Genomic DNA, 101236 nt, shown 5'->3' with positions numbered 1-101236 from the left:
ATGGAGTGGTGCTGTAAGAAGGGGTTTATCGTGCGCTTACGAGATGCTGGACTCTAGCAGGTTGAACACGAGATGGGTAGAGCTTTTTGGGAAGAGATGACGCAGGGACCATTATTCAGACCGGAGTAACTTCTTACTTCACAGGACAAGGCCCTGACTTTACTTTGGTTGGGCCTTGTCCATCCTTCTTCTTATTTGGTTTGCCACAAAATCCAATACCTTTCGGACATGCTTTTCGCCATGGATTCGAATATCTTCTCGAAAGTTTGAGATCAACCGCGCGTCCTCGGGCGACAGCTGCACGACCCCCTCGATCCAGATTGTCGCTGCGTGCGTAACGCTTTCAGACGTTTTGACAGCAACATCCAGCGGCCAAACCCGGACTGCCCCACATCCGTCGTCAGCAAGATCCGGCTCTGGTTCCGGAACAATTCCGACAGCTGCCGTGACCGTTCTGAACCCGTTTCGAAACACGATAGAGATCCCCGCTTGAACGATCGTTCCAGGCGCAAGGCGCAAGGTTTGCGCCCCGGTCGCAAGATCCCCTTTTAAGCACGTGTCGTTGACAAGCGGCCTGGATCGACCGGACAGGACGACGTTGTTGTGCTTGCTGACATAGCACTGTCCGTGAACGACGCACGCCCATGTTTTGACCTCCTCCACGTCCGGCAACCAGTCCTTCTCTTGGCCGCGGCCGTCCACGAACAGGACATCCGGCTTGATCGTGACGTTCACCAAGCGCTCGTCGGTGGTGGAGGCATTCGGCGCCGCAAAAATGTTTCTGATCGTTTCCCTATTCAGTTCCATCTTTTTTCTCCGTTTTTTTGTGGCCCCCGCCTCCGAAGGGACCGTTGAACAATCCACGGTTCTAACTTTCGACGAGGCATTCCCTGATTATCCTTGCCACCTTGTCCATGTCCCGTATCGGGAACAGGCTCATGATAGCGGGGCGGTATTCGGACCGCTTTATCTTCTTCTTTTCGGGCACCAACTCATCTATTTCTTCATTCTTGGTTTTTGTTGGGTCCAGCTTCGCCCTATGTCTAAGTTGTTTCATAGTTGAAGTTGTTATTTCAATTGGTTGTTGTGGTTGTTGTTGCGCGATGTCCCAAACGTAAAAATCCCTGGCGCTGACCGGATTTTGCTGATTAAAATACGACTAAAAGCGGTAATACGAAAAAAAAGATTTTATACGTCGAGAAGAGTGCTGGGAAAAAGGGGAAGAAGAGGGAAAAAGAAAAGCCCCCGAAGTGGGGGCCAAGGAGGGCTGACGAAGGACGGGGATCAGTCGTCGGCCTGTTGAGATTTAGCTGGAACGTCGTGGACTGCGGCGTATGCACAGTTGTCTGAGAATGTGAGGGTGAAAATGGGCTGATCGTCGTGCATTGTGACTGTCTCCGTCGCGTGTCCGCACAGCCCCTCGCCGACAACGGCAACCTGGTTGTCGGAGGTCATAGAGACCAGGATCTTCGTTGACCAGTGACAGTGTGGGCAGTCGATGTCGATTGAGATGATCCCGTTAGGCAAAACCGGGAGCGAGAGGGTATGTTTCTCGGTCAGCTTGTGAGAGGGGTGGCTCATTCTGCGGTCCCTCGAACGTGTCGGACGATCAGGAAATCGTGGAATTTGCTTCCGTGCCCGTCGAGGCGGAATTGGCCGACGAGGAGACGAAGGTGAGGACAGCGGGTTGACGTGTCGACCTCGTATTGTGGCTCCATGTCTCGCAGGTATCCACGGACTTTGACCTGCGTTCCACAGTAAATACAACGGTTTTTGATTGTTGCAGGGCCGTCTTCGGGGATCCGTCTTCGGACCTCGGTCAGGTCAGGGATGGAGTCTCGGCCAGTCATCTCGAACCCGGCTTTGTAGACGGTCGCCGGCGTTACGATCGGCGACCTGAGGCATTTTTTTGCGAGTGCCTCGTAGTGTTCGATGCTATCGATCGAAGCGACTCGGCCTGTGTATTTTGCGATATGGCGGCCGTGGACCGTATCGTCGAGGAGGCACGTAGCAGACGCGTCGGTTGTCAGGACGGCCGGGTGGCCGATGTCATAGCCGGGGAGGTCGTGAAAATGGACGGTGCCAAATGACTGCAAAACGCGGAGGCTGCGCATCAAGTCGAGGATATCTTGGCCGTCCCAGATGAGATTTGTGGGGCGGATTCCGCCAGGGATTAGGCCACGGCTCTTGAGGTCGTTGACGGCGTTTCCAAACTCGTTGACCGTCATTCCAGGGGTTGAGATATGTAGGAATCCTGCCCGGAGATTGATCTCTGATGCAAGGGCATCGGGGACCGAGAACAGTTCAGGCCACGAGCAAAGAATTTCCTGCTGGAACGCGTCGTTTTTGTCGATTTCACCGTTCTCCAGAGACCCTGGGCGGCGTGATTTCCTAATCATTTTGTTGTCCATTTTTCCCTCCTTACATTTCATCGACTGCTGCCCGGAGCATATCGCCAAGTCTCTTTTCTCGTTGCCGTCCAACAATCATGTCACCGGTGAATATATCGAAAACCAGTGCCATTTTTTCTGATTTTCGCATTGCGTTGTTGTGCGCTTTAATAACATGTGCCGGAGCATCGTCGGTCGGCTCCCATTGTCCGACATGGAACGTGACGTAATGAAGTGAGCCACCGTCGGGCAGGAATTCGGCGACAATATCTCCGTTATCTTCGAGGTAAAGATGGATCCCCGAAAACAGCTCGAACAGAGAATACCTGGCGGTGACACCGGCCCTTATCAGCTCGGCGAAGGTTGTCTCGTCGAGAACGACGTGTTTCCGGCTTATTCCGCACATAGTTAGCACTCCCTGTTGACGATGAATTCGAGGAGAATCTCTTGGCTCTCGAACAGTTCGTCACGAGACAGCGCGATCTCCGTCGGCACCTGCGGATCAGTCGTCATCAGCGACTCGCGTGTGTCGAATCCGGCGAACACACGCCCGACATGCCTCCCACTCATAGGATCAAGCGAAATCTGGAGATGGTATAAGATCGCACCAGGAACAGCCACAAGGACCTCACTAATAACAAGGCCGTCAACTTGCGGAAGCGCATCGATCAGCGCCTGACGATCTTCGGCAGCCGCAATCCGTTCAACTTCCGCTTCTAAAAAATCTGATATCCGCACATAACCCCCGTCGTTGCGGTTTCCGGCCAGAACTGGCCGACGAATCGAAATCATAGCTCGATTCGCCGTGGCGTCAACGAGAAAAAAGAAATGAAAAGAGGAGTTTAGACTCTTATTTGTGGTTGCGGGTGGTTGCGGACTTTGGCGGTGGCCAGGGGGCGGATGGGGGTGGTGGAGGACTATGGCTGCGGTTGATTGAAGATGGGTGAAATGAATGCTGGAAAAATGTGTGAACAAAGTGTGGAACGGGGCCATGCGGCAGGGTGCAGTTTTGCGCAGTTGTTCACACTTTGTACCACACTATTTCAATAACTTACTGAAATCATAGGGCTATGATNACGGGGCCATGCGGCAGGGTGCAGTTTTGCGCAGTTGTTCACACTTTGTACCACACTATTTCAATAACTTACTGAAATCATAGGGCTATGATCACGCCTGCTAAGCGTGTTATGGGTGTAAAGCTCATACGAGGGTTCAAATCCCTCCTTCTCCGCCAGATATCAAGGGGTTACGCCAATCGGCGTAACCCCATGTTTTTTGCCCTGCGTATTCCTTTCGGCCCCTGCGCGGGCGATCCCATTCGGACCGGGGAAAATGGGATGCCGATTCCCCTTCATCACGTTTTGCGATAATTTCGCTTTGAGAGGTTGCGGATATGAATCACGACGTACTTTTTCATTTCGATCACGACCGTCAGGCCCTGGACATCACTTTCAGCAATATCAGGAACTACCTGGCCGCCTTTCCCGGGGACAAACCTGCCGTAGCCCTGGTCGTCAACGGCCCGGGCGTGCGCCTTCTGGACCGTGAGGGCGAGTACGCAACCCGATTGCGCGAGATTCTCGACCAGGGCGTCGCGGTCAAGGTCTGCAACAACGCTTTGCGCAATTTCGAGATCGACCCCGAGCGGCTGTGCCCCGGATGCGTCGTGGTTCCCGCCGGAGTGGTGGAAATCGTGGAGTTGCAGGAACGGGGCTTTGCCTACGTGAAGCCTTAGCCGACCGCCTTGCGCGGCCCGGTCGCACATCGTCCGCCCCTTGCAGATGCGGATCAACGATAGTAATTGGTCGCTTGAGTAATGTCTCATGCCCTTTCCGTCTGCCGGGAGAGGGGCGGAGGGATGTGCTTTCGGCCGCCCCGGATTATTCGGCGGATTTCCGGTCGGCGTCCGAGGTGTCGTACAACATGCGGGGGGCCAGAACGATGCAATATACCGATTCTCTTCCCGCATATAATGCGGAAAGCCTGCTGGTCCATTCCCGTCGGGCGGAGCTTCTCAAGGAATGGGCTGCGGGGTTCAAGTCCATCAATCTGAATCCTCGTCAGCTCTGCGATCTGGAAATGCTCCTCAACCGGGCCTTTTATCCTTTGGACGGATACCTCGGCCGCATGGACTACGAGTCCGTGCTTGAGTATATGCGCCTGAGCGACGGGACCTTGTGGCCCCTGCCGTTGTGCCTGGGCGTGAGCGCCGAATTCGCCGCAGGCCTTGAAGAGGGCGAGTGCGTGGCCGTGCGCGACGCCGAGGGCTTCATGCTCGCCGTGCTGACCGTGTCCGACGTCTGGAAACCGGACCTTGCGGCCGAGGCGAGGGCCATACGCGGCGAGGGGGCGTGCCCGGGACAGGCGGAAGGTTGCGGTTGCGGCCTTGCCGAGCCGTGGTACGTCGGCGGCCGGGTGGAGGGCGTGGCTCTTCCCCAGCGGTACGATTTCACCGAGCTTCGCATGTCCCCGGCCGAGGTTCAGCGTTTTTTCGCCCAGAAAGGCTGGCGAAAGGTCGTGGCCGTACAGGCCGGGCGCCCGCTGCATAAGGCGGACCGGGCCATGCTCGAGGAGGTCGCCCGGGATGAAGGGGCCAGCCTGCTTCTGTCGCCGCTGCTTCGGCCGTCCCTGTATTTTTGCGTGGACCATTTCAGCTTGGTGCGTAGTTTTCGGCAGTTCGCCGAGACCTTTCCCCGAGGTGTGACCAAGTTGAACCTGACCCCGTGGTTCGAGCGCCACATGGGGCCCAGGGGCGCATTGCTCAGGGCTGTGGTCAACAAGAACTACGGCTGCACCCATATGCTTGTCTGGGATACCGCCAAGGCCGACCCGAAGCGGAATGCCCTGTCCAACGAGTACGAGGCGCACATTCGTTGGCTGGCGGACCATCGCGCGGATACCGGCATTATCCCGGTGGCCGAGCATTGCATGGCTCTGGACCAGTCCACGGGACGATACGCGCGTTCGGACTCAGGTGGGCGATGCGTCAACGACCACGACGCCGTGGTGGACCTGCTTACGCGCGGCGAGCCCGTACCGGAGTGGATGTCCTTCCCCGGTGTGCTCAAGGAATTGTCGCACCTATACAAGCCGCGCTGGAAACAGGGGTTCACCCTGTTCTTCACCGGATTGTCCGGGGCGGGCAAATCCACCCTGGCCAAGATCCTGTTCGTCAAGCTTCTGGAGCTGGACAGCCGCCCGGTGACTTTGCTCGATGGCGACATCGTGCGCACCAACCTGTCCAGCGAATTGTCCTTCAGCAAGGAGCATCGCAACCTGAACGTGACCCGTATCGGGTTCGTGGCCAGCGAGATCGTCAAGAACGGCGGGGTGGCCATCTGCGCGCCCATCGCGCCTTACGCCGAGTCCCGGCGTCATGCCCGGGCGGCCGTGGAGGAGTATGGTGGGTTCGTCGAGATCCATGTTAATACGCCGCTCGCCGTCTGCGAACGGCGCGACCGCAAGGGCATCTATGCCAAGGCCCGGGCGGGCCTTCTCAGCGGGCTGACCGGGGTGGACGACCCGTATATCACGCCGGAGAATCCGGAATTGCGCATCGACACCTCGGAATTGACACCCAATGAAGCGGCTCACGAGGTCCTGCTCTATCTGGGCGAGCGCAAGTATCTCTGATTCCGGGACAGTTGGCGGGACGTTCGGTCCGGGTGTGGCAGGAAAGTGCTGGCATCCAGGCGTGTTGCGGACATTGTTCGGCGCCGGGCGGCAGGAGGGGCGTCGGGTGGTGGTCCGGCCAGATTTCGTGGGGATGTCGGAAGGTCTTGAAATTGCATCAGGTCCGACATAGAAGTAACAAGCGTCAATCTCTTTAATTTTGAGCGGTGGGGAAATGGTCCAATTCTTGGCCCAGTCCAATTATTTGCGCGAAGTGCAGCGCACCTTCGGCGGCGGCCATCTCGATGTTTCGGAACTGCTGTTTCGGACATTGTGCGTGGCGGTGCCCATGGCCGTGGTCTATGTCCTGTGGCGCTATCGGCTGCTCATCTTCCACATCGTCGGGCGCTGGGTTGCCCGTCTGTTCCGTCGGCGCAAGCGCCGCGCCGTGGAGAACTACCTGGTCTCCCGGTGCGTGGTCCTTGAAGTCTGCCTGTACGTCGGGGGCGGGGTGGGGCGGAAGCTCTGCAACGCGCGCGTGTCCAGCGTGGCCGGAGGCAGGATGCAGCTTGAGTTGCTCGACGCGAATCCCACCGTCACCGGGCTCGAATCCCAGCCGGTTATCTGCTTCACCCGGCCCTTTTCCTATTCCGGCAAGCGCATCAATGCGTTCACCACCCTGGTGGCTGGCATGCGCAGACGCGGCGTGGTCCTCAAGGAGCTGAGCCTGCTCACGCCGGTGCGTTACCGATTCATTCTGCGTCGTCGGCATATCCGCCAGCGGATAGCCCGTGAAGGGGCGGTCCGGGTTAAGGCCTGGAGCGGCAAAAAGACGCGTACCTTCTGGATGTCCCGGCCGGAGTTGCAGACCGTGAACAACCCGGCCCGTTATGACGATCGCACCCGGCTGTCCGTGGAAAATATTTCGGCGGGCGGCATGCGCATGTACGTCATCAATCCGAAAAGTGGGATGCCTGCGTTGGAACGGGGCAGCCAACTGATTTTGCGGGTCAGCATCTGGAGCCCGAAGACGCGCAAGTACTCGTTCTTCACGGCCCTGGGCGTCGTTCGCAGCCGCTTCTCGGGACGCGGCGGGGCCATAGGAATGGGCATCCAATTCCTGGCTGAAGGCGAAATGGTAAACGGCCGCTACACGTGGCGCACCGTGCATGGTGAGATTCCGGCTCTGGCGCAGTTCCTGGCCAGCATTGAGGAATAGACTATTTTTTGCGGCACTCCGGGCACAAGCCGTAGAGGTACATCTTGTGCCGAATGAGGGTGAAGCCGTGCTCCTTGGCCAACTGTTCCTGGCGGCGCTCGATGACTTCGTCCACGATCTCGATGTTCTTTCCGCAATTTTCGCAGATGAGATGGTCGTGGTGATCCTTGCCGTAGCTCGGCTCGTAGCGGGTTACCCCGTCGGCGAAATCCAGGGGTTCGATCAGGCCGGAGTCGCTGAGGAGTTTGAGGGTCCGGTAGACCGTGGCCTGGCCGATGGAAGCGTCGCGTTTTTTGACCAGCGCGTAGAGTTCCTCGGAGGAGAGGTGGTCATTTTTCCTGAGCAGAGTGTCGAGGATGACCCTCCGTTGGGGGGTCATCTTCAGGTTCTCGTTAGCCAAATATTCAGCAAAGACTTCTTGCGGGGTTTTCATGGGATATCCCGTCGTTTTGTTTGAATTTCAGTCAATTCTTCCCATACGTGAAGCGGTGGATCGTGTCAAATGGGAATCGCCCTGGCGGGAATTAGTCCCGCCGATTTTCCGATTCCCTTTTGCTTCTTGACATTCCGGGATACGGTTTCTACAAACAATTTCCCGCAAATCGGCGTCCGACCTCACGCCGATCCCCACAGGAGAGGTGGCAGAGCTCGGTTTAATGCGCTGGTCTTGAAAACCAGAGACGGGGCAACTCGTCCGGGGGTTCGAATCCCTCCCTCTCCGCCAAAATACAAAATCACTTTGCCTCATAAAGTGTCATAAGCCCTCAAAATGAGGGCTTTTTTGTTGGCTTTGTCGTCTCGCTAGGTGTCCTGACGTAGCGGGTAAAGGTGGTAGAACTGATGGTAGAAATCAAATTTGTTCCGTTGAAGTTATACCACTCGGAGTTTTTCTATGCCGTTAACCGATGCGAAGATCAAGGCAGCCAAGGCAAAGGACAAGCAGTACACACTCAATGGTGGGGAAGGGCTTTCGCTTATAGTCTCTCCCAAAGCGCAAATGCTGGAAGCTGCGCTATCAACGGGGATGCGTGCGGAGCTATTCCTTGGCTCCTACCCTTATGTATCCTTGCAAGACGCCCGGACAAAACGGGGTGAACTCAAATCCCTTATAGCTAGAGGGATCGATCCATTGAGAAAGCGAAAAGAGGATAAGCGCAGAGCTAGTGGGAGTGAGGAGTTTGAAGCAGTTGGCCGAGAATGGTTTGATAAGCAAGTCTGGGTGGAGCGATAGCCATGCCAAAACGACCTTGGAGCGGATGGAGAAGATTATATTCCCTTTCATCGGGAAACGTCCTGTGTGGAACTTGGCGTTGAGGATATGTTGGAGTTGTTCAGCGTTGCGAAAGGCGCGGTGCCGTGGAGACAGCCAGGAGAGTGCGGCATATTATGAGCCAGGTATTCCGCTACGCCGTGGCCGCTGGTCGAGCTGAGCGCGATCCTGCAGTCGATATTAAGGTGCAATCTCACCAGTGAGGAAGGTCAAGCATCACGTCCCTATCACTGCCCCCAAGAAGATAGGGCCACTCTTGCGGGCAATCGATGCTTTTCCCGGCACTCTAGTTATTCATTGTGCCCTTCGTCTGTCCCCAATGTTTTTTTGTACGGCCTGGGGAACTTGGGCAGGCTAGCCTGCCCAGAGCTTGAAAAGCCCAATTTTTCTCACTGCCTGTGGTCCAGAGAAGGGGACAAGTTCATGGCTCATACTACTAACATTCGATGTGGGCCAGTTTCCGGGGGCAGCTCGGGGATGTCCTTCAGCCGGACCATGTGACCGCGCCGGAAACCGGGCCCCTTGCTTTGGCCGGGCACGATGCGAGTGATGTCGTGGCACGGCACCGTGCCCACGGCGTCTTTAACGTCAATGACTCTTATGATTGATCTCCTTTTCGTTCGTCGTCCACGGGACGCAGGCGGCGTCGGCCGGACCGGGGGCCCAACCCGTGCGGCGGTATTCGTTAAAAAAGGCGGCCACGCCGAGCCAGAGCACGATGAGCACGGGTAGGCCGACCACGATGGACGCGGTCTGGAGCACTGAAAGCGGGCCATCGATGAGCAGGATACCCATGGGCACCAGGGCCAGGCAGATGGCCCAGAACAGCCGGTTCCAACGGGCGGGCTCGTCTTCGGGCGTGAGCGTGGCGGTAGTCGTGGCGGCCAGGGCGAAGGAGACCGCGTCGAAGGTGGTGGCCATGGAGATGGCCGTGACCAGGGCGAACATCAGCTTGAATACGGCGGCCAGCGGGATGAAGTCGGCCACGGCCATGATGGCGGTGGCTCCCTTGACGGTCTTGACGAGGGTCGCCACATCGAGTTGGCCGGTGGCCTGCAGGTGGAGCCCGAAATTGCCGAACACCATGTAGAACAGACCGCATCCCAGGGAGGCCAGGATCACCGGCCCGAGCACGACTTGGCGCACAGTGCGCCCCCTGGATATCTTGGCGATGAACAAGCTCATGAACGGGGCATAGGCCACGAACCAAGCGTAATAGAAAACGGTCCAGTCCTGGGTGAAGCTCGATCCGCCCAGGGGATCGGTGGCCGTGGCCATACGCACGAAATGGGCGACCAGCAATCCCACGGCGTTGAGCGAAGTCTTGGTCAGGAACAGGGTGGGGCCGACGAGAAACACATAAAGCAGCAATCCCAGCGCGACATAGACGTTGAAATCCGAGAGCCGGTGCATGCCTTTCTTCAGCCCCAGGGAAGAGGTGACGGAAAACAGCAGCGTCACCAGCGCCAGGATGATCAGCTCCAGGGTGAAGCTGTGCTCCAGGCCGAAGCAGGAAGCCACCCCGGCAGCCACTATGGGGATGCCCAGCCCCAGCGCCGTGGCCGATCCGGCCACCAGCCCGACCATGAAGAGGATGTCGATGACTTTGCCGGGCCAGCCGTGGACCCGGTCGCCCAGCAAGCCGTGGCACGTCTGCGAAATATTCAGGATGGGCACCTTCTTGACGTAGAAGCTGTAGCCGATGGGCACGGCCAGGGTGGCGTAGATGGCCCAGCATATCGGGCCCCAGTGGAACATGCCGTAGGCGCAGGTCAGCTCCATGGCCCGGGGCGAGCCTGCGGGCTCACCGCCGAGGGGATAGGCCAGATAGTAGGCCCAGTCGATGGCCCCGCCGAACATGATGCCCGCGCCTACGCCCGCGCAGATGAGCATGCCGATCCAGGAGAAGGTGGAATATTCCACGGTGTCGCCCAGACGCTTCCCGCTCAGCGGGCCGAAGGCGAACCACAGAATGAGGGCCAGGGAACAGAGCCCCGCCAGCAGGTAGAGCCAGTCCATGTCCCGGGTGATGAGCGTGAAGAGTTGGTTGATGACCTGTTCGCCTTCCGCCGGATACACGATGAGCGGAACGCAGATAGCGAGCACGATGGCGAGCGTGCCGACGAAGCATACGGTGCGGATGCCCCCAGTGGCACAGGCGGGTGTCTGTTCGGCTTCAGTGTGACGAGACATTGTTCGATCCTCTTTTTCCGCCTTTGCGGCGGGGGTTGTTGTCTCGGGCCCCTGGGACCCGTCCCGGCGGATGCCGGGACGGGAACACGAGGTGGTGCCTGACCTGTTTTGGTGGTCCAGGTCCGGTCAGCCTGGGTGGAACGCGCGGCCTTCGTCGTTGATGGGGTGGGCGTCAAGGAGGTGTTTCTGCCCGGTCAGGCCGTGTGGCGCGTTCCGCCCGTGAAAGGGAATCAGGGCCTTCCCTTCCTCCCGGTCATGCCGCGTGCCTGGCTTTCGCCCCCTCATGGCGGCTGAGGAGCAGGCGGTACTGGGTTTCTGTGTCGATATCTATGAACGGCCCCGGATGATTTACCTTCACCAGCCGCAGGGACAGCCCGCGCGAGGCGATGAGCGTGCGCGCGGCTGCGTCGCCCTCCAGCTCCCGCAGCCTGGGGAACCACGCTGCCGGAACGGTGATGGGGGTGCCCTGCATGTCCTCGATAACGGGCACGATCCAGAAGTCCGGGTGCTGGGAAAACGCCCAGACCAGGTGGTCGATGGTCTCCCGGGCCAGCAGCGGCTGGTCCGCCATGAGCACCATGCAGCCGTCCACCGCGTCCGTTGCCCGCAGCCCGGCCTTGAGCGCTTCGGCCTGGCCCCGGGCGGCGGACGGGTCCACCACCACGCGGCAGCCGGAGAGGTCCAGTCCCGGGTGGGCGGACAGGTCGGTGTCGGTCACCAACACCACCTCGGCCAGGAGCGAGCTCCGCGCCGCATTGATCGCGTGCTGAAGCAGGGGGATGCCCCGGAAGGGCAGGAACCGTTTGTCCCTGCCCATCCGGGTTGCCTTCCCTGCGGCGAGCAGCACGCCGGGAACCTTGGCTATTTCCTGTTTCATGACGTCTGCCCTCCTGTTTTACGCCTGTCCGGCGCAGTCCATGAGCGTGTCGGCCACGGTGGTGCCCGCCATGGGCACCTTGTAGGCGTTGAGCAACAGCGGCTTGGCTTCGGCCACGGCCAGCCTGCCCGCCTCGGCAGCGGATTCCGAGGTAAGCTCCCGGCCCACCAGGTACTCCTCGGAGGCGGTGCAGCGGTATGGGTTGTTGTGCACGCCGTTGAGGCAGATGCGGGCGGCATTGACCACGCCGCCCTGCATGGTCACGGCGGCGGCGCAGTTGACCAGGGCGAAGTCTATGGATTTGCGCAGGGCGATCTTGCGGAACGCGCCGCGTGTGCCTTCCGCCTGGTTCGGAACGAAGATCGAGGTGACGATTTCGTCGTGCTCCAGGATGGTGGAGACCGCACCCCTCTCGGCGGAAAAGAATTCGTCGATGGGGATGGACCGTCGATCGGTCTCCACGCGGGCGTCGAGGGCGACCAGGGCGGGGGCCGTGTCGCCGGGGTTGACCGCGATGCACTTCTTCACCGCGCCGAAGATGGAGTGGTAGCGGTGGTCGCCGGGCACGGCCAGGCAGCGCTTTCCGCCCTTGCGCACGCAGTCGATGCGCCCGCCGAGCTTGTCGGGATAGCGGAAGTACCAGCAGCGGTTCTGCTGGCAGATGTTGCCCGCGATGGTGCCCATGTTGCGCAGCAGGGGCGAGCCGGTCTTGCGGGCGGCTTCGGCCAGACACGGCCAGCCTTCGCGCACGACTTCGGATTCCGCGATCCGGGTCAGGGTGGCCAGCGCGCCCAGGCGCAGGCCGTCGTCCTCCCGCCGGATCTCGTCCAGGTCGGGAATGGTCTTCAGGTTAACGATCGCCTCGGGGCTCTCCATCCACAGGTTGTCCTTGAGGCAACCCATGAGGTCGCTGCCTCCCGCGATGACGTGTGCGGAGCCGTGCTCTTTCAGGGCCGCGACGGCCTCTTCGACGCTTGCGGCTTCCAGGTGTTTGAACCGTTTCATTTATTTGCCCCCTTTTCTGGATTTGATCTTGCCGAGCCCGGAGAGGATTCTGGCCGGGGTGAAGGGCGTCTCGGTGAGCCGGACGCCGATGGCGTTGTAGATGGCGTTGGAGAACGCGGCCAGGGACGGGCAGGCGGCGCCTTCACCGCAGGCCGTTGCTCCGAAGGGATGGGTCGGATCGCCCGGAATCTCCAGGACGAACGGCTCCACGGAGCAGTCCATGGTCGTGCACGGCTTGTAGTCCACGAAGTTGGGCACCAGCAGCCAGCCGTTGCGCTTGTCCGATACGCACTCGCAGCCAAGAACCGCGTGTTCCACGCCGTGGCGGGCGGTGAGCAACTGGCCCTCGACGATCTTGGGGTGCAGGGCCCGGCCCACGTTCTGAACCATGGTCACGCGGACGTTTTCGACCATGCCGGTCTCGGTGTCCACGTCCAGGGAGATGAACTGCGCACCCTTTTCCTTGGGGATGTACAGCTCGTCCTTGTTGCCGTTGCGGAGGCAGTTGGGATGCGGCGAGTCATTGACGTAGGAGCCGATGATCTCGTGGCGTCCGCCATAATGCCCGATGGGGCCGAAGGCTTCCTTGACGGTCACGCCCTTGTCCGGCTCGGCGGTAACATAAACGCCTTTCTCCCCCACGCTCAGTGCCTGGGGAGCCACGCCCAGCTTTTCCGAAGCCAATCGGAGGAGCTGGTTCTTGGCGTCCAGGGCGGCCTCGTATGTGGCCCATCCCTGGAGCCAGGTGCCGCAGCTGTTGGAGACCAGGGTGGCGAAGGGGGTGGAGTCGGTGTCGGCGCAGACCAGGCCGACCCGGTCGTAGGGGATGCCCAGCACTTCGGCCACGATCTGGCACTGCACGGTGTGCTGGCCCTGGCCGATGTCCGCCACGGCGCAGACCAGGGCGGCCGAGCCGTCCGGGAATATCTTGACCATGGCTTCGCTGGAGTTGCCGGGGCCGGGACGGCCCGCTCCCATGGCGAAGATGGCCACGCCGATGCCGTGACGGATACGCCCGGTCTTTTCGCTCGGATGTTGCCAAGTGTTCTTCCAGTCCAGATGCTCGGCGCCCACGTCCAGGCATTCGTGAATGCCCGACGAGGAGATGATGGCCGAACCGTACGACAGCGGGTCCCACCCGGCGTCGATGTCGCCCGCCCGCATGCAATTCATCTTGCGCAGCTCGATGGGGTCCATGCCCAGTTTCTCGGCGGCCATGTCCATGGTGATCTCCACCGGGAAGATGCCTTCGGGCGCGCCGTACCCCTGCCAGCCCACTGCGGTGTAGCGGTTGGTGTAGACGTACCGGATCTGGCCGCGGAGGTGCTTGCAGTTGCGCGAGTAGAGCACCGCTCCGGTGGCCAGCATGGCGTTCTTGGCCGGGTACTTGTCGCCGCTGGCGCCCACTTCCTGCCAGTGCTGGAAGTCCATGGAGGTCATGGTGCCGTCCTTCTTGAACCCGATCTTGACGTCGTTCAGGCTGCCCCTGGACCAGCCGCAGAGCATCTCTTCCTCGCGGGAGTAGGCGCAGTGCACGGGCCGCTTGAGGTGCAGGCAGGCCAAGCTGGCGATGAGCAGGTAGTGGGAGGGCAGGTTGGGGTCGAGCACCGTGGCGTTCTTGCCGCCGAAGCTGGAGCCGGTGAACGGCGAGACCAAGTTGACTTTGTCCGAACCGATGCCCAGGGCCTCGGCTAGGCAGTATTTCTCGTCATGCAGCCCCTGGGAGTGGGTGTGGACGTGCAGCTTGACGCCGTCGTACCGGGCCGTGCAGCCGCGCGGCTCCATGGCGGGCGACTTGCAAAGCGCGTAGCGGAACCCCTTCTGCTCAACGATGACGTCCGCTTCGGCGAATCCCTTCTCGATGTCGCCGAAGCCGTTGTACTCGGCCGGGGTCTTGGTCTTGTATAGGCCGGTTTCCGGATCGCGGTCGCTCAGGAAAGCGTGGTGCTCCCAGTCGTGGCAGTTGGCCTCGCCCTCGAACACCTGGGGCGAATCGGGCTTGATGGCCTCCTCCAGGTCCATGACAAAGGGTTTGGTCTTGTATTCGACCTTGATGGCGGCCATGGCCTCCTCGGCCACGGTATCGTCCACGGCGATGACGGCGGCCACCAGGTCGCCCACGTAGTAGACCGTCTTGCGGAACGCCTTGGGGAAATTCTCGTGGGTCATGACCAAGTGCACGCCTTCCATGGCCTCGGCCGCGCTGACGTCGATGTCCACGATGTCCGCAGCCGGGTGCGGGCTGCGCAGGATGCGGGCCTCAAGCATGCCCCGGAACTGGAAGTCGCCGTAGTATTTAGCCTCTCCCGTGACGCGGGGATTGCCATCCTTCTGACGGACGTCAGCGCCTATCACTTTGGTGTCAGCCATTGCTCTGCTCCTTCATCTTTCTGGCGGCGCTCTTCACCGCGTTGATGATGTGCTCATAGTTGCTGCAGATACAGATATTGCCGCCCAAGGCCTCTTTGATCTCCTCCTCGGACGGGTCCGGGGTCTTGAGCAGCAGCCCCTTGGTGGACATGATCATGCCCGGGGAGCAGAACCCGCACTGGGCACCGTATTCCTCCAGCCAAGCCTCCTGGATGGGATGCAGCTCTCCGTTCTTGGACAGCCCTTCGATGGTTTCGATCTCCTTGCCTTCCTGTTCCACGGCCAGCACCATGCACGACGGCTTGGCGACGCCGTCGATGAGCACGGTGCAGGCTCCGCACGCGCCTTCGCCGCAGGCCTCCTTGGCTCCGGTCAGGCCCAGCCGGTTGCGCAGGACGCTGGAGAGCACCAAGTGGGACTCCACCGTCAGCTCATGGGTTTCCCCGTTCACGTTCAGGCGTATGCGTTTGATGTCTTTCTCTTGCATTGTCGATTTCCTCGGTCTCTGTTTGCCGCCATTGCGGGCGGGTTTTTGCGCCGGAATTCGGACGCACTTCTCCTGTCCGGCGCTTTCGCGACGGAATAAATTTAATCGGGTGAGTTGGTTGGCGCTGCGCGCCGTGCTACTGCGCCGCTTCCGCCGGGGCGGCTGCGGCCTTGGGTGCCCGGCTGCTCCAGATGATGCCGCCCACGATCAGGATGCCGCTGACCAGATGGACCATGCCCATGGTCTCGCCGATGAACAGGTAGCCGAAGAGGCCACTGAGCAGGGGCAGGCCGTAGTAGATCATGCCCGCGCGGGCCGCGCCCGCGTTCTCCAGGGCGAGATTCCACAGCCACCAGGCGATCAGGGAATTGCCGATACCGGTGTAAAGGATGCTGAAAATGACGGTGCCGCTGAATTCGAAGGTGGCCGTCGGCTGGGACCATTCCCAGATGAGGAAGGGAATGAGCATGATGAGGCCGAAGAAGACCATCAGCGTCAGGATGGTGCTCTGGGAGAGACCCTCGGGAATCTTGCGCAGGACGATACTGTAGACCGCGAATCCGACGGCCGCACCGAGCATGAGGATGTCGCCGAAAGCGAACTGGAGTCCCATCAGACGGTCCAACTGTCCATTGGCCACCAGGTAGATGGACCCGGCCAGGGCTATGGTACAGCCGATCCAGGTGTTCACCGGCTGCTTTTCACCGAGCATGGAACAGATGATGACGATGAAGATGGGGGTGGTGACGGAGATCAGCGCCAGGTTGATGGCCGAAGTGGTCGCCGCACCGAGATAGCAGAGCGGATTGTACAGGGTGACCGCCGTCAGCCCGGCCACCAGAATCTGGGGCATGAATTTCTTCGCCACCGGCCATTCGCGCTTCAGCTTGGGAAGGGCGAAGCAACACAAGACCACCAGGGCCACCAGCCAGCGGGCGGCCCCGAGGCTCATAGGGGAAATCTTGCCAACGGCCATCCTGGCTACCACGAAATTGCCGGACCAGATGACGGTCGTCAGCAAAGCATACACGGAACCACGAACGACAGGATTCTTGAACATACAGCCTCCACGATACGCACCGGTCCTTGTCGAGCCGTTTCCGTCGCAGACCAATTGGTCTTGACCGGGGGCGGACCGCAATCCGCCGATGCGTTTGATGTTACGTTTCCCATTGCCTCTTTCAGTTTCAAACCCTCGTGTCCGGTGGTACCAATGCGGACGTCACGCTTTTGGCAAAAGTCGTGCCAATACGGGGGGCGGTATGTTTTCCAAAAAACATCAATGAAAACAACTGACTGATTGGTCAATTCGGAAACGAGTTTCTTTTTTGAAGCTGGCTGCGAGTCGGCTCTGACTCACCAAAAGGGAAATGTGTTGACAGGCGGGAGGGCAGGGGCCGAGTCACTGTTGACTCGCGAGTCGATTACGACTCATGTGGAGGGCAATGTTTGCGGATAAGCCGGCTGGCGCGCGATTGGCTGATTCCCAAGGCCTTGGCGACGCTTCGCGTACTGCCGTATACCTTTTGCGCCTTTCTGATCATTTCGCGTTCCATGCCTCCCAGGGCATCGTCCAGGGAGTAGCCATGGCCGGGCAGTGGCTGGAGCGACGTCTGATAAACCGAGGTGGGCAGGTGGTCTATGGTGAGGACCTCGCTTTCGGTCGTCGCCACCATGCGTTCCACCAGATGGGCCAGTTCCCGGACGTTGCCCGGCCAGGGGTACTGGCGCAGAAAGGACTGGGCTTCCGGGGTAAGGGTTTTCGTCCGGCGGTATTTGATCCCGAAGTAGTGTAGAAAGTGGTAGAGGAGCGGCAGGATGTCCTTGTCCCGATCACGAAGCGGGGGAATGGTGATGTCGAAAACATTGAGCCGGAAGTAAAGGTCCTGGCGAAAGGCGCGGCTTTGCACCATGCGCTCCAGGTTCTTGTTGGATGCTGCGAGGATGCGCACATTGGCGCTGACCGTCTGGGAGCTGCCAACGGGCCGATACTCCATCTCCTGGACCACATGCAGCAGTTTGGCTTGCATGGCAGGCGGCAGTTCGGAAATTTCGTCCAGGAACAGGGTGCCGCCCTCGGCCTTGGCCAGCAGACCGCCCCGGGCGTGCGTGGCCCCGGAGAACGCGCCCTTCACGTGTCCGAAAAGCTCTGATTCAAACAACTCATGGGGAATGGCCGCACAATTGACCACCACAAGGGGTTTGTCGGCGCGGTTCCCCTTGGTGTGGATGAATTTGGCCAACAGGCTCTTGCCGCATCCGGACTCCCCCAGCAGAAGGCAGGGCGCGTTGATGGTCGCCACCTTGCGAGCCGCCTCCACAACCCGGGCCATGGCGGAACTATGATAGATGAGGTTGTCGGGCCGTTCGTCGAGCGTGTCTTCCTGCTCGGCCACCAGTCCGTCCCGCCAGCAGACCTCGTTCTCGTTGCAGTCGTCGCGGATATTGAGCAGCGCGTATTCCACCTCGCCCTGTTCATCCAGGATGGGTACCCCGATAGTCAGAACGTCGTAACCGAGATAGGTTTTCTGCTTCTGCTTGACGGGGCGCTTGTGCTCGTAGATCACCGGAAGCACGGAATTGTCCCAGCCCCGGTATTTCTTGACCATGTCCCAGAACGACAGACCAAGCATTTCGTCCTGCGTGAATCCGTAATGGCGTTCGCACGCCTTGTTGACGTACAAGAGACGGAAATTGTTGTCGTAGATCAGTATTTCATCGTGCAGATTGTCGATGAGATTGACGAATTCTCTATACTCCAGGCCCATCCTATCAAGGGAAACCATGCTTCCTCCACAGTGCCGCATCGCGGCCGACGATGCGTCGGCTGCGGTGTACCGCAATAAGTCCATTTGATGCCGCCGATTCCCGGGAGCGGCGTTGCGGGCCGTAGATGCCGCCACATGGCCCGGGGCGCGGCTATCGAGGCTATAGCCGGTATCCGTATTTTTGAAAAGGTACTCTCGGCGTATCCCGGCCATGACAAAGCAGGGTCCTGTTCCCAGGTGGCTCGGAATTGGTTGAAAATGTCGAATTCACAACTATTGCAGCGTTTGATTGCTGGTCGGTATTTTGTGAGAAATGTTGATTATTACAACCTGTTATCCCGTAGATCTTTAATGGTATAAAAAGAAACTATGTTTAAACATCTTACTGTTTTTTGTTAAATATAGTTGATAAACATTGATCCCTCACTCTCCGCCAGTAATATCAAGGGCTTGCCTTTTAAATGGCAAGCCCTTTTCTGCTTCCAAAGCGAGACCAGTCCCCACACAGTTTTCGAACTTGTTGTGACGGCTGTTGAATATGTTTTATAGAAGAATAAGTCGGATTTTCTGGCCCCACTTCCCCGCTGCGACCCGCTACCGAGTCTCGACCTCGCCCCTTTCTTTCCGCGCTTGTTTCATTACGTTCTCCAGCACGGCTTTCAAATCATCCATGTTGATCGGCTTGGAGACATAGTCGTCAACGCCGGCTGCAAGGATTCTTTTTCGGTCTTCGGTCAAGGCGTAGGAAGTCATGGCGACTATGGGGATGTCCGTATCAAGCACGCCATGGTTGCCGCTCCGTATTCTTTGGGTGGCCTCCACTCCGTCCATTACATCCATCTGGATATCCATCAGGACGCAGTCGTAGGTATCGCTGCGCAACGCTTCCAGAGCCTCGCCGCCATGGTTGGCGGTGGCGACCTGATAGCCCATTTTCTCCAGGTTGAGGCGCGCGCTCAATCGGTTGATCTCGTCGTCCTCGACCACCAAAAGACGCTTCGAGGTTGAGGGCGCGGCATCCCGGCCGATCCGGGATTCCTGCTGCTCCTCGAATCCCGGGGCAAGGCTGAACGGGAGCATCAGATACACCCGGGTGCCTTGGTCCTCAGTGGTGTCGAAGGTCAATGTCCCGCCCATGGCGCGGGTGAGTTCGTGGGTGATGGACAGGCCCAGGCCAGCGCCCTGGTGCGATCGGGTGAAATCCTCCTCGACCTGTGTGAAGGGGTGGCATATTTGATCGACCTTGTCTTCCGGGATGCCTTTGCCTGTATCGCTGATAATGAACAGCAGCCGCGCCATGCCCCTCCGATCAGGCGGCAGCGGGGATATCTCCAGGCGCACCTCCCCTTGCTCGGTAAACTTCATGCTATTGCCGATCAGATTGAAAAGAATCTGCCTGAGGCGGATTTCATCCCCAAGGAAAAGGGTGGGGACGCCCGGGAAGACCTCGATGTCGAAAGACAGCCGGTCGCTGTAATGGAGGGGGCAAAACGTTTCGGCAATGGGGGTGATGATATCCGCCAAGGCAAAGGGCTTCCTGACAATGGGCATGCGCCCCGCCTCAATGCGCGACAGGTCGAGAATGTCGCCGAGCAGGTTGGTCAGCCTGCCCCCGGATCGGATCGCCATGTCGGCGTACATTTCCAACTCGCCGGAAACGTCCTCCTTGATGAGTTGCAGCATGCCGAGCACTCCGTTGAGCGGCGTGCGGATTTCGTGGCTCATGTTGGCCAGAAATTGGGATTTGACGGCGTTGGCCATTTCAGCTTTTTTCTTGCTCTCTTCAAGCTGTTTAACCAACTCGTTTTTTTCGGCCATCGCCCGCGCGAGATTTATATTCCCGTAACTGAGCTTGGCGATCATGTCCGCCAGTTGCGAATAGAAATGCATGACCGTCCCAAGGGTGTCGTGACTCCAGCGCGGCACACGGTCCAAGGCGGCGAGGTATTCCTCCTCGTCAAAATCGTAGCACTTGGCCTGCTCCCTAAAGAATGCTCTGTCGGGTTCCTCCTCGATGAACAGGAACTGCCCCATGAACAGGTTTCCCATGTGCTTCCCGCCGATAAAGAGAGGGGTCGACACATCCCACATCCCGTTCTTGCAGCGATACAGCTTGAACTGGCCCGGTTCCACGCCTTTGGTGAGTTCGGTATCGCTCTCACGACACCGCATCCGGGTTTCGGGATGCACCCGGTGAAATCTGGTGCAGATATCTTGCCATCCCGCGCTGATGAGTACCGTTCCTTTGAGGTCCAGGATCGCGAAGACCATACCTGTCAGCTTTTGGAAACTCTTCATCAGCAACTGAAGGGCATCGAGATCGATGACGTCCGGCAGTTCGAGGTTGTCTAGCCATTCGTCGGTGTCGTGCGGGGTATCGAAGCCCGAATGAGGGTGCAATCCGTCCTCTTTCGGAGTTCGTCCTGCTCTCGGTTCATCAAACGTATGTATTTCCAGTTTCGATCTCATGTCGTCCACCGCAATGGGGTATATTGGCTCGGCAAAACTTCAACCATACATTATCATGAACTTTTGGCAATAGTATCTGTTATTAGCGCAATGTCCAGCACGAACGGCAGGGGGACGCTGTCGTGCTGGACCTCTAGGCCGGGGTCAGCGGGGGGATTCCGACCAGACCGGTTCACCGTTCCGGTCCTCCGGGGCGCACCAGAATATCAGCCTGCGCGGGAAGAGGATGCCCGCCAGGGCAGCCAGCAGTGCGAACAGAGCCAGGTAGACGAGCAGAATCTCCAAATCGGCCTCCTTTCCGGTCGTATTCCTCCGCCAGATAGCAGCATCCGGCGAACAAAGACAATTCCCTTCAGGATTTTTCCCCGGAGGAGTAGGCTTTCGGCATCCTTTCCCGGCCCTTTCCGTGCCATGTCGTCCATTTTTCTGGCAATCAGGCGCATCCCTTACACCCGATGACCTTGAGTGGCATTCAAGAGGTTGTCGGTTCAATTAACTTCAGTTAAACAAATGATTATAAAATGTTAGAAGGTCATCGTTCTAACATTTTTCGTGGGATATACAAAAGCTATACAAACCCAAAAAGAGGGGTAATTACCTCAGCCGATGATAAAATGCGTCTGAATATTCTATGCAAAATGGCCTTGTCATGCAGAAACTATCAACAAGACCTTATGGTTTAAGACCTGACTCCATCCTCCTCTTTTCTGGCATCGGATGAATGAAAACTGGATTTGAGGACGGGTGAATCAGGTGTGGTGTTTTCAAGATTCCCAGAAATTGTGTGTCAGACCGATTCGTTAGCCTCTGACCTGTTTGTCGTTTCAGTTTTAAGCAGGCAATTGGTGCAGTGTCTGCGGGAGGGGAGCGGTCCCGTGCATGGTGGTCATTCCGAGGGAGCGCCGTGTCGCTCCAGTATTGCATCCAATGTTCCGTCTTCCTGGATCATGCGCAATCCTCTGTTGAAATCGTATATGATCTGATAGCTGCTCTCATGCTTTTTGGAGATGCAGTTGCAAAAAAAATTCTTCTGGAGAGGAGGGGTGATGAATTCAAAGCGGTCGGCATAATCGCGGAAAGCGGTTTTCAATAGCTGTTCTATGCGTTCTTTTTTCTCGACAGCGAGATCTATTCTACCTGCGAGAAGTTTTTTTATATTATATTGTGCGTCTTTTACATAATCTATCTTAAGATACTTTTTTTCAGCCTCATCGAATTCCTTGTTGACCTTTGATCCTTTTATGTGTCCTATTCGATATGGTCTCAAGTCTTCTATTCTACTGAAATGTATATCTCTTGTTTTGAGTTTCAGTAAAATGACGTCGGTTGTCCCAATCGGATTAGAGTATAATAATACTTTTCCTCGTTCCTCTGTCTGATATGCCGCAAGCAGAACGTCGTATTCAGTTGCAATTGTTCCAGAAAGAGCCCTGGCCCAAGGCACGAAGATGAATTTAGGATCGTAACCGACCCTCCTGAAAGCCGCATCTGTTATTTCGGCAAGATACCCGCCTTCCTTTTCCATGTCCCCTGCAATGACGATCGGATTGTCCTGAGCGCATACATCCGAAACATAATGAACGAAATTAAGAGGGAGGAGCATCAGAATGACCATAGTCAAGCACTTAATACTCATAGATTGCTCCTTCTTATCGTGACGAATCGCAAATGTCGTTGGACAAGTACTGTTATCACCCGTTTTCGCTAACAATTCAATATTGTCGACTGTTCAAAAAATGCGAGAATCACTAATAAAAGCATAATAAATCAAAAAAGTCGATGATGTCTATGTTGCGAGCTATACTATGGACCCAAATATTAATCATCCATAAAACTAGATGTTGCAACCTTCCAATATCGTCAGGAAATATGTTTCGTGCTAGAGACGATAAATGTTCTAAATAAATACAAGGATCTTGAATGGCATTTACGAGGTGAGTTCCGTTTTCTTTTAAGAAACGGGTAAGACTTGATGGTAGAATAAATGGTATAAGAGTACATGTTTTTTTTAGTATATATAAAATAATTATATAAAGTATATTTGTTATGACCATCTCCTTCTTCGCCATATTTCAATCCCGTAAGAATCGTGGACGCTCGGAAGGCCCTTGTTCTGCAAGGGCTTTTCTTTTGGGCGTCTGTCCATACCCCCGGGCCCCCGTGTAGGGGGCCTGGTTCGGGGGCGGGGATGCGGCCGAGGCTACTCCTCCTGAACGGGTTTGAAGATGGCTCCCACCCACGAGGCCAGGACTACCAGGCCCGTGGAGATGAAGATCATGATGATACCCAGGGCCGACAGCCGTCCCCAAAGTCCGTCTTCCGAGAAGCGCAGGATCTGGACGGCCAAGACTTCCGTTCCCGGCCGCGAGAGTACGACCGACAGGGTCAGTTCGCGCACGAACATGGTAGCCATGAGTATCCATCCGGACACGATGCCCGGAACGAGGAGCGGGATGACGATGCGCCGCATGGTCTGGGCGCGGCTCGCCCCGCAGACCAGCGACGACTCCTCCAGATGGCTGTGAACCTGCACAAAGGCGCTGGCCAGGGGACGCACCCCGTAGGGTAGGTATGTGGCGATGTAGCCGATGAGCAGGGCCCAGATGGTGGCGTAAAGCGGGGTTTGCACAAAGAACCACATGAAGCCCACACCGATGACGATGCCGGGGAAGGAGAAGGACAGGAACGACAGGCTTTCCAGCAGGCCCGAGGCATGCGTGCGCACCTTGACGATGACGTAAGCCACGAAGATCGACAGGAAGATGCCCAGGGAGGCGCCGCCCACGCCCAGGATCACGCTGTTCTTGAGCGAGAGCAGGGAGATGGGATCGTTGATCACGGCGATCCAGTGCCGCCAGCTCATCATCGAAAAGGCCTTGGCGCTGGGGACCATGGAGTACGGCACCATGGACGTGTAGAACAAGACCAGCACGGGCAGCACGATGAGCACGAAGGAGAGCGCGCCCACCACGGCGAACAGCGGGTAGCGTGCGCGCTTGAGCCGAATCACCGTGGGCCGGTAGCCCCGGCTGGAGATGGTCACGTACTTCTCGCTCTCGCTGGTCATGAAGCGGTAGAGATAGATCAGGGTGATGGAAGAGGCCAGCACGACCATGCCCAGGGCGGCGGCCTTGCCGTAGTCGGCGGAAAAGCCCGTGGACACGGCCCGGTAGATGTGCGTGGACAGCACGTAGATTCTGCCCGGCATGCCGATGACCGAGGGCACGGCGAAGGAGGCCAGGCTGCGCACCAGGGACAGGATGAAGGCGGCCATGATCGCGGGACGGAGAACCGGCAGGGTGATCCGGAACAGGGTGCGCAGGGTGGAGCCGCCGCAGACCCGCGAAGATTCCTCCAGGGCCACGTCGAACGAGGCCATGGCCGGGGCGATGATCAGGTAGGCTATGGGCAGGTCGAGCAACCCTTCCACCAGGATCATGCCGTGCAGGCTGTAGATGTTGAGATCTCCCTCCATGCCCAGGACTTGCCGCAGGAACAGGTTGATGATGCCGTTGGAGGGGTTGAGCAACAGGACCCAGCTCACGGAAAAGAGAATGTGCGGGATCATCATCGGGATGATGGAAATGACCCGGAAGATGAATTTGCAGGGGATGTCCGTGCGGTTGTTCAGGTAGGATAGGAACAGGGCCAGCACGGTGGCCAGAAAGGATGAGCCGATCACGAAGATCAGCGTGTTGACGATGATGCCGAGCAGTTCGGGATCGGTGTAGGCCTCGATGTACTTGTCCAGGGTGAAGCCGCCCATGGTGCCCAGGTCGGTGCTGAAGCTGCCGATCACGAGCATGGCCACGGGGCAGACGGTCAGAAAGCCGACGATGACGATGAGGGTCGGGGTGAGTACCGAGCGTTTTGCGTACATGCCCCCTCCCTATTTGGTGAGTACCTGGCAATGGGCCGGGGACACTGTCATGGTGATGGAGTCCCCCACCTTGAAGTCCGAATCCGGCGGAACCTTGACGAATAGACGGGTATCTCCCGCCAGGACTTCGCCTTCAAGGGCCTCGCCCACGAACACCAGGGAATCGATCTGTCCTGTGAAGCCGTTGACCGGGCCGTCTTCCGGCGTTTTGCCGTCATTCATGAAATGCAGGAATTCGGGGCGCAGGGAGAGCACGACCTTGTCCCCGGGATTAAGCCCGGCAAAGGGCGCGCACTGCAACGTGCCGAGGGCGCAGTCCACAATGGTCGCGTCGGCCTCCTGGGCTTTGACCGTGCCGTCGATCCGGTTGGTGCGGCCAATGAAATCGGCTACGAAGTTGTGCTCCGAATGGAAGTAGATGTCCCGGGGCGTGCCCATTTCGATGATGCGTCCCTTGTCCATGATCGCGATGAGATCGGACAGGGCCAGGGCCTCGATGCGGTCGTGGGTGACGTAGACGGCGGTGATCCCGAGTTCGCTGAGGAAAACCCGCAAGTCCTTGCGCGTCTCTTCACGCAGCTTGGCGTCCAGGTTGCTGAGGGGTTCGTCGAACAGGATGACCTTGGGTTCGGCGACCAGGGCCCGGGCCAGGGCCACGCGCTGTTGCTGGCCGCCGGAGAGCTTGGTGGCCGGACGATCCTCGAATCCGTCGAGCTGGACAAAGGCCAGGGTCTTGGCGACCTTGCGCCGGATTTCGCTGCGTTCGGTCTTCCGGGTCTGGAGCGGGTAGGCCACGTTGTCGAACACAGTCATGTGGGGCCAGATGGCGTAACTTTGGAAGACCATGCCCAGGCCGCGTTTTTCGGGGGGGACGTAGATGTTGTCCTTGGCCGACCAGACCGTTTCCCCACCGATGCGGATTATGCCTGAATCCGGGGATTCGAGGCCCACGATACAGCGCAGAAGCGTGGTTTTGCCGCAACCGCTCGGACCGAGCAGGGTGAATATCCGGTTGGCCGGAATGGTCAGGTCCACGTTGTCAAGGGCGTTGATGGTCTTGTTGCCGGACGTGTAACGCTTGCAGAGGTTCTCAATGTGAATTTCCATGTGTGGCGACCCCTTGGATTCATCTGAGGAAATGCGGTCGGAATTGGCTGCCCGGCCGCGGGAAAAGGACGGCCCGCCCGAATGATGCAAGCTCCGGACGGGCCTGTGGCTGATGCGGCGACGGGCCTAGGGCGCGTCGAAGATACGCTTGAATTCCGCGCCCCACTTGGCGAGCTCCTCGTCGGAGAGTTCGCGGAGGGGGATGACCTTGGCCTTGTCCATGCCGTCAATGGGCGGGTACACGCCGGGATACAGCACGTATTCGCCGACCTTGGAGGCCAGCATGCTCATGGCCTTTTTGGACAGGAAGTAGTCCATGAACAGCCTGCCCGCATTGGGATGCTTGGCGTTCGCCACGATGGCGATGCCGCGCGGGGTTCCCAGGAGCGGCTGTTCAAGGCGCGCCCAGTCCAGCGGGGCCGGGGCCTTGGTGATGATGTATTTGGGCATGGAGATGCCGATGGCCTTCTCGCCGCTTTCGATGGGCGCGGGGGTCGGGCCGAAGGAGGTCACGAACATGGGGCGGTTGGCCGCCAGTCCCTTGACGAAGTCCATCCACTCGGCCTCGCTCTTGAACACGTTCTCCTTGAGCCCGACGAGCCAGGAGATGGTGGTCGCATGGGTGGTCGGGTTGGCCATGACGATGCGGTCCTTCCACTTGGGGTCGGCGAGGTCCTGGTAGCGCTTGGGTGCGTCCTCGGGCTTGACCAGTTCCTTGTTGTATATCAGGCCCACGTACTCGATGCCGAATTGCTGGATAACGCCGTCCGCCGAGGCCCAGCCGGGGTATTTGTCCGCCTCGCCGGGGCGGTAGGGCGCCAAGACGCCTTGCTGCTTGAGCAGCTCCATGACGGGCAGGGGTGCCTGGAGCACGTCGGCCATGAGCTTGCCTGCCTTGAACTCGGTGAGTACGGTTGCCAGGAATTTGGATGTGGAAATACGGGTGTATTCGCCCTTGACGCCGGTGTCTTCTGTGAACCCTTCGACGATGGGTTCGATAGCCGTGATGTTCGCGTAGAAACGTGCTTTGCCTTCGGCTTTGGCCTTGTCGGCCAAAGAGCTTCCGGCCCATGCCGTAGAGCCCATGGCCATAATCAGCAGGAACAAGAACACTCTCTTCATCGGGCAACTCCTTGTGATTGACGCGGGCGCGCCAACGGGTTTGCATGTCGGGGGGGCCAGAATCAAGCCGACGTCAATGGATGGCATGCTCCCGGTCGCTCCCCCTGCCGAGTCCTTCGGCCGGGAATTGAGACAATCCACCATAGTCCTTTTATTCCGGCCAATAAATATTGTCAAAGAAGTTAAGAAATTCTTGCAGTCGTCCGCTCTGAAAAAGGGGCGTGCCGTTCGGGCGGATCACGGGGCGGGAACGGTTTGGTCGTTTTACACTTTTTTACAATTTATGCGCATAGTTTAACCCCTGTCCGCCCGAGAATGGCCTAAGATGCGCGCATCGAAACGGAAATTCCATCAGGATGAACGATTGAAATGCATTTGGGAGCTCATATGAAATGGTTTTACAAGGCGGCCGCGGTCCTCGTCCTCCTGGGATTGGGCGCGGGCGTCAAATCGTACTTCTTTCCCGCATCCGAGCCCATGCAGTACCTGACCTCGCCCGTGACCCGGGGCGACATTCGGGAGACGGTCCTGGCCACCGGGACTCTGACCGCTTTCAAGCAGGTCAGCGTGGGCGCGCAGGCCTCGGGCCAGGTCAATTCCCTGCATGTGGAGTTGGGCGACACGGTCAAGGAAGGGGATCTCATCGCCGAGATCGACGCGCAGTCCCAGGAAAACTCCCTGGCCATCGCCGAGGCGGATCTGGAGAAGATCAAGGCCCAGCGGGCGGCCAAGGTGGCCACCCTGCAACAGGCTCAGTCCGAATTCACTCGCCAGAAGAACATGCTTAAGTCCAAGGCCACTTCGCGGCAGGACTATGAAAATGCCCAGGCCACCCTGGCCGAGACCAAGGCGGACATCGCCGCGCTGGACGCCCAGATCGTGGCCGCGACCATTGATGTGGACACGGCCAAGGTGGATCTCGGCTACACCAAGATCACCGCGCCCATGGACGGGGTTGTGGTGGCCGTGATCACCAAAAAAGGGCAGACCGTGAACGCCTCCCAGTCCACGCCGACCATCGTCAAGCTGGCCCAGCTCGACACCATGACCGTGGAGGCCGAGGTCTCCGAAGCGGACGTGATTCGCGTCAAGCCGGGTCAAAAGGTCTATTTCACCATCCTCGGCGAGCCGGACAATCGGTACGAGGCCACCTTGCGGAGCATCGAGCCCGCGCCCGATTCCATCGCCGGAGACGATGACGGCACGACCACCAGCTCCAGCGACGAGGCCATCTACTACAACGCCCTGTTCGACGTGGCCAACCCGGATCACAAGCTGCGCATCTCCATGACCGCCGAGGTGACCATCGTGCTCGACGAGGCCAAGGACGTTTTGCTCATCCCCGAAAGCGCCCTGGGAGCCAAGGACGGGCCGGGGACCTATTCGGTTCGCGTCCTGGCCGGGGACGACCGGGTCGAGGTCCGCAAGGTGCGCACCGGGCTGACCGACTCCGTCAACATCCAGGTTCTGGATGGGGTGGCCGAGGGCGATCGCGTGATACTCGGCGAATCCGGCGCGGACGCCGTATCCGGCCGCCGCCGTCCGTCCATGAGGTTTTAGCCATGACCCTGCTACGGATCGAAAACCTCCGGAAGGAATATCCGGCGGGCGACCGGACCATGGCGGTGCTCAAGGATGTGAACTTGAGCATTGAGGCCGGAGAGATGGTCGCCATCGTCGGGGCTTCCGGCTCGGGCAAGTCCACGCTGATGAATATATTGGGCTGCCTGGATCGGGCCACCAGTGGGACTTACCGTATCGCGGGCCGGGACGTGTCCGAGCTGGACGCCGACGAACTGGCCCGGCTCCGGCGCGAGCATTTCGGCTTCATCTTCCAACGCTACCACCTGCTCCCTTCGCTGACGGCGTTGGGCAATGTGGAAATGCCCGCCATCTACGCGGGCATGCCCCCGGCGGACCGCAAGGCGAGAGCGGCGGAGTTGCTCCGGCGGCTGGGCCTGGGCGACCGTATTCACTACAAGCCCGGGCAGCTTTCGGGCGGCCAGCAACAACGGGTGTCCATCTCGCGCGCCCTGATGAACGGGGGGCAGGTTATCCTGGCCGACGAGCCCACCGGGGCCCTGGACAGCCACAGCGGCCGGGAGACCATGAAGTTGCTGACCGAGCTCAACGCCGAAGGACACACCATCGTGGTCGTGACCCACGACATGGAGGTGGCCGCCTTCGCCGGGCGGATCATCGAGATCCGCGATGGGGAGATCATTTCGGACCGGATCAACAAGGACGGGCCGAAGGCCGAACCCCGGGAACGTCATCCCGCGCCGGAGAATCGCGTCGCCTGGCTGGATCAGGGGCGCGAGCTGCTACGCATGGCCGTCTCGGCCATGGGTTCCCACAAGCTGCGCACTTTCCTGACCATGCTCGGCATTATTATCGGCATCGCCTCGGTGGTCTCGGTGGTGGCCCTGGGCCAAGGGGCGCAGGAGCGCGTGCTCAAGAATATCAGCGCCATCGGCACGAACGTCATCGACATCTTCCCGGGCGAGGACTTCGGCGACCGTCGGTCGGCCAACATCCACACCCTGGTGCCCGCGGACGCGGACGTCCTGTCCCGGCAGTCCTATGTGGACAGCGTCACCCCCCAGGTCGCCACTTCGGTGGAGCTGCGCTACCGCAACGTGGACGTGAACGCCTCGGTATCCGGCGTGAATGAACGATACTTCCGCGTCTATGGATATGAAATGGACCAGGGGCGTCCTTTCGACGCAGGCATGGTTCGCAAGATCAGCCAGGTGGCGGTCATCGACCAGAATACGTACAAGCGGCTGTTCGGCAAGGGCGAGCAGGTCGTGGGCAAGGTCGTCATTCTGGGAAGCGTGCCCTGCCGGATCATCGGCGTGACTAAGGAGAAGCAGACCTTTGGCCCCAACAGCGATTCCCTGAATATCTGGGTGCCCTATACCACGGCCATGCGCCGCATGCTGGGCCAGTCCCACCTGGGGAGCATCACCGTGCGCGTCAAGGATGGCGCGCCCATGCAGGCCGCGGAGCAGGGCATCCAGCACCTGCTCACCCGACGGCACAGGTTCAAGGACTTCTTCATCATGAACACGGACACCATCCGCAAGACCATCGAGAGCACCACCCGGACCATGACCCTGCTCGTTTCGGCCATCGCGGTCATCTCACTGGTGGTCGGCGGCATAGGGGTGATGAACATCATGCTCGTGTCCGTGACCGAGCGGACTCGCGAGATCGGCGTGCGCATGGCCGTGGGCGCGCGGCGCGGCGACATCATGAGCCAGTTTCTCATCGAGGCCGTGCTGGTCTGCCTGCTGGGCGGGGTCCTGGGCATACTCCTGGCCCTGGGCGTGGGGGTGGCCGTGTCCGTGAGCGGCGGCAGCTACCCCCTGGTCTATTCCACCGCTTCCATGGTCCTGGCCTTTGTCTGCTCAACCCTTATCGGCGTGGCCTTCGGTTATCTGCCTGCCCGGAACGCCTCGCGCCTGGATCCAGTGGACGCCCTGGTCCGTGAATAGCAAGCGAGAAAGCTTATGAACAAATATATCGCCCTGATTCTGCTCGTCCTCCTGCCCCTGTCCGGGTGCGGGGCGTTGCTCAAAACCGACTTCACGCCCCCGGAAACGACCTCGCCCGCGCAGTGGAGCGTGGCTTCTGCCGAGACCTCCCCGGCCGCAAAGTGGCCTGAGGACTTCGGCGATCCGGAATTGGCCCGGCTGGTCAAGCTGGCGCTGGAGCGCAACAACAATCTGGCCGCGGCCGCCATCAAGGTGCGCAAGGCCCAGTACGAAGCGGGCCTGGCCTGGGAGAACATGACGCCTGACCTGTCGGCCGATCTGGGTACGGACAGCAATAAGTCGCTCAAGCGGGGGGAATGGGAAACCAGCTATTCCGCAAAGTTCGGCATCAGTTGGGAGGCCGACCTCTGGGGCAGGCTGGCTCGGGCACACGATGCCGCCGAATGGGAGGCCATGGCCACGGAGCAGGACCGGCAAAGCACGGCCCTGTCCCTGGTGGGCACGACCATGAAATTGTACTGGGAGATCGCCTACGACAACGTGCGCCTGCAATTGAGCCAGAGCAACATCGAGTCTTCCCGGCAGACCGTGACCCTGACCGAATCCCAGGAGCAATACGGCGCGACCTCGCCGCTGGAGGTCAGCCAGGCCCGGCAGGACCTGGCCAACCTGTTGGCCACCCACCAGACCCTGGAGCAGGCGCGCAAGGAGGATCTCAACGCCCTGGCCGTGCTCTTTGACATGCCCCCGGGCAAGGCCATGGCCACCCCGGACACCCTGTCCATAGCCACTTTGCCGGCCATCCCGGCCGGGCTCCCCGCCCAGCTTCTGGGCCGCCGCCCGGACCTGCGCGCCGCCGAACTCCGTCTGCGCGAGTATCTGGCGAACACGAACGCGGCCAAGGCCGATTTTTATCCGCCGTTGACCCTGACCGGATCCCTGGGCAGCGCTGCCACGGAATTGTCCGATATGTTGAACAATCCCGTGGCCACCCTGGTCTCCAGCCTGACCTTTCCGTTTCTCAACTGGAACACCCTGCAACTCAAGTTGAAGGTTTCCCGGGCCGAGTACGAGGAGGCCGTGGTCAACTTCCGCCAGACACTCTATGAGGCCATGCGGGAAGTCGAGGACGCCCTGTCCAACCGTGACCACCTGGCCGTCCAGGCCAAGCACCTGGCGGAGAATCTGGATGCGGCCCGCGAAGTGGAGCGGATCTACGAGGTCCGCTACAAGGCGGGTTCGGGGACCCTGAAGGACTGGCTGGACGCCCAGGATACCCGCCGCACGGCCGAGAAGTCCGTGGCCGAGAACCTGTACAACCGGTTGGACAACTACGTCGTTCTGTATCAGGCCTTGGGCGGTGAACCCGTCCGGCCGGAAACCGGAGCGCAACAGGACCGCTGAGTGGGCTTACCGCCTCGATGCCAAAGGCCCGTCTCCGTGGAGGCGGGCTTTTCGCGTTATTTGAACTGGTCCGGGGAAAGGCCGTAACGGCCGAGGATGTTCTGGACCGCCACGCGGGACAGGCCGGACAGCCGCGCGGTTCGGGAGACGTTGCCCCCGGCCCGGGTCATGGCCTCCCGGACGTAGTCCAGGGTGAAGGCGTCCAGGACGCGGGTCTTGGCTTCCTTGAAGGGGGGCAGTTCGCCTTCCTGGGCCAGGGAAGACAGGCCGCTGCCGGGCGAGGCCGCCTGGGACGGGGTATCGCCGAAGACCGCGAGCTTGCGCATGGCGTTCTGGAGTTCGCGGATGTTGCCGGGCCACGGCTTGGCCGCGAGCCGGGCCAGGGTGGCCGGGGAAATGTCCTTGTCTGGCAGGCCCAACTCGACGCAGGCCTTGAGCAGGAAGTAGCGGGCCAGGAGCGGGATATCCCCTTGGCGCTCGCGCAACGGGGGCAGGGTCAGGGTGAGCACGTTCAGGCGGTGGAACAGGTCCTCGCGGAAGGTCCTGTCCGCGATGCGTGCGGCCAGGTCTTGGTTGGTGGAGGCGATGATGCGCACATCCACCCGCCGCGAGTCGTCCGAGCCAACGGGCCGGATTTCGCCTTCCTGGAGGACCCGCAGCAGCTTGGCCTGGGTCTCCATGGGGATGTCGCCGATCTCGTCGAGCAGAATGGTCCCGGTATGCGCCTTGACGAACAACCCGTCGCGGTCCTTTTCCGCACCGCTGAACGCGCCCTTGACGTGGCCGAAAAGTTCGCTTTCCAGGAGATTTTCCGGGATGGCCGTGCAGTTGAGGGTGACGAACGGGCGGTCCGAGCGCGGACTCAGGTCCCGGACCATGGCGGCGGCCAGTTCCTTGCCAGTGCCGGATTCGCCCAGGATGAGCACGGTGTAGTCGGTCTGGGCTACGGCCTGGATGGACTGCTTGAAGCGTTGCATGACCGGGCTTTCGCCGATGAGCCGGTCCTTGTGGCGCTGCAACTGGTCCCGGAGCTGTCGATTTTCGTCGAGCAGGCGGCTGCGTTCCAGCCCGTTGGCCACCACCCTGAACAGGGACTCGGGCTCGATGGGCTTGGTCAGGAAATCGTAGGCCCCGGCCTTGAGCGCATCCACGGCGGTCTCGATAGTGCCGTGGGCGGTCAGCATGACCGCCGACAGGGACGGGGACTTCTCCAGGGCCTTGCGCAGCAGGACCAGGCCGTCCATGCCCGGCATCTGAAGGTCCGTGATCATCACGTGGACCGGGGTGCGTTCCAGCCGGGCCAGGGCCTGTTCTCCCGATTCGGCCACATGGACGCGGACGTCGTCGAACTCGCCTTGGATCAGCCGTTCGAGCCCTCGTGCGAAGTCGGTCTGGTCATCCACCACCAGCACGTGTCTTTCCTGCGTATCCGTCATTTGTTTTCCGTCCGCGTTACGGGGAAACGCAGGGTGAATCGCGCTCCGCCGGTTGTCAGGTTGTCCGCCACCACGCTGCCGCCCAGGTCGCTCATGAAGCCGAAGACGATGGACAGGCCCAGGCCCGATCCTTTGTTCACCTCCTTGGTGGTGTAGAAGGGATCGAAGATGAAGTGGCGGTCCTCCTCGGCGATGCCGGGGCCGTTGTCGCCGACCGTGACCACAACCTCGCGGGTCCGGGCGTCAAAGCTCGTCCGGATGTCGATTCTGCCGCCCCTGTCCGGGATGGCGTCGAGGGCGTTGATGATCAGGTTGGCCATGATGTGTTCCAGGGCCTGGATGTCCACCGGCACCGGCGGGATATCCCCGTCGATCTCCGCGGCCAGGACGGCGTGCTGGCTTTCGGCCTGCACCCGGAAGACGGCCACCAGCGAATCGATGATGGCGGGCAGGTCCACGGCTTGGTCGTTTCCGGCCTTGGGGCGGGCGAAGCTCAAGAGATTCTTGAGCACGTTCTGGGCCTGTCTGGTGTGCTTGACGATGACATCGACGTCCTCGCCGGACTGGCCCTCGGGCAGTCCCTTCTTGAGAAGTTTGGCGTAGCACAGGATGACGCCCAGGGGGTTGTTGATCTCATGGGCCAGGCCCGAAGCGAGCTTGCCCACTGTGGCCAGTTTTTCGGCCTGGGTCATGTGCGCGAGCATCCGTTTTTGCTGGGTGGTCTCATGGACGTAGACCGCCGCCTGGGTGCGCGCTCCCCCGGATTCGGCCACGGGATAGATGCTCAGGGCGAAGGAACGGCCGCTGGGCAGGGAAACCTCGCGGGAAATGACCTCGTTGAGGTTGAGGGATTTGGAGATGTCGCAGTCGCCCTGCGTGTCCGCCCGCTCGCAAAGCAGGGCGATGATGCTGCCGTCGCGGACCGTGCCGCCGGACAGGTCCAGACCGAGTCGGCGAGCGGCCTCGTTGACCACCACGGGATTGGCCGAGGCGTCCACCAGCAGGAGCGGCTCGGTGATGCCTTCGAAGATGGCATGCATGTTGGCGTTGTTTCGGACAATGGAATCCAGGGCCATGATGTTGTCCGCGGCGATGCCCAGTTGGCGGCCGAGGGCCTGGAAGACTTCCTCGTCCTGTTCGACGAAGGTGTGGCCGGGTTTGCGGTACAGGCACAGCAGTCCCTCGGCGTTGCCCACCGAGGATTCCACCGGGATGAAGGCGCGGTCGGCCTCGATGTGCGGCCGGGATTCGGTCAGCAGCTGGATCCAGTTTTCCGGAAGCTCGGGTGGCACGTCGGATTGCGGCCAGGAGTAGTGCCGCCGGGAGTAGAAGGTGCATACGTAGACCGCCCGCTCCAGGTCGAACCGCGCGACGATGTGCGGCAGGGTGCTTTCCCACAGCTCGGGCCGCGAACCGCTCCGGCTCGATCCAGCCAGCAGGCGGACGAACAGGCGCACGTCGGCCGAGCGCGCCTCGGCCTGCTCGGCCAGCTTTTCGGTCCGCTCCCGGACCATGCCCTCCAGGTCGTTGGCGTAGTGCTGCAATTGTTCGCGCGTCTCGTAAAGATAATCGCCCAGTTGCTCGATGCCCGAGATCATCTGGCCGATTTCGTCGCCTTTCTCCAGTTTGCGCACCAGTTCCAGTCCCTTGTCGTCGCTGAAGTTGCGCTTGAAGCAGGTGGTCAGCAACCGGATGTTGTTGGCCACGATGCGCTTGAAGATGACGTTGGTGGCTCCCAGATAGATCAATGCCGCGATGGCGAAGACCATCAGGTAGCTCATGATGGTGTCCTGCATGTGGGCCACCGAGGCCGAGACCGGCAGCCCGACGAAATCCACGCCGCCGATGCTGTCCTTGCGGTGCCCGAAGCCCCGGTCGCCGTACAGGGCCATTATCTGCTCGGGGGCGTCCTCGGGACGGCCGTGGCAGTGCAGGCAGCTCTGGGCGTAGATTACGGGGCGGGCCATGACGAAGTGCTCAACGCCGTCGATATCCGTGTACCCCTGCCAGACCTTCCGGTCCGGGCGGGCGCGGAAATAGTCCACCAGGTCCCGTTCCATCTGGTTGGCCTCGAATTTGGGGTTGCGCGCGCCAATGGCTACCCGGCGGTACAGGTGGCTGGTGGGGCTGTGCTCGGACACGCCGTCCATGATGTTGCGGGTGATGAAGGACGAGGACATGGCCTCGATGATGAAGGTGTCGTCGAGCACTTCGTACATGCGCGGCCTGAGTATGCGGCGGACGTATTGCTGGACCGCGTCCACCTGGGCCAGGACCATGGCCGCCTTCTCCTCGACCTCGCGTTCGAGGACTTGGCGCATGTGGTAGGAGAACCCGGCGAGCAACAGCCCGCCGATGGCCACGGAGGTCATGATCAGGCCGATCAGGAACTTGCTCTGGAGTGAGTATGGTCTGGGCAACTTCATGGTCTTGCATCCGAGTATCGGGAATGGCGACCGTTCCCGTCAAGGATTCCTTGACGGTTCTTTCGTTCGGACCGTATGTTTTGTATAGGGCGGAAAAGGAGTCCCCGTCCGGGGAGAATCGTGATGGGCGGCGTGTTGTTGTTTGGAGCGGCTATGTTTGTGGGCCTGGCCACGGCGGACATGTTCGTCCGGGCGTGGACCGGCGTGTTGCGCTTCGCCGCCTTGCTGGTCCTGTATTTCCAAGGGCGGATCTCGGGGGAAGTCCTGTTCATCCGCCTGAACACGACCATCCCGCTCATCCTCCTATGCGGCCTGACTCTGACCGCCGTTTTCCTCTTGTATTTCCGTTCCTACGGGCTGGGACACAGCGAACTGGAGCAGTTGGGCTACTTCCTCGCGGCCACGGCCCGCACCGTGGTGTTCCTCTGGGGGCTCAACCGGCGCATCGAGGCCATGTTCGACCCCCGCGACAACGGCTGACCCCCCGAGCCGAGGCGGCCGCCTAATAAGCGGGCGCGCCCGTGGCCGACCCCACGCTGGGCAGGGGACCCGGGCCATGCGGCATGTACTCGATGGTCGAGCGGGCGTTGTGGTCGGCATGACCGACGATTTCCAGGTCGGTGTAGTAGAACATGCCGGTGTCGATGTTCTCCCGGACGATGAAGTCTCCCAGGGTCCGGAAGTCCTGGGAGGCGTTGACCAGCATGGGCCCGGCCACATAGGTGAACACCCAGATGACGGCGCAGACCGATACCAGCGCCAGGATGCGTTGCGGAAGGGTTCGATTTTCCATGTCTAAGGCTCCTTGAAGGGGGTGAGGGGGGCCGGGCGGGCCCCCCTCCGTTTTTTTGGGGTGGAAGCGATCAGATCTTGGAAGTGATGTCCGGGAAAACCACGTAGAACATCAGGTAGGCCATGGCCAGGGTCAGGGCCAGGTTCAGGGATTGACCGCAGACGTACAGGATGAGCGGCTTGCCGCCCTTGAAGTAGTGCTTCAGCTCACGGAAGTTGGTGGCCAGACCGATGGCGGCGAAGGACAGGCAGAAGAACCAGCCCCGGAACAGCCGCGAGAATCCGCGCAGGACGCCCTGGTCGATCATGGTGAAGCCCGTGTCGGAACCCAGCGCCGAGTAGGCGATGGAGAAGATGACCGAAGCGGTCAGGAAGCCCAGCACGAACTTCGGGAAGCGGTGCCAAATCTCCATGGCCCCGACCTTCTGTCCTTCGACACAATCCACCTTGGTGCACCAGTAGACGGCGATGCCGAAGGCGGTCACGCCGATGAGCACGTTCTGGATCATCTTGATGGTTGCGGCCACGTACAGGGCCTTTTCGGACAGGAACGCGCCGGCGGCGGCCACGGCGCCGGTAGCGTCGATGGTTCCGCCCATCCAGGCGCCGCCCAGGATGTAGGGCATGCCCGTGGCCTTGATGACGGCGGGCATGACCACCATCATGATGGAAGTGAAGACCAGGGACAGGCCGATGGCCAGGGTCAGCTCCTCCTTCTTGGCCTTGCACGCGGCGGCCGCGGCGATGGCGGCCGAGGTGCCGCACACGGACATGTCGGCGGAGATGGTCATATTCAGGGTCTTGGACGGGAGCTTGATGACCTTCTGGCCGAAGATGAAGGTGGAGATGAGCACCACGGGGGTGACCACCCAGGCCACGAAGATGCCGGGAATGCCGATGGCTACGATTTTGTTGAAGAGCACCTCAGCACCGAGCAGGACCAGGCCGGTCTTGATGAAGAATTCGACCTGCAATGCCTTCTTGGCCCATTCGGGGGTACCGATGGTGTTGGAGATGATCAGCCCGATGGCGATGGCCCAGGCCGCGTAGCCGATACCGTATTGCTTCATGGTCGCCTGTCCGGCCATGACGTAAGAGAGCACGCCCACGGCGAAGACCAGGATGAAGCCTTTGAGAAACTTCGTGCTGCTGCCGTCGATGAAGTGCATGCCGATGGCGAAGAGCACGCCAAAGCCGACGAACAGAGTGAGCAAGCCCGGGAACAGGTTGTACGGTTTGTGCCCGATTTTCTTTTTGGCCGAGGACTCCTGGGAGCGGAGCTTCAGCCAGTGCTCGATGGCCGTGGATGCGTTCGCATTCAATTCGGCACTCTGATATCCGGCGGCCTGGGCCTTGGCCTGGGCGGCCAGGGCGGCTGCCTTGCCTTCGGCCGCAGCGGCTTTGGCGGCCTCATACTTGGGCATTGCCTTGGCGTTTTTGGCGTCTGCCTGGGCCTTGGTCTGGATGAAGCCGTTCAATGGGTTGGTGGACCAGGATTTGGGATGGGCCAGGAACGCGCCGATGGCCTTGCCGATGGGTTGGCTTTTGGCCTTGATCTTTTCCTTGGCGGTCTGGGCCTCGTACCAGGCCACGGTCTTGAACGGGGCGGATTCGGCCTCGTGGGCCATGATCACGTTGGCCGCGGCGAATTTCTCTTCCATCCCGGCGGGTTTGTTGTTGAAATAAATAAAGGTACCGACGATGAGGATAATGAAACCGAGCCAGATGGCCCAGTAGTCCTCTTTCCTCCAGAGATCGGACCACGAAGATTTTCCCGTATCGACGACGACGTCGGAATTCTTCTCGACAACTTGTTCAGCCATTCTCACATTCCTCCACAAAAGTTTCTCTCAATGGCGGACCGCCAGGGCGGTCCTTTGGACCCAACTTCTTGTCTCCTTGCTCAAAGCAAGGAGCGGGCCATTCTTTTGTTGAGGATTTTTGCTTGAAATTACAGGATATTTTTCAAAACACGTCGGCCGAAATGCAAAGTTGTCTTTGCGGTTCGGCCGACGGTGTTGGAAAGTGAGCTTTGCAGTGGAAGGCGGAGCGGGCGGATCAGAAGATTTCGTCCAGCCAGTCGAAGAGGACCTGTCCGACCAGGCTCCTGTTTTCCATGATGCAATGGTTGGTCGCGCCTTCGTTGGCCGGAGTGATCACCAATTTGCTGCGTTTGTCCGGGAAGCCCTCCAGGGCGATTCGCTGCTGGCGCTTGACCTCTTCGCTGTGATACTCGCCTTCGCCCACGATGAGCAGGGCCGGCGCGGCGATCTTGCGCGCGTCGAAGGTGTTGCCCTGGTTGGCCTCGATGAGTCCCTCGGGGTTGTCCACGCCGTAGCGTTCGCAGATGGATTCAACGATGCCCGCATGGAAGGAGGACCAGGAGGCCATTTCCTCTTTGTCGGCCACGGCGGCGGGCATGGCCGCGAACAGCGGATGGGCGTTCACTACGGCGGCGCTCATGGCGATGGCCTTGATGCGCGGGTCGTGCATGGCGGCCTGGGGCACGAACAGCCCGCCGCCGCTGATGCCGTAGGCGGCCAGGCTGGCCGGGGCCACATCCGGGCGGTCCAGGACGTAGTCCACTGTTTTTTTCATGGCCTTGTAGGTATCCGTGCGGAAGATGTGGCCGCTTGCGGGGAGCATGCCCTGGCCCGGCAGGTCCACTGTCGCGAAGTTGTAGCCGCGTGCGTGGGCCTGGGGCTCGATGTAGAAGAACAGGTCCTCGATGAAGGTTTCGCCGCCGCCGATCATCAGCAGCGTCTTGGCGGGCTGGCCGGAGTCGGCGGCTTTGCGGAAGTAGCCGGGGAGCACCGTGTCCTCGAAGGGGACCTCGAAATATTCCAGGGGAGGATCGAACAGCGGCCCGGCCATGCGCATCAGTTCCCGGCACTTCCGCCCGCGCGCCTTGAATTCCGGGGCCGACGTCGGCATGGCCAGCAGGGAAATGCGATAATAATAGGCCGCGCGCAGCAACTGGTCGCGCGCGCTGACCGTGTGGCCTCCTTTGAGCGATTTCAGTCCGCGCGCCTCCACACGGTGGGCCAGCCGGAACCATTCGGTCTGCCATTCGGCGGCGTTCCCATCCTTGATCCGCGAGGCGGCATGGAACGCCTCGCCGATTTCCGCGCCGCCGTTGCGCGTGGCCCCGAGGACCAGGTTCCCGAAGTGGAAATCCATGTCCGTGTCGTGGAAAAAATAGCTGAACGCGGTGGCATGGGCGTCGAACGCCTTTCCCTTTTCGGCAAAACCGGTGGCGGTCGCCGACAGCATGATGACCGTCAGGCAAAGTAGGAGCTTCTTCATTGGAACAACCTAACCAGGTCCGAGTCTTCTCGTCAATCTCGCCGGAAGGCGGCCTGCTTCGGTCCGGCGTGTGGGGACGCGCCCCTGCGAGCTAGCGCGAGTAGCGTTCTTCCTTCCAGGGATCGGCGGAATTGCTGTAGCCGCGTGTCTCCCAATAGCCCGGCTCATCGCGTGAGACGATCTTGAGTCCCTCCACCCATTTGGCGCTTTTGTAGAAATAACGGTCCGGGACCACCGCGCGTACCGGGCCGCCGTTGGGCCCGGGCAGGGGCGCGCCGAACAGGGTGTGGGCCAGGAATACGTCCGGCTTGCGGGCCTCGTCGAGCGGGATGCTCGTGGTGTAGCCGTGGGCGGCCTGGATGACCATGAATCGGCCGTCCGCCGAGGGACGCGCCCGGTCCACGAGGACTGAAAGCGGGACGCCGCGCCATGTGGCGTCCAGGAGGGTCCAGCCGGTGACGCAATGGACATCGCAGATAAAGTCCTGCTGGCCGAACTCCATGAATTCCCGGAAGTCGATGTTGAAGGGCGTTTCGACCGCGCCGTGGACGTGCAGTCGGAAGTCTTCCGGGCGGAGTGAGCCGGGCCTGCCTCCCATGTCCTCGATACGCTCGATGACGGTCTGGCCCGGCGGGACGCGGGGCCGTCCGTCCGGTCGGAGCTGGGCGGCCAGTTCCGTCTGCCGAGCCTCCCCGACGGTGGCGAACAGGCCGGGCAGGCCAATGGCGACCATGGTTCCGGCCGTTACGGCCAGGAATTCGCGGCGGGACAATCGGGCGTCTTCGTTCATGCGCACTCCTTGCGGGTTGGGACCGGGCCTTGCGGGACCGGCATTTTGCCATGTTTGCATGGTGGCAAAGAGTGGCGCAAAGGACAAGGGAAAAGCGGCTACCTGCCCATCTGGCGACCCAGGCTCGGCCCGAGCAGGGTTTCCGCCTGCTTGGGGCCGAGGTCCATGCGGTAGAAGAGCCGGTAGAACTCCCGTATTTCTCGCACCATGTCCCAATCGAACCACTCGGGGTAGAGCAGGTTGGTCAGCCAGATCAAGCCCATGAGCCGATTCACGGACGGCGGCCGGTCGAACCAGTGATACATGCCGCTCGGCGGCTCGAAGATGGCGTTGTTGCGGGTCGCCTTGAGCCGGGACCAGAAGGGATCGGTCTTGGCGCGGTTGTAGAGGCGTTGCGGGGACTTGCCCTCGTCCGAGAGCATGATGATCACGTCCGGGTCCCAGCGGGCCAGGTCGGTCGCGCATACGGGCGTGCGCCCGCAGCCCCGTTGTTCGTGGACTTCGGCCACGTTTACTCCGCCCGCGTATTCGATGATTTCGCCATGACGGGAGCGCCGGGGCTCGGTAAGCAGGCCGGTGGGCGACTGGGCGTAGTAGACCGTCCGCCGTTCGCCGCGCGGGATACGGGCGACCGTCCCGGCGATGGTGTGGAATTTGTCTTCGAAATAGTCGGCCAGGAGGTTGCCGCGGTCCGGTACTCCGATGAGCGCGCCCACGCGCCGCAAGACGTCACCGGTGCGGTCCAGGCAACCGTCAAAGACGAGCACCGGAATGTTCAGCTCCCGTTGCAGCCGGTCGGCCTCGGCCACCTCGACCTCGTCCATGGCGAACAGGGTCAAGGAAAGGATCAGATCCACACCGTTTCGTTTGACGGCCTCGCCGTCGAAGGTGGTCTTGCCGCCGCCGAAGTTTCCGCCTTTGACCCCGAGGACCGGCAGGGAAAGGTATTCCGGGCTCGCCAGCATGCGTTCGGGCGGCATGGGCGGCATGCCCAGTCCCGCGATTTTTTCGGGGGCCAGGGCAAAGAGCAGGGCCGTGACCATGGGGTTGTAGCCGAAGACCTTGTCGATCCCGGCGCCGACCTGGACCTTGCGTCCGGCCATATCCGTGGCCAGGACCGTCTCGGGAAGATGCACGGGTTTGAATTCCACCATGTTCACCTCGTTTTTCGCGGCGGATATGCCGGTTGGCGCGGCGGGCGCGAGCGGGGCGTCGCCGTGATTGCCGAATGCCGCCCGCACGGCCGGGGCGGCCAGGAGATCGGAGACGGTCCGTCGGACGAAGTCCGCGTTCCGGTCCGCCAGGGGGCGGTCGATGGGCTGGTCGTGGACCACACGGCCCGGCGACGGGGCCAGGATGACCACGCGGTGGCTTAGTGCGGCGGCCTCGGCGAGATCGTGGGTCACGAACACGGCAGCCAGGCCGCGCTCGACGATGAGCGACCGGACCAGGTCCTGGAGTTCGCGGCGCAGGCCCATGTCCAGGGCGCTGAACGGCTCGTCCAGGAGGAGCAGGTCCGGCCCCACGGCCAAGGCCCTTGCCAAGGAGACCCTCTGGCGCATGCCGCCGCTCAATTCATGCGGGAATTTCGTCAGGTCGCAGGGGGCCAGGCCCATGCGTTCGGCCAGCCTCCGCGCCCTGTCCAGACGGTCCGCGCGGGATGCGCCCATGGCCTTGAGCCCGAAGGCTATGTTGTCCACGGTGCGCCGCCAGGGGAGCAGTCTCGGTTCCTGGAAGACGCAGGCCGTGTGCGTGAAGGTATTGACTGTCCGGCCCTGCCGGGGGGCGAGCAGTCCGGCCGCCATGTTCAGCAGGGAGGTCTTGCCGCAGCCGGAACGGCCCGCCAGGGCGAGGACCTCTCCGGGGCCGACGCGCAGGGTCACGTCGGTCAGCACCAAACCGGCTCCGTAATCGTGGCGGACGTGTTCCCAGCTCAGCTCGGAGCCGTTCATGAGGACGAGCTCCCCTGCCTCCACGGTTCCAGGCGGCGTTGCAGCGGTTCGAGCAGGAGCAGCTCCACGGCCAGGAGCATGGCCAGCAGGACGATGATCCAGGCCAGGGCTTCGGCGGTGTCGAGATTGATCCGGGCTAAGGCCATGTCCGCGCCGATGCCGTCGGTGGAAGCGAGTAGTTCGGCCATGACCGCCACCTTCCAGGACAACCCCAGGGCCGTGACCAGGCCGGGGAAGAGATAGGACAGGATGTGGGGCAGACGCACGTCCCAGAAGAGCATGGCGGCCGGGGTGTCGAAGGACCGGCCCATATCCTCCAGGCCCTTGTCTCTGGTGCGTGCTCCCTCCATGGCCACGGCGAAGACGATGGGCAGTGCGGTGACCACCACGGTGAACACGGGCGTCAGGCCCGTGGTCCCGAACCAGAGTATGGCCAGGACGATCCAGGCGATGGGGGGGATGCCCAGGAGCATGGCGGTTATTGGCCTGAGGGTCTGAGCCAGGGCGGGCCGGAGCCCGGCCAGGATGCCGATGCCGCCGCCGAGCAGGGCTGCCACGGCGAATCCGCCCAAGGCGCGTCCGGCCGTGATCAGGGCCGCCTTGAACACCACGCCTTTCAGGGTGAGCCGCCATAGCGCCCGGCAGGCCTCCCATGGGGAGGGAAGGATGAACGGGCCGTAGAGGCGGCTTCCCCCCCACCATAGGGTGAGGAAGAGTGCCACGCCCAGGGCCGGGTATCGGAAGCCCCACAACTTGGGCCAGATCGAACAGGCTGCGCGCGCCATCCTTCCTCTCGCCCTTAGCCCAGGTAGAAGGCCTTGTCCGGTAGTTTCCCGCCCACCAGCTTGGGCGACATCTCCATGAGGGCCTGGTAGTAGAACTCCAGGTCCTTGCGTGCCTCGGCCGCCGGACTGCGCCGGATGGGGAAGGCCTCCAGGGACTTTTGCAGCACCGGGGCCTTGAGCCCGAAGAAGTCGGCCGACTGTTGCGCGGCCTCGGCCGGGTGCGCGTTGATCCAGTCCACGGCCCGTCCGATGCCGGTCTGCAGCGCGGCCACGGTCTCGGGGTGCTCCGTCGCCAGGGAGGCCTGGCACATGGTCCCGCCCAGAGGCAGGGGCAGGGCGTTGCCGGTCACGGCTTGCCATTCGTCCTGAATGACGATGCGCGTCGGCTTCGAACCGGAGACCTTGGCCTTGAGTACGGCCGCGGTGGCGGCGGGCTCGGGCAGCAGGACCGTGTCCGCGCGTCCGGACAGGAACATCTGCAACGCCTCGAAGGGCGAGTCCGCGTAGGAGACGGTCAGGTCCGAGTCCGGATTGATGCCCTGTTTTGCGGCCAGATAGCGCACGATGGTGTCCGGGGTGTCCCCCCGGAAGAACAACAGGACTTTTTTGCCCTTGATGTCCGTGAATTTTTGGATGGACGGATCGCGGGTCAGGAAGCTGAGGATGCCCCCGTTGTTGACGTCCAGCAGACGGATCGGGAGCCCTTTATTATAGAGAATGGCCGCCGCGTTGGCCGGGCCCGCCGAGACCTGGACCTCGCCCGAGATCAGCCAGGCGCGCATGATGTCTGGATTGCGCCATTGTTTCATCGTCATGGCGGGCAGGTCGGCGGACGCTCCTTGTTCGGCCAGACGGACCAGGGGAAGGCTCGCGGGCGCGGGCGGTCCGGCCAGCGCGAGTTCGGCCGGGGCCCCGGCAAGTGCCCGGGAAGCGGTCATGAAGGGGAACAGGGCCAGAGCCCCTGCGCTCATGGAGAGGAAATGCCTGCGTGTGATCATCGGAGAACTCCCTTGCAACGGTGTTGGCGAGGATGCCGGACGGGCGCGCCGTTTACGTATTGCCCGGGGCGCTGGACCGCCGGGCGGAATGCGCCTGTGGACAAGCCTTGATATGTAGTACCGGGGCCGGTGCGGCGACAATGTCGTCACGCAAACATGCATATGCGTGACATGTGGTCCGCGCGGGACTTGATCGCGGCGTTCGATTGTGCGACCTCATGATCGTGGACGGGAGCCGCCCGTGCGGATGCCCGCGAACAGGACGGGAAAAAGCGCAATCAGGAAGTATGGACAATGAGCCGACGTGAGATCGTGACTACCTGCACGCGGGACTGCCCAAACACCTGCGGCCTCGTTGCCGCGGTGGAGGACGGGCGGCTGGCCGGGCTGTCGGGCGACCCGAACCATCCCCTGACCCGGGGGGCATCGTGCCATAAGGCAGCCCGATACATTGAGCGCGTATACAGCGCCGAGCGGATTACCCATCCCCTGCGCAAGGTGGCTGGCCGGTGGCGGCTGGCCTCCTGGGATGAGGTCCTGGACCTGGTGGCCGACAAACTGAAGCGGGTGGTCGCCGAATCAGGGCCCGAGGCGATCCTGTACTATCAGGGATACGGCGAACGCACGGCCCTCAAGCTCCTGAACAAGTATTTCTTCAATCTGCTCGGCGGGGTCACGACCCTGCGCGGCTCCCTGTGCGGCGGAGCGGGGCAGGCGGCCCAGAATCTCGACTTCGGCCAGCGCGTGTCCCACGATCCTCTGGATCATTATAATTCCAACTCCATGATCCTGTGGGGGCGCAATCCCGCGTCCACCAACATCTCCCTGGTCAGGATCGCCAGGGACGTCAAGAGGCGCGGCGGCCGCGTGGTGGTCATCGACCCGGTACGCAGCCGGTCCGTGGATTTCGCCACCGACCACATTCGGCCCAGGCCGGGGCGCGATGGCTTCCTGGCCATGGCCGCCGCCAAGCTCATCCTTGCCGCCGGGGCCGAGGACCGCGATTTTCTTGAAAACCGGGCCGAGGGCTGGGCCGGATTCAAGGCCATTCTCGACGGCTTCGCCGCGCCCGAACTTTGCGCTCTGGCCGGAGTGCCCTTGTCCGGGGCCGAGCTGTTGGCCGATACCCTCATGCGTAGGTTCCCGACCTCCATCCTGCTCGGTTGGGGGCTGCATCGCCATGCGCATGCCCATTACATCATTCGGCCCATTGACGCCCTGGGCGGCATCGCGGGCATTCTCGGAGTGCCGGGAGGCGGGGTCAGCCAGGGGTTCGAGGAGTACGGTCCCTACGACCAGGCCTGGTGGGGCGACCATCTGCACCCGGGCCGCCGGACCTTGCTCGTCGCCAGGCTGGGCGAGGAGATCTTGAATGCCCGCGCCCCGGAGATCCGCATGATCGTGGTTACGGCGGGCAATCCCGCATGCATGGCTCCCAACGCGGACAAGGTCGCCATGGCCTTCAAAAAGGCCGAGATGGTCGTCTACTCCGGGCATTTCCTGGACGACACCGCCGAATTGGCCGATGTTTTTCTCCCCGCCACCACCTTTCTCGAAGAGGAAGACCTCGTGGCGGGTTACGGCCACAACTTCGCGGGGCCGGTGAATCCGGCCATCGAACCTGTGGGGGAAGCCATGTCCGAATTCCGGATGTTCCAGGAATTGGCCGCACGGTTCCCGTTTGCCGGGGAATACCGGCGGCCTGTGGACGACTGGTTGAATCGGATCTGCGCGCCGCTCTGGGCGCAGGGCACGGACCTGGAAAGCGTGCGCAGGGGCCCGGTTCGCCTGGACGCGCCCATGGTGCCGTATGCGGACGGCGTATTCCCCACCGAATCCGGCAAATTCCGGTTCATGACCGAGTTCGATCCGGCCGTTCTCCTGGCCGGGGACCCGGAGTATCCATACAATCTTCTGACCATCGCGCCCCATGATCATCTCTGCTCCGAACGGACCATGGCCGGGCACGACGCCCTGCCCACAGTGGCCCTGAACGCCGACGAGGCCCGCAGGCGGGGTGTCGCGGACGGCGGCCTCGTGCTGGTGCGCAGTCCCCACGGCAGGCTCATGGCGCAGCTCAAGGCGGACGGGGCCATGCGCCCGGACGTGCTTGTGGCCGAGCGAGGCGGCTGGAACAAGGCGGGCCATGGGGTCAATCGGCTGACCCGGGATATTGCGTCCGTGGTGGGCGGGGGCACGCCGTTTTACGAGACCCGGGTCACGGTGGAGCCGTGCCCCGGGGACGGAATCATCGGTTCCCGGGTGCTGGTGGTTCGGCATTCGGACGAGTCGTCCGGCGGCAATTTCACCAAGGAGCTGGCGCGGCGTGGGTGTCTGCTGACCACCGTCAGGGCCGGGGTTGGGGAGGCGCTGCCCGCGTCCTCGGAAGGATATGACCGGCTGGTGGTTCTGGACGGCCCGCAACAAGCCTGGGACGATGCGCGCTCGCCGCATTTCCCGGCGCTCCTGCGGCTCATGCGCGACTTCGACGCTGCGGGCAAGCCTGTGGCGGGCATCTGTCTGGGCTGTCTGCTTCTGGCCCGGGCCCACGGCGCGTCCGTCCGGGCCATGTCCAAATCGGAGTCCGGCTACGGGCAACTCGTCCTGACGGCATCGGGCGCGCGGGACCCGGTTCTGGGGCGGGCTGGGGCGATTCCACCGTTTATGGAGGCCCACGCGGATACCTTCGACCTGCCCGGAGGAGCCGAGCTTCTGGTTACTGGCGCGGCCTGCGCCAACCAGTGCTTTCGGGTCGGCAACGCGTCCTATGGGTTCCGGTTCCATCTGGAACTGGATTTCCTCGATGCGAAATTCCGGTTCGCCGACGAAGTTCTTGCCGGGTCCCACGGTCGTTTCCCGCTCTTTATTGCGCAGTCCATGGATTTTTGCCGGAATGTGGCCGGGAATTGGCTTAAGCTTTAGGCCTGTGTCAGGCTGGCAAGAAGGGTGAGCCTCCGAGCGAGGCTCTTGCTTTTGCCGTGGCCGGGAGATTACTTCGCGCCGTTTCCGGTCGGCCGCCAGAGGCAGGTGGTCGCGCTCTTGCCGAAGATGGTCAGGGAAAAATACTCGTCACACGGGCGGCCCGCCGCGCCACAGCAAACGTGCAATGGCAGCAGATGTTCCTCGCGGGGGTGACAGTAGCGGGCCCGGGGGGCGGTTTCCCAGCGGGCCAGCCTGCTTCGGCGTTCACCGATGGTCAGGGCCGGGTCGGCACAGGTCTTCGTGAGCCATTGCTGGAATGCTTCGTTGGCTTGGGCGGTTTCGACCGTGTCCGGGGTGAAGAAGGCGCGCATGTTGTGGAAGGAGAAGCCCGAGCCGAGGATGAGCATATTTTCCCGGTCGAGTCCGGCCAGGGCCTCGCCCAGGGCCAGATGCGTTGTCGGGTCCAACCCCTTGACGAGCGAAAGCTGGACGCAGGGAATGTCCGCCTCGGGGTACATGATCTTCAGCGGGACGAACAGTCCGTGGTCGAAACCGCGCTCGGATTCCATGCCGCAGTCCACGCCGTTGCGGGCCAGGATGTCCCGGACCGCGTCCGACAGGGGCTGGTCGCCCGGAGCGGGATAGGCGATGGCATAGGATGCCGGGGGAAAGCCGTAGTAATCGTAGAATAGCGGCGGGCGGTCCCCCACGGTCACGGTGGGGATCGTTTCTTCCCAGTGGGCGCTGATGACCAGGATGGCGGACGGCCTGGGAATTCGGGCGGCGAGGACATTCAGGTTCCGGACCATTTCCGCGTGAGCCGGGTCCCCGAGCAGGGGCAGTGGTCCCGCGCCGTGGGAGAGGTAGATCACGGCGTGGCTGTCGGATCGGCTTGCGCTCATGCCGTTCTCCTATCCTCGGGACGGATTGTCCGCCGCCTGTTCGGCCAGGGCGAGGGCCAGGGCGCGCAGGGTTTCGCCCTCCTCCAGGCCGTTGATGAATCGTTCGGGGATGCGGGACAATCCCGCCCGGGCGCCTGCCAGGGCTCCGGTCAGAATGGCCCGGGCCTGGTTCTGGCCGCCGCCGTTCACCGCGTGCAGTACGGCGGATTCGAAATCATCGCCGAACCGGGCCGCCAGGTAGTAGGCCGCCGGGAGCATGTGATAGACGGCGCAGGGCATGCCGTAGACGAGCGAAACTTTCCAGGCGGGCTCGATGCGGATGTCCGGATCGGACGCGGCCCGAGCCATGTAGCTCGGAGAGAGCAGGGCGTCTGGAGAGGCAAAGCGGCCCGCGCGCGGCGGGTCGGGATCGCCGGGCCTCGGGGGCTTGAGCCCCTCGCGGGTGACGGCGTGGAAAGGCAGGGTGCCCTTCTTGACGAGATCCATGAGTCTGTCGGACAGGCGGGCGTCGAGGGGGTAGCCCTGGACGATCTGGGCGAGGACCGCGCCGTAGGCCACGGTCAGGGACAGGACCAGGTCGTCCGCCTGGGTCAGGGCCGCGTTGCGGCTGACCGTTTCGGCCAAGCGGGCCGGATCGAGGGCGTAGCGCACGGCCATGGCCAGGGTGCGTTCGATGGCCTCGGTGGTGTCGGCATGCCCGGCGGTTTCGCCCCAGGGACGTTTTTGCAATACCCGCCTGCGCCAAGCCTCGCGGATGGACTGGCTGGTGTAGCCGCCCGGCCCGTTGGCCGGTTCGCCGTTGAGCAGCGGGAAAAGCTCGGCATCCATGCGGCGGAGGAAGTCCGGCTCGTCGTAATCGCCACATTCGATCAGGGAGCGGACGGTCAATTTGAGGATGAATCCCGATTGGGACAACTGGCCCGCCTTCATGCCGTCGTGGTATCGGCCCGGCATGGGGTCGGCGTAGTCGCTGATCCAGGGGCCGTAGTCCCGGCGCAACTCGTCCAGGTCGTAGTACCAATGCGGTCCCAGTCCAAGGCCGTCGCCGATCCAGGCGCCCATCAGAGCTCCCGCCGCGCGGTCCCGTATCGTTTTGTTCGGCATGGTCGCCTCTTGGGTGTTGCGGTTGAGGGAAGGCGGTCGGGCCTTCTTGTATGGATATACTATGGCGGATGGACTTTTTGTGAAAGAAATATCCCGGCGCGGACGGAAGTGGAGCCCCGCCGTCCCGGCAAGGGGCGGCGGGGCTTTTTGCCGAGGCGTTATCTCCGGACCTTCAGATGATGGTGTCGAAGACCGAGCCCGTGGCGTAGGGGCCGAGGACATCGGTCTGGAAGTTGTAGCTCTGGGCCAGGCCGGCCTTGTCTGCCGTCGAGGTCCCGGGGTTCATGTAATCCAGGGTTTTAGAGACGAGCGACGCTTCGGCGGAAACCTCATCCACCGGGGCGGGGCTCGGGCCGCTGTCGTTCATGTAGTCCAGGGTCTCGGAAACCACGGCCGCGCCGAACGTTTGTTGATCGAACGGCGAGTAGCTTCCGAAACCGCCGATTGCCATGGTCATAACGCACCCTCCTGCCTTCAGGACGGAAATAACGCCTATCCGTTTTATCGGCTTTTCCCTTCAGAGGTTTAGGGGGGTGGTGAAAAAATATTGCCCAATGAATACAACTGTGTGTAAGATGGGAAAACGGAGGTCCCATGAACATCGACGTAACATGGCTGATTGTCGCCGTCATTCTCAGCGTTCTGGTGGGCGTGGTTCTGCACCGCTGGCAGCGTCCGGTGCTGCCGAGGCTGTATGTCTGGATCACCATTATCGGGACCCTGTTCGCCTCGTATTACATTCTGAATGTCTTCTTCGGGACCGGACGCACGGGCTGGCCCTGAGTCGGTCGGGCCGGAAGGGGATCAATGGCCCGAGGTGGCCGGGGAGGGTTCCATGGACAAGACCATGATACTGATCGCCGCCGTGGCCGCCGGAGCGGCCGCGGGCTTTTTGCTCTACAGGAAGTTCAGATCGCGCTGCCTACCGTGAATGCTGCTGTATGCAGCCATCGGCGCGGGCGCTGCCGTATTCTATCTTTTGGTGTATCTGTTCGGCTAGGACCGTTCCCAATCCTTGACCTCGTCCCATAGGGCGTTCATTTCGTCCAGGCTCAGGTCGGGCAGGTTCAGGCCGCGCATTTCGGCCAGTTCCTCCATTTTGGCGAACCGGGCCAGGAATTTCTGGTTGGCGAAGTTCAGCGCCGCGTTGGCTTTGATGCCTTTGCGCCGCCCCAGTTCCACCAGGGTGAACAGGTAATCGCCGAACTCGCGTTCCGAGTCCTCGGCGTGGCCCGAGGCCAGGGCCTCCTGCCATTCGTCCCATTCGTCCCGCAATTGTCCTTCCACGTCCCGGTCCGACTGCCAAGTGAACCCGTTGCGCGCGGCCTTGGAGTGGATGCGGTACGCCTTGAGCATGGGCGGCAGTCCCGAGGGCAGGGAGTCGAAGACTCTTTTGCGGTCCGTGTCCTTGTTTTCCTCGCGCTTGGTTTTCTCCCAATTGTCCCACAGCTCGGTGATATTGTCGAAGTGCTTGTCGCCGAAGACGTGGGGGTGGCGGCGGATCATCTTGGCAGCGCTGTAGTTCAGGGAATCGGTCAGGGTGTGCGACCCCGCGCGTTCGTACAAGGTGGCCATGAACAGCAGGATGAACATGACGTCGCCCAGTTCCTCCATGGCTTCGCGGGGATTGCCCGAGCGTATGCCCTCGATGAGCTCGAAGGATTCCTCGGCCAGGTAGTCGCACAGGGTCAGGGGCGTCTGTTCCTTGTCCCAGGGGCAGCCGCCGGGTGCGATCAGGGCGTCGATGACTTCGAGCAGTTCGCCCAGGGCCGCGGCCGGGGCGTCGTGGTTTGTTTCGCTCATGGCGAATCTCCTTGCCGAAGCGGGGAAGGGGTTGAAGAAAGAGCCGCTATTCGGCCTTTTCGCTTTCGCGGATGCCTAGCGCGTTCCTGGCGGAATCCACGGCCTCGGGCAGGTCCACGTATTCACCCAGCGTGTTGACCATGTGCTGGGCCTTGGGCGCGATGTACGATTCGGCCAAGAGGTCCGCGTGCGGCGCGAAGGTCTGGAGGAACATGAGTCCGACCAGGCAGATGAGTACGCCTTCGAGCAGGCCGAAGACCCCGCCTAGGGTGCGGTCTATCCAGCCGAGCAGCGAGATGTCCAGCACGCTGCGGATCAGCTTGGTTATCAGCCAGACCACCACAAGGGTGCCGATGAAGATGAGCGAGTAGGACAGGGCGCTGACCGTGATGTCGTTGGCGATGTACAGTTTGAGGTGTGGAGCCAGGACGTCGTCGAATCGGGAGGCCAGGAATATGGCCAGGACCACGGCGATGAGCGACAGGACTTCCTGAACCAGGCCGCGGAAGAAACCGCGCAGGAGGAAGAGGACGGTGACGCAAATGAGAATGATGTCCAGAAAATTCATGTAAATGCACCCATGAACGGCTGAGGTGAACTTCCTCACAGAGCCCTAGCAAACTGCGCTCGAAATGTGAACCGCATTCACAGTATATTTTGTAATGGGGCGTGGTCGGGAAACCTGGTCGGGGTTGTGTCTCCGGGCGAACTCGGCTACATGATCACCATTCGTTCATTTTCCACAAGGAGTCATGAGTGCAGATCCACGAGACGGAGTTTCCCGGACTGCTTGTTTTGGTCCCCCAGGTCTTTCAAGACGAGCGGGGTTTTTTTCTGGAAAGTTACAATATCAATCATTTCAGAGAGATCGGTATAAACTGTGAATTCATTCAGGATAATCACGCCTACTCCAAGGACGCAGGCGTGTTGCGCGGCTTCCATTTCCAGGTGCCGCCTGTGGCCCAGGCCAAGCTGGTCTGGGTGACGCGCGGCGCGGTTCTGGATGCGGTGGTCGATCTGCGCAAGGGCTCGCCCACTTACGGCCGGGTGGCGCAATTTGTCCTGAGCGCCGCCAATTTCAAGCGCATGTTCATCCCCAAGGGATTCGGCCATGCCTACGTGACCACCATGCCGGACACCGAATTTCAATACAAGGTGGATGCGCCCTATTCCCCCGCTCACGAGGGCGGCGTGGTCTGGAACGACCCGGACGTCGGCATGGATTGGGACGCGCCCCTGGCGGGCCGGAAGCCCATCCTTTCCCAGAAGGACCTGCAACTGCCTGCTCTGGCCGATTTCGAATCACCTTTTATCTTCGAAGGTTGATCGCATGAACCAGATCCCTCCCGTTGAGCGGACGCTTTCCGAAGATTGCCACGCCATTATTCTGGCCGGCGGGTCAGGCACCCGCCTGTGGCCGCTTTCCCGGAATCTGCTGCCCAAGCAGCTCCTGGTCCTGGGGGGGGCGACCACCCTGCTGCAACAGACCGTGGCCCGCGTGCTGACGGTTTTTTCGCCCGATCACGTCTGGGTGGTGACCAACGAGGAGCACGTCTTCGAAGTCCGCAAGCAGGTGGCGGTCCTGGAGCCGTCCCTGAAGGGACAGGTTCTGGCCGAACCGTTGGGGCGCAATACCCTGCCCGCCATCATGCTCGGCTTGGACAAAGTGGTCGAAGCCAACCCCAAGGCCCTGGCCGCAGTCTTTCCGTCCGACCACCTCATCCGCAACGGCGAGGCCTGGGCGGCCGACCTGGCGCGCGGTTCGGAGATGGCTGCGCAGGAGCGCTTCGTGACCTTCGGCGTGCGGCCGGACAAGCCTGAAACCGGCTACGGCTACATCGCTTTGGGCGAAGACCTCGGCGACAACGCCTATTCCGTGAAGGGCTTTGTGGAGAAACCGGATTTCTTGACCGCCGACCGTTTCCTGCGTGAGGGCACCCATCTGTGGAACAGCGGCATGTTTCTGTTCGCGGCCGAGAACTTCCTGACCCAGGTGGCCCGTTGCGAGCCGGTCCTGTGGGATTGGTGGGAAGGGCGGAAGGAGACCCCGCTGGCTCAAGGATATCGCGACCTCCCCGATATTTCGGTGGATTACGGCGTGGTCGAGAAAATCGACAACATCACCGTGGTCCGCGCCGGATTCGAATGGGACGACCTGGGCAGTTGGGAGGCCATGTACCGGCTGGGCGACAAGGACCCGGACGGCAACGTGATCCGGGGCGACGTCTTGGCCATCAATTGCAGGAACTGCCTGCTTATCAGCGAGGGCGGCAAGCTGGCCGCTTCGGGCCTGACGGATACCATCATGGTTCAGACCCGCGACGCGACCCTGGCCTGTCCCATGGACAGCGTGCAGAGCGTTCGCGATGTGGTCGCCGCCCTCAAAGCCGAGGGCAGCCGGTTGGTGGAGAGCCATATCACGGTTTACCGCCCGTGGGGCAACTACACGGTGCTTGAGGAAGGGCCCCAGTACAAGATCAAGCGCATTCAGGTCAGTCCCGGGGCGCGGTTGAGTTCGCAGATGCATCACCATCGCAGCGAGCACTGGGTGGTGGTGGCCGGCACGGCCGAGGTAGAGGTGAATAACGAGCCGCGCGTCCTGGTGGAAAACCAGTCCGTGGATATTCCCAAGGCCGCCCAGCACCGGCTGGGCAATCCGGGCAAGGTCCCGCTGGACATCATCGAGATCCAGAGCGGGCCGTATCTGGAGGAGGACGACATCGTCCGTTTCGATGATGTCTACGGCCGGACGAAGAAATAGATTACGGTCTTTGCCGGTGGGTTACCTGCTGGAATGCCTAAAGTTTTCGTTGTCAGTGAGATCGTGAAAATTTTCATATTCCCTTGACACGAAAACGATTGGTGCCGTATGGGAACGTAGTTTAATTGGTGTGATTTTCACATTAACTTTAGAGTGATGGGGCGAGGTTATGGAGGAAAGAAAAACGTCGAAACGGTGTGGGGGGGTGTTCCCTTTCATCATCGGCTTCCTGGCTACCTGCGTCTTGGGTTGGGCTGTAATTCCCGGCCTGTTCTTCGCTGAAGAGGAACAGCCCGTGTGGTTCAGTCACGCCGTGCACGTGGACGGACAGGGGATGGATTGCGAAAGTTGTCACTATTTCCGGGATGACGGCTCTTATGCCGGTTTCCCGACCAACGAAGTGTGCGCCGAGTGTCACGCGGTCGATCCCGAGGAGGCTCGGGAAGCCATCGCCGAAGAGGGGATCGACCTGAACGACTACGCGGCCATCATGAAGGCCGGAATCGGTGCCATCGAGGACAATCTTGCTTCTTCGGACGAGGACAAGATGCAGGCCGAGCGCGAGTACGTGGTCAAGTACCTGATCCAGGGCAAGGAAGTTCCTTGGCTCAACTATCAGTACCAGCCGGACAACGTCTATTTCTCGCATGCCTCGCACAAGAACCTCTCCATCGAGGAACTGGCGAGCATGAAGAAGGAACTGTCCGACGTCGTCGATCCCTCGGTTTTCGAGGGCGAGGCCCCCGAGCAGAACTGCAATCTCTGCCACCCGAAGGATATCCAGACGAACGACGTGCCGCCGGCCCTCCAGCGCAACGTCCTGTCGGGATACAGCAAGACGACCATGAAGATGTGGAAGTGCGAACGGTGTCACGCCCTCAAGGGCCAGCCCAACGCCTGCTACACCTGTCACAAGTAAAGGGGTACTGAGAATGAGCGTAGCACGCAGAACTTTTATTCAGTTGGGTGCGGGCGCCACCGTCGGTATTCTTTTTACTCCGACGGTTTGGAAAGCCCTTGATGATGTTTCCATCTGGACCCAGAACTGGCCTTGGATCCCCAAACTGAAATACGGGGCGGTCGAGGCCAAACCCACCGTGTCCAAGATGTGCGAGTCCGGCTGTGCCGTTAAGGTTCGCACCGTGGCCGGTGAAGCCTTCGGGACCATGGGCAACGTGGACAACCCGCTCTCCGGCGGTGGCATCTGCCCCCTGTGCGCCAACGGCGTCCAGGTCAAGAACAGCCCGAACCGGATCAAGGCCCCCATGCTCGACGGTCAGGAGATCTCCTGGGAGAAAGCCCAGGAAGTCGTGGCCGAGAAGCTGGCCGCAGCCGGTTCCAAGGTCGCGGTCATCTCCGGCGATCAGACCGGCACGGTCAACGAGGTCTTTTCCGCACTGCTTAACGACAAGGGCAGCGACGCCTTCTACGTCATGCCCTGCGACATGCAGGCGGCCGACAAGGCCTGGACCGGCCTGATGGGTGGTGCCGGGCAGGTCGGCTATGACCTGGAAGGCGCGGACCTGGTCCTGCTGGCCGGGGCCGACGCCCTGGAGTCCTGGGGGCCGACCGTGGCCAACCTGAAATCCTTTGCGGCCAATGAGTCCGGCAAGTTCATCTTCGCCGGTCCCATGCAGACCAAGACCGCTTCCGTGACCTCCAAGTGGGTCCCGGTTCCGGCCGAGGGCATGGCCGCCTTCACCCTGGGCCTCGCCTACTATGTCCTGCAGGCCGGGAAGACGGTCGGCGCTGCCGACTTCGACCTGTTCCGGTCCATGGTCATGAGCGAATACAGCCCGGCCAAGGTCGAGGCTGCCACCGGCGTCAAGGCCGACCAGATGGCCGCCCTGGCCAAGCAGTTGCTGACCGCCTCCAATCCGGTGGTCGTTCCCGCGGGGCCCGTGGCCGCCCATGGCGCGGCTTTCGCCCTGAACCTGCTGCTCGGCGGGGCCATGAAGGCCCTGCCCGAGTTCGCCAAGGCCATCCCCTCCGCCATGAGCCGCTCCGAGATGCTCAGGGCGGACATCCTGGACGGCGTGAATACCGACCTGCTGTTTGTCTACGAGGCCAACCCGGCCTACGCCCTGCCCGAAAAAATCAAGGCCGGTTTCACCGTGGCCTTCGACATGGTCCAGACCGAGACCACGGCCACGGCCAACCTGGTTCTGCCCAGCCTGCATCCCTACGAGCGGTTCGACGACCTGGCCAGCCCCTACGGCCTGGCCGCCGCGACTTACTCCCTGGGCGTGCCGGTTTCCAAGCCGTCCGTGAACGCGGCCAACGCCGCGACGTTCATCCTCGGCTTGGCAGACCTCGGCTTCGAGACCTTCGAGGAGGTCCTGGGGGCCAAGGTGGACGCCATCGGCGCGGACATGGATGCGTTGCAGGGCGGTGAGGCCTTTGTGGTCGAGGGCGAAACCCCCGTGGCCGCCAGCTTGGCCGCCAACGTCCTGGGCAAGGCCGCAGTCCCCGTCAAGGGTACCGGCGCTGTGGGACTCGTTCCCTATACCCTGCTCAGCGTCGGCACCGCCAATCGGGCCACCACGCCCAACGCGCCGTGCACCATCAGCAACAACCAGTTGGTCGGCGACCACATGGTCGTCATGATGGGTTCGGCCACGGCCAAGCAGCTCGGCGTCTCCGTCGGCTCCATGGTCAAGCTCTCCGGAGGGAAGGGCGAATGCGAAGCCCTGGTGCAGATCTTCGAAGGCGTCATGCCCGGCGTCGTGGCCGCTCCCCTGGGGCTGGGCCACACCGTGGGCGACGAGTTCTCGAAGGGCAAGGGCGATAATGTCTACAAGATTCTCACGGTGAGCTCGGAGGCTGCCGCCGGCGCCTCCACATGGGCCGGTTCCACTGTGAATGTCGCCAAAATCTAGGGGGAACCGACATGAGTCATTTTAAAGAATTCAAGATCAAATGGGGCATGGTCATCGATATTGACAAATGCACTGGCTGCGGCGCCTGCATGGTCGGCTGCCAGGTGGAAAACAATATCGCTCCCATGACCAAAAGCGACCCCTATAACTATGTCCAGGCCCTGACCAAGCCGCGCGACGACGCGTCCAATAAGCTCAGGACCCTGACCTGGATGAACGTCTACGAATTGTCCAACGGGAAGTCGTTCCCGGAGCATGAGACCGCCTATCTGCCGCGTCCCTGCATGCAGTGCGGCAACCCGGCCTGCGTGCCCGTCTGCCCGGTCGTGGCCACGGATAAGAATGAGGAGGGCGGTATCGTCTCCCAGATCTATCCCCGCTGCATCGGCTGTAGGTACTGCATGGCTGCCTGCCCATACCATGCACGGTACTTCAACTGGTGGGATCCGCTCTGGCCCGAAGGCATGGACAAGGGCCTCAGCCCGTCTACTTCGGTTCGCCCGCGCGGTGTGGTCGAGAAGTGCAACTTCTGCCACTCCCGCTATCTGGAAGCCAAGGACAAGGCCCGTCTGGACGGCGAGGACCCGATGAACCTGCCCGAGGGCGCGTACACCACCGCCTGTGCCGACATCTGTCCGACCAAGGCCATCACCTTCGGCGACCTGAACAATCCGGAACACAAGGTTCACGAACTCATTCAGAGCCCCAATGCGTTCCGTCTGCTCGAAAAGCTGGGCCTGCACCCGCAGGTCTACTATATGTCCGAGCGTGAATGGGTCCGCAAGCAGGGCGATAACTATAACGCCGAAGCCGGCGGACACCACTAGGAGGCTGTACAATGGATAGCAAACTCTTCCCGGAAGGGGTGCAGCGCTGCTCTTTCGGCCAGTTCCTGATCTGGACGGTCGTCATTCTGGCCTTCTTCCTGTGGGGCCTCTACGCCGCCGTGCTGGTCCTTTATAACGGCATCGGCACCACCGGCCTGGACAACTACTTCGGGTTCGGCGCCTGGATCACCTTCGATCTGGCCGTCATCGCCCTGGGCGCAGGCGCGTTCTTCACCGGCCTGCTCAAATACATTCTCAAGATTAAACAGCTTGAGAAGATCATCAACCTGACCGTCGTCGTGGGCTTCATCTGCTACTCCGGCGCCATGCTGGTCCTGACGCTCGATATCGGGCAGCCCGGCCGCGCGTGGTTCGGCTACTGGCATCCGAATGTCCACTCCATGCTGACCGAAGTTATCTTCTGCATCACTTGCTACTGCACCGTCCTGATCATCGAGTTCGTCCCGCTGGTCCTGGAGCAGAAGCAGTTGAACAAGGTACCCTTCATCCACGCCCTGGCGCACAACATGCACGTGAACATGGCGTTGTTCGCCGGTATCGGCGCGTTCCTGTCCACCTTCCACCAGGGTTCCCTGGGCGGCATGTATGGCGTCCTGATCGGCCGTCCCTTCGCCTTCCGCGAGGGCTTCTTCATCTGGCCGTGGACCTTCTTCCTGTTCGTCCTCTCCGCCGTGGGTTCCGGGCCGGTCTTCACCGTCCTGGTATGCACCTTCATGGAGAAGCTGACCGGTAAGAAGCTTGTGGACTTCAAAACCAAGGCCCTCATGGGCAAGATCGCCGGCACCATGCTGACCGTCTACATGTTCTTCAAGATCCTCGACACCTGGGCATGGGCCACCGGCTACCTGCCCTCCGTCGGCTTGACCTTCGACCAGATGTTCTACGGCCTGGTTTACGGCAAGTGGCTGCTCTACACGGAGATCATCCTGTGCGGCGTGGTCCCGGCCATCATGCTGATTACCCCGTCCATCCGCAATCGTCCGGCCCTGCTGTACACTGCGGCCATACTGGACTGCATCGGCGTGTCCCTGAACCGGTACATCTTCACTGTCCAGACCATCGCCTTCCCGGCCATGCCCTTTGACCAGTGGCAGGTTTACGTCCCCAACTGGGTGGAGTACGCCTCCTCGATCATGATCGTGGCCTACGGTTTCCTGGTCCTGACCCTGGTGTACCGCTACCTGCCGTTGTTCCCCCAGGAGCGCGAGTTGAACTAGGTTCGCAGCACCGTCACCAATTGCGAGGCCGCTCTTCGGAGCGGCCTTTTTTTATGGCGCCGCCCGGCGAGGGCGGTTCGTCTGAAACCGGAAACCATCCGCCGGACGGGTTGTCGCGGTTGTGGCGCAGGGGCTCGGCGGCGCGTTTTACGATAGGCTTAAATGGGCCTCGGAGGGGCTGAGCGGCTGGGGAGTGCGTAACCCGGGACCGTGATCTTTCGGAGCGTTCTTTCCGATATGGAGCGGGTTGGTTTGCCTGATGTCGGAAAAGGGCGTATTCTCTGTCTAATGGACAGCACTCCAGCGTGTGTCCGGTTGCGTGGCAACAACCCCAGCAATGAGGAGAGGAACCATGATGGTGTTCGCCAGGGTAATGATAGCGGCGGCGATGTTGTTGGTTTCGGCGGCCTTGCTGTCGGCCTGTGGCGATGCGCCGGTCGAGGAGAGGGCGCACGACGTTGACCCGGGAAAACGCGCGGCCGCACCGGCCGGAACTCCGTCCGACGCCCACACGGCTGCGGATCCCGTATTCGTGACCATCGGCACCGGCGACATCTCCGGGGTCTATTATCCCCTCGGTGGGATCATTGCCAACATGGTCAACTTCAAGCGCGACAAGTACAATATCCGGGCCACGGTGGAGTCCACGGGTGGGTCGGTGTTCAACCTCAACGCGGTCATCGCCGGGGACCTTCAGTTCGGCATTGCCCAGGCAGACCGGCAGTTCCAGGCTGTGCATGGCATCGCCGAGTGGCGGGAGCGGGGGCCGCAGGAGAAGTTGCAGTCTGTATTCTCCCTGCATTCCGAAACCGTGACCTTGGTGGCTGGGGAGGATTCCGGCATTCGAGACATCCGCGATCTCAAGGGGCACCGGGTCAACATCGGCAATCCGGGGTCGGGCCAGCATCAGAATTCCCTGGATGCCTTTCGGGCGGCGGGACTCGATCTGTCGGGCGTCGAAGTTGTGGAGGGCAAGGTCGCGGAAGCCGTCGAGATGTTTGCGGCGGGTGCCCTGGACGCCTTCTTCTACACCGTGGGGCATCCGTCGGCCGCTATCCTGAAGATCGTCCAGGGCAAGCGCAAGGTACGCATCGTGCCCATCGTCGGGGTGGATACCCTGTTTGTCTTGCATTCCTACTATGTGCCGTCGCGCATCAACATGCAGTACTACCCGGGAGTGGCCAATGCGGGGCATGACGTGGAGAGCTTCGGCGTCAAGGCCACCCTGGTGACGTCGTCCGACGTCCAAGACTCCGTGGTTTACGCCGTAACCCGCGAAGTCTTCGAAAATTTCGAGGCCTTCAAGGCGCAGCAGCCGACACTCTCCGGATTGACAAAAAACGGCATGTTGCAGGGTTTGTCCGCGCCCATTCACCCCGGGGCGATGCGTTACTATCGGGAAGTCGGTCTGCGCTAGGCTGTTTCCGATCCGTCCCGCCGTGATGCCGTGGCCGGTGTTTGCCAGGGAAATAGTGCAATGCGGTCTTTCCCGGGGGGCGGTATGCCCCGGGAAACGATGTGGGATTGTCTCTTTTCGGGTGTTGACAAAGTTGTATTTTCCCCCGGACACCTTGACTTTATTTCCGTTTCGGACAATATTTTTTATCTGTGACTGGAGCCTTGTCGGCCTGTTCGGATACTCGGCGAACGGGAGGGGGCTTATTTTTATTTACACATTCAGGTCCGGAGACAGCTGCAAATGGCAATGATTGACGTGCAGAAACTGCACAAGTGGTATGGCGATTTTCACGTTTTGCAGGGGATCACCGAATCCGTAGACAAGGGCGAGGTGCTGGTCATCTGTGGTCCGTCCGGTTCCGGCAAGTCCACTTTCATTCGCTGTATCAACCGACTTGAGGAATATCAGAAGGGGCAGATCCTGTTCGACGGGAAGAATATCCTGGACAAGGACGTGAATATCAATGACCTGCGGGCCGAAATCGGCATTGTTTTTCAGCAGTTCAATCTTTATCCCCATCTGTCGGTGCTCCGGAATGTCACCCTGGCGCCCACCAAAGTAAGAAATATGCCCAAGGATCAAGCCGAGGAGATCGCCCTGCACCTGCTCGAACGGGTGGGCATCCACGACCAGGCCCACAAGTATCCGGCGGAACTCTCCGGCGGTCAGCAGCAGCGCGTGGCCATCGCCCGGTCCCTGGCCATGAAGCCCAAGGTCATGCTCTTCGACGAGCCCACCTCTGCGCTGGACCCGGAGATGATCAACGAGGTCCTCAATGTCATGAAGGATCTGGCCCGCGAGGGGATGACCATGCTTTGCGTGACCCACGAGATGGGCTTTGCCCGCGAAGTGGCCGACCGCGTCCTGTTCATGGACGGCGGAGTGGTCGTGGAGCAGGCCGCGCCCGACGAATTCTTCCGCAATCCCCAAAACGAGCGCACAAAGAACTTCCTGAAGGAAATTCTTTAATTGGCATACCCCGGACATCTTAAGAGAGAGGAGGATTCATGAAACGTTTGGTATTGATTCTGGCTTTGGTCCTGTCGTTCGCGTTTGCGGCCAACGCCGCGTTCGCCGGTAAGCTTGAGGACGTGAAAGCCAAGGGCGTGCTGGTCTGCGGCGTCAAGGACTCCGTCAACCTGTTCGGCTTCGTCGATCCCGACTCCAAGGCACTGGTCGGCTTTGACGTGGACATCTGTAAGTACATCGCCGACAAGATCGGCGTGAAACCCGAGTTCAAAGTCGTCACCTCCAAGAACCGCATCCCCATGCTGGCTCAGGGTTCCGTGGACATCCTGGCCGCCACCATGACCCACAAGTTCTCTCGTGACGAGCAGATCGACTTTTCCATCACCTACTTCATGGACGGCCAGAAGTTGCTGGTCGAAAAGGGCTCCGGCATCACCTCCACCGCCGATCTGGCCAACAAGAAGGTCGGCACCGTGAAGGGCTCCACCTCCGAGAAGAACATCAAGGCCGCGCAGCCCAAGGCCCAGGTCATCTCCTATGACGAGTACCCGCAGGCCTTCATGGCGCTGAAGCAGGGCAAGGTGAAGGCCGTGACCACTGATTCCGGCATCCTGGCCGGTCTCAAGGCCGGTGACGACAATCCCGCGAAGTGGGAAATCGTCGGTGCTTTCTTCTCCTCCGAGCCTTACGGCCTCGGCGTTCCGCAGAATGATTCCGAATTCCGCGATTTCGTCAACAAGAGCTTGAACGAGATGTGGTTGGACGGCACCTACCAGAAGCTGTTCAAGAAGTGGATGGGATACGACCTGCCCGCCGGCTGGGAGATGGAACTCTGGCCCATGTAAGATTCTGTTGATCCGATTTACCGGGAGCGCTTAAAGCGCTCCCGTTTTTTCCAGAAACCTCAACAGACGGACTTTATTTTGGATTATACGTTTCATTGGGCCAGGATGTTTTCGGGCGAACCCGCACAGTGGATGTGGGACGGGTTCTGCACCACTATACAGATTTCGACGATCTCCCTTGTTTGCGCCATGATTCTGGGCGTCATTATTTGCATCCTGCGCATGACTCCGTTCAAGCTCTTCAAATGGTTCAGCCTCGCCTACACCGAGTTCTTCCGCAACACGCCGCTGCTCGTGCAGATCTTCTTCTGGTACAATGCTTCCCATTTCGTCATCCCCAAAGCCATCAACGACTGGATGAACGACCTCTACTCCTGGATTCCCGGCCCGTTCACCCTTTTCGGCCATCATTTCGTGGGCGAGTGGATGCTGCTCAACGTCGAATTTATCATGGGGGTCATCGCCCTGACCGTGTACACCTCGGCTTTCATCGCCGAGGAAATTAGGGCGGGCATCTTTTCCATCCCCAAGAACCAGCTTGAGGCGTCCCGCGCCGTGGGGCTCTCCTTCCTTCAGGGATACCGCTACGTGATCCTGCCCCAAGCCCTGCGCATCGTCATTCCGCCGCTCATTTCCCAGGCGTTGAACCTGATCAAGAACTCGTCCCTGGTCATGGTCCTGGGCGTCACCGACCTCATGTACCAGGCCACCCAGATCGAGTCCTACCACGCCATGCCCTTCGAAGCCTTCACCGTTGCCCTGTTGATCTACCTGGCGATCTCCCTGGTCGTCTCGTTCTGCATCACCATGTACAACAAGCACTTCATGATTCAGGTCATGTATTAGGGGGGAGGCCATGCATTGGGATATCGCATTTAGCAATCTGGACTATTTCCTCTACGGGACCACCTCTTTCGACTGGCGCTTCCCCTTCATTCACAATCCGGAAGGGTTGGTGGCCAGCGTCATCCTGGCCTTCTTCGGCATCTTCGGCGCCTTCTGGATCGGCCTGGCCGCCGGCCTTATGCGCATGTCGCGGCGCTGGTGGGTGAAGATTCCCGCAGTCTGCTACATCGAAGTCATTCGCGGCATGCCGCTTCTGCTGCTCATATTCTGGTTCTACTACCTGGCCCCGGTCATCACCGGGCAGACCATGCCCGCCTTTTCCACGACTATGTTCTGTTTCATGGTCTTCACCGGGGCCTATGTGGGCGAAATCGTCCGCGCGGGCGTCAAGGCGTTGCCCATGGGCCAGATGGAGGCCGCCCGGTCCACCGGACTGTCCCACGCGCAGGCCATGAAGCTGATCATTCTGCCCCAGGCTCTGCGCAACATGATCCCGTCCTTCGTCAACCAATTCGTTTCCCTGACCAAGGACACGTCCCTGGCCGCCATCCTCGGCGTCATCGAACTGACCCGCACCGGTATCCAGGTGGACAACCGTGAGACCGTCGCATCCTTCGAGATTTGGATCACCATCGCCTGTCTGTATTTTCTGATCTGCTTCATCTTGACCTCCTACAGCCGCCGTCTGGAGGCCCAATTGTCCCGCTACCAGGCGCGGGATCGTTAGGAAACGGGAGCGGGGCGGCCCGCAAAATGGATTGCCGACAGCCGAAACGGTCCGGGGAACGAGTGAAAAGAGTTCCGGGCCGTTTCGTTTTTTGGGAAAAAACCGGAGTGAAAATGATGAAAAATTGTACCGGGAGGGTGCGGTCTTGACTGGAATAACCTTTCAAAGTTTTCAAAAACCCGAGGACATCGAAGCGGAATCCTTTCGGATCATCGATTCCGAGGTGCCTGAACCGCGTCCCTTTCAGGGGCCGCAATGGGCGATCGTCCGCCGCATGATCCACACCACGGCGGATTTTGAGATGCTTTCCTTGGTTCGCTTTCATGAAAAGGCCGTGGAAAACGGACTCAATGCCCTGAAAAACGGGGCCGTGATCGTCACCGATACGGAGATGGCCCGGCGCGGCATGCCCGTGCGCAGGCTCGATCCGCTTGGCTGCGCCGTGCACTGCCTGATGAACGACCCGCGTGTTATGGCGCGGGCCAAAGCCGAGGGCATTACCCGGGCCAAGGCCGCCGTGGACGTGGCCGTGGCCGAACTGAAGCCGGATATTTGGGTGATCGGCAACGCGCCCACCGCGCTTATCCGGCTGGTGGAGCACGCGGACAACGGCGCCGCAATCCCCGCGCTCGTCGTGGGCATGCCCGTGGGATTCGTGAACGCGGCCGAGTCCAAGGCGCTGCTCATGAGCAGGGACATCCCCTATATCTCCGTGGAAGGGCGCAAGGGTGGCAGCGCGTTGGCCGCCTCGGTGATCAACGCGCTGGCCGTGCTCGCCGCCTGATTTTTGTTTTTTTCCTTGTAAAAAATGCGCCCGGAGGGATTTCCTCCGGGCGCATTTCGCGTTTTTTCGCGTTTATTTTTTGCAAGGGAAAATCAATTTTTCGAAATCGTTGGACAGGGTGAAAAAACCTGTTAGAAAATCAACTGGGTACCGTAAGGAACGGATGCCTTGGGAGATTTTTTTTCGTCTTGCTCGGGCCCGGCCCGAGGAATTTCAGCAGCCCTGGAAGGAGCTATGTCCCGTAAGAACAAAGGCAGGAACAAAGTGACCGTCTACCCGGATTGGTGCAAAGGCTGCGGCATTTGCGTCGAATTTTGTCCGGGCAAGGTCCTCGGCCTGAGCCTGGAAGGCAAGGCCGTGGTAGAGCGCGAGGAAGACTGTATACGGTGCGGATTCTGCGAACTGCATTGTCCGGATTTCGCCATCGTGGTCAGCGACAAGGAACCCATGGAAAACGGGCTGTCCGAAAAGGACGCCGAAGCCGTGCCGCCAAAGAAGAAACCGGCCGGGAAGGGGGCTTGACCGACATGCCCAGACCAAGGAAACGCACCGAGATATTCGCGTTGGGCAACGAAGCCGTTGTCGAAGGCGCGCTGTTGGCCGGATGCTCGTTTTTCGGCGGGTATCCCATCACCCCGTCCTCGGAGATCATGGAGATCATGGCCGCCCGCCTGCCCCGGTTGGAGGGCGGCGTATTCATGCAGATGGAGGACGAAATCGCCAGCATGGGCGCGGTCATCGGGGCCTCCCTTTCCGGGCGCAAGGCCATGACCGCCACTTCCGGTCCCGGCTTCTCGCTCATGCAGGAGAACCTGGGCTACGCCGTTATGGCCGAGACCCCGATGGTCCTGGTCAACGTCATGCGGGGCGGGCCGTCCACCGGGCTGCCCACCAGTCCGGCCCAGGGGGATGTGCAGCAGGCGAGATGGGGCACCCACGGCGACCATCCCATCATCGTTTTGTCCGCCTCCAACGTGCAGGAGTGCCTGGACATGACCATCACGGCCTTCAACATGGCCGAGAAATACCGCACGCCGGTCATCCTGCTCCTGGACGAAGTCACCTCCCATACCCGCGAGAAGATCGAGATTCCCAACGAGGGCGAGTACGAGGTCTTTTCGCGCACCGTGCCGTCCATGCCGCCCGAGTGGTACAAGCCCTACGAGGAGACCGTGCGCGGCGTGCCGCCCATGCCGCCCCTCGGCTCAGGCTACCGCTTTCACGTCACTGGCCTGACGCACGACCGTAACGGGTTTCCCACCCAGCGGCCCGAGGAGGTTGTGGAACTGATGGAGCGTATTCATCGCAAGATCGATCAATTTTTCTACGACATCCAGATCGTCGAAGAGATCATGACCGAGGACTGCGACGTCTGCGTCATTGCCTACGGATCGGTGGCCCGTTCGGCCGAACTGGCCGTTCAGCAGGCCCGGAGCCACGGGGTCAAGGCCGGGCTGCTCAAGCTCATGACCCTGTTCCCGTATCCCCGCAGGCAGACGGAAAAGATCCTGGCCCACGCCAAGACCCTGGTGGTCCCGGAAATGAACATGGGCCAGATGTCCCGCGAGGTGAAGCGCGTCAATATGGGCCATGCGGCGGTCAGGACGATCAACCGCGTGGACGGCCAGATCGTCACGCCTTCGGAAATCTTCAAGGTCATCATGCAGGGGTAGCCGTATGAGCAACATCACCGGAAACGAAATCATTCACCAGTATCTGAGGCATAATAAGAAGTTCCCGCACGTCCTCTGCGCGGGTTGCGGCCACGGCATCGTGCTCGGCACCTTGATCCGTTCCATCCATTCGCTGGGTATTCCCAAGGATGACGTTGTCGTGGTGGCGGGCATCGGCTGCTCGGGGCGGCTGGCCGTATACGTGGACTTCAACACCGTGCACACCACCCATGGGCGCGCATTGAGCTTCGCCACGGGCATCAAGATGTCCAATTCGCATCTTCATGTTATCGCCCTTATGGGCGACGGTGACGCCCTGTCCATCGGCGGCAATCACCTGATCCACGCCGCCCGGCGCAATATCGGCGTCACGGCCATGATCCTGAACAACAGCATCTACGGCATGACCGGCGGGCAAAGTTCCCCGGCCACGCCCGAAGGGTCCACCACCATGACCAATCCCTACGGCCAGTTGGACCACAGCTTCGATATCGTGGAGTTGGCCAGGGGCGCGGGGGCCAATTACGTGGCCCGCGGCACGGTCTTCCATGTCAATCAACTGGAAAAGATCATGGTCGAGGCCTTGGAACGGCCCGGATTCAGCCTGGTGGAGGCCGTCACGCCCTGCCATACCCAGTTCGGCCGCAAGAACAAGTACAAGACCCCGGTGGATATGTACAAATGGCTCAAGTCCACGGCCATCCCCCTGGAGCGCTACAACGAATTGCCCGAGGACAAGCGTGCGGGCCGCATGCCTATCGGCGTGTTCGTGGACCGGGGGCGGCCCGGTTACGAGGAGCGTTACTACGCCATGCAGGAGAACTTCCTCAAGCAGGCCGCAAAGGGGGCAGGTAGATGAAGGCGCAACAGGAACTCGACCGTTTTGAAATCCGTTTCTCCGGCCTCGGCGGCCAGGGGATCATCACCCTGGGCAAGATCATGGGCCAGGGCCTGGCGCTGGGCCACGGCTACAACGTCACCCAGACCCAGAGCTACGGGCCCGAGGCGCGTGGCGGCTCCAGCAAATGCGACCTGGTCATCAGCTCCAGCCGGATCAGTTATCCCAAGGCAGAATCCCTGGACCTGCTCGTGGCCCTGTCCCAGGAGGCGTGCAACGCCTACTTCCCGTATCTCAAGAAGGGCGGCATCCTGGTCATCGAATCCGACCTGGTCAAACAGCCGCCCACCAACCAGTATATCGGGTTGCCCTTCACCCGCCTGGCCAAGGACAAGATCGGCGTGGTTCAGGCTATGAACACCGTGGTTCTCGGCGCGCTGTCCTTCCTCCTGCCCTTCATCAATCAGGCCGCCATGCGCAAGAGCATGGAATCCGTGCTCCCGCCCAAGATTCGCCCCTCGAATACCAAGGCCTTCAACCTCGGGCATCGGCTGGCCAAGAAGGAATGGGGCGAGGATGCCAGCGAAGTCTGGCGCGTTGAGGAATATGGAGAAATCGACTGACCCCGGAGCGGGTCGCGTACAACCAAAGGGACGTCGCCGATGCGGCGTCCCTTTTTCGTGTCTTGGCTAGTCGTTAAACGAGGTTTTGACTGTGGGGGTGAGGCCCTGGTCCTGGGCCGAGAGCTGCGGGAGCATCTGGCGCACGCTGGCGGTGATGGGCAAGGTCCAGTTATGGGCCGAGACAACGATGGAATCCACCAGGCGGACGACCCGGGCGGTCATGTAGACGTACTGGTCGGCGATGACGTAGGAGCCGACCAGTTTGGCGGACCGGGGCGGCAGTTGGCGGGAGGAGCCGGCCAATCCGGCGGCCTTGCCGTAATCCTCGCCCGTGACGCCGACGGCGTAGGTGAAGTCCGTGACGTTGGGTGTCCCCGCGTTGACGTGTACGCCGCGCTGGACCAGGCGGTCAGCGATTTGATCGGTCATGGTCCGGCCGAAAACCGACGTGTCGCCGGGGTCGTTCTCATTGGTGAAGGGGGTGATGAATATGGCGGCGTCGGGGCTCAGTTCGTGGCTGGCCACGTTGGCGTAGAGGGTATCGGCGGCCCGGTAGTTGAGCTCGATGATTGGGACGGACGCGGTGTCGTGGTAGGGCTGGGCCGTGGGCGTGGTGTCGAACACATAGTTGAAGGTTCCCGTCGTGACGCCTTTGGTGTCCTGCCACATACGGTTGCCGCACCCCGCCGTGAGGAACAGAAGAGTTGCCATCAAGATGCTCAAGGCCGTTTTGTTCATGTCGTCGTCCCGGTCGCTGTTTCTTTTTGCCGTTGGCGTGCCGTGGGGTGAGACACCCCAAAATTTATTCGGCAGGTTGGGGGATTTCCTTTAGGATGGCCCGCAGAAGTTTGACCATGGCGGCGGAGGATTTCTCCGCCTGGGCGATGACCCTGTCCAGGGGGGCCTCCTCCATGCAGTCCGGCAGATTCTTGTTGGTCAGGCAGGATAGGCCGAGGATGCGGATGCCCATGTGGTGGGCGGCGATGGCCTCCATGCAGGTGGACATGCCGATGGCGTCGGCGCCCATGATTCGGTACATGCGGGTTTCGGCCGGGGTCTCCATGTTCGGGCCCATGACCTGCATGAACACGCCTCGTTCCAGGCGGACGCCCAGTTGCAGGGCCTTGTCCACGGCGAGTTCGCGCAGGGCCGGATCGTAGACCGCGCACATGTCCGGGAAACGGTCGCCCCAGGCGTCCACGTTGCCGCCGCGCAGGGGGCTTTGGCCGGTCAGGTTGATGTGGTCTTCGATGAGCATGGGACAGCCTACTTCAAAGGAGGGATTGAGCGCGCCCACCGCGTTGGTCAGGACCAGAGTCCCGACGCCCAATTCGCCGAGCACCCGGATATTATGCGTGACCTCCTGCGGAGTGAATCCCTCGTAGAGGTGGAACCGGCCGTCCAGGGCGAGTACGGGGGTGCCTTCGATGGTGCCGGAAATGAGGCGTCCCGCATGGCTTTTCACCGAGGAAACCGGGAAATGGGGAATGTCGCCATAGGGGACGATGACCGGGTTCGCGATGGCCTCGGTCAAAGGACCCAGCCCGGTCCCTGTGACAAAGGCCACGGTTCCAGCTTGAATTTTGCCTAGCTTTTCATGTATGTATGCGGCAGAATGCTGTATCTTCCTATGGTATTCCATGCTGGCTCCTTTGGCTTGGATGCGCCGTCGGGCGGGGGAGAAAGGTTGCGAAAACGGATCGATCAGACACGCGAAGGATAGGCACGCTTTATGGACATCGTGACGTTATTGGGGCTCGCCGTAGGCTTGTCGCTCATCATCGGAGCCATCATCATCGGTGGGGCTGTTGATGTTTTTATCAATGTTCCCGGAATGATGATTGTTATCGGCGGGACCTTGGCCTCCATCCTGGTGGCCTTTCCATTCGAGGAGATCATACAGTCCTTCAAGGCTGCGTTCAAGATGTTCAGCGGCCGTAAAAGCCGGGTCCGTGATGTGGTCAACATCATGGTCAAGGTGGCCGAGATCAGCCGCCGCGAGGGACTCGTCGCCCTGGAGCACGTCCAGACCGAGAACATGGTCCTCAAGAAGTCCTGCCAGCTCATTGCGGACAATGCGGATCCCGCGCTCATCCGTACGACCCTGTCCATCGAGATCAACTCCATGCGCCGCCGCCACCAGGTGGCCCAGGACGTGTTCAAACGGCTGGCGAGCCTGGCGCCGTCCTTCGGAATGATGGGCACGCTCATCGGCCTGGTTCAGATGCTTTCCCAGTTGAGCGATCCCAAGTCCATCGGTCCGGCCATGGCCGTGGCCCTGCTGACCACCTTTTACGGCTCGGCCATGTCCACGCTCTTTTTCATTCCCATCGGGGCCAAGCTCAAGGCCCGCACCCTGCAGGAGCAACTGCACCTGGAAGTCATCTTCGAGGGGGCCAAGTCCATCCTCGAAAACAATAATCCCCGCCTGGTCTATGAGAAGTTGTCCTCCTTCCTGTCACCGGCGGAACGCGAGACCCAGCGATGAGTGCCGAATACGATGACGAACTGCTCCTCGACTTTACCGAGGACGATGATGAAGGTACGGAGTGGTTGACGACCTTCGCCGATCTTTCCATGCTGCTCCTGGTCTTTTTCGTGTTGCTTTATTCCATGTCCACCCTGGACAATAAAAAGTTCTCCGAGACCTTTTCCTCGGTGACCATGGCCCTTCAGGGCAAGATGAACAAGATTTCCACCAGCCGGATCACCCGGGAGGAAGCCGGGGTGCTTTTGGATCAGGCCATGATGCGCCGCCAGATCATCGAGTCCCAGCGAAAGGTCTTCGCCGAGGTCAAGACCTTGCAGACCAAGAAGGGCGTGGAAGGGCTGGTGTCCGCCAATTTCGAAGACGGGGTCATCACCCTGCGCGTGCCCGGCGACGTCATGTTTCCGTCCGGGCAGGTGGAACTTTCGCCCAAGGGGGCACAACTGGTGGCCGAGCTCAAGGACTTTTTCATCAAGCACAAGGATCAGAACATCAAGATCCTCGGCTACACGGACAACGTCCGGCCCAGCGGCAATGGACGCTTCAAGGACAATTGGGAGGTCTCGGCCATGCGCGCGGTCAACGTCCTGCGCGAACTGCTCAAGATGGGCCTGGAATCCACCCGGTTGACAGCCACGGGATTGGCCTACCTCAATCCGCTCTATCCTAACACTTCGGCGGAGTACCGGGCCAAGAACCGGCGGGTGGAATTCGTCCTGGAAAAGCGGGTGTCCGGCGACTAGAGCCGTCGGCGATTGCCTTGTATTCTCAATGGGGGAGTAATGGATTTCAATATACAGTTGCCGGATGACGAGGAACGCCTGCGCAAGGCTTTTCGTACCAAGGTCCCAGGGTTGACCGCCCGGTTTTCCGAGCTGGGCGTGGCCTTTGACGTGGCCGACCTGAGCGCCACCGGCTTTGCCGTCATCGACAAGGGCGGGCGGTTCACCGAAAAGAGCGGCTACGACCTGGAGTTGCTGATCAAAAACAAGTTGTTCATCAGCGGAATCAAGGCCATGTGCATCCGCGTGCGGGGCAACGGCCTCGTGGGCTTGAATTTCGTGGAGCTGGAACGGCAGAAGCAGATCAAGCTCGATAAACTGGTGCTCGAAGTACAGAAGAGACTCATCGCTCTGCGCAAGAAAAAGCGCGAGCAAGGCTGATCGTGCAGAACAGGGACATCGACCGTCACAAGGTCCTCATCGCCAACCGAGGCGAGATCGCCATCCGGGTCATGGGTGCGTGCGCGCGCCTGGGCCTTGATTTCGTCTGCGTGTGTACAGCCGCCGACAAGGAATCCGGCCATGTTCGTCTGGCCCGCGAGCTGGCCGGGGATGGCGCGGTCTATACCATCACGTCCTATCTGGACGCCAACGAGATATTTTCCGTGGCGGACGCCAGCGGCGCCACGGCCGTGCATCCCGGCTACGGTTTTTTCGCCGAGGACTTTCGCTTCGCCCGGCGCGTGGTCCGACGGGACCGCCCCATGGCTTTTATCGGACCCAGTTGGTGGGTCATCCGCGACCTGGGCGACAAGATCAACACCAAGCGTATCGCACGGTCCCTGGACGTACCCACCGTGCCCGGCTCGGACCGGCCCGTGTACAGTGAGATCGAGGCCGACGAGATCGCCTCCTCCCTGTTTGAATTTCAGGCCAGCCAGGGCATCGTGGACGGGGTGATTATGGTCAAGGCCTCGGCCGGCGGCGGCGGCATGGGGATCGAGGAAGTGGGCGACTTCAACGAGTTCCGCTCGGTCTTCCGGCGCATCCGCAACTACGCCAAACGCAATTTTGGAGACGAGGGCGTGCTCATTGAGCAGCGCATCTTCGACTTCAACCACCTGGAGGTCCAGGTCGTTTCCGGGCGGGGAGGGCAGCAGCACGTCCATTTCGGCACGCGCAACTGCTCGGTCCAGTCCACGGGCAAGCAGAAACGTATCGAGGTCGCACCCGGGTTCGCTCCGGACGTGGTCTCCTACACCTTCGACGCTGCCCGGGTTTTGTCCGAGATCACCGACCATTCCCTGGCCATGGCCCGCGAGACCCACTACGACAACGTGGGCACCTGGGAGTGGATCATCACCCCGCGCGGCGAGCCATTCCTGATGGAGGTCAATACCCGCATCCAGGTGGAGAACGGCGTCTCCGCGGTCATTTCCCGGGTCCATGGGGAGCCGGTGGACATTATCACCGAACAGATCCGGTTGGCCCTGGGCGAACCGCTGCGCTACACCCAGGAGGACATTTCCTTTGAGGGCGTGGGCATCGAGTATCGTCTGGTGGCCGAAAACACGGCTGATCGGTTCACGCCGTGCGCCGGGACCATCACCCGGTTGGCCTGGCCGGAGCGCGAGTGGCTGCACGTCCATACCCACGTCCCCACGGACCGGCCCTACGAGATCCCCATGGAATACGATCCGAATCTGGCCCTGGCCATTGTCTGGGGCGCGGACCTGGCCGAGGCCAAGTCGCGCGGGCTGGAGTTTCTGGACAATCTGGTCCTGGAGGGGCACGGTGCCGGTTCCAATGAATTTTACAGCAACATCGAGTACCTGAAGGCCAAGACCGGCAGGCTCCTGGAGTTCTGAGCATGGATAGGGAACGGAGAATCCAGGGTCTGCGGGACCGTCTGACGTACATTCAGGACATCTTCGCCAATCGCGATGATGACTCCATTCGTCTGCTGGCCGCCAAATTCGGCGAGATGATGGAGCGGCATCGGTCCGTTCCGGGCGGGACCAAGCGCGAGGAGCTGGCGCGCATCGACGATCTGTTTGATTTTTCGGAGCGTAAGCTCGACACTACCCTGACGCCCATGGACAGGGTGCGCATCGTTCGCCATCCTCAGCGCATCTGCCTCAAGGACATCCTGGAAAACGTCTACGACAACTATACCGAGATCGGCGGACGGGGCGAATACAACATCGACCCGAGCATGCTCATCGCCCGGGCCGTGTTCTCGCGCCGGGTGGGGGACAAGGTCATCAATCAGATGGTTATGGTCATCGGCCAGGAAAAGGGCCACGGCGAGGCCTTCCGCAACGGCGGCTCGGTCAAGCCATGGGGCAACGCCAAGGCCCTGCACTACATGAAGGTGGCCGAGACCGAAAACATTCCGGTGCATACCTTCGTGTTCACGCCCGGGGCCTATCCGGTGGAGGACTGGCCGGGCGCGGCCCAGCAAATCGCCCGCAACCTCTACGAACTGGCCGGGTTGCGCGTGCCGGTGGTGGCCGTGTTTTCCGAGGGCGGCTCGGGCGGCGCCGAGGCCATCGGCCTGGCTGATCGCCGGATCATGCTCTCGCACGGTTATTACTCGGTCATTTCGCCCGAGGGTGCGGCGGCCATCGAAGCCGGCCTGCGCAGCGGGGACCGGGCCACTCCCGAACTCATCGAGAAGTGCGCCCGCCAACTGCGCATCACCGCCGAAGATAACCTGCGCAACGGCTATGTGGACCGCGTGCTCCAGGAACCGCCGCTGGGCGCGCGGCCGTACCACTACGATTTTTTCCGCGAACTGCGGCGCGAGCTTATCCAGACCACCAACGAAGTAGTCAGTTCGGTCAAGTCCATGAAGCTCTACCGGGCCATGGCCGTGCGCACTTCCAAGACCGACGACGCCGAGTCCATCTACATGCGCTGGACTCTGTCTTCGTCCGCCCTGGACCGGCTGGTGGACCAGCGGCAACGCAAGTTTCGGGCTATGAGCCGTCATGCCCGCCTGGACGGGACCGGCGTGGTCAGCCGGGCCGTGGCCGCCACCAAAGGGACCATCTGGGCCGCCCATTCCTTTCTGCGCTATGACCTGCTCGGCCGCCAGAAGAGGCGGCTCAACGCCGTGTTCGAGGACCTCGGGGCCGAGGCGCATCTGGTCCGGCACAAGGTGCTCATGCCGCTCAAGAAGGCCATGGACCGCATGTTGCCCGGCAACGGCGGGGTGCAGCCCAAGGTGGGCGAGGCCGTGATGGATCGGCTGACCCGGCTCTCCTGTCCCGAGGACGGGGCCTGCCTGGTGGGCAGCGAGTGGGCCTGGACCAGTCCGCGCAGCCAGGAGGACCGGACCATTTCCTGTCCCAACGTGAGGACCCATCATTGTCCGGACCTGTGGGTGCCGGACCTGTTCGGCGATTTTGCCGGGGTCTGCCCGTCCTGCGGCCATCATTTCCCCATGGAGTATCGCTGGTACCTCCAGAACGTCTTCGACTACAGCGAGTCCAAGGAGTTCAACGGCCAGTTGGAGTCCATGAATCCCTTGGGCTACGAGAAATTCGATACCAAGCTGGACAAGGCCAAGGAGCGTACCGGACTCAAGTCCGCATGCATCACCTTTGAGACCTCCATCGAAGAGGTGGACGCCGTGGTGGCCGTGCTCTGCGCACCGTTTCGGGGCGGCTCGGTGGGGGCGGCCGAGGGCGAAAAGTTCATCCGTGCGGCCGAGCGGGCCACGCGCAAGCGCCAGCCGTTCATCGCCTACGTGCACGGCACGGCGGGCATCCGCATTCAGGAGGGTGTCAACGGGGTCATCCAGATGCCGCGCTGCACCATCGCCGTGCGCCGTTACATCGACGCGGGCGGCCTGTACCTGGTGCTTTACGACACCAACTCCTATGCCGGGCCCGTGGCCAGCTTCCTGGGTTGCTCGCCCTACCAGTTCGCGGTCCAGTCCTCCAACATCGGCTTCGCCGGGCCGGGGGTCATCTCGGAGACCACGGGCATCAGTGTGCCGCCCAATTATCACAAGGCCTATCACGCCCTGTCGCGGGGCCACATTCACGGCATCTGGGACCGGCGGGAAGTCAAGAAGAACCTGCACCAGTCACTCCTGACCATGGGTGGGCGCAACCTTTACTATCGCTGAGTTTTATGAGACACCCCGAGCGCGCCCCGTGTTTGAAACAAACGCGAAACAGAGCGCATTAGAGGAAAAATAGTGCTGAATATAAAAGAGTTGCTCGATAAGGTAAAGGCCTCTCCCTACCGCGAGATCGTGGTTCGCGCACCCCATACCGGGGTGGTCGCCTTTGCGGCCGTCAAGCCCGGAGAGAAGGTCCACGGCCCGCGCGGCGAGTTTTTGGAAAAGCCCGGCACCCTGCTGGCGCACCTGACCCGCGAGAAGAATGAAAAGTCCATCCCGGCCCCGGAGAAGGGCGTCATCGAAGTCGTGCACACGCAACACGAGGGCCGGTTTGTGGAGGCGGGGGAGCCGCTGCTGACCATCAAACATTACCTGACCCGCAAGGAAGTCATTGAGCTCATCCTGCAGGAGGCCCTGTATTTGTTCCGCGCTCCGGAGCGGGCCAAATACTACTTCGTGCCCGAGGTGGACCAGAAGCTTAAAGTCTCGGGCAAGCGCTCGGTCAAGGTCCAGGACGGCATGGAATTTCTCATTGTGTCCCGCATGAAGCGGGAGACCCCCTTGGTCTATTCCGGGCCCGAGGGCATCATCTACTCCGTCTACTTCGGTCGCGGCGATAACGTGGATGAGGGCGAACCCCTCATCGGTGTTTGTCCCGAGGACCAGCTCACGGTCATCCAAGACGTGGTGGCCCGCATTCAAAGCGAGTGGGAAGAAGAGGCGTAGACAACCGGCGGGAGGCTTATCATGGGCAGATTGTTGCAGATTCGGGTGTCGGCGTGGACGTACAGCGAGGACGAGGTGCGCAAGACGTGGCCCTCATTGTGGAGTCTGGCCTGGGAGGATAGCTCCGCCATCCCCAAGAAGGGCGTCATGGAGCTGGCCGATGCGATCTTCGACGCGGTCCGGGCCGGGCTGATCCCCGACAACCAGGCCAAGGCCCTGCGCGCGGACGCCGAAAAGGCCGATAAGCTGCGGTTGGCCATCGAGAAGGCCCTGGGCGACTGGCAGCCGGGCGAAGCGGACAAGCTCACCTACGCTCTGGAAGATACCATGGATGCGCTGGAAGACACCGCCGCCAAATTTTGATATTGCATTGTTATAGATGAATCATATCCCTGTAAGGAGTTGAAATGGCTGGCAGCTTGAATAAAGTAATCATCATCGGTCGGGTCGGGCAAGATCCAAAGGTTTCCTATACCACTTCGGGCCAGGCCGTGGCCAATTTTTCCGTGGCCACGGACGAGGGGTATCGCGACCGCCAGACCGGCCAGCGCGTGGAGCGCACCGAATGGCACCGCGTGGTGGCCTGGCGTCAGCAGGCCGAGTTCGTAGGCAATTATCTCAATAAGGGGCGTCTGGTTCTGGTCGAGGGCAAGCTGCAGACCCGCAAGTGGCAGGGCCAGGACGGACAGGATCGCTACACCACGGAGATCGTGGCCGACAACGTGCAGGGGCTCGATCGCGCTCCCGACGGCCAGCAGCCCCAGCCGGGCGGTTATCAGCAGCAGGGCGGCGGCTATCCGCAAAATCGGCCGCAGCAGAATCGTCCGCCGCAGAACAACAATAATTACCCGCCGCAGAACGATAACGGCTATCCGCAGGAGGAAGAGGACCTCGGTCCCGCCTTCCCGTCCGAGGCCAGCGGCATGGACGACGTGCCGTTTTGATGAGCCGTGTTGAGCAATTATCCAGTTCTGGGTTGTCGGCAGTGCTGTTAAGCTAGAACTGGTAAAGGTTAAGTAAAAGTTTGGGGGTGGTTTCAACCACCCCCATTTTTTATGGTTTTAGCCTGCTGAAGGCGGCGTGGCCGGAATGGAATTCACCGGCTATGCGGATGATATCGATTCGGGCGGCGGCATGACCTTCCCGCAGGGGCGGGGCGGCCGGGTTCCGTCAGATCTCCGGCGGAGGGGCCCCGAGCATTTCCGTGTACTCCGGGCCCAACACCTCGGGCCGGTACAGCGACGGGAAATAATAGGGCATGACATGGAAGGGCAGGGCCACCGTGAGCGGGGCGCGATGGCTCTCGGAAACCAGGAGTCCTTCGTCCAGAAGCTGCCGGACGAGCCGCCGGGAGCTGGTCTCGCTGGTGTTCAATATCTCCGGGGCCTGGCCCCGGGGGATCCGGCCCTGCATGAAGACGGCACGCAACAGGCGCGACGCCCGGAGGGGAAGTCTGTCGCGCCGTTGCGAGCGTTCGCGGACGAACCACTCGATGCGTTGCTCGACCTTTTCCAGGCGCAGTTGCCGTGTCATGAATCGGGCCTGGTCCAGGCAGACGCCGAGGAAGAATTCACAGAAATCAGCCAGCCGTTCGTTCAGGGATTCCGGCGTGTCGTCGGGCGCAGGATCGACGGAAAAAAGATTGATCATGTATTCCTGCTTTTGCCTTGAGAGGCCGCGCGACAGGGACCACAAGTTGCCCCGGTTGATCTTGGCGCGGGTCATGAACAGCCCGGAGTGCAAGCGGGAGACGCGCCCGTTGCCGTCCCGGAAGGGGTGGAGCCAGGTGAGCTGGTGGTGGGCTGCGGCCATGGCGATCAGCCGTTCGTCTCCGTGGTATCGGGCCACGTCGTAATCCTCGGCGAACCGGGCGAGGCATGCGGGCAGGTCCGCGCAGGCGGGGCCGTGGGCACCCGCATCCCGATGCACGGCGACCTCCAGGTCCCGGAACTCCCCTGGGCGCACCTCAATGTCGGTGAATCCGCGCTCCTCATGGGTGAATCGGTGTTCGGGGGGCAGATGGGAGTAGAACTCCCGGTGGATGGAGCGCAGCATTTCCGGAGAGCTGACGTTCAGCTCCGGGTCTTGTTCCACCAGGATCATGAGTTTCTTTTCAGCGACCACGTGGGCCCGGCACAGTTCCTGCGCATAGCGGTTGTTCTCATCGGCGCTATAGCCGTCGTTCAGAGCCTTCTCGATGTCCGGAATGAAGGTCTTATGGCCTTCGATGAGGTTGCTGTAAAAGGAGTTGAGAAGGCGCAACTGGTCGCCCAGGGCACGGGCCGTCTCCAGGGCCACGCGGCCTTCCAGGGCCGCCGAAGTGGTCAGGACGTCCTGAGCGATGTCCTTCAACGGGCCGAGGTATTTGCCGTGCGGTAATACCGGCTTCAAAGCTGGCTCCTTTTGGCTGGTTTGTTGGCTGGTTCTTATGCCTGTCCACTAACTTGAATATACAAGATTTTATGCCCGGTCAAGATAGTGGTTTAGGTTTGATTTGGCTGGTTCGTTGGCCGGTTCTTTTTTTGCCCCGGATTCTTGGGGTGCAATCCTATGTGTAGCAGATGATGTTCTGGAACACGACGACGCCCGTGGCCGCCCTGTACTGGTGGGCCACGTCGGCGTGGAAACGGTGGGCGTCGCCCTGGGCCAGCCGGTGCACCTTGCCCTCGTAGATCAGGTCGAGAACCCCCCGAAGGGTAACCACATGCTCGATCACGCCAAAGCGGTGGGCGGCGGATCGCTGGTGATGGCCGTTGGTCAGGGTCACGTGGAACATCTCCATGCGTGTGGCCGCGTCATAGGGAAAGACAACGCGGATGGCCATGTCCGGGTCGTTGGGGAAGGGCACCTGCCGGTAGTCCGATCCGGGCCGGTCCGTGAAGAACGAGGAGAAGGAAAGATTCAGCCCGCTGGCGATCTTCCACAGGGTGGCGATGGTCGGCGCGGATTCCCGTCGTTCGATCTGGCCGAGCATGGCCTTGGACACGCCCGTGAGCAAAGCCGCCTTGTCCAGGCTTATTTCCCGTTCCTTGCGGCATGTTTTCAATCGATCGGCTATGGCCGAACGGATGTCGTCAGCAGGCACGCTTCCTTCCTTGGCTTGGCTTTTTTTTATTCCGCTTCCCGCTTGTGCGTTTTAGCATACGGTGCTAATTCCTTTCTTGTGCGTTATCACGTCCGAACAAAATTCTTAGCAGGAGCCGATGGATCGGGCAAGGGAAACCGATCTGCACGGCAAGGAGGATCAGCATGGCGGAGAAGTTGAGCAAGAGTGCGCAGCGTGTGCAGGATTTCCTGTTGAAACAGGGTGATGACTTCGATGTGCGGGAATTGACTTCGTCCACACGGACCGCTTTGGGCGCGGCGAACAGCATTGGTTGCGCGGTAGCGCAAATCGCCAAATCCTTGGTCTTCCGTGACCGGGCCACGGGTGACCCTGTCTTGGTCGTGGCCTCGGGCGCCAACCGGGTGGATCCGGCCAAAGTTCGTGCCGCGACATCCCTGGAGCTGCAACGGGCGGATGGGAATTTCGTTAAGGATCGCACTGGGTTTGCCATAGGCGGTATCCCCCCTGTGGGGCACGGGACTCCGTTGCGCACCGTGCTGGATCAGGACCTTCGGCAATACGACGAGATCTGGGCGGCCGCCGGGACGCCGCATGCGGTTTTCCGGCTTACTCCAGACCGGCTGGGCGCACTGACGAATGGGCAGTGGATTGACCTTTGCGAAGAGCCGCAACCAGAATGATATACACATAGCGCACTTGTTTTGTTGAATGTCTTAGAGAAATAAAAATAGTGTCCGCCGGGCGTGTCTCTGCCTGACGGATATCCTGCGGTTGCGGTGTGTTCGAAAAACGCACACATAACATTATGGAAATTTTACGCTAAATTAATAGGAGATGGTTGACCTGTCCTTTCCCTCGGAATATGTTAAGCCCAACTCGGCATAATCGCACGATCGCCGAAGTTAAGGGTGCTTAAGGGGCATTGTGGGATACGTATATCCAACTATTATGTCTAGATAGACACAGTGCGCCCGATTTGGACAGAAATGGGTCGTCGTTCCCGCGGCAACGGGGCGATGCATCTACATATGTTGAGTCTTTATTAGTGGAGGAACAATGAAGACCGTTCCCGTTCAGGATGCCGTCGGCATGGTCTTATGCCATGACATGACCAAAATCGTTCCCGGAGAGACCAAGGGGCCGGTTTTCCGAAAAGGCCACATCATTGCGGAGGAGGACATCCAGACGCTGCTCGAAATCGGCAAGGAGCACATTTACGTTCTGGACATGGAAAACGGCTGTATTCATGAGAACGAGGCAGCCCAACGTATTGCCCGCGCGGCCGTAGGGCCGCACATCACCCTGTCGGACGTGTCCGAGGGGCGCATCAACTTCATTGCCGAGCCCGGCCTGCTCGACGTCAACGTCGAGGCTTTGAATCGCATCAATTCCATCGAAGAGGTCGTCCTGGCGACCATGCACACCGGCCAGCAGGTCACGGAAACCCGTCCCGTGGCCGGTACCCGCGTTGTCCCGTTGGTCATCAACGAGGAAAAGATCCGTCAGGTGGAGGCCATCTGTGCCGAGTACGATTACGTGGTCGGCATCCGTCCGTTCCGTCGGTTGTCCGTCGGCCTGGTGACCACGGGAAGCGAGGTCTATCACGGCCGCATCAAAGACAAGTTCGGGCCGGTCATTCGCAAGAAATTCTCCAACCTCGGCTCCGAGGTCATGGGCCAGACCCTGACTTCCGACGACCCGGCAATGACCCGCGACGCCATCATGGCCTTCATCGCCGGCGGTGCGGAGATGGTCGTGGTCACGGGCGGCATGTCCGTGGACCCGGACGATCAGACGCCCACGGCCATCCGCCTGACCGGGGCGGATGTCGTTACCTACGGATCTCCCACGTTTCCCGGCGTCATGTTCATGGTCGCCGATTTGAACGGCGTGCCCATTCTCGGGCTGCCGGGTTGCGTCATGTACTATCGGGCTTCCGTGTTTGATCTGATCGTTCCGCGCCTTGTGGCCGGGGAGAAGATCACCCGCGAGGACATCGTATCCTTGGGGCATGGCGGGTTTTGCGCTACCTGCGAGGTTTGCCGCTATCCCATCTGTCCCTTTGGTAAATAGATTCCGGTTCCCTTGGGGAGCCAAATGTATCTGCGAGACAGTGAGAACAAATTAGGAGGAAAACTGTTATGATCAAAAGGACGCTCCGAGTAAATGGAGTCTCCAGGAACGTCGTGTGCGAGCCTGAGGAGTCCCTGGCCAACGTGTTGCGCCAGAATCTGGGATTGACCAGCGTCAAGATCGGTTGCGGCACCGGTCAGTGCGGAAGTTGCACCATCCTGCGGGATGACAAGTTGGTCCGGTCCTGTTCCATCAAGATGAAGCGTGTCCCGAACAACACCAAAATCATGACCCTTGAGGGTCTCGGCACTCCCGACAACCTGCACCCCATCCAGATGGCTTGGATCGCTTACGGCGGCGCGCAGTGCGGCTTCTGCTCCCCCGGTTTCCTGGTCTCCACCTATGCGCTGCTGCTCGAAAACCCGAGCCCCACTCGCGACGAAGTCCGCGACTGGTTCCAGAAGCATAAGAACGTCTGCCGTTGCACTGGCTACAAGCCCCTGGTGGACGCCGTCATGGCCGCTGCCGCCGTTATGCGCGGCGACAAGTCCATGGACGACCTGATCTTCAAGATCCCCGAAGACGGCCGCATCTGGGGTACCAGCTACCCGCGTCCGTCCGCCGTGGCCAAGGTCACCGGCACCTGGGACTTCGGCGCCGACATGGGCCTGCGCCTGCCCCCCGGAACCCTGCATTGTGAACTGGTTCAGGCCGAGGTTTCCCACGCCAACATCCTGTCCATCGACGTGACCGAGGCCGAGGCCGTTCCCGGCGTCTACAAGGTCGTGACCCACAAGGACGTCAAGGGCAAGAACCGCATCACCGGCCTGATCACCTTCCCGAGCAACCTCGGCGACGGTTGGGATCGTCCCATCCTGTGCGACGAAAAGATCTTCCAGTACGGTGACGCCATCGCCATCGTCTGTGCCGACACTCCGCAGGCGGCCAGGGAAGGCGCCAAGCTGGTCAAGGTCGAGATCGAGCAGTTGCCCGAGTACATGAACGCTCCGGCGGCCATGGCCGAGGACGCCATCGAAATTCACCCCGGCACCCCCAATGTCTACTACGTCCAAAAAGAGGCCAAGGGACCGGATACCAAGCCGATCTTCGAAAAGGCCGACGTGGTCGTGGAAGGCGATTACTACACCCAGCGCCAGCCGCACATGCCCATCGAGCCCGACGTAGGGTTCGCCTACATCGGCGACGAGGGCAAGCTGGTCATCCATTCCAAGTCCATCGCCATTCACCTGCACCTGCTCATGATCGCACCCGGTCTGGGCGTGGAGCCCGAGAACCTGGTCCTGGTCCAGAACCCGACCGGCGGCACCTTCGGCTACAAGTTCTCTCCGACCATGGAAGCGCTGGTCGGCGCGGCCGCCTTGGCCACCGGCCGTCCCGTGTTCCTGAACTACACCTGGAAACAGCAGCAGCAGTACACCGGCAAGCGGTCTCCGCAGTTCACCACCGTGCGCCTGGCCGCCTCCAACGACGGCAAGTTGCTCGGCATGGAAACGGATTGGACCGTGGACCACGGCCCGTATTCCGAGTTCGGCGACCTGCTGACCCTGCGCGGCGCGCAGTACATCGGCGCCGGTTACGATATCCCGGCCATTCGTGGCGAGGGCCGCACCGTCTGCACCAACCACTGCTGGGGCGCGGCCTTCCGCGGCTACGGCGCTCCCGAAGCGGAGTTCCCCTCCGAAGTGTGCATGGACGAGCTGGCCGAGAAGCTGGGCATGGATCCCCTGGAACTGCGGTACAAAAACGTCTACCGTGAAGGTTCCACCACGCCCACCGGCCAGGATCCCGAGGTCTACTCCCTGCCCGAGATGATCGACAAGGTCCGTCCTCACTATGAGGCGGCCAAGAAGTACGCGGCCGAGAACTCCACCGACGCCAAGAAACTCGGTGTGGGCGTGGCCATCGGCGTGTACGGTTCCGGTCTGGACGGCCCGGACACCGCCGAGGTGGACATCGCTCTGAACGAGGACAACACCGTCACCGTGTATTCCGCCTGGGGCGACCACGGGCAGGGCGCGGATATGGGTACCCTGGGCACCGCCCACGAAGCCCTGCGTCCCCTGAACCTGACCCCGGATCAGGTCCACCTGATGATGGGCGACACCAGCTTCGCGCCTCCGGCGGGCCCCGCCGGCGGTAGCCGCTCCCAGGTCGTCGTGGGGCAGGCCACCAAGAACGCCTGCGATCAACTCGTGGCCGCCATGAGGAAGCCCGACGGCTCCTTCCGCACCCACGAAGAGATGGTCGCCGAAGGCAAGGAACTGCTGTATCACGGCAAGTGGACCGCTCCGGCCAACGACTGCGACGCCAACGGCCAGGGCAATCCGTTCTGCTGCTACATGTACGGCGTGTTCCTGTCTCTGGTGGCCGTTGATCCCGCCACCGGCAAGACCACCGTCGAGAAGATGGTCACCGTGGCCGATATCGGCGTGGTCAACAACTACCTCCTGGTGGACGGCCAGATCCACGGCGGCATTGCCCAGGGCATCGGCCTGGCGCTCAGCGAGGATTACGAGGATATCAAGAAGCACGCCAACATGGGCGGAGCCGGTATCCCGACCATCAAGGATATCCCGGACGACATGGAGATCATCTACGTGGAAAGCCCGCGTCCCGACGGTCCCTTCGGCGCATCCGGCGTCGGCGAGATGCCGTTGACCGCCCCACATGCGGCGATCATCAACGCCATCTACAACGCTTGTGGCGCGCGTATCCGTCATCTGCCCGCCTACCCCGAGAAGGTGCTCGCCGCCCTCAAGGGCTAACGGCACAGAACCGAAATAACGGCGGCCCGTGCCCTTGGCATGGGCCGCCTTTTTCCGTAATGGTGAGCTATGGAACAAGCGGAACTCAGACAGTGGGAATACAAGTGCATCCAGGAGGAATCTCCCCGATGCACGGCGGCCTGCCCCTTGCACGTGGACGCACGCGAGTGCTGTTCCCTGCTGGCTGCGCGCCGCGTGGACAAGGCCTGGGCCGTGCTGGCCAAGACGATGCCCCTGCCCGGGGTGCTGGCCCGAATCTGCGACGCGCCGTGCAAGGCGGCCTGTTTGCGCAAGGACAAGGGCGGCTCCATAGAGATGGGGGCGCTGGAACGGTTCCTGGCGGACGCGGCCCAATCGCCCAAACCGCCCCGCCCCCTGCCGCGCAACGGTAAATCCGTGGCCGTCATCGGCGGAACCATGACCGGACTGTGCGCGGCCTGGGAGATTGCCCGCAAAGGGTTCGCCGTGACCGTCTACTGTACCCGGCCGGACGTGGGCGTTGTCCTGCCCGACGGGGTGCTCGACGGGGAACTCGCGGTCATGGACCGCATGGGCGTGACCATCGAGCGGGACGCCGCGCTTACCCCGGAGCTGGTCGAGGCGCAACTGGAGGGGCGCGACGCGGTCTTTATCGACAGCGACGGCGTGCCCGAAACGATGCTGACCTTCGGCGAGCCCGACGAGATCACGCTCGGTACCAACCGGTTGGGCCTTTTTGTCGGCAGGACGGGCGAGACCTCGCCGGTTTTCATGGCCGCGGCCGGACGTCGCGCGGCCAATTCCATTTTGCGTTTTTCCCAAGGCGTGTCCATGGTCAAGAGCCGTGAGCTCGAAGGTCCCTACGAGACGCGTCTGTACACCCGCCTGGACAAGGTTGACCCGGTCGAGCCGGTCCCCGCCGATGGAGGGTACGACGAGGCGGGCGCCGTGCGGGAAGCCGCCCGTTGCCTCAAGTGCGAGTGCATGGAGTGCGTCAAGGGGTGCGTCTATCTCAAGCACTACAAGCAATACCCCAAGGTCTACATACGCCAGGTCTACAACAACGAGGCCATTGTCCGGGGCACGCGCCAGGCCAACAAGCTGATCAATTCGTGCATGCTTTGCGGGTTGTGCGGGACTGTTTGTCCCGAGGACTTCGCCATGGACGATGTCTGCCTTGAAGCGCGGCGGCGCATGATCGACAAAGGGACCATGCCGCCTTCGGCCCACGAGTTCGCTCTGCGCGACATGGCCTTTGCCGACGGTGTCAAGTGCGCCCTGGCCCGGCACGCGCCGGGCGCGACCGAGAGCGAATACGTCTTTTTCCCCGGCTGCCAGTTGACCGCCACCGACCCCGGCGGCGCGGAGCGCGCCTACGCGGACCTTCGGGCCCGGCTGGGCAAGGTCGGGCTGATTTTGCGTTGTTGCGGGGCTCCGGCCCGTTGGTCCGGGCGCGAAGCCCTGTTCGAGGAGTCCCTGGCCGAATTGAAGGCGGCCTGGGAGGGCCTCGGTTCGCCGCGCATCATCGCGGCCTGTCCTTCCTGCATCAAGACCTTGCGCGAGGCCATGCCGGACGCGGAGATCGTCTCCCACTGGTCCATCCTGAATGCCCTCGGGTTGCCGGAGACCGCCCTGAGGGCGGGCGGGACCTTGGCCGTGAACGACCCCTGCGCCGCCCGCGAGGACGGAGCGTTGCGCGCCGATGTGCGCGGCCTGCTGGATGCCCTCGGGGTGTCTATGGTCGAGCCGGAGTACAACGGCGAGTTGACCCAGTGTTGCGGCTATGGCGGCCTGCTCAACGAGGTGGATCCGGAACTCGGTCAAGCGGCCGCACGGGCGCGGGCCGAGGCCGTGGCCGAGGACTACGTGACCTATTGCGCCATGTGCCGGGAGATGATCGCCCGCACGGGCAAGCGGACCATGCATCTTTACGACTTGCTGTACCCAGGCGACGGCGAACCGGGCGCGCGGCCCACGCCGGGCCATTCCGAGCGGCGCGAGAATCGCGTTCGCCTGCGCGAAAGGCTTCTGCGCGAGCTGTGGAGCGAGGCCGACGGGGTGTCGGCCGAGGATTTCGAGAAGATCCGGATGACCTGCACCGAGGCGGGGGCGGCGGCCATGGAGGCGCGGCGCATCCTGACGAGCGACGTGCAGAAGGTCCTGCTTCAGGCCGAGCGCTCGGGAAGGCACCTGGTCCATGGCGAGACCGGCCGTTTCCTGGCCTCGTTCCGCCCGGCCGTGGTGACCTACTGGGTGGAATACGAATCGAGAGACGACGGGTACCTGGTGCACAACGCCTGGTGTCATCGCATGAAGATAAAGGGAGGGCAGCCATGAGCGTGATCACGGTGCCGGGAACCGGGGCCGGGGGCTGGCGGTGCGCCGCCTGTGACGAGGACATGGTCATGAAACCGGTGGAACTGACCTATCTCAACTCTCAGTTCACCGTGGAGCTGCCTGTCTGCCCGCAATGCGGTTACGTGCTCATTCCCGAACACCTCGCCTTGGGCAAGATGTATCAAGTGGAGCAGTTGCTGGAGGATAAGTAATCGTGTCCTGTGCGCCGCGTCCGCTGTGGGAGCGGGAGGAGCTGCGCGCCGTGGCCGGGCGAACGCTCAGGCCGGGCGGCTTCGAGTTGACCGACCGGGCGGCGGACCACATCGGCGCGGTGCCGGGTTGGCGGGTCCTGGATGTGGGCGCGGGGCTTGGGGCCACAGTGGCCCGGCTGCGTTCGCGTTATGGTGTGCAGGCCTGGGGCGTGGAGCCTTCGGCCGACCAGCTCATCCGGGCGCAGGGCGCACCGGGGCTTGTCCGGGCGCGCGGCGACCAATTGCCGTTTTTGCCGGAAATCTTTGACGCGCTTTTTTGCGAGTGCGTTTTTTCCCTGTTTGAGGACCGGGCCGTCGGGCTGGCCGAATTCCGTCGGGTGTTGCGTCCCGGCGGTTTTTTGGTCCTATCCGACCTGTGCGCGGCCTCATCCGTTCCGGGGGATGGCGCGTCCTGCGCGGACCGGGCCGCACCCTTGGCCGAGACCGCCCGACTGGTCCGCGACGGCGGCTTCACCGTCGAGGTGCTGGAAGATCATTCCGCCCATCTGCGGGACCTGGCCGCCCGGCTCGCCTGGGCCGGCGACGGGGGGGCCTGCGGTTGCGGGCGGGGATTGAGCTATTTCCTGATGATCGCGCGAAAACAAGGAGCATGACTATGTTGGACGATGCCGGACTTCGGGTCATGGAGCTGGCCGGAAAGGGATATTGTTGCAGTCAGATGGTGGTCGTCATGGCCCTGGACGAGATGGGCCGTGAGGACCCGGACCTGATCCGGGCCGCGGGTGGACTGTGCAACGGCCTGGGCGACTGCTCCGGGCCGTGCGGTGTGCTCACCGGGGCGGTCCTGGCGCTCGGGTTGTACGCGGGCAAGGGATTGGACATGGAAGAGCCCGAGGAGGTTCTGCCGGTCATGTTGGAGTCCCTGCGCGACTGGTTCACGGAGCGGACCCTGGAATACGGCGGCATCACCTGTGGCACCATTCTGGACGGCGGCTGTGGCAAACCCCACCCGGAACGCTGCGGCGGATTGGTGGCCGACGCCAACGCCAAGGTTCGAGAGATTCTGGTGGACAACGGGCTGGATCCGGCCGAAGGGCGCGAACTGCCGTGAATTCGAGCCCGAGAAGCGTTTGTCCGGTCTGCCTGAAAGCTATTCCCGCCAGTCACGAGACCGTGGGCAATGAGACCTTTCTGGTCAAGACCTGCCCGGAGCACGGCGAATTTCGCACCGTGGTCTGGCGCGGCGAGCCGTCCTTCGCCTCCTGGGTGCGGCCCAAGGTCCCATCCGGGCCCAAAACGCCGTTCACCAGAGTGGAGCTGGGGTGCCCATTGGATTGCGGGCTGTGTGACGCCCACCGCCAGCATACCTGCACGGCGCTCATCGAGGTCACCTGGCGTTGCGATCTGGGGTGTCCGGTCTGTTTCGCCTCCTCCGGCAAGGCGGCTTCGCCCGATCCTTCCTTGAAGGACCTGGGGCGTCTTTTCGATCGCGTGGAGGTGGCTTCGGGGCATTGCAACATCCAGCTTTCGGGCGGCGAACCCACGGTGCGCGAAGACCTGCCCGAAATCATTCGGCTAGGCAAGGCCAAGGGCTTTCCGTTTATCCAGCTGAACACCAACGGGCTGCGGCTCGGTCGCGAATCGGGCTATGCGGCCCGGCTGGCCGAGGCTGGGCTGGACTCGGTTTTCCTTCAGTTCGACGGCGTGCGGGACCCGATTTACGAGACCCTGCGGGGCCGCGCCCTGCTCAAGACCAAGCTTCAGGCCCTGGACGCCCTGGCCGGGGCCGGGGTGGGTGTCATCCTGGTGCCCACGGTGGTGCCGGGGGTCAACGACCGTGACCTGGGCGAGATCCTCCGGCTGGGCGTGGAGCGTTCCCCGGCGGTGCGGGGGGTGCATTTTCAGCCGGTCAGTTATTTCGGCCGCTATCCCAAGGCGCCGGACGACGGAGAGCGCATCACCCTGCCCGAGATCATGCGGGGGCTGGAAACCCAGACGGGCGGCATGCTTCGGGCGGCGGATTTTCGGCCGCCCGGCTGCGAACATGCCCTCTGCTCATTCCACGCCAACTACGTGGTCACCGAGACGGGCGGGTTGACCCGGCTTTCCTCGGGCGGTTCCTGCGGATGCGCTCCGCGTCCCGCCTCGGAAGGAGCGGATGCGTCCAAGGCTTTTGTCAAACGGCAGTGGGCCGCCCCGGACAGCCGGCTGCCCATGGCTTTCGACGCCGCGCCGGACGACGTGGCCGGGGGAGCGTCCGAGGATGCCCTGGACGTTTTTATCCGACGGGCGGCCACCCATACTTTCGCCGTGTCGGCCATGGCTTTTCAGGACTGCTGGACATTGGATCTGGAACGGCTCAAGGGATGTTGCATTCACGAGGTTTCGCCGGACGGGCGGCTCATTCCGTTTTGCGCCTACAACCTGACGTCCATGGGCGGCGAAACCCTGTATCGGGGCAAATGTCATGAGCCTGTCGAATCTTGACCGCTGGCTGGCCGGGCGCATGGGGCGGGAAGCGGTGCCGACCCGGCCCGAATTGAACGCCTGGCTCCTTGAACGGCTCAAGGAACTGGTGGACCATGCCCGGCGGGGCAGTCCGCACTATGCGAGGCATCTTGCCGGCGTGGACACGGCGAATCTGACATCCCTGGACGATTTTTCCCATTTGCCGATGATTGAGCCGGAGTTGTTGCGGACCAATCCGGACTCGCTCCTCAGTGTGTCCCGCGACGAGATAGAGCGGGTGGTCACCCTGTCCAGTTCCGGGACCACGGGCACGCCCAAGCGTATCTTTCACACTACTGCCGATCTTGAAGCCACGCGGGACTTTTTTAGTTGGGGCATGGCCAACATGGTCGAGCCGGGCGGGACGGTCCTGGTCTTGTTGCCCGGAGCGCGGCCCGGCGGAGTGGGGCGGCTGCTCGGCGATGCCTTGGAGCGCCAAGGTTCGCGGGCCGTGACCCACGGTGAATTGACGGACGCCGGGGCGGCCGTGGACCAATGCCTGTCCGAAGGGGTTTCCTGCGTGGTCGGCTCTCCGGCCCATGTCAACCTGCTGGCCCATGCCTGGAGCGTGCGCGGCCTGCCCGGGAACGTCATCCGGTCCGCATTGCTTTGTTGGGACATCATCCCGGACGCGGTTTGCGCGGCCGTGGCCGACCTGCTCGGCTGTCGGGTCTACCGCCATTGGGGGATGATCGAGACCGGTTTGGGCGGAGCCGTGGAATGCGTGCCCGGCTCGGGCATGCATTTGCGCGAGACCGACGTCTTCGTCGAGATCGTGGACCCGCACACGGGCCGTTTGCTTCCGGACGGCGTGTTCGGCGATATGGTCGTGACCACGCCCCTCAAGAGAGGCATGCCGATCATTCGCTACCACACCGGGGACGTGGGCCGTATCCTGCCCGGGCGGTGCGACTGCGGCAGCCCGCTTCGTCGGTTGGATCCGCTGGTTCGGCGCAGGCGCGACGGCGTGCCGCTTTCGTCCGGAATTCTGACTTTGCGGGAATTGAACGAGGCGTTGTATGCCGTGCCGGGCGTGGCGGATTTCGTGGCCCGGCTCAAGGGGTACACTTTGCATCTCACGGTCTGCGGCGATGGTCGGGCCGACGCGATCCTGGAGGCCCTGAAGCGGCTGCCTGCCGTGGCCGGTGGGCTTGCGGACGGGAGCCTGAATGTGGATATCGAAAACAAGCATGGCGCCGGACCGGCTGTTCCGGGACTGGGTAAGCGGCGCATAGAGATAGGAGTTGCATGATGAAAGCGTTTGTGCGTGACGTGGCGGGACTGGTGCGAGCGGAAGAACCCTTTGTTCTGGTCACGGTAGTGGAGAGTTCCGGGTCCACGCCCCGGTCCTCGGGCGCGAAGATGGCCGTGCGGCCAGACGGGTCCATTTTCGGCACCGTGGGCGGCGGCCTGGCCGAGGCCCGCGCCTGCCGGGCCGCCGGGGAAATGTTGTCCAACGGGGCGGCGGACGGCGAAGCGAGACTGATGTTCGTGGATATGACCCAGGAGCTTGCCGCCGATTCCGACATGATCTGCGGCGGCGGCCTGTCCATGCTCCTTGAGATGGTTGCGCCCGGCGGAGATGGCGCCCTTGCCTACGCCGAACTCGACGACAGGCTGCGCACGGGCGTGGCTTCGACCCTCGAAACGCGCATCGCGGGCGGCGAGTCCCCTCGCATCGTCGGGCATGCTCTGATTCCCGGCAGGCCGGGGCGTGATGTGCCGGTCTTCTCGCGCGATGCCGATCCCATGCTCCTGGACGAGCCGTTCATTCCGCCCGCGCCGCTGTATATCTTCGGGGCAGGGCATGTGTCCCGGTTCACCGCCCGGGTGGCGGCCATGGTCGGCTTCCGTACCGTGGTCCTGGACGACCGCTCCGAATACGCCAACCGCGAACGGTTTCCCGAAGCGGACGAAGTGGTGGTCCTGGATTCTTTCGAAGGGTGCTGCGATTCCTTCCGGGATGACCCCGAGGCTTTCGTGGTCATTGTCACGCGCGGCCATCTGCACGACCGCAACGTCCTGGCCGAGGCCCTGCGCACCCGGGCGCACTATGTGGGCATGATCGGCAGTTCCACCAAGCGAAACAAGATTTACGACTCCCTGCTGTCCGGCGGCTTTACCCAGGCGGACATCGACCGTTGCCACAGTCCCATCGGCCTGCCCCTTGGCGGTCAGACCCCGGAGGAGATCGCGGTCAGCATTGTGGGCGAACTCATCCAGGTCCGCGCGGGGAAAGCGTAATGGGTGGTGTTGCGGCGGTCATTCCCGCAGCCGGGCGGTCCTCGCGCATGGGGCGGTTCAAGCCGCTGCTGCCACTTATGGGCGGCACGGTCCTGTCGCGTTGCGTGCGCCTGTTCAAGACGTGCGGCGTGGACCGGATTGTGGTCGTAACGGGCAAGCGCGCCGCCGATGTGGCTGCGTGTGCCATGGAGGCCGGCGCTTCGGCCGTGTATAATCCGGCCTTCGAGCGCGGCATGTATTCATCGGTTTTGACCGGGGTGCGTGCTCTGGGTGCGGACGTGGAGGCGTTTTTCATGCTTCCGGCGGACATCCCCCTGGTGCGGCCCGAGACCGTGGCCCGTCTTTTGAAGGAATTTAAACGTACGCGGCCGTCCGTGCTCTATCCCCGGTTCGGCGGGGAGCGCGGCCATCCGCCCCTGATCGGGGCCGAAGTCATTCCGGCCATTTCCGCCCACAACGGGAGCGGGGGGCTGCGGACCGTGCTGGACCTTTTCGAGGACAGGGCGCTCGACCTGGACGTAGCCGATTTCGGGATCACGCATGACCTGGACCACCCCGAGGGCTACGATCTGGCCCTGGCCGTGGCGGGGGTGGGGTACCCCCTGCCGGACGAGTGCGGTGAGCTGTTCCGGCTGCAGGGGGTCTCGGACCATATCCGGGACCATTGCCGGGCTGTGGCCAAGGTGGCCGTGGCCTTGTGCGAACGGTTGAACGCGCGTCTGCCGGAGCGGCCGGATGCTGTCCGGCTGGACCCCGGCCTGGTCCTGGGTGCGGCTCTGGTCCACGACATCGGCAAGGGGACCAAGCGGCATGAGGCCGCCGGAGCCGAGTTGCTGCGCGCTCACGGCTTTCCCGACGCCGCCGACATCGTGGCCGCCCATTTCGACGTGGCCCTGTCCGACGATGCGCCTATCACCGAGAAGGAGGTCGTTTTTTTGGCCGACAAGCTGGTCCGTTGTCACGGCCCGGTCCCGCTGGAGGAGCGTTATCTGGAAAAGGTGGCCCAGTATAAAAATGAGGAAGGGGCCGAGGAGGCCATTCTGGGGCGGCTTGATCGCGCCAGGAATATCATGGCCCGGTTCGACCGCGAGATGGCCGACTCGGCCGAGCATATAGCCCGGGAGGCCCTAGCGTGATCGTGCTTTTACGGCATGGTCGGACCGAGGGCGGCGAGGGGCGGTGCGTGGGAAGGACGAACCTGCCTCTTTCGTCGGAGGGCCGGGAACAGGCCCGCGATCTGGCGGATGTCCTGGGCGGTGTCCCGTGGGCGCGGCTTTGTTCGAGCCCGGCGGGCCGTGCTCTGGCCACTATCGCCCCCCTTGCCGGACGGCTGGGCCAGGATGTGGAAGTGCTGCCCGCATTGGACGAGATCGACATGGGGGCATGGGACGGCCTGTCCTTTGCCGCCATCCGTGAGCGGTTCCCGTCGGAATACGCGGCGCGTGGGCGGCGGCTCGCCCAGTTCCGGGTGCCCGGCGGCGAGAGCTTTGCGGACGTGGCCGACCGAGCCATGAGCGCGTTTGCGGAGTTGGCCCGGGGACCGCAGCCTGTGCTGGCGGCGACCCATGCGGGCGTGATCCGCGCGGTGCTCTGCCGGGTGTCGGGCCATCCGCTGGACGACCTGTTCCGTTTCAAGCCCGGCAACGCCCGGTGCACGGTCCTGCGCACGGACCATGGGCTCGCCCTTGAAGCGGCCGACCTGGACGCTCGCTCGGTGCGCGCGCTGTTCTGAAGCCCGTCCGGGCCGTTCTTACATTCGTTTCTGAAGAAATCTCGAATTGGTCGAATAGAAGGTGTTGTAGACCAGGGTGAGCACGCAGGCGAAGGCCGCCGAACCGATGCCTATGGCCACGTTGTAGAAGGGGGGCGCGGTCAGGGCTAGCCGGATGAGCAGGGTGGCCAGGGCGAACCCGGAATTGCGGAAGACTGCCCGGAATTCGGGCAGAAAACGCTGGGCGATGAGCACCAGCATGATGTCGCTAAAGATTAATACCGTATAGAAACTCTTGAAGAAGTGGAAAGGATGCTCGCCGTGCAGCACATGCAGGCCGTTCTGGATGCCCATGCCTACGAAAATGGCCAGCATGACCAGGGCGACCAGTTTTTTGGCGGCCACAAACTTGAACAGCGGCGTGCCCTTCTTGAGGCCCTCGTCCAGGTTCCTGCGCAGCAGGGAATACACGCCGAGCAGACAGAAGATGACCACGGCCCCGCAGCCGTCCGAGATAAGCATCCATAACTCGGTCTCGTGACCCGTGATGGTGATGGGTTCCGGAAAGTCCGCCAATGTTTTGAAGGCGTCCCGGAGTAGGATGAGGGCCAGGATTTCGAATTGCTTGCCCACGGATTTGGAGATGGAGCAAGGCAGGGTGAAGATCAGGCCGATGACCTCAAGGACCAGGACCAGGGTGAAGGCCAGGTTGATGGCCATGAAGTGGCTGGTTGGGATCAGCGCCGCGGGCTGCCCGGTGATCCAGCCCTGTCGCTTCATTTCGATGACGATGAGTGCGAGAATGAAGACCACTACCAGAAAACCGGCCACGGCCCGCTGGGTGGAGTCCTTTTCCCAGAAATGGTGCAGGGGATCGAAGGTGAAGGTGACCAGGTCGTATAGGGAGTGCATGGGATACTTCATGATGCCCTCAGATAAGTCCATCGGTTGTGCGCCGTCAACAGGCACGGCTGATGACTATCAGGGCCGGGTAGGGAAGTAAATAGGAAATATTCCTATTTAACTCAAATTTCGAAAAGCATCTCGAGATCGTCGCGGGTCAGGCTCTTCAAGGCCGACTGGCCGGGGATGATCGCCTCGGCCACGTCCTTTTTCTGTTCCTGGAGCTTGAGGATGCGCTCTTCCACGGTATTCTGGCAGATCATCTTGTAGGCGAAGACTTGGCGCTTCTGGCCGATGCGGTGGGTGCGGTCCGTGGCCTGATTTTCCACGGCGGGGTTCCACCACGGATCGTAGTGAATGACGTAGTCCGCGCTGGTCAGGTTCAGGCCGGTGCCGCCCGCCTTGAGCGAGATGAGGAAGATGGGGATGTCCGGATTATCGTTGAACCGGTCCACCTGCTCGAAGCGGTCCTTGGACGAGCCGTCCAGGTAGGCAAACGGAATCTCCCGAATTTGCAGCCAGTTGCGGATGACGTGAAGCATCTGCACGAACTGGGAGAAGACCAGGACCTTGTGGCCGCCTTCGATGATGTCCACCACCAAGTCCTTGAAGGCGTCGAACTTGCCGGACGGCAGATTGGTGGACACGCCGGGCATGTCGAGCTTGAGCAGACGCGGATGGCAGCAGATTTGCCGGAGCTTGAGCAGGGCATCCAGGATGGACATCTGGCTCTTGGCCATGCCCTTTTCGTCCACGTCCCGGAGGACCTGGTCTTTGAGCTTCTTGGCCAGGGCGTTGTAGAGCTCGCGCTGTTCGTCCACCAGATCGCAGTAATGGGTGGTCTCGATCTTGGGCGGCAGGTCCTTGGCCACTTCGGCCTTGGTCCGGCGCAGGATGAACGGTTTGACCCGGGTGCGCAGGTAGTCCAGCGTTTCTTCGTCGCCGTCCTTGATGGGCTTGACGATGCCGCGCTGGAACGAGTGCTGGGACCCCAGGAAGCCGGGCATGAGAAATTCGAACAGGGACCAGAGCTCGAACAGGTTGTTCTCGATGGGCGTGCCCGACAGGCAGACGCGCAGACCCGCGTCGAGCTTGCGCACCGAGCGGGCGGTGATGGTGTTCGGATTCTTGATGTTCTGGGCCTCGTCCAGGATGACGCTGGCATATTCGTACTTGAGCAGTTCGTCCAGGTCGCGCCGCAGCAGGGCATAGGTGGTGATGACCAGATGGGAATCCTTGATGTGCTGGAACAGCCCCTCGCGTTTGGCTCCGTAGATGGTCAGCCGCTTGAGGTTGGGGACGAACTTTTGGGCCTCGCGCTCCCAGTTGGGCAGGACCGAGGTGGGCACGACGATCAGGTTCGGCCCGGTCACGCCGTTGTCCACCAGGGACTGGATGTATGACAGGGTCTGAATGGTCTTGCCGAGTCCCATCTCGTCGGCCAGGATGCCGCCGAAGCCGTATTCGCGCAGGAAGTTGAGGTAACTCAAGCCCTGGACCTGATAGGGACGCAGGGTGGCCTGCAATTCCTTGGGTTGGGCTATGACCCTGATCTGGTCGAAATTGTTGATCTTCTCACGCAGCTTGACGAAAAATTCATCGGTCTGGGCCTGGGGCAGGTCCTCCAGTATCTTTTCGAGCACCGGGGCCTCGAACTGGTTGAACTGCTGCTTGGGGGCCTTTTCCGGATCAAAGCCCAGAGCCTTGAGTTTATGGCCGAGTTTGCTCAGCCAAGCCTCGGGCAGGCTGGTGTAGGAGCCGTCCTTGAGCTGGACGTATCGCTTGCCCTTGGTCCACGCCTCCCAGATGACGTCGATGGGCACCCTCTGGTCGTCGTACTGCACGGACAGTTCGAGGTTGAACCACTTGTCCTCCTCGTCACTCTCCACCTCGGCCACCACCTGGGGCTGCGTGGTGCGCACCTTGTAACGGGTCAGGTTCTGCTCGCCGTAGACCCGGTAAGCCTCGACCAACTGCGGATAATGATCCAGCAGGAAGTTGATGGCTTCCTCCTGTTCCATGAACCAGATGTGGTTGTTCCGGGGCTGGAAATTCATGTCCTGCAACTCGGCCAGGAGCCGGGCCTCCTCGTCCTGGGCGCGCCGGATCAGGTAGGATTTGCCGCCGTCGTGGTAGGAACCGGTCTGCAGGTCCGGGTTGGGGCCGGGCATGATGAATTCGCCGTGCTCGTTGGAATAGATGTTCTGGATCTTGAGCACGAGCAGGGAGCCTTCCTCGTCCAGGAAAAGCTTGGGATTGTAGTCGGCGTCCTGGAAGATGGGCCCGACCCGCTCCAGGAAGTCCTCCTGGCCCCAGAGATCGCTGACCGGGATTTGGGTCCAGACGCGGTCCAGGAACTCGGATACGTCGGCATGGGGCACGATGGGCTTCTGCTCGACCATGCCCTGGACCAGCTTGGGGTCCAGCCCGGTCTGCACCGGGTAGAACGAATTCTTGTAGTAGACCCACAGCGGCAGCCGGCCGTAGAAATATATCTCCTCCTCGTCGGTGATGGGGAAGGGCATCTTGTCTTCCCGGGCGAGCAGGATGTCGAAGGTCAGGCCGTCCTCGGACAAGGCCGGGGAGAGCTTGAGCTGCATGGTTTTGGATTCGATGGTCACGGGCTGGTCGGTCTCGCGCAGGTACAGATAGTACTCGTTCTTGACCGCGCGGAAAAACCAGGAGTGCAGACCGGCCGGGATCTCCACCTTGTGGCCCCAGTAGTCGAGGTAATGGCCGATCTGTTCGGCCACGCCGGGCAGGGCCGGGGATGTGTCGCACCAGTCCTTGTTCTCCACGATCTGGGCCAGAGTGACCTCGTTCTGGACCTGGGAGATGCCGGACTTGTTCTGGCGAGCGCGGAAGAAGGCAACCTGCAGGCGGCCGAGCTCCGGGTAGATGCGGTAAATGAGGTAATGACGACCCGCCTCGGGTTCCAGCTCGGTGGCGAAGAAGGGGCGGAAGGTTTGGCGCCAGTCCGTGCGCGGCGTGGGCATCTCGCCGCCGGATTCGGTGTCCAGGGATTTGAGCAGCTTGACGGCCGTGGCGGCCACGTGACGGCAGACCCCGGAGAAGGAATCCGGGCAATTGCAATAGTAGTTGATGGTCTTGTCGGATAGGTTCAAACCGATTTCCGAAGTATAATTCTGGAAATCGTCTCCCTGCACCTGGCCGTCGATGTCCCAATACTGTTCCCGCTTTTTGAGGTCCAGTTTGGCGACGCCATTCTCCGCCACGATGCCATGGGCGCTCTCCAGGATGTAATCGGGAACGCTGTCCCCGATAAAATCCTGGAGTATGGATTTGACTATCTGTTCTTCACCGCTGCTCATTTAAGGTCTCGTAAAATCAATCGGGTCAACAAATTCGAACAGAACTTCTTACATAGAACTCAAGCAATGGGCAAGCTGGATTTGTTTCCCCCCAGCCCTATGTGCCCCCTTGGCTTTTCGCACCCGTTGGTCCATACTGGGAACGTCAGCCATGCTCGCATAATTATATGGGCCAACCAAATTGTTTTTGCAAGGGAAAATGAGACTCAAGAACCTGATCGCCTCCCTGCTTTGCGTCCTGCTCCTGACCGCCTGTTCCGATGGGGGGGGAGCCGCCACGCCCGTGCCTCCGGTGGACTCCGCGGACGTCCCGGCCGAGCCTGAATCGGGGGGCACCCTGGTTCAGCCGACCATCGGCGAGCCGAGCAACCTGATTCCCCTTCTGGCCACGGATTCGTCCTCCCATGAAATCGCGGGCCAGATATACGTGGGGCTGCTCAAGTACGACAAGAACATCAATCTGGTGCCCTACGCGGCCGAGTCCTACGAAGTGCTCGACGGCGGCAAGCGGCTCCGCTTCAAGCTGCGCGAGGACATCTATTGGACCGACGGAGTGCAGCTCACGGCCGATGATGTGGAGTTCACCTACCGGTTGACCATTGACCCCAAGACGCCCACGGCCTATGCGGGAAATTTCAAGTTGGTCAAGGAGTTCCGCAAGACCGGGAAATTCTCCTTCGAGGTGACCTACGATCAGCCCTTTGCCAAGGCGCTGGTTTCCTGGGCCACAAACATCCTGCCCAAACACGCTCTTGAGGGCGAGGACCTCCTGAACACCAAATACAGCCGCCAGCCTCTCGGGGCCGGGCCGTACATGCTCAAGAAATGGACCGCGGGCAGCGAGCTGGTCCTTGAGGCCAACCCGAATTTTTTCGAAGGCAAGCCGTACATCGACCGCATCATCTACCGGATCATTCCGGATATGGGTACCCAATTCCTGGAACTCAAGGCCGGGAATCTCGATATGATGGGCCTCGACCCCCTGCAATACCTCTACCAGACCTCCGGCCCGGGATGGGACGGCAGTTTTCACAAGTTCAATTTCCTGGCCTCGGGCTACGGCTTTCTCGGTTTCAATTTCCGGCATCCGTTCTTCAAGGACGTGCGCGTGCGGCGGGCCATCGACTACGCCATCGACCGGCGGGAACTGGTCAAGGGCGTGCTCTACGGCCTGGGCGAGGCGGCCAATGGGCCGTACAAACCGGGCACCTGGCAGTACGATGTGAACGTCAAGCCGCGTCCTTATGACCCGGCCAAGGCCCGTGAACTGCTGGCCGAGGCGGGCTGGGCCGATTCCGACGGCGACGGCTGGCTGGACAAGGACGGCAAACGGTTCGCCATCTCGATCATCACCAACCAGGGCAATTCGCAGCGCATCAAGACCGGGGTCATCCTGCAACAGCGGCTCAAGGACGTGGGCATCCAGGTGTCCCTGCGCACGGTGGAGTGGGCCGCGTTCCTCAAGGAGTTCGTTGACACTGGGCGTTTCGACGCTATTATCCTTGGATGGAACATCTTGCAGGACCCCGACATTTATAATGTGTGGCATTCATCCCAGGCCGTGGACGGCGGACTGAATTTCACCCGCTACATCAACCCGGAGTTGGATGAACTGCTTGAACGGGGACGCCACATGGTCCGGCAGGATGAGCGCAAGCCCCTCTATGACAGAGTGCAGGAAATCCTGCACGACCAAGTGCCCTATTGTTTTCTCTACGTTCCCATGGCCCTGCCCATCGTTCAGGCCCGGATACAAAATATCAAAGCCGCCCCGGCGGGAATATCCTACAATTCCGAAAAGTGGTGGATACCACGCCGGCTACAACACCAGCCGTAAGACGGACGGACATATATGATTCGCATCAACGACATCACTGACAAAGTGGCCTCATACATCAAGGACCCGGACCTGGACCTGATCCAGCGGGCCTACGTCTTTTCCGCCCAGGCGCATGACGGTGTGGTCCGGCGCTCGGGCGAGCCGTATATTTCCCATCCCATGAACGTGGCCAACCTCCTGGCCGACATGCAGTTGGACGAGGCCACTGTGGCCGCCGGGTTGCTGCACGACACCGTGGAGGACACGGACACCACCGTGGACGAGATCGAGGAGCTTTTCGGTTCGGACGTGGCCGACATCGTGGACGGCGTGACCAAGATCAGCCGCATGGATTTCGAATCCAAGGCCGTGCAGCAGGCCGAGAACATCCGCAAGCTCATCCTGGCCATGGCCGAAGACATCCGCGTGCTCATGGTCAAGCTGGCCGACCGTCTGCACAACATGCGCACGCTGGAGTACATGAAGCCGGTCAAGCAGCGGCTCATCGCCCAGGAGACCCAGGACATCTACGCGCCCCTGGCCAACCGGCTGGGCCTGCACCGGATCAAGACCGAACTCGAAGACCTCTGTCTGCGCTACCTGCGCCCCGACGTCTATGCCCAACTCTCCGAGGCCGTACACGAGCACCGCGCCGCGGGTGAGCCGTACATCGACAAGGTCATCGGCCTGATCAACGACATGCTCAAGAAGAACAAGATCAAGGGCAGGGTGTTCGGCCGGACCAAGCATCTGCACTCCATCCAGGTCAAGATGGAACAGCAGGGACTGACTTTCGACGAAATTTACGACCTTATCGCCTTCCGGGTCATCGTCGGTTCGCTCAAGGACTGCTACGCCGTGCTCGGCCTGATCCACGCAGCCTGGCGGCCCGTGCCCGGGCGGTTCAAGGACTATATCTCCATCCCCAAGGCGAACATGTACCAGTCGCTGCACACCACGGTCATGGGACCGGAAGGGGAACGCATCGAGATCCAGATCCGCACCGAGGAGATGCACAGGATCGCCGAGAACGGTGTGGCCGCCCACTGGCAGTACAAGGAAGTGGGCAAGGGGACCAAGCGGGGCAGGACCGCGGGCAAGCGCGACGCCGAGCGATACACCTGGCTCAAGCAGATCATGGATTGGCAGCGTGAGCTTTCCGACCCGCGTGAATTCATGTCTTCGCTCCGGCTCGAGATGTTCCAGGACGAGGTCTACGTGTTCACCCCCAACGGCGATATCAAGGAGTTGCCCGACGGGGCCACGCCTGTGGATTTCGCCTATTCCATCCACTCCGAAGTGGGCGACAAGTGCGCCGGGGCCAAGGTCAACGGCCGTATCGTGCCGTTGCAGTACCGGCTGCAGAACGGTGATTCGGTGGAGATCATCACCGACAAGAACCGCGTGCCCAGCCGGGACTGGCTCAAGTTCGTCAATACCGCCAAGGCGCGGACCCGAATCAAGCACTACACCCGCACCGTGGAGAAGGAGCGGGCCATCAGCCTGGCCAAGGAGATGCTCGAAAAGGAAGGCCGCCGGGTGGGCATCAACGTGCAGAAGGCCATCAAGGACGGCGAATTCATCAAGCTGGCCGGGGAGTTCAACTGCGGTAGCGTGGACGAACTTTTGACCCAGATAGGTTTTTCCCGCTTCACCCCGCGCAAGGTCATAAAAAGGCTGTACGCGGTCCTGCACGGCGAGACCCTGGACGAACGCAGGCTTCGGGAGAAGCCGACCGCTTCGGAGGCCGAAGAGGAACAGCAGCCCACCGTCGCCTCGGGCGTGGAGATCGGCAAGAAGCCCAAGGCCGACGGATTGCAGATATCCGGCGTGGACAATGTGCTGGTGCGTTTCGCCAGTTGCTGCAATCCCCTGCCCGGCGAGCCGATCATTGGCTACATCACCCGGGGCCGGGGCGTGACCGTGCACCGCATCGACTGTCCCAACGTGGGGCATTTCGAGGACGAACGCCTCATCCAGGTCAGTTGGGAGGGCGTGGAGGAGAAGCCGTATCCGACCAAGATCAAGATCAAGTGCCTGAACAAGCCGGGCATGCTCGGCCGCATCTGCGCCATGCTCGCGGACATGGACGTGAATATCGATTCCGGCAACTTCGAATCCAAGGTGGACGGGACCACGCTGCTCAACTTCACCGTGGAGGTCAAAGACCTGGACCAGCTCTATTCGGCACTGGCCGAGGTCAAGAAACTCAAGGCGGTCAAAGAGGCCATTCGCGTCTCCTGACCGTGCGCCGTCTCCCCGCATGACTGAAAAAGGCCCGCCTGAGAGCGGGCCTTTTCATTTTGTGGAAGCGAGGGAGGATGTGGCGTGGAGGATTACTTGTGACACTGCTTGCAGGACACCGGGGCGGGCTTGCCGTCCTTCTTGGCGGTCTTGTGGCAGCCCAGGCAGCTGCGGTTCGTGTCCTTGGCGTGGAAGGCGGTGTAGTAGGCGGTTTCCCCCTTCTTGCCTGGCTGATCGTGACAACCCGCCGAGCCGCACGCCTTGATTTCGGCCTTGCCGTCCCAGGTGTGATGGCAGGCCGTACAGTCGGCGACTGCGCCAGTGTGTCGGCCATGCGGAAAGTCCACCGGGGACTTGGCGGCTTCCATGCCCTTGGGCGGTTCGAGCCGGAGGGCGTCCGGCGGGGATCCGGCCAGGGCCGTTGCGGCCGTCCCGAGGGCGCACAGGGCCAACAGAGTGATCAGGATGCGTCGCATGATGCCTCCAATGGTTTGCGTTCGCGGTTGCCTGAACCATCGCAAGGCGTGTGCCAATCGCAACTGCTTGAAATGATGGAGAAGCAAAAATGGCACACGGCCAAAGCGCGCAGAAG

Annotated in this window: 89 protein-coding genes and 1 tRNA gene; 50 read left to right on the top strand and 40 right to left on the bottom strand. The window is 61.5% G+C overall.

Annotated elements, in window-relative coordinates:
- Nucleotides 1-159: 159 nt before the first annotated feature.
- The 4 genes from J0909_RS05945 to J0909_RS05930 form a co-directional block, all read right to left on the bottom strand.
- A complete protein-coding gene (locus tag J0909_RS05945) occupies nt 160-807 on the bottom strand; it encodes a hypothetical protein (RefSeq protein WP_207261286.1) in 648 nt (215 codons plus the stop codon).
- A gap of 770 nt (nt 808-1577) precedes the next feature.
- Nucleotides 1578-2411 (bottom strand): hypothetical protein, encoded by an 834-nt coding sequence (locus J0909_RS05940; RefSeq protein ID WP_207261285.1) that lies wholly within the window; start codon nt 2409-2411, stop codon nt 1578-1580.
- Between the two features lie 10 nt (nt 2412-2421).
- Nucleotides 2422-2796: a hypothetical protein gene (locus J0909_RS05935; protein WP_207261284.1), complete on the bottom strand. Its 375-nt coding sequence runs from the start codon at nt 2794-2796 to the stop codon at nt 2422-2424.
- A gap of 2 nt (nt 2797-2798) precedes the next feature.
- Nucleotides 2799-3182 carry a hypothetical protein gene (locus tag J0909_RS05930; RefSeq protein ID WP_207261283.1) on the bottom strand — a complete coding sequence of 128 codons (384 nt, stop codon included), beginning with the start codon at nt 3180-3182 and terminating at the stop codon, nt 2799-2801.
- A gap of 601 nt (nt 3183-3783) precedes the next feature.
- On the opposite strand from J0909_RS05930, the gene J0909_RS05925 reads away from it, so the two are divergent.
- The 3 genes from J0909_RS05925 (at nt 3784) to J0909_RS05915 (ending at nt 7221) form a co-directional block, all read left to right on the top strand.
- Nucleotides 3784-4125, top strand: coding sequence for a DsrE family protein (locus tag J0909_RS05925; protein ID WP_207261281.1), 342 nt, complete (start codon nt 3784-3786; stop codon nt 4123-4125).
- A gap of 206 nt (nt 4126-4331) precedes the next feature.
- On the top strand, nt 4332-6023 hold the full coding sequence (cysC, locus tag J0909_RS05920; RefSeq protein WP_207261279.1) for an adenylyl-sulfate kinase: 1692 nt from the start codon (nt 4332-4334) through the stop codon (nt 6021-6023).
- Nucleotides 6024-6237: 214 nt separating this feature from the next.
- A complete protein-coding gene (locus J0909_RS05915; RefSeq protein ID WP_207261277.1) occupies nt 6238-7221 on the top strand; it encodes a hypothetical protein in 984 nt (327 codons plus the stop codon).
- A gap of 1 nt (nt 7222) precedes the next feature.
- Here J0909_RS05915 and J0909_RS05910 read toward each other — a convergent pair whose 3' ends face one another.
- A complete protein-coding gene (locus J0909_RS05910; RefSeq protein WP_207261275.1) occupies nt 7223-7654 on the bottom strand; it encodes a Fur family transcriptional regulator in 432 nt (143 codons plus the stop codon).
- A gap of 199 nt (nt 7655-7853) precedes the next feature.
- Here J0909_RS05910 and J0909_RS05905 point away from each other — a divergent pair.
- The 3 genes from J0909_RS05905 to J0909_RS18640 all read left to right on the top strand — a co-directional run bounded on the left by J0909_RS05905 (nt 7854) and on the right by J0909_RS18640 (nt 8694).
- Nucleotides 7854-7945: transfer RNA gene (locus J0909_RS05905), tRNA-Ser, on the top strand.
- A 168-nt stretch (nt 7946-8113) separates the two neighbouring features.
- Nucleotides 8114-8452, top strand: a complete 339-nt coding sequence (locus J0909_RS05900) for an integrase arm-type DNA-binding domain-containing protein (RefSeq protein WP_207261273.1) — start codon at nt 8114-8116, stop codon at nt 8450-8452.
- 155 nt (nt 8453-8607) lie between these two features.
- Nucleotides 8608-8694 carry a hypothetical protein gene (locus J0909_RS18640; RefSeq protein ID WP_502757431.1) on the top strand — a complete coding sequence of 29 codons (87 nt, stop codon included), beginning with the start codon at nt 8608-8610 and terminating at the stop codon, nt 8692-8694.
- Between the two features lie 225 nt (nt 8695-8919).
- Here the strand turns inward: J0909_RS18640 and J0909_RS18635 are convergent, their stop codons facing one another.
- The 14 genes from J0909_RS18635 to J0909_RS05835 form a co-directional block, all read right to left on the bottom strand.
- A complete protein-coding gene (locus J0909_RS18635) occupies nt 8920-9030 on the bottom strand; it encodes a hypothetical protein (RefSeq protein ID WP_502757430.1) in 111 nt (36 codons plus the stop codon).
- A 49-nt stretch (nt 9031-9079) separates the two neighbouring features.
- Nucleotides 9080-10684, bottom strand: a complete 1605-nt coding sequence (locus J0909_RS05895; protein ID WP_207261271.1) for a BCCT family transporter — start codon at nt 10682-10684, stop codon at nt 9080-9082.
- 253 nt (nt 10685-10937) lie between these two features.
- Complete coding sequence (locus J0909_RS05890) at nt 10938-11561, bottom strand: nucleotidyltransferase family protein (protein ID WP_207261269.1); 624 nt, start codon at nt 11559-11561, stop codon at nt 10938-10940.
- A gap of 18 nt (nt 11562-11579) precedes the next feature.
- Complete coding sequence (locus tag J0909_RS05885; RefSeq protein ID WP_207261267.1) at nt 11580-12566, bottom strand: FAD binding domain-containing protein; 987 nt, start codon at nt 12564-12566, stop codon at nt 11580-11582.
- On the bottom strand, nt 12567-14936 hold the full coding sequence (locus J0909_RS05880; RefSeq protein WP_207261265.1) for a xanthine dehydrogenase family protein molybdopterin-binding subunit: 2370 nt from the start codon (nt 14934-14936) through the stop codon (nt 12567-12569).
- Nucleotides 14929-15423, bottom strand: a complete 495-nt coding sequence (locus J0909_RS05875) for a (2Fe-2S)-binding protein (protein ID WP_207261263.1) — start codon at nt 15421-15423, stop codon at nt 14929-14931. The genes J0909_RS05880 and J0909_RS05875 overlap by 8 nt, the downstream gene beginning before the upstream one ends.
- A gap of 136 nt (nt 15424-15559) precedes the next feature.
- Nucleotides 15560-16483, bottom strand: a complete 924-nt coding sequence (locus J0909_RS05870; RefSeq protein WP_207261261.1) for a DMT family transporter — start codon at nt 16481-16483, stop codon at nt 15560-15562.
- Nucleotides 16484-16847: 364 nt separating this feature from the next.
- Nucleotides 16848-18209 (bottom strand): sigma-54 interaction domain-containing protein, encoded by a 1362-nt coding sequence (locus J0909_RS05865; protein ID WP_207261260.1) that lies wholly within the window; start codon nt 18207-18209, stop codon nt 16848-16850.
- Nucleotides 18210-18785: 576 nt separating this feature from the next.
- Complete coding sequence (locus J0909_RS05860) at nt 18786-20660, bottom strand: PocR ligand-binding domain-containing protein (protein WP_286181819.1); 1875 nt, start codon at nt 20658-20660, stop codon at nt 18786-18788.
- 144 nt (nt 20661-20804) lie between these two features.
- Nucleotides 20805-20945, bottom strand: coding sequence for a hypothetical protein (locus tag J0909_RS05855; protein WP_207261256.1), 141 nt, complete (start codon nt 20943-20945; stop codon nt 20805-20807).
- Between the two features lie 601 nt (nt 20946-21546).
- A complete protein-coding gene (locus J0909_RS05850) occupies nt 21547-22296 on the bottom strand; it encodes a substrate-binding periplasmic protein (RefSeq protein WP_207261254.1) in 750 nt (249 codons plus the stop codon).
- Nucleotides 22297-22860: 564 nt separating this feature from the next.
- Nucleotides 22861-24540 carry an ABC transporter permease gene (locus tag J0909_RS05845; RefSeq protein WP_207261252.1) on the bottom strand — a complete coding sequence of 560 codons (1680 nt, stop codon included), beginning with the start codon at nt 24538-24540 and terminating at the stop codon, nt 22861-22863.
- A gap of 9 nt (nt 24541-24549) precedes the next feature.
- A complete protein-coding gene (locus J0909_RS05840) occupies nt 24550-25647 on the bottom strand; it encodes an ABC transporter ATP-binding protein (RefSeq protein WP_207261251.1) in 1098 nt (365 codons plus the stop codon).
- Nucleotides 25648-25773: 126 nt separating this feature from the next.
- Nucleotides 25774-26769: an ABC transporter substrate-binding protein gene (locus tag J0909_RS05835; RefSeq protein ID WP_207261249.1), complete on the bottom strand. Its 996-nt coding sequence runs from the start codon at nt 26767-26769 to the stop codon at nt 25774-25776.
- A 387-nt stretch (nt 26770-27156) separates the two neighbouring features.
- On the opposite strand from J0909_RS05835, the gene J0909_RS05830 reads away from it, so the two are divergent.
- Genes J0909_RS05830 through J0909_RS05820 form a run of 3 tightly spaced genes read left to right on the top strand, consistent with a single transcriptional unit; the run spans nt 27157 to nt 31673 of the window.
- On the top strand, nt 27157-28329 hold the full coding sequence (locus J0909_RS05830) for an efflux RND transporter periplasmic adaptor subunit (protein WP_207261247.1): 1173 nt from the start codon (nt 27157-27159) through the stop codon (nt 28327-28329).
- A gap of 2 nt (nt 28330-28331) precedes the next feature.
- Nucleotides 28332-30269, top strand: coding sequence for a MacB family efflux pump subunit (locus J0909_RS05825; RefSeq protein ID WP_207261245.1), 1938 nt, complete (start codon nt 28332-28334; stop codon nt 30267-30269).
- A gap of 15 nt (nt 30270-30284) precedes the next feature.
- Nucleotides 30285-31673, top strand: coding sequence for an efflux transporter outer membrane subunit (locus J0909_RS05820; protein ID WP_207261243.1), 1389 nt, complete (start codon nt 30285-30287; stop codon nt 31671-31673).
- A gap of 56 nt (nt 31674-31729) precedes the next feature.
- Here the strand turns inward: J0909_RS05820 and J0909_RS05815 are convergent, their stop codons facing one another.
- On the bottom strand, nt 31730-33109 hold the full coding sequence (locus J0909_RS05815) for a sigma-54-dependent transcriptional regulator (RefSeq protein WP_207261241.1): 1380 nt from the start codon (nt 33107-33109) through the stop codon (nt 31730-31732).
- Nucleotides 33106-35535, bottom strand: coding sequence for a c-type heme family protein (locus J0909_RS05810; protein WP_207261239.1), 2430 nt, complete (start codon nt 35533-35535; stop codon nt 33106-33108). Before J0909_RS05810 ends, J0909_RS05815 begins: the two co-directional genes overlap by 4 nt.
- Before the next feature lie 153 nt (nt 35536-35688).
- Between J0909_RS05810 and J0909_RS05805 the strand changes: the two genes are divergently transcribed.
- Nucleotides 35689-36015, top strand: a complete 327-nt coding sequence (locus J0909_RS05805) for a hypothetical protein (protein WP_207261237.1) — start codon at nt 35689-35691, stop codon at nt 36013-36015.
- Nucleotides 36016-36037: 22 nt separating this feature from the next.
- Here the strand turns inward: J0909_RS05805 and J0909_RS05800 are convergent, their stop codons facing one another.
- The 7 genes from J0909_RS05800 to J0909_RS05770 form a co-directional block, all read right to left on the bottom strand.
- A complete protein-coding gene (locus J0909_RS05800) occupies nt 36038-36328 on the bottom strand; it encodes a hypothetical protein (RefSeq protein WP_207261235.1) in 291 nt (96 codons plus the stop codon).
- A 70-nt stretch (nt 36329-36398) separates the two neighbouring features.
- Nucleotides 36399-38150, bottom strand: a complete 1752-nt coding sequence (locus J0909_RS05795) for a YeiH family protein (RefSeq protein ID WP_207261234.1) — start codon at nt 38148-38150, stop codon at nt 36399-36401.
- Between the two features lie 235 nt (nt 38151-38385).
- Nucleotides 38386-39633, bottom strand: a complete 1248-nt coding sequence (locus J0909_RS05790) for an alpha/beta hydrolase family protein (protein WP_207261233.1) — start codon at nt 39631-39633, stop codon at nt 38386-38388.
- 91 nt (nt 39634-39724) lie between these two features.
- Nucleotides 39725-40423, bottom strand: coding sequence for a molybdopterin-dependent oxidoreductase (locus tag J0909_RS05785; protein WP_207261232.1), 699 nt, complete (start codon nt 40421-40423; stop codon nt 39725-39727).
- 98 nt (nt 40424-40521) lie between these two features.
- The gene (locus J0909_RS05780; protein ID WP_207261231.1) at nt 40522-42375 is read right to left on the bottom strand and encodes an ATP-binding cassette domain-containing protein; all 1854 of its coding nucleotides are present in this window, start codon (nt 42373-42375) and stop codon (nt 40522-40524) included.
- A complete protein-coding gene (locus J0909_RS05775; RefSeq protein ID WP_207261229.1) occupies nt 42372-43160 on the bottom strand; it encodes an ABC transporter permease in 789 nt (262 codons plus the stop codon). The genes J0909_RS05780 and J0909_RS05775 overlap by 4 nt, the downstream gene beginning before the upstream one ends.
- Before the next feature lie 14 nt (nt 43161-43174).
- The gene (locus J0909_RS05770) at nt 43175-44158 is read right to left on the bottom strand and encodes an ABC transporter substrate-binding protein (RefSeq protein WP_207261227.1); all 984 of its coding nucleotides are present in this window, start codon (nt 44156-44158) and stop codon (nt 43175-43177) included.
- 294 nt (nt 44159-44452) lie between these two features.
- Between J0909_RS05770 and J0909_RS05765 the strand changes: the two genes are divergently transcribed.
- Nucleotides 44453-47080, top strand: a complete 2628-nt coding sequence (locus J0909_RS05765; protein ID WP_207261225.1) for a molybdopterin-dependent oxidoreductase — start codon at nt 44453-44455, stop codon at nt 47078-47080.
- Nucleotides 47081-47148: 68 nt separating this feature from the next.
- Here the strand turns inward: J0909_RS05765 and J0909_RS05760 are convergent, their stop codons facing one another.
- The 3 genes from J0909_RS05760 to J0909_RS05750 form a co-directional block, all read right to left on the bottom strand.
- Nucleotides 47149-47982, bottom strand: a complete 834-nt coding sequence (locus J0909_RS05760) for a DODA-type extradiol aromatic ring-opening family dioxygenase (protein WP_207261223.1) — start codon at nt 47980-47982, stop codon at nt 47149-47151.
- 9 nt (nt 47983-47991) lie between these two features.
- On the bottom strand, nt 47992-49086 hold the full coding sequence (locus J0909_RS05755) for an ADP-ribosylglycohydrolase family protein (protein ID WP_207261221.1): 1095 nt from the start codon (nt 49084-49086) through the stop codon (nt 47992-47994).
- A gap of 172 nt (nt 49087-49258) precedes the next feature.
- Nucleotides 49259-49543 (bottom strand): hypothetical protein, encoded by a 285-nt coding sequence (locus J0909_RS05750; RefSeq protein WP_207261219.1) that lies wholly within the window; start codon nt 49541-49543, stop codon nt 49259-49261.
- Between the two features lie 137 nt (nt 49544-49680).
- Here J0909_RS05750 and J0909_RS05745 point away from each other — a divergent pair, with 137 nt between their 5' ends.
- The gene (locus J0909_RS05745; RefSeq protein WP_207261217.1) at nt 49681-49869 is read left to right on the top strand and encodes a hypothetical protein; all 189 of its coding nucleotides are present in this window, start codon (nt 49681-49683) and stop codon (nt 49867-49869) included.
- A 213-nt stretch (nt 49870-50082) separates the two neighbouring features.
- Here J0909_RS05745 and mazG read toward each other — a convergent pair whose 3' ends face one another.
- Both mazG and J0909_RS05735 read right to left on the bottom strand, forming a co-directional pair.
- Nucleotides 50083-50889: a nucleoside triphosphate pyrophosphohydrolase gene (mazG, locus tag J0909_RS05740; RefSeq protein ID WP_207261215.1), complete on the bottom strand. Its 807-nt coding sequence runs from the start codon at nt 50887-50889 to the stop codon at nt 50083-50085.
- 46 nt (nt 50890-50935) lie between these two features.
- A complete protein-coding gene (locus tag J0909_RS05735; RefSeq protein WP_207261214.1) occupies nt 50936-51457 on the bottom strand; it encodes a CvpA family protein in 522 nt (173 codons plus the stop codon).
- A gap of 188 nt (nt 51458-51645) precedes the next feature.
- Between J0909_RS05735 and rfbC the strand changes: the two genes are divergently transcribed.
- The 16 genes from rfbC to J0909_RS05655 all read left to right on the top strand — a co-directional run bounded on the left by rfbC (nt 51646) and on the right by J0909_RS05655 (nt 67358).
- The gene (rfbC, locus tag J0909_RS05730; RefSeq protein ID WP_207261213.1) at nt 51646-52215 is read left to right on the top strand and encodes a dTDP-4-dehydrorhamnose 3,5-epimerase; all 570 of its coding nucleotides are present in this window, start codon (nt 51646-51648) and stop codon (nt 52213-52215) included.
- Nucleotides 52216-52219: 4 nt separating this feature from the next.
- Nucleotides 52220-53650, top strand: coding sequence for a mannose-1-phosphate guanylyltransferase/mannose-6-phosphate isomerase (locus J0909_RS05725; RefSeq protein ID WP_207261212.1), 1431 nt, complete (start codon nt 52220-52222; stop codon nt 53648-53650).
- A gap of 169 nt (nt 53651-53819) precedes the next feature.
- Nucleotides 53820-54569: a cytochrome c3 family protein gene (locus J0909_RS05720; protein WP_207261211.1), complete on the top strand. Its 750-nt coding sequence runs from the start codon at nt 53820-53822 to the stop codon at nt 54567-54569.
- Nucleotides 54570-54582: 13 nt separating this feature from the next.
- The gene (qrcB, locus tag J0909_RS05715; RefSeq protein WP_207261210.1) at nt 54583-56529 is read left to right on the top strand and encodes a menaquinone reductase molybdopterin-binding-like subunit QrcB; all 1947 of its coding nucleotides are present in this window, start codon (nt 54583-54585) and stop codon (nt 56527-56529) included.
- 11 nt (nt 56530-56540) lie between these two features.
- Nucleotides 56541-57356: a menaquinone reductase iron-sulfur cluster-binding subunit QrcC gene (qrcC, locus tag J0909_RS05710; RefSeq protein WP_207261209.1), complete on the top strand. Its 816-nt coding sequence runs from the start codon at nt 56541-56543 to the stop codon at nt 57354-57356.
- Nucleotides 57357-57367: 11 nt separating this feature from the next.
- A complete protein-coding gene (qrcD, locus tag J0909_RS05705; RefSeq protein WP_207261208.1) occupies nt 57368-58594 on the top strand; it encodes a menaquinone reductase integral membrane subunit QrcD in 1227 nt (408 codons plus the stop codon).
- A 352-nt stretch (nt 58595-58946) separates the two neighbouring features.
- A complete protein-coding gene (locus J0909_RS05700; RefSeq protein ID WP_207261207.1) occupies nt 58947-60011 on the top strand; it encodes a TAXI family TRAP transporter solute-binding subunit in 1065 nt (354 codons plus the stop codon).
- 282 nt (nt 60012-60293) lie between these two features.
- Entirely contained in the window at nt 60294-61022 is a 729-nt protein-coding gene (locus J0909_RS05695) for an amino acid ABC transporter ATP-binding protein (RefSeq protein WP_286181804.1), read from the top strand.
- A 38-nt stretch (nt 61023-61060) separates the two neighbouring features.
- Complete coding sequence (locus tag J0909_RS05690; protein ID WP_207261205.1) at nt 61061-61867, top strand: ABC transporter substrate-binding protein; 807 nt, start codon at nt 61061-61063, stop codon at nt 61865-61867.
- Between the two features lie 78 nt (nt 61868-61945).
- Nucleotides 61946-62713 (top strand): amino acid ABC transporter permease, encoded by a 768-nt coding sequence (locus J0909_RS05685; RefSeq protein ID WP_207261202.1) that lies wholly within the window; start codon nt 61946-61948, stop codon nt 62711-62713.
- A gap of 10 nt (nt 62714-62723) precedes the next feature.
- Nucleotides 62724-63440 (top strand): amino acid ABC transporter permease, encoded by a 717-nt coding sequence (locus J0909_RS05680; RefSeq protein WP_207261200.1) that lies wholly within the window; start codon nt 62724-62726, stop codon nt 63438-63440.
- A gap of 145 nt (nt 63441-63585) precedes the next feature.
- Nucleotides 63586-64224: a precorrin-8X methylmutase gene (locus J0909_RS05675; protein ID WP_286181803.1), complete on the top strand. Its 639-nt coding sequence runs from the start codon at nt 63586-63588 to the stop codon at nt 64222-64224.
- 234 nt (nt 64225-64458) lie between these two features.
- Complete coding sequence (locus tag J0909_RS05670) at nt 64459-64746, top strand: 4Fe-4S dicluster domain-containing protein (RefSeq protein ID WP_207261195.1); 288 nt, start codon at nt 64459-64461, stop codon at nt 64744-64746.
- Between the two features lie 5 nt (nt 64747-64751).
- Nucleotides 64752-65897 carry a 2-oxoacid:acceptor oxidoreductase subunit alpha gene (locus J0909_RS05665; RefSeq protein WP_207261194.1) on the top strand — a complete coding sequence of 382 codons (1146 nt, stop codon included), beginning with the start codon at nt 64752-64754 and terminating at the stop codon, nt 65895-65897.
- 4 nt (nt 65898-65901) lie between these two features.
- Complete coding sequence (locus tag J0909_RS05660; protein WP_207261192.1) at nt 65902-66756, top strand: 2-oxoacid:ferredoxin oxidoreductase subunit beta; 855 nt, start codon at nt 65902-65904, stop codon at nt 66754-66756.
- Nucleotides 66753-67358, top strand: coding sequence for a 2-oxoacid:acceptor oxidoreductase family protein (locus J0909_RS05655; RefSeq protein WP_207261191.1), 606 nt, complete (start codon nt 66753-66755; stop codon nt 67356-67358). Before J0909_RS05660 ends, J0909_RS05655 begins: the two co-directional genes overlap by 4 nt.
- Before the next feature lie 66 nt (nt 67359-67424).
- Here the strand turns inward: J0909_RS05655 and J0909_RS05650 are convergent, their stop codons facing one another.
- Together J0909_RS05650 and J0909_RS05645 are read right to left on the bottom strand one after the other, a co-directional pair.
- Entirely contained in the window at nt 67425-68069 is a 645-nt protein-coding gene (locus J0909_RS05650) for a FlgO family outer membrane protein (RefSeq protein ID WP_286181802.1), read from the bottom strand.
- 91 nt (nt 68070-68160) lie between these two features.
- Nucleotides 68161-69000, bottom strand: coding sequence for a purine-nucleoside phosphorylase (locus J0909_RS05645; protein ID WP_207261189.1), 840 nt, complete (start codon nt 68998-69000; stop codon nt 68161-68163).
- Nucleotides 69001-69090: 90 nt separating this feature from the next.
- Between J0909_RS05645 and J0909_RS05640 the strand changes: the two genes are divergently transcribed.
- The 8 genes from J0909_RS05640 (at nt 69091) to J0909_RS05605 (ending at nt 76373) form a co-directional block, all read left to right on the top strand.
- A complete protein-coding gene (locus tag J0909_RS05640) occupies nt 69091-69846 on the top strand; it encodes a motility protein A (protein ID WP_207261188.1) in 756 nt (251 codons plus the stop codon).
- The gene (locus tag J0909_RS05635) at nt 69843-70589 is read left to right on the top strand and encodes an OmpA/MotB family protein (protein WP_207261187.1); all 747 of its coding nucleotides are present in this window, start codon (nt 69843-69845) and stop codon (nt 70587-70589) included. The genes J0909_RS05640 and J0909_RS05635 overlap by 4 nt, the downstream gene beginning before the upstream one ends.
- A 39-nt stretch (nt 70590-70628) precedes the next feature.
- A complete protein-coding gene (locus tag J0909_RS05630; RefSeq protein WP_207261186.1) occupies nt 70629-71009 on the top strand; it encodes a PilZ domain-containing protein in 381 nt (126 codons plus the stop codon).
- 2 nt (nt 71010-71011) lie between these two features.
- Complete coding sequence (locus J0909_RS05625; protein WP_207261184.1) at nt 71012-72436, top strand: ATP-binding protein; 1425 nt, start codon at nt 71012-71014, stop codon at nt 72434-72436.
- A 2-nt stretch (nt 72437-72438) separates the two neighbouring features.
- Entirely contained in the window at nt 72439-74706 is a 2268-nt protein-coding gene (locus J0909_RS05620) for an acetyl-CoA carboxylase carboxyl transferase subunit alpha/beta (RefSeq protein WP_207261182.1), read from the top strand.
- Nucleotides 74707-74778: 72 nt separating this feature from the next.
- Nucleotides 74779-75429: a biotin/lipoyl attachment domain-containing protein gene (locus tag J0909_RS05615; protein ID WP_207261180.1), complete on the top strand. Its 651-nt coding sequence runs from the start codon at nt 74779-74781 to the stop codon at nt 75427-75429.
- Between the two features lie 21 nt (nt 75430-75450).
- Complete coding sequence (locus J0909_RS05610) at nt 75451-75792, top strand: hypothetical protein (protein ID WP_207261178.1); 342 nt, start codon at nt 75451-75453, stop codon at nt 75790-75792.
- A gap of 44 nt (nt 75793-75836) precedes the next feature.
- The gene (locus J0909_RS05605; RefSeq protein WP_207261176.1) at nt 75837-76373 is read left to right on the top strand and encodes a single-stranded DNA-binding protein; all 537 of its coding nucleotides are present in this window, start codon (nt 75837-75839) and stop codon (nt 76371-76373) included.
- Nucleotides 76374-76599: 226 nt separating this feature from the next.
- On the opposite strand, the gene J0909_RS05600 is transcribed toward J0909_RS05605, so the two are convergent.
- Nucleotides 76600-77820, bottom strand: a complete 1221-nt coding sequence (locus J0909_RS05600; protein WP_207261174.1) for a Fic family protein — start codon at nt 77818-77820, stop codon at nt 76600-76602.
- A gap of 157 nt (nt 77821-77977) precedes the next feature.
- Complete coding sequence (locus J0909_RS05595; RefSeq protein WP_207261172.1) at nt 77978-78514, bottom strand: helix-turn-helix domain-containing protein; 537 nt, start codon at nt 78512-78514, stop codon at nt 77978-77980.
- Nucleotides 78515-78678: 164 nt separating this feature from the next.
- Between J0909_RS05595 and J0909_RS05590 the strand changes: the two genes are divergently transcribed.
- The 12 genes from J0909_RS05590 to J0909_RS05535 all read left to right on the top strand — a co-directional run bounded on the left by J0909_RS05590 (nt 78679) and on the right by J0909_RS05535 (nt 92367).
- Nucleotides 78679-79176: a YbaK/EbsC family protein gene (locus J0909_RS05590; RefSeq protein WP_207261170.1), complete on the top strand. Its 498-nt coding sequence runs from the start codon at nt 78679-78681 to the stop codon at nt 79174-79176.
- Nucleotides 79177-79552: 376 nt separating this feature from the next.
- Entirely contained in the window at nt 79553-80569 is a 1017-nt protein-coding gene (locus J0909_RS05585) for a molybdopterin-binding protein (RefSeq protein WP_207261168.1), read from the top strand.
- Nucleotides 80570-80637: 68 nt separating this feature from the next.
- Nucleotides 80638-83355, top strand: a complete 2718-nt coding sequence (locus J0909_RS05580) for a molybdopterin-dependent aldehyde oxidoreductase (protein WP_207261166.1) — start codon at nt 80638-80640, stop codon at nt 83353-83355.
- A gap of 69 nt (nt 83356-83424) precedes the next feature.
- On the top strand, nt 83425-85671 hold the full coding sequence (locus J0909_RS05575; RefSeq protein ID WP_207261164.1) for a pyridine nucleotide-disulfide oxidoreductase/dicluster-binding protein: 2247 nt from the start codon (nt 83425-83427) through the stop codon (nt 85669-85671).
- Nucleotides 85668-85883, top strand: a complete 216-nt coding sequence (locus J0909_RS05570; RefSeq protein WP_207261163.1) for a DVU_1557 family redox protein — start codon at nt 85668-85670, stop codon at nt 85881-85883. Before J0909_RS05575 ends, J0909_RS05570 begins: the two co-directional genes overlap by 4 nt.
- Before the next feature lie 2 nt (nt 85884-85885).
- Nucleotides 85886-86536 carry a DVU_1556 family methyltransferase gene (trsM, locus tag J0909_RS05565; protein WP_207261162.1) on the top strand — a complete coding sequence of 217 codons (651 nt, stop codon included), beginning with the start codon at nt 85886-85888 and terminating at the stop codon, nt 86534-86536.
- Between the two features lie 2 nt (nt 86537-86538).
- Complete coding sequence (locus J0909_RS05560; protein ID WP_207261161.1) at nt 86539-86994, top strand: DVU_1555 family C-GCAxxG-C-C protein; 456 nt, start codon at nt 86539-86541, stop codon at nt 86992-86994.
- A complete protein-coding gene (gene trsS / locus J0909_RS05555) occupies nt 86991-88370 on the top strand; it encodes a radical SAM (seleno)protein TrsS (RefSeq protein WP_207261160.1) in 1380 nt (459 codons plus the stop codon). Before J0909_RS05560 ends, trsS begins: the two co-directional genes overlap by 4 nt.
- Entirely contained in the window at nt 88351-89643 is a 1293-nt protein-coding gene (locus J0909_RS05550) for a DVU_1553 family AMP-dependent CoA ligase (RefSeq protein ID WP_207261159.1), read from the top strand. Before trsS ends, J0909_RS05550 begins: the two co-directional genes overlap by 20 nt.
- Nucleotides 89640-90635: an XdhC family protein gene (locus J0909_RS05545; RefSeq protein WP_353616740.1), complete on the top strand. Its 996-nt coding sequence runs from the start codon at nt 89640-89642 to the stop codon at nt 90633-90635. Before J0909_RS05550 ends, J0909_RS05545 begins: the two co-directional genes overlap by 4 nt.
- Nucleotides 90635-91771: a DVU_1551 family NTP transferase gene (locus J0909_RS05540; RefSeq protein WP_207261158.1), complete on the top strand. Its 1137-nt coding sequence runs from the start codon at nt 90635-90637 to the stop codon at nt 91769-91771. The genes J0909_RS05545 and J0909_RS05540 overlap by 1 nt, the downstream gene beginning before the upstream one ends.
- Entirely contained in the window at nt 91768-92367 is a 600-nt protein-coding gene (locus tag J0909_RS05535) for a histidine phosphatase family protein (protein WP_207261157.1), read from the top strand. The genes J0909_RS05540 and J0909_RS05535 overlap by 4 nt, the downstream gene beginning before the upstream one ends.
- 18 nt (nt 92368-92385) lie before the next feature.
- Here J0909_RS05535 and J0909_RS05530 read toward each other — a convergent pair whose 3' ends face one another.
- Both J0909_RS05530 and J0909_RS05525 read right to left on the bottom strand, forming a co-directional pair.
- A complete protein-coding gene (locus J0909_RS05530) occupies nt 92386-93270 on the bottom strand; it encodes a hypothetical protein (RefSeq protein ID WP_207261155.1) in 885 nt (294 codons plus the stop codon).
- A gap of 101 nt (nt 93271-93371) precedes the next feature.
- Nucleotides 93372-96581: a DEAD/DEAH box helicase gene (locus J0909_RS05525; RefSeq protein ID WP_207261153.1), complete on the bottom strand. Its 3210-nt coding sequence runs from the start codon at nt 96579-96581 to the stop codon at nt 93372-93374.
- A gap of 199 nt (nt 96582-96780) precedes the next feature.
- Between J0909_RS05525 and J0909_RS05520 the strand changes: the two genes are divergently transcribed.
- Both J0909_RS05520 and J0909_RS05515 read left to right on the top strand, forming a co-directional pair.
- Nucleotides 96781-98418, top strand: a complete 1638-nt coding sequence (locus J0909_RS05520; protein WP_207261151.1) for a peptide-binding protein — start codon at nt 96781-96783, stop codon at nt 98416-98418.
- 15 nt (nt 98419-98433) lie between these two features.
- Complete coding sequence (locus J0909_RS05515) at nt 98434-100644, top strand: RelA/SpoT family protein (RefSeq protein WP_207261150.1); 2211 nt, start codon at nt 98434-98436, stop codon at nt 100642-100644.
- Between the two features lie 92 nt (nt 100645-100736).
- Here J0909_RS05515 and J0909_RS05510 read toward each other — a convergent pair whose 3' ends face one another.
- Nucleotides 100737-101120, bottom strand: coding sequence for a cytochrome c3 family protein (locus J0909_RS05510; protein ID WP_207261148.1), 384 nt, complete (start codon nt 101118-101120; stop codon nt 100737-100739).
- Nucleotides 101121-101236 lie beyond the last annotated feature (116 nt).

The organism is Desulfovibrio sp. Huiquan2017, from assembly GCF_017351175.1.
Lineage (GTDB): Bacteria > Desulfobacterota > Desulfovibrionia > Desulfovibrionales > Desulfovibrionaceae > Pseudodesulfovibrio.
The sequence above is the reverse complement of the archived record's forward strand: the minus strand, read 5'-3'. Positions and strand labels throughout refer to the sequence as shown.

Bases quoted from the DNA above. Each gene is read 5' to 3' on its own strand.
- J0909_RS05945 (WP_207261286.1), bottom strand. From the start codon at position 807: ATGGAACTGAATAGGGAAACGATCAGAAACATTTTTGCGGCGCCGAAT.
- J0909_RS05940 (WP_207261285.1), bottom strand. From the start codon at position 2,411: ATGGACAACAAAATGATTAGGAAATCACGCCGCCCAGGGTCTCTGGAG.
- J0909_RS05935 (WP_207261284.1), bottom strand. From the start codon at position 2,796: ATGTGCGGAATAAGCCGGAAACACGTCGTTCTCGACGAGACAACCTTC.
- J0909_RS05930 (WP_207261283.1), bottom strand. From the start codon at position 3,182: ATGATTTCGATTCGTCGGCCAGTTCTGGCCGGAAACCGCAACGACGGG.
- J0909_RS05925 (WP_207261281.1), top strand. From the start codon at position 3,784: ATGAATCACGACGTACTTTTTCATTTCGATCACGACCGTCAGGCCCTG.
- cysC (WP_207261279.1), top strand. From the start codon at position 4,332: ATGCAATATACCGATTCTCTTCCCGCATATAATGCGGAAAGCCTGCTG.
- J0909_RS05915 (WP_207261277.1), top strand. From the start codon at position 6,238: ATGGTCCAATTCTTGGCCCAGTCCAATTATTTGCGCGAAGTGCAGCGC.
- J0909_RS05910 (WP_207261275.1), bottom strand. From the start codon at position 7,654: ATGAAAACCCCGCAAGAAGTCTTTGCTGAATATTTGGCTAACGAGAAC.
- J0909_RS05900 (WP_207261273.1), top strand. From the start codon at position 8,114: ATGCCGTTAACCGATGCGAAGATCAAGGCAGCCAAGGCAAAGGACAAG.
- J0909_RS18640 (WP_502757431.1), top strand. From the start codon at position 8,608: ATGAGCCAGGTATTCCGCTACGCCGTGGCCGCTGGTCGAGCTGAGCGC.
- J0909_RS05895 (WP_207261271.1), bottom strand. From the start codon at position 10,684: ATGTCTCGTCACACTGAAGCCGAACAGACACCCGCCTGTGCCACTGGG.
- J0909_RS05890 (WP_207261269.1), bottom strand. From the start codon at position 11,561: ATGAAACAGGAAATAGCCAAGGTTCCCGGCGTGCTGCTCGCCGCAGGG.
- J0909_RS05885 (WP_207261267.1), bottom strand. From the start codon at position 12,566: ATGAAACGGTTCAAACACCTGGAAGCCGCAAGCGTCGAAGAGGCCGTC.
- J0909_RS05880 (WP_207261265.1), bottom strand. From the start codon at position 14,936: ATGGCTGACACCAAAGTGATAGGCGCTGACGTCCGTCAGAAGGATGGC.
- J0909_RS05875 (WP_207261263.1), bottom strand. From the start codon at position 15,423: ATGCAAGAGAAAGACATCAAACGCATACGCCTGAACGTGAACGGGGAA.
- J0909_RS05870 (WP_207261261.1), bottom strand. From the start codon at position 16,483: ATGTTCAAGAATCCTGTCGTTCGTGGTTCCGTGTATGCTTTGCTGACG.
- J0909_RS05865 (WP_207261260.1), bottom strand. From the start codon at position 18,209: ATGGTTTCCCTTGATAGGATGGGCCTGGAGTATAGAGAATTCGTCAAT.
- J0909_RS05860 (WP_286181819.1), bottom strand. From the start codon at position 20,660: ATGAGATCGAAACTGGAAATACATACGTTTGATGAACCGAGAGCAGGA.
- J0909_RS05850 (WP_207261254.1), bottom strand. From the start codon at position 22,296: ATGAGTATTAAGTGCTTGACTATGGTCATTCTGATGCTCCTCCCTCTT.
- J0909_RS05845 (WP_207261252.1), bottom strand. From the start codon at position 24,540: ATGTACGCAAAACGCTCGGTACTCACCCCGACCCTCATCGTCATCGTC.
- J0909_RS05840 (WP_207261251.1), bottom strand. From the start codon at position 25,647: ATGGAAATTCACATTGAGAACCTCTGCAAGCGTTACACGTCCGGCAAC.
- J0909_RS05835 (WP_207261249.1), bottom strand. From the start codon at position 26,769: ATGAAGAGAGTGTTCTTGTTCCTGCTGATTATGGCCATGGGCTCTACG.
- J0909_RS05830 (WP_207261247.1), top strand. From the start codon at position 27,157: ATGAAATGGTTTTACAAGGCGGCCGCGGTCCTCGTCCTCCTGGGATTG.
- J0909_RS05825 (WP_207261245.1), top strand. From the start codon at position 28,332: ATGACCCTGCTACGGATCGAAAACCTCCGGAAGGAATATCCGGCGGGC.
- J0909_RS05820 (WP_207261243.1), top strand. From the start codon at position 30,285: ATGAACAAATATATCGCCCTGATTCTGCTCGTCCTCCTGCCCCTGTCC.
- J0909_RS05815 (WP_207261241.1), bottom strand. From the start codon at position 33,109: ATGACGGATACGCAGGAAAGACACGTGCTGGTGGTGGATGACCAGACC.
- J0909_RS05810 (WP_207261239.1), bottom strand. From the start codon at position 35,535: ATGAAGTTGCCCAGACCATACTCACTCCAGAGCAAGTTCCTGATCGGC.
- J0909_RS05805 (WP_207261237.1), top strand. From the start codon at position 35,689: ATGTTTGTGGGCCTGGCCACGGCGGACATGTTCGTCCGGGCGTGGACC.
- J0909_RS05800 (WP_207261235.1), bottom strand. From the start codon at position 36,328: ATGGAAAATCGAACCCTTCCGCAACGCATCCTGGCGCTGGTATCGGTC.
- J0909_RS05795 (WP_207261234.1), bottom strand. From the start codon at position 38,150: ATGGCTGAACAAGTTGTCGAGAAGAATTCCGACGTCGTCGTCGATACG.
- J0909_RS05790 (WP_207261233.1), bottom strand. From the start codon at position 39,633: ATGAAGAAGCTCCTACTTTGCCTGACGGTCATCATGCTGTCGGCGACC.
- J0909_RS05785 (WP_207261232.1), bottom strand. From the start codon at position 40,423: ATGAACGAAGACGCCCGATTGTCCCGCCGCGAATTCCTGGCCGTAACG.
- J0909_RS05780 (WP_207261231.1), bottom strand. From the start codon at position 42,375: ATGAACGGCTCCGAGCTGAGCTGGGAACACGTCCGCCACGATTACGGA.
- J0909_RS05775 (WP_207261229.1), bottom strand. From the start codon at position 43,160: ATGGCGCGCGCAGCCTGTTCGATCTGGCCCAAGTTGTGGGGCTTCCGA.
- J0909_RS05770 (WP_207261227.1), bottom strand. From the start codon at position 44,158: ATGATCACACGCAGGCATTTCCTCTCCATGAGCGCAGGGGCTCTGGCC.
- J0909_RS05765 (WP_207261225.1), top strand. From the start codon at position 44,453: ATGAGCCGACGTGAGATCGTGACTACCTGCACGCGGGACTGCCCAAAC.
- J0909_RS05760 (WP_207261223.1), bottom strand. From the start codon at position 47,982: ATGAGCGCAAGCCGATCCGACAGCCACGCCGTGATCTACCTCTCCCAC.
- J0909_RS05755 (WP_207261221.1), bottom strand. From the start codon at position 49,086: ATGCCGAACAAAACGATACGGGACCGCGCGGCGGGAGCTCTGATGGGC.
- J0909_RS05750 (WP_207261219.1), bottom strand. From the start codon at position 49,543: ATGACCATGGCAATCGGCGGTTTCGGAAGCTACTCGCCGTTCGATCAA.
- J0909_RS05745 (WP_207261217.1), top strand. From the start codon at position 49,681: ATGAACATCGACGTAACATGGCTGATTGTCGCCGTCATTCTCAGCGTT.
- mazG (WP_207261215.1), bottom strand. From the start codon at position 50,889: ATGAGCGAAACAAACCACGACGCCCCGGCCGCGGCCCTGGGCGAACTG.
- J0909_RS05735 (WP_207261214.1), bottom strand. From the start codon at position 51,457: ATGAATTTTCTGGACATCATTCTCATTTGCGTCACCGTCCTCTTCCTC.
- J0909_RS05725 (WP_207261212.1), top strand. From the start codon at position 52,220: ATGAACCAGATCCCTCCCGTTGAGCGGACGCTTTCCGAAGATTGCCAC.
- J0909_RS05720 (WP_207261211.1), top strand. From the start codon at position 53,820: ATGGAGGAAAGAAAAACGTCGAAACGGTGTGGGGGGGTGTTCCCTTTC.
- qrcB (WP_207261210.1), top strand. From the start codon at position 54,583: ATGAGCGTAGCACGCAGAACTTTTATTCAGTTGGGTGCGGGCGCCACC.
- qrcC (WP_207261209.1), top strand. From the start codon at position 56,541: ATGAGTCATTTTAAAGAATTCAAGATCAAATGGGGCATGGTCATCGAT.
- qrcD (WP_207261208.1), top strand. From the start codon at position 57,368: ATGGATAGCAAACTCTTCCCGGAAGGGGTGCAGCGCTGCTCTTTCGGC.
- J0909_RS05700 (WP_207261207.1), top strand. From the start codon at position 58,947: ATGATGGTGTTCGCCAGGGTAATGATAGCGGCGGCGATGTTGTTGGTT.
- J0909_RS05695 (WP_286181804.1), top strand. From the start codon at position 60,294: ATGGCAATGATTGACGTGCAGAAACTGCACAAGTGGTATGGCGATTTT.
- J0909_RS05690 (WP_207261205.1), top strand. From the start codon at position 61,061: ATGAAACGTTTGGTATTGATTCTGGCTTTGGTCCTGTCGTTCGCGTTT.
- J0909_RS05680 (WP_207261200.1), top strand. From the start codon at position 62,724: ATGCATTGGGATATCGCATTTAGCAATCTGGACTATTTCCTCTACGGG.
- J0909_RS05670 (WP_207261195.1), top strand. From the start codon at position 64,459: ATGTCCCGTAAGAACAAAGGCAGGAACAAAGTGACCGTCTACCCGGAT.
- J0909_RS05665 (WP_207261194.1), top strand. From the start codon at position 64,752: ATGCCCAGACCAAGGAAACGCACCGAGATATTCGCGTTGGGCAACGAA.
- J0909_RS05660 (WP_207261192.1), top strand. From the start codon at position 65,902: ATGAGCAACATCACCGGAAACGAAATCATTCACCAGTATCTGAGGCAT.
- J0909_RS05655 (WP_207261191.1), top strand. From the start codon at position 66,753: ATGAAGGCGCAACAGGAACTCGACCGTTTTGAAATCCGTTTCTCCGGC.
- J0909_RS05650 (WP_286181802.1), bottom strand. From the start codon at position 68,069: ATGGCAACTCTTCTGTTCCTCACGGCGGGGTGCGGCAACCGTATGTGG.
- J0909_RS05645 (WP_207261189.1), bottom strand. From the start codon at position 69,000: ATGGAATACCATAGGAAGATACAGCATTCTGCCGCATACATACATGAA.
- J0909_RS05640 (WP_207261188.1), top strand. From the start codon at position 69,091: ATGGACATCGTGACGTTATTGGGGCTCGCCGTAGGCTTGTCGCTCATC.
- J0909_RS05635 (WP_207261187.1), top strand. From the start codon at position 69,843: ATGAGTGCCGAATACGATGACGAACTGCTCCTCGACTTTACCGAGGAC.
- J0909_RS05630 (WP_207261186.1), top strand. From the start codon at position 70,629: ATGGATTTCAATATACAGTTGCCGGATGACGAGGAACGCCTGCGCAAG.
- J0909_RS05620 (WP_207261182.1), top strand. From the start codon at position 72,439: ATGGATAGGGAACGGAGAATCCAGGGTCTGCGGGACCGTCTGACGTAC.
- J0909_RS05610 (WP_207261178.1), top strand. From the start codon at position 75,451: ATGGGCAGATTGTTGCAGATTCGGGTGTCGGCGTGGACGTACAGCGAG.
- J0909_RS05605 (WP_207261176.1), top strand. From the start codon at position 75,837: ATGGCTGGCAGCTTGAATAAAGTAATCATCATCGGTCGGGTCGGGCAA.
- J0909_RS05590 (WP_207261170.1), top strand. From the start codon at position 78,679: ATGGCGGAGAAGTTGAGCAAGAGTGCGCAGCGTGTGCAGGATTTCCTG.
- J0909_RS05585 (WP_207261168.1), top strand. From the start codon at position 79,553: ATGAAGACCGTTCCCGTTCAGGATGCCGTCGGCATGGTCTTATGCCAT.
- J0909_RS05580 (WP_207261166.1), top strand. From the start codon at position 80,638: ATGATCAAAAGGACGCTCCGAGTAAATGGAGTCTCCAGGAACGTCGTG.
- J0909_RS05575 (WP_207261164.1), top strand. From the start codon at position 83,425: ATGGAACAAGCGGAACTCAGACAGTGGGAATACAAGTGCATCCAGGAG.
- J0909_RS05570 (WP_207261163.1), top strand. From the start codon at position 85,668: ATGAGCGTGATCACGGTGCCGGGAACCGGGGCCGGGGGCTGGCGGTGC.
- J0909_RS05560 (WP_207261161.1), top strand. From the start codon at position 86,539: ATGTTGGACGATGCCGGACTTCGGGTCATGGAGCTGGCCGGAAAGGGA.
- J0909_RS05550 (WP_207261159.1), top strand. From the start codon at position 88,351: ATGAGCCTGTCGAATCTTGACCGCTGGCTGGCCGGGCGCATGGGGCGG.
- J0909_RS05545 (WP_353616740.1), top strand. From the start codon at position 89,640: ATGATGAAAGCGTTTGTGCGTGACGTGGCGGGACTGGTGCGAGCGGAA.
- J0909_RS05540 (WP_207261158.1), top strand. From the start codon at position 90,635: ATGGGTGGTGTTGCGGCGGTCATTCCCGCAGCCGGGCGGTCCTCGCGC.
- J0909_RS05530 (WP_207261155.1), bottom strand. From the start codon at position 93,270: ATGAAGTATCCCATGCACTCCCTATACGACCTGGTCACCTTCACCTTC.
- J0909_RS05525 (WP_207261153.1), bottom strand. From the start codon at position 96,581: ATGAGCAGCGGTGAAGAACAGATAGTCAAATCCATACTCCAGGATTTT.
- J0909_RS05520 (WP_207261151.1), top strand. From the start codon at position 96,781: ATGAGACTCAAGAACCTGATCGCCTCCCTGCTTTGCGTCCTGCTCCTG.
- J0909_RS05515 (WP_207261150.1), top strand. From the start codon at position 98,434: ATGATTCGCATCAACGACATCACTGACAAAGTGGCCTCATACATCAAG.
- J0909_RS05510 (WP_207261148.1), bottom strand. From the start codon at position 101,120: ATGCGACGCATCCTGATCACTCTGTTGGCCCTGTGCGCCCTCGGGACG.